Below are 114,276 nucleotides of genomic sequence, written 5' to 3'. Positions count from 1 at the left end.
GTATCAACGTTGGCGGCGATCATCTGCTCTTTGCGGGGGTCACCCGGTGCGCGCCGCTTGAACAGGTTTATTCGACGCAGGACGCGTACGGGCTGAAGTGTGTCGCGGTCGATAAGCAGCCAGTCCCCGACTGTCGGATGATCGTCCGACGGCGTGGCGCCTGGAATATAGGGCGCGATGAAGCGCTGAAATCCGGCACCCGCAACGTCGATCTTGCCGCGATGGACGGCCATCACCCGGACGGGATGGCATTGCCGGGCTTCCTCGCTAGTGACCTGTTCGCGGAAATGAGCCTTCCAGCCTAGTACTTCTAAAGTCTCATCGGGACATTTCATACAGCCGCAGACGCGTCTTTCTTTTTACCCAATACGCGGGTTCTGGGCGTCAGCTATGGTCCAAAAGCGCGAACTGAAATGTGGGGACCTGCATTGGCAGGCCAACCTCGGGAGGTGGCATACAGCCGCATTCCTCTGGTGGCCAGCATTGTCCGCTTTCCGCCCTAAAGCCGACGCTGCGCTATTAATCCGCCGTCTTCGGCAACGGCCCGCTGATCGAACTCGCGCGCCGCAGATTCTCCATGCCCGGAAGCGGGTCGGAGGGCGGCAGTTCGAACGGCTTGGGCATCGGCGGCGGCAGGCTCAGCCGGTCGGCGAACAGCAAGCGGCCCGGCCCGAGCTTGTAGAGGATCATCGGCAGCAGCTCTTCGCCGAACACGAAGCAGCCCTCGCTGCGCCCCAGCTTGCCCTGCGTCGCGATCAGCGCCGGATCGGCGTACCAGGCGCCATGCACGACGATCGCGCGCTGGTCGGCAGAATAATTGTCGGGTTCCAATCCCGCGAGCCGCATCGACGACCCGTTGGCGCCCCAATAATAATCGCTGGTGCGGTACGCGCCGCGCGAGGTCGCGAGTGATCCCATGCGGTTCGAGAAATTCTTGAGCCAGCCGTCGTGCTGCGGGTCCGACCCGCGCCCGTGCGTCACCGGGAACATGTCGACCTTGCCCGCAATCATGTCGACCAGCGCAAAGCGCGGGCGCGACGACGGCAGGCCGAAATCGACGACGCCGACGCGGTCGCTCTGTGGGATATTGCGTCCCTGCATCGCGAGCTGCCTCTTCGCCACGGCGAGATAATCGACCGGCGGCGGCAAAGGCGCCACCGGCTGCTGAATCCAGTTGGGGAGTTGTGCGCGTGCGGGTACGGCGGCCATCGCCCCCGCTCCAGCCATCGCTGCCAACATCGCCCGTCGATCGATCAATTCATTCACTTGCAACCCAACCCCGCATTGGCCGCCTTTTACGGTCCCTCGACTTTGCATAAGTCGTGTGTTGGCCGCGAAAGGCAAGCTGATGGTTCCCCTTCATGCGGGAAGATGTGCCATATATGCCATGAATAGCGAGTTTACGCTGCTGTAAGGCTGCGTTAGGACACGCACCATGAATGCAACCATCTGGCACAACCCCGTTTGCGGCACCTCGCGCAAGACGCTGGCGATTCTTCAGGAAACGCCCGGCGTCGCGCTGACGGTCGTCGAATATCTCAAAAATCCGTACAGCGCGGACAAGCTGCGCCAGCTGTTCCACGACGCCGGGCTGACCGCGCGCGACGCGCTGCGCCTGCGCGGCACCGATGCCGAGGAACGCGGATTGAATGACGCAAGCGACGACGCGATCATTGCTGCGATGGCCGCGAACCCCGCCTATGTCGAACGCCCGCTCGTCGAGACCGACAAGGGCGTCCGCCTGTGTCGCCCGCAGGACCGGGTGCTCGAGATTCTTTGAAAGATCTTCGAAAGCCTTCAGGTCCGCAAGGCAATGAGCCCAACATCAAAACCTGGCTGGGCACCATATTGTTAGCGGGGGCAGGTTATGCCCTGATCACGCACTGGCAAGATATTTTGAAAGCGCTGGCGAGCTAGCCAACTAACCCGCGACGATCCGCCCGCCCGCGATCCGGAAGCGCGTCACCGGCCCCGGCATGTCGTCGAACAGCGCCGCCTCGGTTCCGGTGAGCCACGCCTGCCCGCCCTGCCCCGCCATCCGCTCATAGAGCGCGCTGCGGCGCAGCGGGTCGAGGTGTGCAGCAACCTCGTCGAGCAGCAGCACGGGCCTTTGCCCGCGCGCGCGGGCGACGCTGTCGCTGTGCGCGAGGACGAGTGAGAGCAGCATTGCCTTTTGCTCGCCGGTCGAACAGCGCGCCGCCGCGCGGCCGGTCGCGGCATGTACCGCCGACAGATCGTCGCGGTGCGGCCCCGCGGTCGCGCGCCCCGCCGCCGCGTCGATGCGGCGGCGTGAGGCGAAGAGCGCCTTGATCGCTTCCACATCGTGCGGCGCCGTTCGCGCGGCGCCTTCGCTGTCGACCAGCGTCAGCAGCGGGCGCGCGAACGGCGCGTCGGGCTGGCCCGCAAGTTCGGTCGACAGGCCCGCGAGCATATGCTGCCGCGCCGCATCCATCGCCGCGCCATGTTCGGCAAGCTGCGCTTCGAGGCTCGTCAGCCATTGCTGGTCGGCTTGCCCGAGGTCGGCGAGCAGCTTCCCCCGCGCGCGGAGCGCCGCCTCGTACCGGTTGCTGTGCTGCGCGTGCCGCGGATCGAGCGCGAGGACGAGGCGGTCGAGAAAACGCCGCCGGTTGCCCGCAGTCTCGACGAACAGCCGGTCCATCGCGGGGGTCAGCCACAAAACCGCCAGCCAGTCGCCCAGCGCGGTCGCGGCGGCGGTCGCGCCATTGATGCGCACGATCCGCCGCCCTGGCTGCGCGGCCTCGATCCCGGTCCCCAGCGCCACCGGCGCGAGGTCGGCGCCGGCCTGAACCTCGGCAAAGACGGCAAAGCCGCCGCCCGCGCCGTCGCGCACCATGTCGGAGAGCGCGGCACGGCGGAGGCCGCGGCCGGGCGCGAGCAGCGAGATTGCCTCTAATATATTGGTCTTGCCCGCGCCATTGTCGCCGTGCAGCGCAACGAGCCCCGGCGCGGCCGCCATGTCCGCTCCGGCATGATTGCGAAAATCGGTTAGCGAAAGGCGGGTCAGCGTCATCTGCCTGTCCGCCTACCCCAGCCCCCCGCGCGATTCCAGTCCGACGCCGCGCATAGTTCCGTTGAATATTTTCCGACGAGCAGGAATTTTCACCACCTTGGCGCATTTTTCGCGACGAAATAATCTGTCGCAAACCCAAAAACCCCACTTAACCGCCAATGAATGAAATTGGCACGGTCCCTGCAATAGTGTCGGCATCCACCGGATGGCCCGGAATGGAAGGTTCAAGGAAGGAAAATATCATGGCCCATTTCAATGTCGACTCGTTCAAGAGCTACGCGATCGCCGCTGTTGCCTCGCTTTATTGCTCGATGATGTTCCTGGCTGCTGTTGGCCCGAACGCTGCACACTTCGGTGGACTGGTCGCCTGACCAGTCCCCCAGCCCGCCAATAACGCCGGCCCGATGGCCGGGATCGAAAGGAAAGAAATGAAACAGGGTTTTCGCAAGAATCGTCGCGACGGGATGATCTTCGGCGTGTGCGCCGGAATGTCAGACCAGTTCGGCATCGACGTCTTGTGGACGCGCGTCGGCTTTGTCGCCCTGACGCTGTTGGGCTTCGGCCTGCCTCTGCTGCTGTACCTCGCCGTCGCGATCCTCGCGCCCTAGGACAGAGCAAAGGGCCGGACGCTTTCAAAGCGCAGTCGCACCGGCCCGCATATTCCCAGGACCAAGGGCTCACCGGCACCCCGGTGGGCCCTTTTCTATTTGTCCGTTAGCGACCTGTTACAGACTCCAACACTCGCGTCACCCCGGACTTGATCCGGGGTCCCGCTTGATGTCGCAGTCTGTCGACGCCTTCTAAAAGCGGGATCCCGGATCAAGTCCGGGATGACGAAAGGTAAGGCGCCACCGTCCGCGCACCACCCAAACCCCAAAAAAAAGCCCCGCCGGATCGCTCCGGCGGGGCTGTTCTTTTCAGGCTGTCACCCGGGAACGAGGGTCAGGCTTACGCCTCGTCGCCCTTGATCAGGTAATCGCCGGCGTCGGCATCGCTTCCGTGGGTTTCGCCTTCGACGACACCCAGCGGATCGTCGCCGATCGCGGCTTCAGGGCCCTGCGCCAGTTCGGCGGCATGCTCTTCGGCAGCGGTCGCAGGCGCAATCAGATGCTCCTGGTTCGCGGCGCGCATGGAGGCGCGCAGCGCGGCATCCTTGCTCGACGCGGTGACGCGGACGCGGTTCATGGCAGCGCCGGTACCCGCCGGGATGAGGCGGCCGACGATGACGTTTTCCTTCAGGCCCTGCAGCGAGTCGATCTTGCCCTGCACCGAAGCCTCGGTGAGAACGCGGGTCGTCTCCTGGAACGACGCCGCCGAAACGAAGCTGCGCGTCTGCAGGCTCGCCTTGGTGATGCCGAGGAGGACCGGACGGCCCTCCGCAGGCACGCCATTCTTCGGCAGCTTGGCGTTATATTCCATCATCTCCAGATAATCGAGCTGTTCGCCCGGCAGCAACGTGGTGTCGCCGCCCGCGGTGATTTCGACCTTCTGCAGCATCTGGCGAACGATCACCTCGATGTGCTTGTCGTTGATCTTCACGCCCTGCAGTCGATAGACTTCCTGGATTTCCGCGACGAGATATTCGGCGAGTGCTTCCACGCCCATGACGTCGAGGATGTCGTGCGGGTTCGGCGAACCGCTGATCAGCGCGTCGCCGCGCTTGACCTGGTCGCCTTCCTGCACTTCCAGCACCTTCGACTTGGGAATGAGGTACTCGATCGGATCGCCTTCTTCCGGAACGATCGCGATCTTGCGCTTCGCCTTGTAATCCTTGACGAATTCAATGCGGCCGCTGATCTTCGCGATAACGCTGTTGTCCTTCGGAATGCGCGCTTCGAACAGCTCGGCAACACGCGGCAGACCGCCGGTGATGTCGCGCGTCTTCGACGCTTCGCGGCTGACACGCGCCAGAACGTCGCCCGCCTGCACTTCCTGACCGTCCTCGACCGACAGCATCGTGCCGACCGCGAGCAGGTAGCGTGCCGCTTCACCCGACTGATCGTCGAGCAAGGTCAGGCGCGGCTGAAGGTCTTCCTTCTTGGCGCGGCCCGCCGAGCGATATTCGATCACGACGCGCTGGGCGATGCCCGTCGCTTCGTCGACCTGTTCGATCAGGGTCTTGGTATCTTCCAGATCCTGATACTTCACGACGCCCTGCTTTTCGGTGATCAGCGGCATGGTGAACGGATCCCATTCGGCAATCCGGTCGCCCTTCTTCACCTTCTCGCCATCCTTGTGCAGGATCTGCGCACCATAAGGCAGCTTGTGCGACGCGCGCTCGCGACCTTCGCTGTCGATGATCGCAATTTCGCCCGAACGCGACAGCGCCAGGCGGCGGCCACGCTGGTCGACGATCGTCGCCATGTCGCGATATTCGATCGTACCGTCCGAAATCGCTTCGGCGTTCGACTGCTCGTTGACCTGCGCCGCACCACCGATGTGGAACGTACGCATCGTCAGCTGCGTGCCCGGCTCACCGATCGACTGCGCGGCGATAACGCCGACAGCTTCACCGATGTTGACGGGCGTTCCGCGCGCAAGGTCGCGGCCGTAACATTTGCCGCAAACACCCAGCACCGCTTCGCAGACCAGCGGCGAACGGATCTTGACCGACTGGACTTCGGCATCTTCGATCCGCTGCGTCGTCGGTTCGTCGAGCAACGTGCCCACAGGCGCGATGACATTGCCGTCCTTGTCGACGACGTCTTCGAGCGTGGTACGGCCGAGGATGCGTTCGCCCAGCGAGGCAATCGTCGAACCGCCCTGGATGATCGCACGCATTTCCATGCCGCGTTCGGTGCCGCAATCTTCCTCGATCACGACGCAGTCCTGCGACACGTCGACCAGACGGCGGGTCAGGTAACCCGAGTTCGCCGTCTTGAGCGCCGTATCGGCCAGACCCTTACGCGCACCGTGGGTCGAGTTGAAATACTCGAGAACGGTCAGGCCTTCCTTAAAGTTCGAGATGATCGGCGTTTCGATGATCTCGCCCGACGGCTTGGCCATCAGGCCGCGCATACCGGCAAGCTGCTTCATCTGCGCCTGCGAACCACGGGCACCCGAGTGCGCCATCATATAGATGGAGTTGATCGGGGCCAGACGCCCCGTCTTCGGGTCCTTCGGCTCGGCGCGGATTTCGTCCATCATCGCGTTCGCGACCTTGTCGCCGCACTGCGACCAGGCGTCGATCGCCTTGTTGTACTTTTCCTGCTGCGTGATCAGGCCGTCCTGATACTGCTGCTCGAAATCCTTCACCAGCGCACGGGTTTCGTTGACCATGCCTTCCTTCGACTCGGGGATGATCATGTCATCCTTGCCGAAGGAAATGCCCGCCTTGAACGCGTTGCGGAAGCCCAGCGCCATGATGGCGTCGGCGAACAGCACGGTCTCTTTCTGGCCGGTGTGACGATAGACCTGATCGATCACGTCGCCGATTTCCTTCTTGGTGAGAAGGCGGTTGACGACGTCGAAGGGCACGGTGTGCGACTTCGGCAGGCATTCGCCGATCAGCATGCGTCCCGGGGTGGTTTCGAAACGCTTCTGATACTCATTGCCCTGTTCGTCGGTCTGCGGGACGCGGCTGATGACCTTCGTGTGCAGCGTGACCGCACCGATGTGAAGCGCCTGATGCACTTCGGCCATGTCGGCGAGCAGCATGCCCTCGCCCGGCTCGCCCGGGCGCTCCATCGACAGATAATAGAGACCCAGCACCATGTCCTGCGACGGAACGATGATCGGCTTGCCGTTCGCGGGGCTGAGGATGTTGTTCGTCGACATCATCAGCACGCGCGCTTCCAGCTGCGCCTCGAGGCTCAGCGGAACGTGAACGGCCATCTGGTCACCGTCGAAGTCGGCATTGAAAGCAGCACAGACCAGCGGGTGAAGCTGGATCGCCTTGCCTTCGATCAGCACGGGCTCGAACGCCTGGATGCCAAGGCGGTGAAGCGTCGGCGCGCGGTTCAGGAGGACCGGGTGCTCGCGAATGACTTCGTCGAGGATGTCCCAGACTTCCTTGCGTTCCTTTTCGACCCACTTCTTCGCCTGCTTCAGGGTCATCGACAGACCCTTGGCGTCGAGGCGCGCGTAGATGAAAGGCTTGAACAGTTCGAGCGCCATCTTCTTCGGCAGGCCGCACTGGTGCAGCTTGAGTTCGGGACCGGTCACGATGACCGAACGGCCCGAATAGTCGACGCGCTTGCCGAGCAGGTTCTGACGGAAGCGGCCCTGCTTGCCCTTGAGCATGTCGGACAGCGACTTCAGGGGACGTTTGTTCGCGCCCGTGATCGTGCGGCCGCGGCGGCCGTTATCGAACAGCGCGTCGACGGCTTCCTGCAGCATGCGCTTTTCGTTGCGAACGATGATGTCCGGCGCGCGCAGCTCCATCAGGCGCTTCAGGCGGTTGTTGCGGTTGATCACGCGGCGATACAGGTCGTTGAGATCCGACGTCGCGAAGCGGCCGCCGTCGAGCGGCACCAGCGGGCGCAGTTCGGGCGGGATCACGGGGACGACTTCGAGGATCATCCATTCGGGGCGGTTGCCCGAATCGATGAACGATTCCACGACCTTGAGGCGCTTGATGATCTTCTTGGGCTTCAGCTCCGACTTGGTCGTCGCGAGATCTTCCATCAGATCGGTGCGTTCCTGCTCCAGATCGAGATTTTCGAGAAGCACGCGGATCGCCTCGGCGCCGATGCCGGCCGAGAAAGCGTCTTCGCCATATTCGTCCTGCGCGTCGAGCAGTTCGTCTTCGGTCAGAAGCTGGAACTTCTCGAGCGGGGTCAGGCCGGGCTCAAGAACGATATAGGCTTCGAAATAGAGGACGCGCTCGAGCTGCTTCAGCTGCATGTCGAGCAGCAGGCCGATGCGCGACGGCAGCGACTTCAGGAACCAGATGTGCGCGACCGGCGCGGCGAGCTCGATATGGCCCATACGCTCGCGGCGGACCTTGGTCACCGTGACTTCGACACCGCATTTTTCGCAGACGATGCCCTTGTATTTCATGCGCTTATACTTGCCGCACAGGCATTCATAATCCTTGATCGGGCCAAAGATACGCGCGCAGAACAGGCCGTCACGCTCGGGCTTGAACGTGCGATAGTTGATGGTTTCGGGCTTCTTGATTTCGCCGAACGACCACGAGCGGATACGTTCCGGGCTCGCGATGCCGATCTTGATCATGTCGAAGGTTTCGGGCTTCGCGACCGGGTTCATGAAGTTGGTAAGCTGGTTCATATTCTAAGCTCCACTCTTCCCCCTTCGCCGTGGGCGAAGGGAGTGAGGAAAATCATTATTCGGCGGCTTCGGGAAGGGCATCCGGGAGATTGTCGGGATCTTCTTCCGCATAGGAAGACAGTTCGACATTGAGGCCCAGCGAGCGCATTTCCTTGACGAGCACGTTGAAGCTTTCGGGAATGCCGGCCTCGAAGGTGTCGTCGCCCTTGACGATCGCTTCGTAAACCTTGGTGCGGCCGATCACGTCATCGGACTTCACCGTCAGCATTTCCTGAAGCGTGTACGCGGCGCCATAAGCCTGCAGCGCCCACACTTCCATTTCACCGAAGCGCTGGCCACCGAACTGCGCCTTACCGCCCAGCGGCTGCTGGGTGACAAGCGAGTACGGCCCGATCGAACGCGCGTGGATCTTGTCGTCGACGAGGTGATGCAGCTTCAGGATATACATATACCCCACCGTCACCTTGCGATCGAAACGATCGCCGGTGCGGCCATCGTACAGATCGACCTGACCCGACCGGTCGAGACCGGCGCGTTCCAGCATCGCCGACACGTCGCCTTCGCGCGCACCGTCGAAAACCGGGGTCGCGAAGGGCACGCCCACCGAAAGATTCGAGGCAAGATCGACGACCTCCTCCGAGGTACGCGCCTTGATCTCGTCCGCATATTCATCGCCATAGGCATGAAGCAGCGCTTCGCGCACCGCCTCGGGCGGGGCGCCCGCCTCGGGGTCGGGATTCGCCATGCGCCAATCCTCGAGCGCCGCGGTGATCTGGCGACCGAAGCCGCGCGATGCCCAGCCGAGGTGCGTTTCGAGGATCTGCCCGACGTTCATGCGCGACGGCACGCCCAGCGGGTTCAGAACGAAGTCGACGTGCGTCCCGTCTTCGAGGAACGGCATGTCCTCGATCGGCAGGATGCGGCTGATGATGCCCTTGTTGCCGTGACGGCCGGCCATCTTGTCGCCCGACTGCAGCTTGCGCTTCACCGCGACAAAGACCTTGACCATCTTGAGCACGCCCGGGGCGAGTTCGTCGCCACGCTGCAGCTTTTCGACGCGATCTTCATACTTCGCGCTGATCCGCTTGATCGCGTCGTCATACTGCGCCTTGATCGCTTCGAGGGCGGCCTGGGCATTGTCTTCGACAACGGCCAGCTTCCACCAGTCGGCGCGGTCGAGGTCGACCAGCATCTCTTCGGTGACAACATCGCCCTTCTTCAGGCCCTTGGGCACTGCGCTGGTCGCCTGACCGATGAGCAGTTCCTTGAGGCTCGAGAAGGTCGCACGGTTGAGAATCGCGCGTTCGTCGTCGGCATCCTGCTTCAGACGCTCGATCTCTTCGCGTTCGATCGCGATCGCGCGCTCGTCCTTGTCGATACCGTGACGGTTGAAGACGCGGACTTCGACGACCGTGCCCGACACGCCCGGCGGCAGGCGAAGCGAGGTGTCGCGCACGTCGCTGGCCTTTTCACCGAAGATCGCGCGCAGCAGCTTTTCTTCCGGCGTCATCGGCGATTCACCCTTGGGGGTGATCTTGCCGGCCAGAATGTCGCCCGGGCCGACTTCGGCGCCGATATAGACGATGCCCGCTTCGTCGAGGTTGCGAAGCGCTTCCTCGCCGACGTTCGGGATGTCGCGCGTGATGTCTTCCGGCCCGAGGCGCGTGTCGCGTGCGGTGACTTCGAATTCCTCGATGTGGATCGAGGTGAAGACGTCGTCCTTCACGATGCGCTCGCTGATGAGGATCGAATCCTCATAGTTGTAGCCGTTCCACGGCATGAACGCGACGAGCACATTCTTGCCGAGCGCCAGTTCGCCCAGTTCGGTCGACGGACCGTCGGCGATGATGTCGCCCGCGCGGACGATCTCGCCCACCTTCACCAGCGGACGCTGGTTGATGCAGGTGTTCTGGTTCGAACGCTGGAACTTCTGGAGGCGATAAATGTCGACGCCCGACTTGCCGGGTTCGACCATATCGGTCGCACGGATAACGATACGCGTCGCGTCGACCTGGTCGATCACGCCGCCGCGGCGCGCCGCGATAGCCGCGCCGGAGTCGCGCGCAACGGTTTCTTCCATGCCGGTGCCGACAACCGGAGCCTCGGCCCGGATCAGCGGCACAGCCTGACGCTGCATGTTCGAACCCATGAGCGCGCGGTTGGCGTCATCGTTTTCGAGAAACGGAATGAGCGATGCCGCGACCGAAACGAGCTGCTTCGGCGACACGTCCATCAGCGTAATCTGATCGCGCGGGGCCATCAGGAATTCGCCCGCTTCACGTGCCGAGATCAGCTCGTCGATGAAGCTGCCGTCGTCGTTGAGATCGGCGTTCGCCTGCGCAACCGTGTGCTTTTGCTCTTCCATCGCCGAGAGGTAGACGACGTCAGTCGTGACCTTGCCGTCGACGATCTTGCGATACGGGGTTTCGATGAAGCCATACTTGTTCACGCGCGCGAAGGTTGCGAGCGAGTTGATCAGACCGATGTTCGGGCCTTCCGGCGTTTCGATCGGGCAGATACGGCCATAGTGCGTCGGGTGAACGTCGCGCACTTCGAAGCCCGCGCGTTCGCGCGTCAGACCGCCCGGCCCGAGCGCCGACACGCGACGCTTGTGCGTCACTTCGGACAGCGGGTTGGTCTGGTCCATGAACTGCGAGAGCTGCGACGAACCGAAGAATTCACGAACCGCGGCCACGGCCGGCTTCGCGTTGATCAGGTCGTTCGGCATCACGGTCGACACGTCGACCGAGCTCATGCGCTCCTTCACGGCGCGCTCCATGCGGAGCAGGCCGACGCGATACTGGTTTTCGAGCAGTTCGCCGACCGAACGGACACGACGGTTACCGAGGTTGTCGATATCGTCGATTTCGCCCTTGCCGTCCTTCAGGTTCACCAGTTCCTTGACGACGGCGAGGATGTCGTCGCTGCGCAGCGTGGTCACCGTGTCCTCGGCCTCGAGGCCAAGGCGCATGTTGAGCTTGACGCGGCCCACGGCCGACAGGTCGTAACGCTCGGGGTCAAAGAACAGGCCGCCGAACAAAGCTTCCGCGGTTTCGCGCGTCGGCGGTTCGCCGGGGCGCATGACGCGATAGATGTCCGAAAGCGCCTGGTCGCGGTCCTCGGCCTTGTCGGCCTTCAGCGTGTTGCGGATCCAGGGACCGGTGTTGTTGTGGTCAATGTCGAGCAGGACGAGCTTGTCGATGCCTGCGGCGTCGATCTTTTCGAGATTGTCGGCGCTCACTTCGTCGCCGGCTTCGATGTAGATCTCGCCGGTCGACTCGTTGATCAGGTCATAGGCGCTGTAACGGCCGAAGATTTCCTCGGTCGGGATCAGCAGCGTGTCGAGACCGTCCTTCGCGGCCTTGTTGGCAAGGCGCGGGCTGATCTTGTGGCCGGSGGCGAAGACGACTTCGCCGGTCTTGGCGTCGACGACATCGAACGCGGGCTTCGCACCGCGCCAGTTTTCAACCATGAAGGGCACGCGCCAGCCATTCTCGGCGCGCTCGAAGACGAGGCGGTCATAGAAGTGGTTGAGGATTTCCTCGCCCGACATGCCCAGCGCATACAGCAGGCTGGTGACCGGCAGCTTGCGCTTGCGGTCGATGCGGACGTTGACGATGTCCTTGGCGTCGAATTCGAAGTCGAGCCACGAACCGCGATACGGGATCACGCGCGCGGCGAACAGGAACTTGCCCGACGAGTGGGTCTTGCCGCGGTCATGGTCGAAGAGCACACCCGGCGAACGGTGCATCTGCGACACGATAACGCGCTCGGTGCCATTGACGAAGAAGGTGCCGTTCTCGGTCATGAGCGGCATGTCGCCCATGTAAACGTCCTGCTCCTTGATATCGAGGACCGAACGGGTGTCGGTTTCGCTGTCGACTTCAAAGACGATCAGGCGCAGCGTGACCTTCATCGGCGCCGCATAGGTGATGCCGCGCTGACGGCATTCCTCGACGTCATACTTCGGCGCTTCAAGTTCATAGTGAACGAAGTCGAGCTCGGCGGTGCCGGCGAAATCGCGGATCGGAAAAACGCTGCGCAGCGTCTTTTCGAGGCCCGAAACATAGCCGACTGAGGGGTCGGACCGCAGGAATTGCTCATAGGATTCGCGCTGCACCTCGATGAGGTTGGGCATCTCCACCGCTTCGTGGATGTTGCCGAACAGCTTACGGATTCGCTTGCTTGCGGTTGCTTCGAGGGCCTTGCCCACCGACTTCGCCTTGGTCGCCATAAGTGATTGTCTCGCCTGTCAAAAATCAAAATCGCGAGCGCTTCGACGCGAAAAAAGCCGCAGGCAACCGTTGCCGGTTTACCGCAGCTTTCTAACGCCTGTCGAAATCCCCAGCGACCTATCCGTACAGCCCGCTGCGCAAAGTCAGGCTCTATCTCGGACGATGGGGTGAGGACGCGATATAGGATTGTGGGGGTGCGGTGTCAACGGGAGCGCTCGATCGAAATCCTAGAAAATACCTTTCAGGAGGTTCGCCGGGTTCCGCCGCAGCGCTGCCTCTTCGCCCGCCATATAATGAAAAATGCCTTTCAGCGCCTGCTCGGTCACCGACCGCGTCAGCCCGTCGCGCGTCAGCCCGGCCGAGGCCATCAACTGATTGCCCTTCGACAACTGGTCGAGCTGGCGATAGGCGCCGACATTCTCCAGCGCCGATCCGATCAGCGGCGACACCTTAGTGAACAGCACGCTGCCCGCGCTCGTCTGCAGATAGCGCGTCGCTCCGTCGTTCTGCGTCACCAGCCCCGGCGCGTCGGTCCAGCGCAGATTGTCGATCGCGGCGCGAAACACCGGCTTCGCCTCACCCGCGGCCTTGCCGCCGGCATCGTTCAGGCTTTTGGTCAGACTGGTTGTGAGCCCCAGCTTGTCGCCCATGCCGAAGAGTTTCGACGCGAGCTTGCCGCCCGCACCCGGCAACAGGATGCGTACCGCGGTATCGCGATAAAAGGCGCCCGGTTCCGCAAGCTTGTCGAGCGCTCCGTCGGACGCGCCCGCGATCAGCCCCTTCACGCCGGTCTTCGGCAGCTTCGCTATCGCCAGCGGGGCGTGGATCCAAACGAACATCCCGGCAGCCCCAGCCAGCAGCATCCGCCGGGCGACCATTGTTTCATCCGATTCCATGACGCTACCTTCCCAGCCCGTGACCGATACGGATCCTATCAGCAAAATCGTTGCCGCCAAAGCGCAACCACGGCTTTGGGGCGGACATTTGCTATTCCAACTTCGTCATCCCGGACTTGATCCGGGATCCATAGCCGCGCCGTCGTCGTAGATCCCGGATCAAGTCCGGGATGACGATGAGAAGAGGTCCGCAATCGGTCGTTGGCCGACACTCGATCACGTCACGCCGCGCTGCGCAGCCGGTTCCGCCCTTCGCGCTTGGCGACATAGAGCGCCTTGTCGGCACGGTGCAGCAGTTCCTCGACATCGGCTTCACCGTCATAGACCGCCAGGCCGACACTGATCGTCGCATTCGGGAGGTCGTCTTCGGCGGCGGTGCCGGCCTCGACCGCCTTGCGGACGCGTTCGGCGACGATTTCGGCGGCTTGCGCGCTCGATCGCTGGAGGATGCAGACGAACTCCTCGCCGCCGATGCGGCCGAGCATATCCTCGTCGCGCAGCGCCGCCTTGGCGCGCTGCGCGACCCGGCGGATCACCTCATCGCCCACCGCATGGCCGTGCGTGTCGTTGATCCGCTTGAAATGGTCGATGTCGAAAATCGCGACCGCGAGCGGCGCGCCATGGTCGCGCGCGCCGGCAAGCGCCTTTTCGAGCGACGCCAGCGTATGGCGGCGGTTCGGCAGGCCGGTGAGCATGTCGGTGTTGGCGACGCGTTCCGCCGCGCTGCGCGCCGCCTCGAGGATCCGGGCGTTCTCGACCGTCTCGGTCACGTCCTGGACAGTGCCGAAAATGGCGGCGGCCTTGCCGCCACGCCCGGGCTCGATCGAGCCGTGCGATTTGACATGCCGGATCTCGCCGTCGGCGCGCAATATCCGTCCCTGAAATTCGAAAGGCTGGCCCGTGCGAACCGCTTCGGCCAAAATCCTTCGCACCGCCAGCCGGTCCTCGGCCACATATTGTTTGACGCTATAATCGACGTCGACCGGCATCCCGGGTTCCAGTCCATGGATGCGATAGCTCTGGTCGGACCATGTGATCGTCCAGCCGAGCAGGTCGACGCGCCAATGGCCGACCAGCGCCGCCGCTTCGGCCTGCAGCAGCCAGCGGTTGCTTTGCTCCAGCCGCTTCGCCAGCCGCTGGCGCCCGATCAGCAACGCCGCGAGCGGCAAGGTGGTGAACAGCAGCACCAGCAGATAGAATTGCAGGAACAGTACCCGTATCTTTTGCGAACCCTCGATCGCCGCGATCGGTCCATAACCCTGCCCCGTCAGCAGCGAGGCGATGATCGTCACGATCAGCATCCCGGTCGCCGCACCAAAGGGGCCGAGGCGATACGCCGCCGCGACAACCGCGATGCACGGCAGGAAGGTCACGGGAAACTGCGATTGCGAAAAGGATAATATGGTGACCAGCCCGGTGACGGTCAGGATCGCGGTTGCTTCAGCTTTCATCCGCATCGACGCGTTGGTCAGGGCGTTCGTGCCGACCATCCGCGCAAGCATCACGATCGGCGGGGTCACGATCAGCATGCCGAGCAAGACCGTCGTCAGCCACGAAAGGAGGAAATCCAGCCCCTTTCCTGCGAGCCCGCACGCCAGGACTGCACTGACCGTGCTGGCCGTGAAGGCCGCGATGCAAAAGCTGACAACCGAACGCGGCACCATGAACGAAAGTTCGTCGGGTTCGCGGCGACGCAGAATCCACAGCGCGAACGCCGCTTCGCAGCCGTTCGAAAAAGTGAAGGCAAGGCACGACCAGAGCGGCGCGCCGCCGTGAATGTTAGCCGTCAGGCTGGCCGCCACCATCCCGGCGAACGCCACGATACGCGCGGATGCGGGCATCAGGATCAGGAGCGCGAGGAAATATCCGCTGGCCGGCCACACTGCGGCGATATTGTCGGCGCCCTTGGTGGCGTGCAGCGACACGCTCGCCAGCAGGAAATATCCCGTTGCGGTCAGCAGGAACCAAAAGACCGCTTCGACTCTGGGGGACAGCGATTGGGTCATGCGATCAGTTTACCGAAAAGGGGAAAAGAAACCGCTAATAATAATACCCACTCGCGTCCCTTTCGTGCGGGCGTCAGCCGACCCCCCCAAAGGTCAGCCCGACAACTTCGGCGACCTTCACCTCGTCCCATTCGATGCGCCGGTCGAGGATCAGCATCGCGAGGCCATGCACCAGTGCCCAGGCGTGAAGCGCCGCAGTATCGGGGTCTTCAACGCCGGGAAGTGCCTCGCCGACCCCGGCGCGGAGCAGATTATATGCGACCTCGCCGCCATCGCTGGCGCCGTCGGGACTGCGTTCCGACATCTGCCGCGTGAAGCTCAGCCGGAACAGGGCGGGCTCGTCATGCGCGAAGCGGACATAGGCGATGCCTGTCGCCTTGAAGCCCGCGACCGCGCCGCCCGCCTTCAGCCACGCCTGCGCCTGCAGCGCGCCGAGGCGCCGCAGCCCTTCGTCGGCGAGCGCGTCGAGCAGCGCCTCTTTGTCGGGGAAATGCCGGTACAGCGCGGTCGCACTCACCCCGACGTCGCGCGCCAGCGCGCGCAGCCCGAGCTCGGCGCCGTCGCCCTGTTCCAGCCGCCTCAGCCCCGCAGCGATCACCGCCGCGCGCAGATCGCCATGATGATAAGCGCCCGCCGCCTTTGCGGCGCCGCTTTTTATGTTGACACTGTTATCTTTGTTCGCCATCATGTTGTCACTGTAAACATATCGAGTCGCCCGCACAAGCCCCCCGCCACGCGGCACTTTCTCCAATATCCGTAAGGAGCAATATCATGGCAAGCAACGTCGAAACCCTGATCCGCGGTGCGGTCGTGAAAGGCATCGGCAAGGTCGCCGACTTCAACCGCAAGCGCCTCCCCCGCCCCACCGACGCGCACCCCTTCCTGACGGGCATCCACAAGCCGATGGCCGAGGAGGTCACGCTGGAGCAATTGCGCGTCGAGGGCGAGATTCCCGCCGCGCTCACCGGCCGTTACCTGCGCAACGGGCCGAACCCCGCTGCGGCGCCCGATCCCGCCAGCTATCACTGGTTCAGCGGCGCCGGCATGGTCCACGGCATCCGTATCGAAGGCGGCAAGGCTGACTGGTATCGCAATCGCTGGGTCCGCGGCTCGGAAGCCTGCGAAGTGCTCGGCGAGGAACTGCCCCCGGGGCCGCGCGCCGATGGCAATGACGCGCCGAACACTAATGTCGTCGGCCTCGCCGGCCGCACCTTCGCCATCGTCGAAGCCGGCGGCAAGCCCGTCGAACTCGGTTATGAACTGAACACGATCGCGCACAACCCGTTCGACGGCACGCTCGCCGGCTCCTACACCGCGCATCCGCATCGCGATCCGGTGACCGACGAGATGCACGCAATCACCTATCGCGGCGACGAGCCGAACAAGGTCTGGCACGTCGTCCTCGACAGGGACGCGCATGTCATTCGCGAGGAAGCGATCGCGGTCAGCGACGGCCCGTCGATCCATGACTGCGCGATCACCGAGAATTATGTGCTCGTCTTCGACCTGCCCGTCACTTTCTCGATGAAGATGCTGCTCGGCGGCTATCGCTTCCCTTATGCGTGGAACGACGCGCATCCGGCGCGCGTCGGCCTCCTCCCCAGGAAAGGCAGCGGCGACAGCATCCTCTGGGTGCCGGTCGAGCCCTGCTATGTCTTCCACCCCGCCAACGCCTATGAAACCGCGGACGGCAAGGTCATCGTCGACGTCGTCGCGCACGAGACGATGTTCGCGAGTTCGAAACGTGGCCCCGACAGCGAAAAGTCGCGGATGGAACGCTGGACGATCGATCCGGTGGCCGGGACGACGACCCGCACCGTCATCCACGATCATGCGCAGGAATTCCCGCGCTATGATGAACGGTTGACCACGAAACCCTATCGTTATGCCTATACGATCGCGATCCCCGACGGCGCCTCGGCCGAATGGGCGCTCGCCGACACGCGCCTGTTCAAGCACGACCTGGGCAAGGGCACGACCGCCATCCACGACTTCGGTCCCGGCCGCCATCCCGGCGAGTTCGTCTTTATTCCGCGCAGCGAAAGCGGCGCCGAGGATGACGGCTGGCTGATCGGGCTGGTCGTGAACATGAACGACGAGACGACCGCGCTCGTCATCCTCAACGCCGACGACTTTACCGGGTCACCGCAAGCTGTCGTGCATCTGCCGCACCGGGTTCCTCCCGGCTTTCACGGGAACTGGGTCGCGGATTGACGATATCGGGGCGCTTCATCAGCGCCTCGGTCACCCGCAGCGACCTGTCATTGTCGACATCGATCGCCGTCGCCCCGTTGCGCACCAGCAGCGGGGCGATTTCGACGTCGAGATGACGCGAAATGCGCTGGAAGATGTGGTGGATCGGACCAAGCCCGAAGCGGAAACGCAGCAGGTTGATGAGGCCGAACGCCTGCATGACGCGAAACGGTTTCTTGACGAACTGGCCGCCGCCGCGAAACGCCTCGGCCGCGCGGAGCGCGTTTGGATGCCCGAGCCAATAGGCGTTGCAGTTCGACACCGCGACGTCCGAAAATTCATAGAAACGCCGCTGGCCTCCGGGATGAACCGCCAGCACATCATCGCGCCGCGCCAGCGCGACCCCGGCGTCGGCGCCGAGCCGTACCGCTTCGGCTTCGATCTCGGCGATCGTCGCGGAGGTCAGCAGGCAATTGTCCGCGGTCGTGACGAGCAGCGGGAAGCTGGCCATGCCCGCGACCGCAAGGACCGAATCCGCCAGATTATCGGCTGCGGCAACGACGATCAGCCGGTCGCCGAGCAGATCGACGACCGGATCGTTCAGATTGGCGAGCAAAGCGGCCTGATGCGTCGAAACGAACACCTGCCGGGCGCTGCTATCGGCTGCGCTTTCCAGAACATGCGCGATCATCGGTCGTCCGGCGACCGGCACAAGGCATTTGTCGCCGACGCCAAACGCCTCGGCAAGCGCATCGACCGCCCCGGGGCGGCGACCGGCAAGGATCAGGATCGAACCGCTCATGCGGCGCTCCGCCGCGCCGCGGCCGGCGCGATCTGGCGAAGCATGCTTTCGGCGACGATCGTTTCGATCAGCGCGGCGTGGGTGAAACCCGCCGCGACGGCCGAGCGCGAGAACAGCTTTTCGGACCACAGATTGCAGTTGAGATTGACCTCGAGCAGCCGGACGTCGCCGGTCGTGTGATCGACGCGAAACTCGAACCGGCCGTAGTCGAACGGGCGGAATATGTCCGCCATGCGGTTCGTGTAGTCGATGATCTGCTCACTGACCGCAGGACCGTCGAACCGCTTGATACTGTAACCGACGTTGCCGACCAGATCGCGCTTTTCCTGATAAGTGCGCAGCTGCGCCGGATCATCCTGCTCGAAAATCATCATAGGCAGCATCGCGGGCTCGCCATCGAGCGTGATCACGGGCACTTCGATATCGCTGCCGTCGATGAAGGGCTCGACGAGTGCATCATGGTCGAGCGCGTGGATTTCGGCGACCGCCTGCGCAAGTTGCACCCGGTCGTGCGCGTCGCGCACGCCCCACGAGGCCGAGCTGTTGTTCGGCTTGATCACCCAGCGCCGCGCCGGCGGGCAGCGCGACACGTCGACCGGCGCCCCGCGGCGGAACAGCGCCCAGGGCGCGGTGGGCACGCCGCGCGCCGCGGCCTCGAGCTTGGTCAGATGCTTGTCGTCGGACAGGCCGCGCACGATCGGCGAGGCGCCAAGGTACGGCAGACCATGCTGGTTGCAGAGAAGAGGCAGCAGCATTTCGGAATTGAAGAAGCCGCCGCGATTGAGCAGCGGGAAGACAAAGTCGGCAGCGGGCCGGTCAAACAGCGCCGCATAGCTGTCGGCGATCAGCAGTTCGATGCCGATCGCTTCCAGCGTCTCGCGCATTTCGCGGTGGTAGAGCGCGTGATTGCCGTCATCGGCATGCAGCCCGCCGGTCCAGCGCGCATGCTTGGCGATGAACAGCAGCCGCTGCGTTTCGCGCAGCTGGCTCGGCAGCCGGGTCGGGGCAAGGTCGGTGGTTTTCATGCGCGGCTTTGATCACGCCCAGGTTTCGCCGGAATGACGAATTGGTGACCCGCCCGACACCGAAACGCAAAATCCCTGTCATATTGGAGCGCATATCACCGGAAATGCGTGCTCCCGGAAGCGGCTCGGGCGATCGATCGCATCGGTCCGCCCGATCGCAAAAATGGTGTGACGGCACGACCAGCCGCCGCTGAATCCTCGCCGCGCCGTTCGGCAGCCACGGCTCATCGCGGAAACCGGACTGCCGGAGCAGCATTTTCGGCGGGTGGCTCGTTCGTCCTTCACTATGACAAGAAATATCGCCCTCTCCCGCCCCGCCATGAGCGCGATTGCCGCGTTCCTGGTTCTTTCCACCCCCGGCGCTTTTGCGCAGGAAGCCCCGACCGTTACGATGACCCCGCCCGTCGCGGCGCCGACCCCGCAGACCCCGCCCACGGTGCCCGAACCGAGCACCACTGCACCGGTCGCAACCCCGCAGACCGCACAGCCCGCCCCGGTTATCCGTGTCCCGCTGGACATCCCCGCCGAAAAGACTGCTCCCGCACCCAAGGCAGCAGAACGCGCCACAGCGCCCGCTCCGGCGCGCGCCGAACGCGCGGCGCCGCGTGCACGTCCCGCGGCGCCCTTCGCAGCGGCTGCCACCCCCGCCGCGGCACCCGCCGCCGAGGCTCCCTTGATCGAGGAAGCCACGCCGATCGCCGCCCCGATGGCAGCGCCAGCCGAACCGATCGCCGAGCCCACGCCGCTGCCCGCCGAAACGGCGAGCACGACCGGCGATGCGTTCCCGTGGGAGATCGCGGGTGGCGCAGCCGCGCTGCTGATCATCGGCGGCGCCGGATTGGCCTTCGCCCGCCGCCGCCGTGTGGTCGATGCGGAAACCACGGCTTATGAATATGAGCCGGCGCTCGCCGCCGCACCCGAACCGGTAGCCCGTGAAACACAGCCGTGGATCACGCCTGCCTATGCCCCGCCCGAAGAAGTGGCTCCGCGCACGGTTCCGGCCTTCGTCGCCGCGCCGAGCGGCAGCATCGGTCGTCACGAGGCGATGGCGATGGCTGGCCCCACCGACGATAATCCCTTTGCAACGCTGAGCAAGCGTTTGAAGCGGGCTCGTTTCCTCGACCAGCAGGAACGCACCGCGTATGACGAGACGCTTGGCGCGCAGAAGGACATGGCCCGCAAGCCGGTGAGTGCATGGGAAATCGCCCAGCGCCCGGCCCCGGCAATGCAGGAACAGGAGGTACGCCGCCCCGAACCCGCGCGTGTCCGCACCTCGACCAGCTTCCGTCCGGGCTATTCCAAGAGCTAAGCGCCCGGTTCCAAGAGCTAAGCGCCCGGTAATCCGCGGTGGTCCCCTCACCGCATAGAAAAAGGGCGGTGCCTCGCGGCACCGCCCTTTCTCATTTTTGCTGGAAACCGGCCGGACGAACCAGCCGGATTCACCGAACCGAATTACTTCAGTTCGACGGTCGCGCCGGCGGCGAGCAGCTTGGCCTTCAGCTCTTCAGCTTCTGCCTTGTTGACGCCTTCCTTGACGGCCTTCGGCGCGCCTTCGACGAGCGCCTTGGCTTCGCCCAGGCCCAGACCGGTGATCGCACGGACTTCCTTAATCACGTTGATCTTGTTGCCGCCGTCACCCGTCAGGATGACGTCGAATTCGGTCTGCTCTTCAGCAGCCGGGCCAGCAGCGGCAGCAGCCGGAGCGGCAGCAACAGCAGCAGCAGCCGAAACGCCCCACTTTTCTTCGAGCAGCTTCGACAGGTCAGCCGCTTCGAGGACGGTCAGAGCCGACAGTTCTTCAACGATCTTTGCAAGATCAGCCATGTTCATTCTCCATCAGAACCGGGATGTCCCGGTAGTAAGTTTAAAGGGTTAGTTCGAAATCACGCTGCTTCTTTGGCGGCATATGCGCCAAAAACCCGCGCCAACTGGCCCGCCGGAGCTGCGGCAATCTGCGCAACCTTGGTGGCCGGAGCCTGCACCAGACCGATGATCTTGGCGCGGAGCTCGTCGAGCGAGGGAAGCGAAGCAAGCGCTTTGACGCCATTCACGTCGAGGACCACGTCGCCCATGCCGCCACCAACGATTTCAAGTTTGTCGTTGGTCTTGGCAAATTCCACGGCGATCTTCGCAGCCGAGACCGGATCGGTCGAGGTTGCGAGGGCCGTGGGACCGGTCAGCAGTTCGCCGATACCGGTGTAGGACGTGCCATCGAGCGCGATTTTGGCAAGACGGTTCTTCGTGACGCGAAAGTCGGCCCCTGCGTCGCGCATTTGCTGGCGCAGCACCGTCGACTGAGCGACGGTCATGCCGAGGTTGCGGACGACCACAACCGAGGCAGCTGATGCCAGCGTAGCGTTCAGCGAGGATACGGCTTCGGCCTTTTCCGTACGATCCATGCCTATACTCCACTCATCTGCCCGGATGCGCATACGCCGAAACGCACGCACCGCCGGGCGGCTAACACACGCAAAGACAGACGCGAGCCAAGGCTCGCCTGCATTTGCGCAACGATGTCCGATGGGGTCGGTCAAGACGCGTCGCCTGAATACAGGCGGGCGACCGAAAAAGACTGTTCCCCGTCTCGGCTGGAAATTAAGAAGGGCAAATCCCCTTCACCAACTGTCTCGGACGGAATTGCCGCAGGCGGACCCGTGGCAACACGGGGGCGCTAATAGCGTTGATGGGCGCAGAGTCAAGGCCGATCGCGGGATTTCGGTCGCGTTCCGGCTTGGCGAGCCTTGTCGCGATCGACTAAAACCCCGGGCATGATACGGATCCGACAATCGACACCCGCCGAAGGTGAACGCGCCGTCGAGATATGGCGCGACGCCGTCGATGCGACGCACGACTTCCTGACGGCCGAAGATCGCGCCGCAATCGAGGCCGAAGTCCAATCCTTCCTGCCCGCGGCGCCGCTCTGGCTGGCGGTCGATGCCGATAACCGACCGATCGGTTTCATGCTGCTCGATGGGTCGAGCATGGAGGCGTTGTTCATCGACCCCGTATATCGCGCAGCCGGCGCCGGGCGCGCGCTGGTCGCGCATGCGCTGGAAAGCTATCCGATACTCACGACCGAAGTGAACGAGCAGAACAAGCAGGCCGTCGGTTTCTATGAGCGCCTGGGTTTCGTGCCGACCGGCCGATCGGAGCGCGATGGCCAAGGCCGCCCCTATCCGCTGATTCACTTGCGCTTGGCGCCGCAAAGCTGACCGCCCCGCATTTCCGTCGAGAATTTTTCCTATAGACCCTTGCACATTCTATCTTAAGATATATCTTAGACGCATCTAGAATCACTCTAAGGAATGAAAAATGATATTCTATGCGAAAATGGATGGCCGCGGTTGCGGCGGGCGGCATGCAATGCATCGCGGCGGACGCGGCTTTGGCCATGGCTTCGGGCATGGCTTCGGCGGCGGTGGCCGTCGTGGCGGCGGCCGGGGCGAGCGCGGCGAGCGTCGGCGCATGTTCGACGGCGGCGAGCTGCGGCTCGTGCTCCTGAAGCTGATCGCCGACGAACCGCGCCACGGCTACGACCTGATCCGCCACATCGAGGAACTCACCGGCGGCAGCTATGCGCCGAGCCCCGGCGTCATCTATCCGACGCTGACGATGCTCGACGACATGGGCCTGATCGAAGCGCAAGAGAGCGACGGCGCGAAAAAGCTGTTCGCGATCACCGATGCGGGACGCGCCGAACTTGACGCCAATAGCGAGATCGTCGAAGCCGCCCTCGCCCGCCTGACCGCGGTCGGCGAAGAAACGCAGCGCACGGACTCGGCGTCGGTACGCCGCGCTATGGGCAATCTGCGCCAGGTGCTGATGAACCGGCTCGGCGACCGCGACTTGAGCAATGCCGCGCTGCACGACATCGTCGCGCTGATCGACGAGGCGGCGCAAAAGATCGAGCGGCTGTGATGCGCAGCGCGATCGCCAGCGTGCCCACGAGCCACGCGAGCAAATATCTGCAACAGCTGTGCAAGCACTGGCAACATAATCTCGCGGTCGACTTCACCCCCGACCGCGGCACCGTGACCTTCCCCAAGGACGCGCGCGGCGCGACATGGACCGGCGATGCGCTGGTGACGTTCGATGCCGGAGCCGACGCACTGTCGGCCCGCATCGACGCCAGCAGCGACGAGCATGTGGAGGCGATGAAGGGGGTGGTGGCGCGCCACCTCGACCGCTTTGCCTTTCGCGAGGCGCCGCTGGCGTTCGACTGGCAGACGGTTTGACCCCCTTCCCTTCGTCCATCCCGAACTTCGGGGATCCATAGTGCACTCGGCCGGAAGCACGGCGCATGCCGTCATGGACCCCGGATCAAGTCCGGGGTGGCGATGAGGGAAATGCCGCTTCCACGCACCGGTCCCGTACATATCGTTTTTCGATATTATCGATTGACGATAAGGAAATCCTAATATATCGTTCTTCGATAAGCAAACCATCGGAGAACGATATGCCTGTTCCCAACAACACTCTTCTCGGCGCGACGCGCGGGCTGCTCTGGCTGATCCTCGGATTGATCGTGGCGTCCGCGCTGCTCGTCGTCGGCGTCGCAATCGCGCTGATCGTCGCCTGGCCCGAGGTCATGGAGGGCTTCCGCGGCAGCCCCGAATTCATCGACGTCACCGCGCTGCGCTTCCCTGTCGGCGTACTGATGCTGCTGCTCTTCGCGATCCTCGGTGCCGGAGCCTATATGGTCCGCCAGCTTCAGGCGCTCGTGGCAAGCGCGGCGCGCGACCCCTTCACCCCGGCGAACGCGGCGCGATTGCGCCGTGTCGGATGGGCGCTGGTCGCCGCGCAGTTGCTCGCGATCCCGCTTCAGTGGACTGCCGGCAACATCGCGAAAGCGGGCAGCGACTTGGCCGACATGGGGGGCATTTCGCTCGGTAGCCTGCTCGCGATCCTCCTCGCCTTCGTCCTCGCCGCGGTCTTCGAACAGGGCACAGCGATGCGCGACGAACTGGAAGGGACTGTGTGATGGCGATCGTCGTGAAACTGGACGACCTGCTCCACGCCAAGCGGATGACGCTGACCGACCTGTCCGACCGCATCGGCATCACGCTCGCCAACCTGTCGATCCTCAAGACCGGCAAGGCGAAGGCGATGCGCTTCTCGACGCTCGAGGCGATCTGCACCGAACTGGAATGCCAGCCCGGCGACCTGCTGGCCTTTGAAGCCGACAGCTGAACAGAGCACGGCAAAACTCGGCCCCGCTCCACCTCCCCGGTTGGAGCGGGGCCTTTTCTGTTGCGGAACGCACGAGAGGCATGACACGTTAGAGAGGTGGCGGCCCCTCCGGCTGCCTTTGCTTTGAAAGGAAACTTCGTGTCCGATGCCCAGGGGCTGCTTTGCCCGACCTGCCGCGTGAACCTGACCATGTCGGAACGGCAGGGAATCGAGATCGACTATTGCCCTCAATGCCGCGGCGTCTGGCTCGATCGCGGCGAACTCGACAAGATCATCGAGCGCAGCGAAGCCGCCAGCACCCCCGCGCCCGCGCCCGCGCCGCGCGCATCCGCCCCTCCCCCGCCGCCACAGCAGCAGCCCGAATATCGCGAGCGCGGCTATGACGACCGCCATTATGGCAAGCCGTATAAGAAGAATTACAAGAAGAGCTTCCTGAGCGAGCTCTTCGACTAGGATTAACCGACGACGGCGTGTCGGCGGGCGTAAAGGAAATAGACGACCAGCCCGCCGACATTCCACACGAGGAACCAGAGCTGGGTCTGCGCCGGCAGGCTGAAGAAGAGATAGATACAGCCGAGCACCGCGATGCCGCCGACCACCCACGGCAGCGGCGTGCGGAAAGTGCGCGGCGCGTCGGGGGCGCGGCGGCGCATGATGAGCATGCAGATCGAGACCGCCGTGAACGCGGCAAGCGTACCGGCATTGGCGAGCGCGGCGAGTTCGCCGAGCGGGATGAAGCCCGCGAGCACCGCGACGACGAGCGCGGTGAAGATCGTAATGCGCACCGGAGTGCCGCGCGACGACAGCTTGGCGAGGCTCGCGGGCAGCAACCCATCGCGCGCCATCGTGAAGAAGATGCGGCTCTGCCCGTAGAAAAAGGCGAGAATTACCGTGGGTAGCGCGATGATCGCCGACACGGCGAGATATTGCGCCGCGAGCGGGCTGCCAAGTTCGCGCAGGATCAAGGCCAGCGGTTCGGGGCTGTTCGCGAAACGCGTGTAAGTGATCGCGCCCACCGCGGCGACCGCGACGGCGATGTAGATGATCACGCAGGCGAACATCGACCCGACGATCCCGATCTTGAGATCGCGGTCGGGATTGCGCGTTTCCTCGGCGGCGGTCGCGATCGCATCGAAGCCGTAGAAGGCGAAAAAGATGATCGCCGCCGCGGCCATCACGCCGCGTTCGACGCCATCGGGGCCCATATGTTTGGCAAAACCATAGGGGCTGAAGGGTTCGAGATTGGCGGCGTTGAAGGCAGGCAGTGCAACCGCGACGAACACGATCAGCGCGACGATCTTCACCAGCACGAGGATCGCGTTGAGCGTTGCGCTTTCGCGTGTGCCGACGAGGAGCAACCCCGCGACCACCGCGATGATTGCGATCGCCGGCAGGTTGACGATACCGCCGAGTTCAGGCCCCTGCATCAGCGTCATCGGGAAGCCCGCCCACGCCTGTAGCAAGGGCGCGGCATAGCCCGACCAGCCGACCGCGACCGCGCTTACGACAAGCGAATATTCGAGGATCAGGCTCCACCCGACAATCCAGGCGAGCAATTCGCCGATCACGACGTAGGAGTAGGTGTAAGCGCTGCCCGAAGCCGGGATCATCGTCGCCATTTCGGCGTAGGCGAGCGCCGCGCAGGCGCAGATCAGCCCCGCGATACCGAAAGACAGGATCACCGCGGGGCCCGCCTTGTCGGCGCCGACGCCGATGAGGGTCAGGATGCCGGTGCCGACGATCGCCCCGACGCCGAGCGCGATCAGGTGCGGCCAGCCCAGCGTCCGCGCCAGTGCCTGCTCGCCCTCCCGCCGTTCCGGAACGATCGGTTTACGGCGGAACAGGCTGTCGGTCATGCGGTAGGCTCCCCTTGGAGTGTTATGGTGTGCTTTGCGCTGCTTGTAAGGTCGCTGGGTAACAGCGCAACCCTCGTCCATGGCGCAGAACTACAGCAGCGCCTCGATCGCCTCGGCGAGTTTCGCGTCGCGCTCCGACAGCCCGTCGGCGTCGTGCGTCGTGAGCAAAATATCGACGCGACTATAGACGTTCGACCATTCAGGGTGATGGTCCATCTTCTCGGCGATGATCGCGACGCTCGTCATGAAACCGAACGCCTGCGCGAAATCGGCGAATTTGAATTGCCGCGTGATCGCGTCGCGCCCGGGCTCGTGCGTCCATTCGGGAAAGCGGGCGAGGAGCGCGCTGCGCGCTGCATCGTCGAGTTTCTGCACCATCTTCTTTCTCCCGCTGGTCAATGTGTCGCGCTCGCCATAAGGAAGGGTACGATGAGCGACAAGCCTGCCCTTCCCGATTTGCCTGTTGGATGGACCGGCGGCGCGCCCGACGCCGATGCGTTGTTTACGATGGCCGAAGCGGCGCTGGCGACGATGCCCGCGATGTTTGCCCCGCATATCGAGGGGGTGGTCGTCTCGATCGAGGAATTCGCCGACGACGAGACGCTCGCCTCGCTTGACATCGAGCATCCTCATGAACTCACTGGCCTCTACGAAGGCCGCCCGCTGACCGAGCGGAGCATCGGCGAAAGCGGCGGCATGCCCGACCGCGTCACGCTCTATCGCATCCCGATCCTCGTCGAATGGATCGAGACCGGCGAGCGGCTCGACACGCTGGTGCGGCATGTGCTGATCCACGAGATCGGCCATCATTTCGGCTTTTCGGACGACGATATGCACGCGCTCGAGGATATGGCGTGACCGAATTGCTGCGGCTCGACGCCGTCGCGTGCATCCGCGGCGACCGGCTGCTGTTCGAGAATTTGTCATTGGTGCTGAGCCGCGGCGACGCGCTGTGGCTGCGCGGTCCCAATGGCGCGGGCAAGTCGAGCCTGATCCGGCTGGCCGCGGGGTTGCTGCGCGCCGCCGCGGGGACCGTCGAGCGCCGCCAGCGGATCGCACTGATCGACGAAGCATCGGCGCTCGATGCCGAACTGCCGCTGCGCCGCGCACTCGATTTCTGGGCGCGGGTCGACACTGTCGACGGGCATGCGGTCGACCGCGCGATGGACGAGATGGCGCTGGCGCCGCTCGCCGAGGTTCCGGTATCGATGCTCTCGACCGGGCAGCGCAAGCGCGCCGCGATGGTGCGTGTAATCGCGAGCGGTGCGCCGATCTGGCTGCTCGACGAGCCAGCGAACGGCATGGACGATGCGGCGCAGACACGGCTGGTCGCTGCCATCGCAAAGCATCGGAGCAACGGCGGCGCGGTGCTGCTCGCGTCGCACTTTGCGCTCGGCATCCCCGATCTGGCCGAGCTCGACATGGGCGCGCTCGCATGACCGCGCTCATCGCCCTCTTCTGGCGCGACCTGCGCCGCGCATGGGGCAGCGGAGCGCTGTGGTTGCCGGTGCTGTTCTTCCTGCTCGTCGCGACCGCCTTCCCCTTTGCCGTTGGCCCCGATGCGCCGTTGCTGCGCCGCGCTGGCGGCGGGATGGTGTGGGTTGCGGCGCTGCTCGCGGCGCTGCTGCCGATCGACCGGTTGGTGCGCCCCGACAAGGATGCGGGTGTGCTCGATCAGCTGGCGGTGCGCGGCTTCGCAGACGAAGTGGTCGCCGCGGTGAAGATCACGGCGCATGCGATCGGTTTCGGGCTGCCGCTGATGATCGCCCTCTTGCCCGCGTCGGCGCTGCTGGCGCAGGACGCGCCGCGGGTCGAACTGCTCGCGACCGGGATTGCCATCGCCATTCCGGCGCTTGCCTCGCTGGCGGTATTAAGCGCCGCGTTGACCGCGAATCACAAGGGCGGCAGCGCGATCGGCGGGCTGCTCGTTCTGCCGCTTGCGGTGCCGATGCTGATCTTCGGCGCAGGCATGCTCGACCCGTCGGGGCGCGGGGCGATCAAGCTGCTGGCGGCGACAAGCTTGTTGCTGACCGTGATCGGGCCGTTCGCGGCGGGTGCCGCGCTCCGAGGGCTGCGCGAGTGACGCGGCAATCGCTTGCGCATATTGCGCTGGTGGTGCGCGATTATGATGAGGCGATCGACTTTTACGTCGGGACCTTGGGCTTCACGCTCATCGCCGACGACTACCAACCGGCGCAGGAAAAACGCTGGGTGCTTGTCGCGCCGCCTGGCAATCCGCCGGGTGGAGCAACGATCCTTCTGGCGCGCGCCGCCAATGAAGAACAGGCGAAGTTCATCGGCGATCAGGCGGGCGGGCGCGTCTTCCTGTTCCTGCAGACCGATGATTTCTGGCGCGACTATCAGCGCTTGCTCGACAAGGGCGTGCGGATCGAGCGCGAGCCGCTGGAGGCCGACTATGGTACCGTCGCGGTGTTCCTCGACCTCTATGGCAACAAGTGGGATCTGATCCAGTTCGCCCCGGCGACCCGCCCATAAGAAAAGGGCCGGAGTTTCCTCCGGCCCTTCCCTAAATCATGTGCGCTTCGATCAGGCGCCGGTCACGTCGGCCGTATCGACCTTCACGCCGGGGCCCATCGACGACGACAGCGCGATCTTGCGGACGTACTTGCCCTTCGCGCCGGCCGGCTTGGCCTTGACGATCGCGTCGACGAAAGCGTCGAAGTTCTGGCGGAGCTTTTCCTCGCCGAACGACAGCTTGCCCAGACCGGCGTGGATGATGCCGACCTTTTCGACGCGGAATTCGATCTGACCGCCCTTGGCGGCCTTCACGGCTTCGGCGACGTTCGGGGTCACGGTACCCAGCTTCGGGTTCGGCATCAGGCCCTTCGGACCCAGCGTCTTGCCGAGGCGGCCGACGATGCCCATCATGTCCGGCGTCGCGATGACGCGGCCATAGTCGAGGTTACCCGCGAGCATGTCTTCCATCAGGTCTTCGGCACCGACCTTGTCGGCGCCGGCGGCCAGCGCCTTGTCGGCATTGTCGCCGCGCGCGAACACGGCAACCTTGACGTCCTTGCCGGTTCCGGCGGGCAGCGTCACGACGCCGCGGACCATCTGGTCGGCGTGGCGCGGATCGACACCCAGATTCATCGCGATTTCGAGCGTTTCGTCGAACTTGGCCGAGGCCAGCTCGCGAACGGTCTTCAGCGCTTCGTCGACGGTGTGCAGCTTCAGCGCATCAACCTTGCCCTCGAGGGCTTTCTGCTTCTTGGTCAGCTTTGCCATCGGTTCAGCCCTCCGTCACTTCGAGGCCCATCGAGCGCGCGCTGCCCTCGATGATCTTCGTCGCTTGTTCGATGTCGTTCGCGTTGAGATCCTTCATCTTGATCTCAGCAATTTCGGCGAGCTTCGAGCGCGCGATCTTGCCACCGCTGATCTTGCCCGGCTCCTTCGAACCCGCCTTCAGGTTCGCGGCCTTCTTGATCAGATAGGTTGCCGGCGGCGTCTTCGTCACGAACGAAAAGCTCTTGTCGGCAAAGACGGTGATGATCGTCGGGGTCGGGGTGCCTTTTTCCAGGGAATCGGTTGCGGCGTTGAACGCCTTGCAGAATTCCATGATGTTGACGCCGCGCTGACCGAGCGCCGGCCCAAGCGGCGGCGACGGGTTGGCGGTGCCGGCGGGCACCTGCAGCTTGATGTAGCCGCTAATCTTCTTAGCCATGATGGCCTCCTGTCTTTCTGTCGGTCCGCCACTAAGGGCAAACCTCAAAATTAGCGGTCGAACAGAAGGGCATCACCCCTTCCTCCCGCGCGGAATCACGCCCTTATCTGACGCGAAGCGGCGCGCATAAGCGCAAACGCCGCAGAAAACAAGCCTTATGCCGAGGGATCGTAGCGGATCAGTCCTTCCTGCACCGCCGAGGCGATCAGTGTGCCGTCGCGGCGATAGATGCGCCCGCGGTTGATCCCGCGCCCGCCGCCGCTCCAGTCGCTGTCCATGACATAGACGAACCATTCGTCGACGCGAATCTCGTCATGGAACCACATCGCATGGTCGAGGCTGGTCGAAAACAGGCCGGGCGTGTCCCACGTCATCGCGTGCGGCATCAACGTCGTCGAAAGCAGCCCCATGTCGGAGGCATAGGCGAGCAGCGCGCGGTGGATCAGCGGATCGTCGCCGACGGGCGACGAAATGCGGAACCATTCATATTGCATCGTCGCCTTTTCGGACGGCGGCGGGCGGAAGGCGCGGACCTCGAACGGGTGCATGCGCGCCATATGCTCGATGCGCCGGTCGCTGATCTTGGGATCGACCGCGATAAAATCGGCGAAGTCCCAGCATTCCTCGGGCGGCAATATGCCCGTCATCGGGATCTGGTGCGAAAGCCCCTTCTCAGGCGCCTGGAACGATGCGGTGAGGTTGAAGATCACCTTGCCGTCCTGGCGCACGACGACGCGGCGGTTGGCAAAGCTGCGCCCGTCGAAGTCGCGGTGGACGCGGAAATGGAGCGGTTTCGCTTCATCGCCGCCGCGCAGGAAATAGGCGTGGAGCGAATGGACGGATTTGCCCGGATCGACGGTGCGCGCCGCGGCGACCATCGCCTGCGCGATCACCTGTCCGCCGAAAATGCGCTGGCGGCGCGGCTTGGTGAAGGCGGGGTAAGTGAATTCGTCGGGCTCGTCCGCCGCTTCGAGATCGAAGAGGTGGACGATATGCCGGACGAGCCGTTCGCGATCGACGCTGGCGTAGATTTCGCGCGCATGGTCGGCGCGAGCCTGCATCTCTTCGGGAGTGAGGCTCATGGCGCGTTCCATTCAGCGGATTTCGCGCGCGCCGTCAAAGGCGCGCCGCGATGTTATTTGAAGCGTTCGACCTGTTCGAAGTCGAGTTCGACCGGGGTGGCGCGACCGAAGATCGAGACCGACACCTTGACGCGCGCCTTTTCGAAATCGAGTTCCTCGACCAGCCCGTTGAAGCTGGCGAAGGGACCGTCGAGCACCTTGACCTGATCGCCGATTTCGTAGTCGACGCGGATTTCCTGCTTCGGACGGGCCGCGGCCTCTTCCTTGCTGTTCAGGATGCGCGCGGCTTCGGCTTCGCTGATCGCCTGCGGCTTGCCCATCGAGCCGAGGAAGCCGGTGACCTTCGGCGTGTTCTTGACGAGGTGATAGACATCGTCGGTCATCGTCAGCTTGGCGAGGACGTAGCCCGGGAAGAACTTGCGTTCGGCCTGAACCTTCTTGCCGCGCTTCACCTCGGTGACGGTTTCGACCGGCACTTCGACCGCTTCGACGAAATCGGTCAGGCCCATGCGTTCGGCTTCCGAAAGCACCGAATCGCGAACCTTGTTCTCGAAACCCGAATAGGCGTGAATGATGTACCAGCGCGCCATGTGTATCCGTATCCTGTCCCTGTAACCGCGGGCGTTAGCGCGCGAGCGACGTCAGCCAGCTGACGATCGCGTTGAAAACCGTGTCGACGCCGAAAAAGAACAGCGAAAGGATCGTCGTCATGATGATCACCATGATCGTCGTCTGTACCGTTTCGCGGCTGGTGGGCCACACGATCTTGCGGGCTTCGGCGCGTACCTGATTGATGAACTCAGCCGGGCTGGTCTTCGCCATGTCGATCGTCCTGTCTTTTTGCGTCAATGATCCGGGCCAGATGGGTTGCCGCCCCCCACGCGTCAAGCGCGCTTGGGGCAATAGTCCGCCCACCCTCCCCGAGCAAATCGGCGAAAGGCGGAAGGAAAACGGCGCATCTGTCCGAATGAAAGCGGCCTTTACTTGCGCGATGCGGCGATTGCAAGTCAAAGGCGGGCAAGCGCGCGCTGCATCCAGAGCAGCAGCCCGGCCATGACAATCCAGCTGACCGTCGGCTGGAGTGCGAACAGCAGGTGCAGTTCGCGGGCGGCCGCCCCGCCGTTCCGCGGGTCGAAACCGACAAGGTCGAGCAGAAGATAGCTGACCGCGATCGCGGCGGCGACGCCGAACTTCTGCATCAGGTTCAATAGCGCGAAGAGAAAGGCCGACCGATTGCGGCCGCAGCGGCGGGCGTCCTGCGGGATCAGGTCGGCGAGCATCGAATAAGTGAAGAGCAATCCCACGAACCCCGTCCCGAGCATCAGCGAGAAACCCACCGCCTGCCCCAGACCCTGCGGCTGCCGGAACAAGGTCGCAACGAGCAGGCTGGAAATCAGGAGTCCCATTGCGATCATCATCGGCGGCTTGCCGAAACGGCGTGCGAGGAAGGTCCAGACGGGCGACGCGAAAGCCCCGCCAATGAAGCTGGCGAAGAGCAGCACCGCGCTCTGCGCGTCGAGATCGAGCACCGCGGCGGCGAAGAAGACGAAGAGCGAGGTCAGCGATCCGAAGGCGAAGCTGTTGAGGAACTGCACGCCCAGCAGCAGCATCAGCGGCGGGAAAGACAGCGAGGCGCGGATCTCGTGCCGCCAGCCGATGCCGGGTTCGGCCACGACCGCGCGCGGCGGGACGCGGCGGATTGCGAAGAGTGCGATCGGGACCATCAGCAGGAAAAGGCTGGCATAGGCCATGATCCGCCCCTGCAGGCTGATCCCCGGAATCAGGAGCTGCGCCGCCGCGGGGGCGGCAAAAGCGAGGATCAGCGCGATCTTCGCGAACCAGTCGCGCATCCCATAGAGAAGCGCGCTGTCGGCCGGCGAGCGCACGAGTGCAGACCCCCACGATAGCTGCGCAACCTCATAGAGGCTGTAGCTCGAATAAAAGAAGATCATCATCACGAAGAGCGCCGCGAAGGGCAGCCGGTCGCCGACGGTCACCAGGGCGAGCAGCAGCAGCGCCAGGGGTATGATCGCGAGCATCATCCAGCGCCGGTGCGCGCCGAGCCCGGTGCGCACGCGGTCGACCATCGTACCGATCAGCGGATCGACGACGCCGTCCCATATCGTCGTGAGCGAGAAGAGCAGCCCGACCAGCGCCACCGAAATGATGCCGCCCTCGGCGATATAGGGCGGCAGGTAAACGCTGAACGGCAGACCGAGGATCACCGTCGGTCCTGCCGTCGCAGCATAGGCGACGACCGTCCGCGGCCGCAATGCCGGGGTTTCGTCGGCGTGGACGGCCGAAGGCAAGGCAGTACTGGCCAAGGCGCGATGCTCCCGAAACAGGAGATGCCAAGCTTTCAGTTATTGACAATCATGTCAACAGGTCGCGGCAGCCGGCAGAGCCGCGCTAGCGGATATTGAAATGGGAGAGGAAAGGCTGGAGCCGCCAGTCGATTTCTTCCGGGTCGAGCCATTCGTCCTCGATCCCCATCAGCGTACTGAGCATGGAATCGCCGACGACGATATCGAAAAACAGCCGCGCGGCCGCCTCCGGACGATCGATGTCGGCCTTGCCGGTCGCCGCCCATTCCGCGAACAGCTCGATCAGCTCCTCCAGCGCGGGCACATGCAGGTCGCGGTAAATCTGCATCGCGAATTCGTGGTCGCGCAGGCTCTCGGATATCAACATGCGCATCAGGGCAACGGCGTGCGGCGATTCCATCAGCTCGCTTTGGCGATGCGCATAGCTCTTCAGGATTTCGACGGTCGACAGCCCCCGCGTCGCGTCGTCGTCGAGCGACCGCAGCATCGCTTCGTCGCACCAGCGCGTCGCGATCGCGCGAAGCAGCCCCTGCTTGTTGCCGAACAATTCATAGAGCGTCGCAAGCGAGCCGCCCGAACGCCTGACGATTTCCGCGAGGCTCGTGCGCTCGTACCCCTGTTCGAGGAACAGCGCCTCGGCGGCATCGAGGATCGCGCCCTGCCGCCGTTCGCGTGGTGATAGCCTATCCATTTGACATAAGGCCGATTCCGAGATGCTCAATTTTTATCCCCCTCCCTTGCGCTTTTTTGTAATTTATATTACAGGGCGCCTCAACGCAAGCTTTCGCGTATAAACAAATCCCGCACAACTGCGATTTTTTCAGGGGTCCATATGAGTCGCGTACGTCCTCTTGCAAGCGCCGCCGGCGCTGCGCTGGCGCTTTTGCTGGCCTCCTGCTCCTCCGAAGCGCCGCCGGCACCGCCGCCGCCCGAAGTCAATATCGTGACGATCCGTACCCAAGCGGTGCCGAACGTCATCGAGTTGCCCGGCCGTGTCCAGGCGTACCGCACGTCCGAAGTGCGCGCGCGCGTCGACGGCATCGTCGAACGGCGCCTGTTCAACGAAGGCAGCTTCGTGCGCGCCGGGGCGGCCCTGTTCCGCATCGATCCGCGCCAGCTGACCGCCACAGCCAACGCGGCGCGCGCGCAGCTCGCCCGTGCGCAGGCGACCGCCGCCAATGCGCGGCAGGTCGTGGGCCGCTACCAACCGCTGCTCGCCGACCAGGCGATCGGCAAGCAGGAATATGACGCCGCCGTCGCCGCGCAGCGCACTGCCGAGGCCGATGTACAGCAGGCGCAGGCCAATCTGGAATCGGCACGCCTCAATCTTGGCTATTCGATGGTCACCGCCCCGATTTCGGGCCGCGCGCGGCGCGCCGAAGTGACCGAGGGCGCGCTCGTCAGCGCCGGCCAGGGCACGCTCCTGACGACGATCGAACAGATCGACCGTGTCTATGTCAATTTCGGGCAGTCGAGTTCGGATCTGCTCGCGACGCGCCGCGAGATGGGATCGGGCAAGGTCAGCGTGCCGCAACTCGAGCGCGTCGAAGTCCAGCTGATCCTCGAGGACGGCACCGCCTTTCCGGTCGTCGGCCACCTCGACTTCCTCGACCTGTCGATCGACGAGGCGACGGGCACGGCCGCGCTGCGCGCCGAGTTCCCGAACCCAAATTCGGCGTTACTGCCCGGCCAGTTCGTGCGCGCGCGCATCTTTGCGGGCAACCGCGCCGACGGCATGCTGATCCCGCAGCGCGCGGTCAAGCTGGCGGCCGATACCGCGAGCGTGATGGTGCTCGACGCCAAGAATATCGCGACACCGCGCCCGGTGAAGCTCGGCACGATGGTCGCGGGCCAGTGGGCGATCCTCGACGGGCTGAAACCCGGCGACCGGGTGATCGTCGACGGGCTGCAGAAGGTGCAGCCAGGGCAGCCGGTGCGCGTTGCGCAGCCCAAGGGAACGGCCTCGACCCCCGCGGCAAAGCGTTGATCTGACATGACCCCCCGCTTTTTCATCGACCGGCCCATCTTTTCCTGGGTCATCGCCATCGGTATCCTGCTGTCGGGCATCATCGCCCTGCGCGGGCTTCCCGTAGAGCAATATCCGACGGTCGCGCCACCATCGCTGACGATCGGCGTCACCTATCCGGGAGCCGACGCTAAGACGCTCGAGCAGAATGTCACGCAGGTCATCGAGCAGGAACTGAACGGGGTCGAGGGCTTCCTCTACATGGCCTCGACCAGCGAATCGAACGGCACCGCATCGATCAACCTGACCTTCGAGGCGGGGACCGACATCGATAATGCGCAGATGGAGGTGCAGAACCGCCTGCGCCGCGTCGAGCAGCGCCTGCCCGAGGATGTGCGCCGTCAGGGCATTTCGGTCACCGAGGCCAATTCGGGCTTCCTGCTGATCGTCGCGATCACGTCAAAGAGCGGCAACACCGACCCGATGGAGATCAACAACTTCGCCAACACGCGCGTGCTCGACGAGCTGCGCCGCGTGAACGGCGTCGGCAACGTCCAGGCCTTCGCGCCCGAATATGCGATGCGCATCTGGCTCGACCCGCAAAAGCTGGCGTCGCACAATCTGTCGCCGGCGGAGGCGCTCGGCGCGGTGCAGGAACAGAACAGCCAGACGCCGGGTGGCCAGCTCGGCGACCAGCCGCTCGCCAAGGGCGCGCAGCTCAACGCCGTCATCACGACGCAGGGCCGCTTTACCAAGCCCGAGCAGTTCGAGAGCATCATCCTACGCGCGAACCCCGACGGGTCGGCGGTCACGCTGGGCGACGTCGGTCGCGTCGAGCTGGGCGCGGCGAGCTATCTCTTCTCGTCCGAACTCAACGGCAAGCCGATGGCGGGTCTGGCGGTCCAGCTGACCCCCGGTGCCAATGCGCTGTCGACGGCGACAGGCATCCGCGAGCGAATGGACGCGCTGTCGAAGGGCTTCCCGCCCGACGTGACCTGGTCGATCCCGTACGACACCACGCCCTTCATCAGCCTGTCGATCGAAGAGGTGGTGAAGACGCTGGGCGAGGCGATGCTGCTCGTCTTCCTCGTCATGTTCCTGTTCCTCCAGAACTGGCGCGCGACCGTCATCCCCACCGTCGTCGTTCCAATCGCGCTCGCGGGCGCATGCCTTGGCCTGTGGATGTTCGGCTTTTCGATCAACGTGCTGACGCTGTTCGGCATGGTGCTGGCGATCGGCATCCTTGTCGACGACGCGATCGTCGTGATCGAGAATGTCGAGCGCATCATGAACGAGGAGCATCTGTCGCCCTATGATGCGACGGTGAAGGCGATGAGCCAGATCACCTCGGCGATCGTCGGCATCACGCTGGTGCTGATCGCGGTGTTCATCCCGATGGCGTTCTTCCCCGGGTCGACCGGCGGCATTTATCGCCAATTCTCTATGACGCTCGCGATCTCGATCGCCTTCTCGGCGCTGCTCGCGCTCACGCTGACGCCTGCGCTCTGCGCGACGCTGCTGAAGCCGCACGACCAGACCGAGCGCAAGGGCCGCATCGGCGCGTTCTTCGACCGGTTCTTCGGCGGGTTCAACCGCTGGTTCGGAAGCACGACCGACCGCTATCAGGGCGGCGTCGGCAAGATGCTCGCGACGCCGCTGCGCTGGCTTGGCGTGTTCGTGGCGATGGTCGCGATCACCGCATTGCTCTTCACCCGCCTGCCGGGCTCTTTTCTGCCGCAGGAAGACCAAGGCTATCTGGTCACCGTGATCCAGGCACCCCCGGGCGCCACGACGCAGCGCACCAACGAGGCGACCAAACAGGTGAAGGCCTTCTTCGCCGAACAGCCGCAGGTCGCCAATATCGTGTCGGTCAACGGCTTCAGCTTCTTTGGGCAGGGCCAGGCGAACGCGATCATGTTCACCCCGCTGAAGCCGTGGGACGAGCGCAAGGGCGACGGCGACAGCGCCGACGCGATCGCGGGCAAGGCGATGGGTGCCTATGCGAACATCAAGGAGGCCTTCGCCTTCTCGCTAAGCCCGCCGTCGATCCCCGAACTCGGCACGTCGAGCGGCTTCACCTTCAAGCTGCAGGACCGCGGCGGCAACGGGCGCGACGCGCTGATCGGCGCGCGCAACCAGATGCTGGGTGGCGCGATGCAGAGCAAGCTTCTTGCCAACGTCCGCCCGGAGGGTCAGGAAGATGCGCCGGTGCTGAAGGTCGACATCGACCGCATCCAGGCGCGCGCGCTTGGGCTGTCGATCGGCGACGTCAATGCGACGCTCGCGATCAGCTTTGGTAGCGCCTACGCCAACGACTTCACCCGCGAAGGCCGCGTGCTGCGCGTTCTGCTGCAGGCCGACGCCGCGAGCCGCATGACCCCGCAGGACGTACTCGACCTGCGCGTGCGCAGCGCGGCGGGGAACATGGTACCTTTCGGATCGTTCAGCACCGCTGAATGGTCGGCCGAAGCCCCGCAGCTCCAGCGCTATAACGGCTATCCCGCGATGACGATTTCGGGCGAGCCCGCGCCCGGCCAGTCGACCGGCGAGGCGATGGCCGAGATGGAGCGGCTGGCGCAGACGCTGCCCGCCGGCTTCTCCTTCGAATGGACGGGTATCTCCTATGAAGAGAAGCAATCGGCGGGCCAGATCGGCATGCTGCTCGGCCTGTCGCTCGTCGTCGTCTTCCTGCTGCTCGCGGCGCTTTACGAAAGCTGGTCAGTGCCCGTCGCGGTGCTGCTAGTCGTGCCGCTCGGCGTGCTCGGCGCGGTGCTCTTTTCGATGCTACGCGGACTGTCGGCCGACATTTATTTCAACGTCGGCCTGATCACGATCATTGGGCTCGCGGCGAAGAATGCGATCCTTATCGTGGAGTTCGCCATCGAGCAGGAAGCCGAGGGCAAGTCGACGCTCGACGCGGTGATGGAAGCGGTGAAGCTGCGTCTGCGGCCGATCATCATGACCAGCCTGGCCTTCATCCTGGGCATGGTGCCGCTCGTCATCGCAAGCGGTGCCGGCGCCGCCAGCCGCATCGCGGTCGGATCGGGCGTGATGGGCGGAATGATCGCGGCAACCTTGCTGGGCATCTTCTTCATCCCGCTCTTCTATCTATCGGTACGCAAGTGGATCAGCCGCAAGCGGCCGCCCGCCCCTGCCGAAAAAGGACATCATGAGGAACCCGGTCATGCGTAACCTGATTGCGCTGCTCGCAGCGACGACGCTCGCCGGATGCGTCAACATGGCGCCCAGACACGAGCGCCCGGCGCTGCCCACCGCACCCGCCTACCCGGCCGAATTCGCGGGCGACGTGACGCTCGGGCAGCGGGCGACCGAGGTCACCTGGCGGGACTTCTTTGCCGATCCGCAGCTTGAAGTGCTGATCGCGCAGGCGATCGAACGCAACCGCGACCTCGCCGTCGCGGTCGCGCAGATCGAGGAAGCCCGCGGGCTGTACCGTATTCAGGACGCCGACCGCCTGCCGACCGTCGGTGCGAGCGCAGACGCGGCACGCACGCGCGGCCCGTCGCTGACGGGCCCCGGTACCGCCACGACCAACCGCTATTCGGTCGGCGTCGGCGTGACCTCGTTCGAGCTCGATTTCTGGGGGCGCGTCAAGAATCTGTCCGAAGCCGCGCGCAGCCAGTATCTCGCGACCGAGGCGGCCGAGCGTGCGTTCCGGCTTGCGCTGGTCCGCGACGTTGCCTCGTCCTATTTCGCGTCGCGCGGCGCCGACGAACAGATCACGCTCGCCGAAGCCACGGTAACGAGCCGCAAGGAAGGGCTGCGGATCGCCAAGCGCCGCCTCGACGCAGGGGTCACCTCGGCGCTCGACTATCGCCAGTCCGAAACGCTGCTGACGCAGGCCGAGACGCAGCTTGCGAGCCTGAAGCTAGGCAAGGCGCAGGCCGACAATTTCCTCGCCGTGCTGACCGGCGGACCGGTGACCGGTCCCCTGCCCGCGCCGCTGCCGCTCGTCCAGCAGGGTCAGTCGCCAACGCTGACCGCGGGGCTGCCGTCGGACCTGCTCGTCGCGCGGCCCGACGTCGTCGCCGCCGAAGAGCGGCTGCGCGCCGCGCGCGCCAATGTCGGCGCTGCCCGCGCCGCCTTCTTCCCGTCGATCTCACTCACCGGCAACCTTGGATTCGCCTCGGGTTCGCTCGACAATCTGTTCAGCAACGATGGTTTCGGCTGGAGCTTCGGCCCGTCGATCAGCCTGCCGATCTTCGATTTCGGGCGGAACAAGGGCAATCTGACCGTCGCCGAGGCGCGCGAGAATATCGCCGTCGCGACCTATGAACGCACCGTGCAGGGCGCCTTCCGCGAAGTCGCCGACGCGCTTGCGGGACGCCGCTACCTCGCCGAACAGGTCGAGGCGCAGGAACGCGGCACGCTCGCGACGCGGCAGATCGCCGACCTCGCGCGCAAGCGGTATCGCGAAGGCGTTTCGACCTATCTCGAAGTGCTCGACGCCGAACGCAATCTGTTCGCCGCCGAACAGGCGCTGATCGAGCTGCGGCGAGCGCAGGTCGACAATCTCGTGACGCTCTATGTCGCGCTGGGCGGCGGGCTGGTCGAGCGCCGCTGAACCGCGACGCTCGGCCCTTTACCGGGCGACCGCCAATGCGGGCAGGCTCGATCCCGCGCTTGCCAGTTCGCGTTCGGCCTGCGTGAAACCATAAGCCGGAACGATCGCGTCGGCACGGCCAGACACATCGGACCAGCGTGCGACGAGCTGCTCGCCCGCATCCGCCACCGCGCCGACGTAGTGTCCTTCCGACAAGGTCACATCGGCCGTGGCGAAATGTCCCGCTCCGGCGCAAAGGATTGCACGCGTCGGCGCATTCTCGCCGACCAGCGCCAGTAAGCCGGGGCTGACGAGCGCAGGGTCGAGCAGCTCGAGGCTGGCGTCGGCGAGCACACCGTGCGTCATTTGCGTCGCGGCAGTCGGCGCAAGGCTGTTGACGCGGATACCGTATTTCTCGCCCTCGATCGCCAGCGTCTGCATCAGGCCGACGAGCGCCATCTTGGCGGCGCCATAATTGGCCTGCCCGAAATTGCCCCACAGGCCCGATGACGAGGTGGTCATCACGATGCGCCCATATTGCTGCGCGCGCATCACGTCCCACACCGCCTTGCAACAGATTGCGGCGCCCATCAGGTGGACGTCGACGACCAGACGGAAATCGTCGATGCTCATCTTGGCGAAGCTCTTGTCGCGCAGGATGCCCGCGTTGTTGATGAGGATGTCGATGCGGCCCCACGCATCGATCGTATCGCGGACCATCGCATCGACTGCGGTCTCTGCGGTCACCGAAGCCGCGATCGCCAGCGCCTCGCCGCCATTCGCAACAATCTCCGATGCAACCTGCTCGGCAGCAGGCAGCGCGAGGTCGTTCACCACGACGCGGGCGCCCTGTTTTGCGAGGTAGAGCGCATGGGCGCGGCCCAATCCGCCGCCGGCGCCGGTGACGATCGCTACGCGGCCCCGCAGCGGCAAAGTTTCATGTCCCATATCGATCTCCATTTCACTCTCTAGTGAGTTAATATATTGAGCAAGCGAAAGGTGCACGGATGATCCGGTCCGTCCGACTAAGCCTTTTTGCAGATTTGCCGGAAGCCCGCCGCCATGAACGACGCCATACGCGCCTTGATGGCTTCAAAATCTTCGGACTTGCAGACGCCGCCCGACAGCTTGTCGATGCGCCCGGTGCGCGCGAGCGTGACCATCAGCGCGCCGGTGACGAAATGATAGCCCCAGAAGATGTCCTCTTCGGCGCAATCGGGCATCGCCTTTTTCAGAAGCTCGATCAGGCGGAGCACGACAGGGTCGAAATGGCTGTCCATCAGCTCGGCGCCCCATTCGGGGGTGTTGGCGACCTGCGCACCGAGCGCGCCGTAATTCTTCCACCCCTCACCGCCGTGGATATACAGATCGAGGTCGGTGTCGAGGAAGGCGTGCAGCGCGCCCTCGATCGTCGGCTTGCCGCCGCTTGCGCGATCATATTCGTCGAGCGCCTGCATCCGCTTGGTACTCGTCACCACCGCGCGCCGCGCGAAGACGGCGTCGAACAGCTTTTTCTTGTCCTCGAAATAATAGTTGAGCAGCGTGTGGTGGACGCCGACGCGCTTTGCGACATCCTTCAGCGTCACGCCGTGCAGGCCGTGCCGCGAAAACAGCAGTTCGGCCTCGTCGAGGATCTGCTCCATCGTCTCGGCGCGCTGTTCGGCCTTGGTCGATCGCCGACGCGTTTTCGCCTCTTCTGTCACTCGTCCGACTCTCAGTTCCTGTTTCGTTGCCGCCCCTGCCGCAACGTCCCCATGCCGATCAACCCGCGCCATGGTCGTTCCGCAAGCGAATCTTATCGATTTTTCCGGTCGGCGCCAGCGGCATGGCGGAAAGGCGTACGACGGCATCGGGAATCCACCAGGGCGCCACCCGGCCCGCAAGCGGCGCGAGCAGGTCGGCGTCGCTGATGTCGACGCCCGAGCCGAGTTCGACGAGCAGCACCGGCCGCTCACCCCATTTGGGATCCTCGCGGCCGATCACCGCGGCGAGCGACACCTGCGGCAGCGCGCCGACGACCGCCTCGATCTCGGCGGGGTTGATCCACTCGCCCCCCGACTTGATCAGATCCTTGGCCCGGCCCGTGATCGACAGGTTCCCGCGCGCATCGATCCGCGCGAGGTCGCCGGTCGCGAACCAGCCGTCGGCGTCGGTCGCGGACTCCGCTTGCCCGAGATAGCGTTCGACCACCGCCGCCCCGCGAACACACAAATGCCCCTCGGCCCCGCGCTGTTCCGGCAGGGCGATGCCGGCCGCGTCGGTGAGCAGCAGGTCGACGCCGATCGCCGGACGTCCAGACACCGATGCGGTGCGCAGCGGGTCATCCGGCGGCGCAATCGTACCGAGCGGCGACAATTCGGTCATGCCCCAGCTCGTCTGGACAGTGACGCAAAGGCATCGCTCGATGCGCTCCATCAGCGCGGGCGCCATCGGCGCGCCGCCGACGATGACGCGTTTGAGCGAGGGCAGGTCACCGCCCGTCGCCTCGATATGTTCGACAACGCCGAGCCATACCGTGGGAACACCGACGCCGACCGTCACGTCCTCGGTCGAGATCAGCCGCGCGAGGCTCGCGCCGTCGGCCTGCCGGCCGGGAAGCACGAGCTTGCCGCCGACCGCGGGCAACGCGAAGGGCAGGCCCCAGGCATTGGCGTGGAACATCGGCACGACGGCGAGCACGGCATCGCGATGCGTGAAGGCCATCACGTCGGCCTGCAACGCACGCAGCGTGTGCAGAAAACTTGCGCGGTGCGTGTAGGTTACGCCCTTTGGCGCACCCGTCGTTCCCGAGGTGAAGCAAAGGCCGGCAGGCGAACATTCGTCAAAACCGCCCCATGCTGCCCCGCCCGGTGCATCGGCAATCAGCGCCTCGAGCTCGTGGAGCAGCGGCGCGGCGGCGGGCCAACCGACGGCGGGTCCGTCGATCACCAGCACCTGCGCGATCGCGGGAGCACGCTCGACGATCGACCGCGCAAGCGGCAACAGGTCGGCGCTGGCGATCAGCAGCTTCGCGCCCGATTGCACCGCCATCGCCGCGAGTTGCGGCGCGGTGAGGCGCGGATTGAGCGTGTGGCAGACGGCGCCGATCCCCATCGTTGCATACCAGGCCTCGACATGCGCCTGGCTGTTCCAGGCGAGCGTCGCGACGCGATCGCCCTCGCCTACCCCGAAGCCGGCAAGCAGCGACGAGATGGCAAGACTGCGGTCGCGCAGCATCGCATAGCCGACGCGGGCGACGCTCCCGTCCTCGCGTGCGGTGACGACCTCGGCCTCGCCGTGCCAGCGCGCGGCGTGATCGAGGAATTTGTCGAGGGTCAGCGGGTAATCCTGCATCATACCGTGGATCATGGACAGTTCGCGTCCTTCGCGAGGACGGGCGAGACGATCCCCGTATTCCAGTTCCACGGCTGATTGCCCGCGGCGCGGCGGCGGCAAACCGCGGCTTCGTGCAGCGCATACATGCCGGGCATCAGCCGCGCGCCGGGACGCGGCACATCGGCGAAGGCCATGAACGCGGCGTCCTTGCCATAAGGGCGCCAAGCCGCCTGCCCCGCCGCCTCAGGCTTCCCCGTCTTGGCGAAGGAGACCCAATAATCGCCCATCGCGCTGGCGAATTTGCGCTCGGCGACGGTATCGGGGATTTTGGGCCAATAGGGCGGAGTGTCGCCGGCGGTGCCGAATACGAACGGGATTTCGGCGGCGTGGAAGCCATGCAGGCCATATTCGCTCGCGGCGGGATAGCCATGGTCGAAGAGGTAAAGATAGCTCGGCTGACCGAGCGCGGTCTGCTTGATCGCGAGCCGTTCGGACGTCCAGCCGTAAAGCGCATCGCGCGGCGTCGCGAGGATCGTTTCGGCGAGATCCTTTGCGGGATAGAGTTTGAGCCACGCGTCGGCGAGGTCGCCGTATCGTTCGCGGATCGCGGCCTCATACGCAGCGGCATTGGCGGGCACCGGCGGCGCGAGAATGCGCAGCGAACGGATCTCACCGATGTTGAAGCCCGCGATCATCGGCACCGGCGCCTGCTCGCCGCGGTCGAAGATGTCCACGAGCTGGCCGGGCAGGATCTTTCCGTCGACGGTGCCCCACGGGAAGTAACCCGCCTTCGCTGCGCCTTCGGTCAGCGCGACCGGGTCGATCCGGCGCAGCGCCGCGATATCGGCGGCGCCAAGCGTGGCGGCGACCCTCTCGCCCGTTGCTTCGGCGGCAGGTTCGCCGTGGCGCACTTCCTTGAGCGACGGTGTCGAGATCATATAGGCGCTCTGCGCGATCGCCTTGTGGAACAGGCCGCGCGCCCTTGGCGAAGCCATCAGATACATCACGCTAAGAGCGCCCGCGGACTCGCCCGCGATCGTGATGTTGTTCGCGTCACCGCCGAACGCGCGGATATTCGCCTGCACCCATTCGAGTGCCGCAATCTGGTCGAGCAGACCATAGTTGCCCGACACGCCATCAGGCGATTCCGCGCTGAGGCCCGGATGCGCCATATAGCCGAGGACACCGAGGCGGTAGTTGATCGACACGACGATCGCCCCCCGCGCCGCGAGCTTGGCGCCGTCGTACATGCCTTCGTGGCTGTAGCCGGTGGCGAGCGCGCCGCCGTGGATCCAAACGATCACCGGCGCATCTTTCATGTTTTCGGGCGCCCATATGTTGAGCGTCAGGCAATCCTCCGAAATCTTCGCGGGCGGATTGGCATAGATGTGCACCGCGGTCGGGCGCGGCTGGATGCAGGCGGCGCCGAAGCTCTGCGCCTTGCGGACACCTTGCCATGTGGGCAGCGGCTGCGGCGCTTTCCAGCGCAGTGGCCTGACGGGCGGCTGTGCAAAGGGAATGCCCTTGAACTCGCGGACCTTGCCGACGCTCTTGCCCTCGAGCGTGCCGGCGGGCGCTTCGACCACCGGGCTCGCGGCGATGGCGGGTGCCGCCATCAGAAGCCCGGCCGCCGATAATGCAGTGCTCAATTTCTTCATGCCGCTAACTCCTGCGGGCCGTCCTCTCGGCGCAGCCGCCGCGCGAGCCAGAGGAAGAGACCGATCGCGATCAGATAAAAGGGCGTCAGCGTGTAGAGCGCCGTTTGCAGCCCGTGGAGGTCGCCCTGCGCCTTGAACCAGTCGCTGGCGAAGCCGACCCATGTCGGCCCCAGCCCCAATCCGATGAAGTTCATGATGAGCAGCAGCAAGGCGCCCGCGAGCACGCGCTGGTTCGGCTTCACTTCTTCCTGGACCAGCGCGACCGAGGCCGAGAGGTAGAAATAGTTGAAGATCATCACGACGGTGAGCAGCGCCAGCGCGAGCGGCCAGCCTGGCGCCCAGACGAATGCGACGTAAAAGGGCATCGCCACCACCAGTGACAACGCAGGCGCAATCGCATAGCCGGCGCGCGATTTGCGGACCATCCGGTCGATCACGCGGCCCGAGACGATCATCCCGCCGCCCATGCCGATCAGCAGCACCAGCGCATACCAGATCGCGACGTCACCCAGTTCCATGCCCTTTTCGCGCATCAGAAACAGAACCGCGAAATTGCCGAGGCCATAGGTAACGAACTGCGTCGCACCGCTGCCCAGCGCCGCGAGCATCAGGATCGGATGTGAGAGGAACATGCGGACCGTTGGCCAAAAGGCCGCCTTTGCGTCGGCGCTTACGGGCGGAGCCGCGACATCGGTCGCGCCGCGCTTGGGCTCGCGCACCGTCAACCAGACCACCAGCGCTGTGACGATCCCGATCGCGCCCACTGCGATGAAGGGAATGCGCCAGCCGAAACGCTCGGCGATCGCTGCGCCGAACGCCACCCCCGCAGCCGCACCGATCGCCGGGCCGAGGTTGAAGATGCCGAGCGCCGCAGCGCGCTTGCCCGGCGGATAGGTATCGGTGATGATCGCATAGGAGGGCGGCACGCCCCCCGCCTCCCCAAAGCCGACGACCATGCGCGCAACGACCAACTGCGTGTAATTAGCAGCCATGCCGCACGCGACGGTCGCGCCGCTCCAGATCGCGCAGGCCGCCGACAGGACGCCGACGCGGCTGGTGCGGTCGGCGAACCAGCCGACGGGGATCGCAATGAAGCAATAGAACATCGCGAAATAGAGCCCGCTGATCAGCCCGAGCTGGCCGTCGCTGATCTGCAACGCATCCTGAATCGGCTTGGCGAGGATCGAGAGCAACTGCCGGTCGAGGAAGTTCAGCACATAGACGAAGCAGAGCATCCCGAGCACGAAGGTGGGGTTACCCCCCGGCCGCGTGGACGCTGCGGCCGGGGAGAGGGAGGCTTCTGCATTCGCCATCGACTTAGAGCCCGTAGCCGAGGCGAATACCGAAGGTGCGCGGACGCATCGTCCCGAAGCGGCTGTTCAGAAAGGCCTCGGGGTGGATGTAGGTGATCGAATGATCGTCGAAGAGATTTTCGACATAGAGCTGCGCCGAGATATCGCCCTTCTTCAAACCAAAGCTGAGGTTGACGTTGCTGTAGGCGTCGGTCTTTCCGAACGTCGCCAGCGGGACGTTCGGCGCGCCCGGGGTGTTCGGAAAGCTGCTGTTATACGCGCCGATATGCTGCGCGTTCACCGCCAGCATCGCGTCGACGTCGGTAGCGAGCTTGAAATTATACGACATATAGGCCGACCCCTGGATCCGCGGCGCCGACAGGCGGTGCCCGAGCACCGCGCCCGAAATCGCCGCCTCGGCGGGCGACAGCTTGGTGATCTTGGAGTCGTTGTAGGCGCCGTTGAAGCCGATCGAGACCCCCGTCGCCGGAACCACATTGACCTCGAACTCGAACCCCTTGCTGCGCGCCGCGCCGATGTTGGTCGCGAACTGAACCGAGTCCGACACGCGGTTCGCCTGCGCCTGAATGTTGCTCCAGTCGATCAGGTAGAAGGCGGCGTTGATGCTGACGCGCCCGCCCAGCCAGCGTCCCTTCGCACCGACCTCATAGCTTTCGAGACTGTCCGAGGTTGCGCCGAAGGGGATGATGATGTCGTTGGCATCGACGACGCTCGCCCGGCCGGCAAAGGCGTTGACGATCGGCGCGCGGAAACCCGTCGAGAAGGTCGCATAGGTGGTCAGGGTCTCGCTCGGCTTGAAGGTCGCGCTCGCCTTCCACGACGGTTTCGACCCCTTCGCTTTCAAGCCGGTGACCGCGGCATAAGGTGTGAACGTCGTGAAATTGACCGGGAGATACGCTCCCGTGGGCCCCTTCAGACCGGCAAGCGCCGCCTGAAGATAGTTGAGATTGAAGAAGCCCGGCGCCGTCGCGAGATAGCCGCCCGCCTCGGTAAAGCCCTGCGCCGACGTCTCGCCATAACGCAAGCCGCCGGTCAGCCAGAAATTGTCCGAGAAGCGATAGGTCAGCTCGCCAAAGCCTGCGAGTTCCTTGCTGAGCGAATGGGTATATTGCTTCTGATAATATTGGTCGGGCAGCCCCGTCATATTGCGCGACTCGAGAAACGCGGGGTTCGACCGGTAGAAATAATCGACGTCGCGGCGGCGATCGAGATAGAAGCCGCCGACGACGAACTGGAATGGCCCGTCGAGCGTCGACGCGAGGCGCGTTTCCTGGACGAAGACCTTGTCATAGCCATCGGCGTCCAGACCGAAGGCGATCGGCGCACCGGCGAAGGAGCCGGGCTGGAACGTACCGGCGAGATCGACGTAGAAGCGCTGGTCGAAATCCGAATAGGTCGACGAACTGGTGAGCTTCGCGAAGTCGAATTCATAGTCGATCGTCGCGTTGGCAATCAGCTGCTTACCGGTGAAGCGGTCGGGCTGGTCCGAGACGCGCTTGTTGCGCCCAAGCGACGGGCTGGTCAGCGAGCTATCCTTGGGATTACTATATTCGTAGGAGCCGAGCAGCTTGATCGAGAGGCGATCGGTCGGGCGCCACAGCAAGGTCGCGCGGCCGCCGTAATCGATCAGCGTGTTCGAATTCTTCACGCCCGTCCCGACATTGTCGAGATAGCCTTCCTCGTCGCGGTAGAAGCCGACGACGCGCAGCGCGAGCTTGTCCTCGACCAACGGCACATTGACCATCGCGTTATAGCGCTGGCGGATCGAATCCGATCCGGTGAGCCCGAGATCGACGAGCGCCGACACATCGAAATCATTGAGGTCGGGGGTCTTCTGAAGAATGCGCATCGCGCCCGACAGCGAGCCCGAGCCGAAGAGCGTGCCCTGCGGCCCGCGCAGGAATTCGACACGCTCGACGTCGAACAAATTGGGGTCGACGACGGTGGTGTTGCCGATCGTTGATACGGGCAGTTCGTCGATATAGATCGCGACCGAGCTTTGCAGATTGGCATTATAGCCGTTGGTCGCGATGCCGCGTGCGGTGAAATTGTTGAAGTTGGCGGTCGGCTTATTGAGCACGACGCCCGGCGTCTCGCGCCCGATGCCTTCATAGCCGACGATGCCCTTTTCGGTCAGCTCTTCCTGCGAAAAGGCCGAGATGCTGATCGGTACATCCTGAATGCGTTCGGCGCGGCGCGTCGCGGTGACGATGATGTCGTTGCCGCCCGGCGCCTCATCGGCCTGCGGCGTTCCGGCAGCATCCTGCGCGGCAGCGCCCGCCGGGATTGCGAAAAGCGCGCCCGCGCATACGGACGCCAACAGCTGAACCCTCATCTTGCCCTCTCCCAAAAGTCGCCGCTCGATCGCCGGCATGGCGCATTCATGACAGCGGTTCGGCGGCGAGTCAACATTCACTCTCACGAGTGTGAATGAAATATGCAGGGTCAGAAGATGTGTTAGGATGCAGAAGATATGCGAGCCCGGCGCCGAAAATCATTCCGGTCCGGGCGCGGGCGTTGCTATGTCCGCGCCGAAACGTGCGGCAACGCGCGCGCCTGCAACCCGGAAAGCCGCAATGACCCAAGAAACCCCCGCCTTGCTCAAGGATATTCTGGGCCCGCAAGCACTGCAGACGATCGGCGATGCGGGGATGGCGGCGTCGTCATGCTTCGATCGTGCCGCCTTTTTGTCCGCTGCGTCGGCCGGGCTCGATACGCTGTCGATCATGGAACGCGTGCGCCATATCGCCGACGCGCTCCGTGCGGCGCTGCCCGGTGATTATGTAGCGGCGCTCGATATCGTCCGCGCGATGGCGCCGCGGCTCACCCATGGGTTTCAGGCAATGGCGGTCACCGAATATGTCGCGCGCTATGGCCTCGATGATTTCGACCGGTCGATGGAAGCACTCGCCGACTTGACACGCTTCGGCTCGGCGGAATTTGCGATCCGCCCGTTTCTGGCGGCGGATATGCCCCGCGCGCTCGCGACGATGATGGGGTGGACGGGCAACGAGGACGAGCATGTACGCCGGCTCGCGAGCGAAGGCGCGCGGCCGCGCTTGCCCTGGGCGGCGCGCGTTCCGGCGCTGAAGGCCGATCCAACGCTGGCGGCGCCGATCCTCGAGGAGTTGAAGGCCGATCCGAGCCTGTACGTCCGCAAATCGGTCGCAAACCATCTGAACGACATTGCCAAGGACCGGCCCGATTGGCTGCTGGAGCGCCTCGCGGAATGGTCGCAGGACGATGCTCGCACGGTATGGATCATCCGCCATGCGCTGCGGACGCTGATCAAGAAGGGCGATCCCCGCGCGCTGGCGTTGATCGGAGTCGGCCATGGTGCGGCGGTAAGCGTGCGGAATTTCGCGATCACCCCGGCGGCTGTCCATCTCGGCGACCGGATTGCCATCACGGCCAACATCGCATCGGCTTCACCCGACAATCAGCGGCTGGTGGTCGATTATCGCATTCATTATGCCCGCGCGGGCGGCAAGAGCGCCGCCAAGGTGTTCAAGCTGAAAACGTTCGAACTCGCGGCGGGGGAGACCGCGTCGCTCGTTATCAGCCAGACAATCCGCGACTTCAGCACCCGCCGCCATCATCCGGGGCGGCACGAAGTCGAGTTGATCGTCAACGGGCAGGTGATGGCAACCGCAGCGTTCGAGATCCTGCCGACGGCCTGATCCCGGCGGGCGGCTTTGCTTATCCCGGTGGCGGCGCGGTGGCCGCGTCGGGCGGCGGGCGCCCTTCCTGAATCGTTGGACGCCCCTCCGGCATCGGCAGGCGCAGGTCGATCCGGCTGCCGTTGATTTCGGTCGTGATGACCGCATTGTCTCCCTCGATACCGATGCGCGTCCGGTCGCCGATCGGGATGTCGCCGATGTCGGGAATATCGAGCGGCTCGACGGGGCCGGTCGGATCGACGACCCTCTTGGGCCGCGGCGCGGCCTTCTTGCCCGATGCCTCGGTCATGAAGTCGCGCCAGATGCGCGCCGGCAAGCCGCCACCCGATATGCCCTGCAGCGGCGTATTGTCGTCGTTGCCGATCCACACGCCGACAACGAGTCCGTTGGCGTAGCCGACGAACAGCGCATCGCGATTGTCCTGGCTGGTGCCGGTCTTGCCGAAATTGGCTTGCGGCAGGCGCGCGGCGCGGCCGGTGCCGCGATTGACCGCGGCACGAAGCATCTGTTCGATGTCCTCATGCTCGCTCGACCCGAAGCTCGACGGGCCCGAGATCAGATTCTCGAACCAGCCTTTTTCGTCGGCCTCGAACGCGTGCGGCTCGACCGGATAGCTGTTCGCCGCGACCGCGGCATAGGCGGCGGTGAGTTCGAGCAACGTCATGCTCGACGTGCCGAGCGCGAGGCTGGGATCGCCCTTCGCCATCGGTGCGGTGACGCCGAGGTCGCGCGCCATATCGATGACCTTGTCGTCGCCGATCTCGCGGAGCAGCCGCACCGCGGCGACATTGCTCGACGAGGCGAAGGCGTCTTCGAGGCTGATTTCCTTCGAATAGGCGCCGCCCGAATTTTTGGGACGATAGGAGCCGGTCTCGATCGCGCTGTTGTCGATCATGTCGTCGGGGTCCCAGCCGGCGCGGAGCGCCGCGAGATAGACGAACAGCTTGAAGGTCGAACCCGGCTGGCGACGCGCCTGCGTCGCGCGGTTGAAGGGCGATGCGGCATAATCCTTGCCGCCGATCATCGCGACGACCTCGCCATTCGGGCGCATCGCGACGAGCGCGACCTGCGCCTTGCCCAGCCCCGCACGCCCGGTCACGCGGCGCGCAACCCCCTGCAACCGCGCGTCGAGCGTCGTCGCGATCGTCTGGCGCGAATAGCCGACGTCGCTCAATTTGCGCGCCTCGGGCAGCGCCCAGTCGGCGAAATAGGTGCCCGTCGGCAGCGTGTTGCGGCTGCGCACGTCGATGCGCGGGGTGCGCAGCGCCCCCCGCTCCTGCTCGGTGAGATAGCCTGTCGCAACCATAGCGTTGAGCACCAGCTTCATGCGCTTTTCGGCGAGGTCGGGATTTTTGGTCGGCGCGAGGCGCGACGGCGCCTGCACCAGTCCCGCGAGCATCGCGGCCTGCGCCGGGGTCAGTTTCTCGGGCTGGCGATAGAAATAGTGGAGCGAGGCAGCACGCAGGCCATAGGTGTTGTCGCCGAAATAGGCGTTCGACAGATAGCGTTCGAGTATCTCGTCCTTGCTCAGCCACGCCTCCAGCCAGAAGGCGATCAACGCCTCGCGCGCCTTGCGGCCGAGCGTGCGTTTAGGTGTCAGGAAGGTGAATTTCGCGAGCTGCTGCGTGATCGTGCTGCCGCCCTGCGTGCGTCCGCCGGTGACGTTGCTCCACACCGCGCGCGCGATGCTGCGCGGGTCGACACCCCAGTGTGTGTAGAAGCGCCGGTCCTCGATCGCGAGAAAGGCGCCGGTCACATGCTTGGGCAGATCCGCCGCCTTCACGGGCGTGTCGACGATCGCCCCGATGCGCGCGATCGGGGTGCCGTCGGAGGCAAGCAAGGTGATTTGCGGTGGCGCGATCGGTTCGAGCGATTTCGAGAGCGGCGCGGTGAGCGCGAGCCAGCCGACGAGCAGGATGAAAATCACGGAGAAGATCGCAAAGCCGCGCGAGATGCGGCGCATCCATTTGCGGCCGCGCGTCTCGGGCACAATGGGCGGGGGAGGCGCGGCCATATCGGCGAACGGACCACCCGGCGTCGCGGCGAGGGTTGGATCGGGGCCTTCGGGTTTACGGAACCATTTCATGCGCAGCGCCCGTATTACAACCCCAACACAGCATAAGCAATTGCGTTATATGCCGCGACCGATCGGTCCTATTCCTCAAGAAGGACAGCGACTTGACCGGCGGGCCGGGGTAAGAAAGGAAAAGCCCAGCCCGTCCGGAGAGCGATGACATGAGCCATGCAGCCACCCGCTATTGCGACCTGGTGATGAAGGGCGGCATCACGAGCGGCATCGTCTATCCCAACGCGGTACTGGCGCTCGCGCGCGATTTCCGATTCAAGAATATCGGCGGGACATCGGCGGGCGCGATCGCCGCGGCCGCCACTGCGGCGGCAGCCTTGGGCGACCGCAGGCATGTGGCATCGGGATCGGCGGCGCCCTCCCCCCCGACTCTCGGCTTTGCGGGGCTCGAACGCGTTGCGGCGCAGTTGTCGTCGCAGGGATTCATTTTCGGCCTGTTCCAGCCCGCGCGCGGCGGGCGCAATGCCTATCGATTGATCGTTACTCTCGCCGGGAACGCGGGGGTGCTGCGCAAGGCCTTGGTGGCTGCGGTGGCGGTTGTGGCGATCGCGCCGCTCGAAGCGCTGCTTCTGCTCGGCCTGTTCGTTGCGGGCGGGTACTGGCTCGCGGGTACGGCCGGCGTCGCCGCCGTGCTGTTGCCGTCGGCGATCTGCGCTTATCTCGGCGCTGCGATTGCCGCCGTTTTGCGTGTTGCGCGCGTCACGCGGCGCAATCTGCTCGGGCTTTGTTCGGGCCTGAGTGTGCGGAAGGATGGCAAGCCGGCGCTGACCGAATGGCTGCACGAGGTCCTGCAATTATTGTCAGGCAAGGACATCACGGAGCCGCTGCTGTTCGACGATCTGTGGGCGGCGCCGCGTTATCCCGGCGAGCCGAGGACCGAAACGGCAATCTCACTCCAGATGATCACGACGGGCGTCTCGCATCACGAGCCGCGGACGCTGCCCTTCACCGACGCGACGTTCTGGTTCCTGCGCGAGGAGTTCGACCTGCTCTTTCCAAAAACGCTCGTTGACGCGATGGTCGCGATGGCGGGTTCGCCCGATAGGGTCGGGGAGAAGGATTATTATCGTCTGCCCGGCGAGGGCCGGATGCCCGTTCTGGTGGCGATGCGGATGAGCCTCAGCTTTCCGCTGCTGATCAGTGCGGTGCCGCTCCACGAACCCGTCGGGAGGCGCACGCTCCGCAGCGAGACCGAGGGAGATACACTCGACGACGGCGAGGACGCCAAGGAGACGACGCTGAGCCAGAGCACCGACAGCCTGGCCACCGGCGGCGAGGCGCCGCTCTCCTTGATCGAGGGTTTCCGCATCTGCTGGTTTTCCGACGGCGGCGTTTCGAGCAATTTTCCGCTCCACCTGTTCGACGCCCCACTGCCGCGCTGGCCAACGTTCGCGATCAACCTCGTCTATCCGCAAAGCAGCGACGATCCGCAGGTCGAGAATCCCGAACCCCGGAATCCGCGGGACGAGGCCGAGGCCGCGGTGTGGCTTCCGCTGCACAACAACCGCGGCTGGCAGCGCAGCTATAGCTCGATCGCCCGGCCGCTCGCATTGGCCGAGGTGTCCGGCTTCGTGTTTGGTATCATCAGCACGATGCAGAACTGGCGCGACCTGTTGCAGTCGCGCGCGCCCGGACAGCGCGACCGGATCGTCCATGTCGCGCTCGACAAGGTCGAGGGCGGGATGAACCTCGACATGTCACAGGAGATATTGGACAGCATTTCATTGAAAGGCACGGTCGCGGGAGAGCGGCTGTACCAATTCTCTTTCGACAATCATTATTGGGTGCGGTGGCGGAACGTTGCCTCGGGCCTCCAGCGCTACACGATCCGGATCGCCGCCAGCGCGAAGGTCGTTCCGCCGATCCCCGCCTATGAGGCGGCCTTTGCGACGGTGCGCACCGGAACGCCGCCGCCGGTGTCGTATAAATTCCGGTCGACCGAGGCCCAAACCGCCGCGCAGACGCTGTTCGCCGACCTGGTGGCGCGTGGCGAGGAGTGGGACGACCTCGGCCCCGACCTCAGCGACGGGACGCCGCGGCCGCTCCCCCAGATGCAGATCACGCCGATCTATTAACTGGCGGGATCGTCGCGGTCCTGCTGCGGCGAGGGTTGGTCGTCCTTCTTGATGAAGCTCATCTTACCCTGCGGCTCGAGGATCGCCCACGCGACCTCGGACATCCGCGCGATACCGGCGAGCCGCATTTCGGACAGAATCTCGTCGCGCGTCAGCCGGTCGCGCCGCAGATTTTCGGTCACGATTTCGCCGTCGCGCACGACCACGCGCGGGGTGCCTTCGAGCAGGTCCTTGGCACGCGGGAACAGATAGGCGGTCCAACTGAGCACCAGCGCCCAGAAGGCGAATGTACAGATGGCGAGCGTCGCGCCGGTCAGGCTGAAGTCGTTGTGCGTCACGCCCTGCTGGATCAGATCGCCGAGCACGACGAGCACGACGAATTCGAACGGCGTCATCTGGCCGAGTTCGCGCTTGCCGAGCAGCCGGATCAGTCCGAAGAGGATGAAGAACATCACCGTGGCGCGAAGCACGATATCCATCAGGGCAGCACCTTGATGCGAAGCGGCATCGCGCCGATACGCCGGCCGCCGTCAAAGACCGCGATTTCGCCCGCAGTTCCCGCGAACAGCGGCGGGTTGATCTGGCCATCGATCTTGATGTGGAGGCTGTCGCCGGCGTCCAGCGGCCCGTAGGAAAAATGAAAATGGCCGTCCTCGAAGCTCTCTTCGGCGGGCGCCGGGATCATCGTGTTGACGGTCATGTCTTGCCAGAGCGCGGGCGATACGGCGACCACCGCGTCGCCCAGCGGAACGTCGGCGGTCAAAGTGATGTCGGTTTCAAAAAACTCGCCGTTGCGAATGATCGTCGGCGTCTTCACCGTCAGGCGCACGTCGCCCAGATCGGCCGTGCGCGGCGGGCTTGGCTGGCCGCCGGTGAAGCCGAAGGCTGCTGCCAGTAAGAGGCCACTGAGGAGAAGGATCGATATCGGGCTGGCGTGCCGGTCCCACAGGCGTTGCGATGGCTTGGCATCAAGTCCTTCCAGCGCCTGCATCCAATCCTCCGGCCTGATCGCAAATGTCCTGCGACCGCAATAGTCGAGGACGCCCGCCTCCATCAGAAACGCGCGCCTATTGGACGCTTGGCGCGGCAGTTCGTTCCGCCGTCGCCCTGTACTAAGCGGGCGCTTGCCCTCCGGCCGGGCCGGCATCGGCCCATCCCGCTTCGGTCGCCTCGAAGCGCGATCCGGTCTCCAGCGTACGGTGCACGGGGCAGCGATCGGCCACGCCAAGGAGTTCGGCATGCTGCGCTTCGTCAATCGCGCCCTCGATCTCGACGCGGCGACTGAAGACATCGGGTTTCTCGGCGCCCTTGTCCTTCCGGTGCGTCACGCCGGTACGGATCCGCTCGACCGGCCATCCCTTGCGCTCGGCATAGAGGCGCAGCGTCATCGTCGTACAAGCGGCGAGCGCGGCGGAGAGCAGGTTGAAGGGCGTCGGGCCCGACCCCAGACCGCCGGCGCTCTCGGGCTCATCGGCGATGAAGGCCGCCTTCCCCGCCCGCATCGCGAGCTGGAATTTGCCTAGCCGCGTTTCCTCAGCCTCGGCATCGAACGGGCTGGCGGCGGTCGGCGGCATCGCGGGCAGGTAGCGTCCGGCCCAGGCCGCGATCATGTCGGCGGCGAAATCGGCGTCGCGCGCATTGCTGAGCAGATGATCGGCGCCGTCGAGCGAGACGAAGCTCTTGGGATGCTTGGCCGCGAGATAGAGGCTGGTGACATTCTCGATCCCGACCACCTGATCGATCGGCGAATGGAGGAGCAGCAAGGGCCGTTTCAGCGCGGCAACGCGCGCGCCCTGATCCTGCTCGCGCAGATTTTTAACGAACTCCTTGCGGACGGTGAAGGGCCGGTTGCCAATCGCCACGACGCCGCTTCCTTCGTGCTCGATCTTCTCCAATCCTTCGGGGTCGAACTGGTGGAGCGCATGTTCGACGTCGAACGGCGCCGCAATCGTCGCGACGGCGTGGATTCCGGGCAGCGATCCCGCCGCGGCCAGCGCGGCCGCACCGCCGAGGCTATGCCCGACGAGCAGCATCGGAGGCATTCCCGCGGCGGTCATCGCTTCGGCAGCGGCGACCAGATCCTTGACATTATGGCTGAAACCCGACGATCCGAAATCGCCTTCGCTGGCGCCAAGCCCGGTGAAATCGAACCGCAGCACGCCGATGCCCGCCCCGGCCAGACGCCGCGAAATCCGCACCGCGGCCTTGTTGTCCTTCCCGCAGGTGAAGCAGTGGGCGATCAATGCCCACGCCCTGGTCGATCCGACGGGCAGTTCGAGCCGGCCCGACAGGCGGTCGCCGGCGGCGTTGGGAAAGTCGAAAGGGCGCGTCGGCATCGGGGTCTCCGGTCGCTTCTGGCATGCTCGGCCCTGCGTAGCATAAAATGCCAAGAGGCAAGAGATGCGTAGCGTGGCAGTCAGCCGAGCATCTCTGTCCGGCTCACTTTTTTCCCGCAGGCCAATTATCCGCTCGCGAGCGTATCGCGCGCGACGCGTTGCAGCGCCGCCGCCTGTGCGTCCGAGAGCCCCAGTTCGTCGGCCCCCTTTTCCTTGGCACCGAGCGTTGTCGGATCGATGCCCGTGATCGCGCCGAAGGTCACGAGCGCCGAGAGATAATAGCCCGCGACGCTGGCGTGATAATGATCGTACGCCCAGAGATCGAGCTGGCCATAGCCGACCCCGTCATAGGGATTGGGATCGGCGACCCCTTCCGTCATCGCTCGGTTCCAGGCCTGGCCGACCGGCACGATACCCGCCACGGACGGGGTGGCGGATCGTGCGCGGTCGGCCGCGGCGCGGAGGTCATTGGCCATCGCCGTTACGGGCTTTCCATACCAATGCCCCCCGGATTTGTAGATCTGGTCGGCGCGCGACCAGTTTGCGGAAAGACGGATGTCGACGGCAGGATTGCGCGCCTTGAACAGCGCGGCAAGCCGGTCGACGTTGCGCATATAGTCCGCGGGATCGCCGGGCTTGGCGCGGTCGAGCGTGCTGAATTCCTGCAGCACGACGATGTCCCACGACCGGTCGAAAAGCTGACGCCGCTCGTCATAGTGGAAGCCCAGCGACTTGCCGCCCTGCGTTTCGAGGCTGACGCGGTAGTCGAGCCCCGCCTGCTCGGCGAACAGCTTGAACAGCGCGGGCACGCCGCCATAGCCCGCATTGTTGAGATCGGTGACCGACCCCGCGCGCCAGTTGCGGGCGGCCGAATGCGCGCCTTGCGTAAAGCTGTTGCCGATGAACAGGATCGTCTTCGGTGCCGCCTTTACCGGAGCCGAGGGAGTCGCGCCGGCGGCGGTCGGCGCGGGCGCGCTCTCCTTTGCCATTGCCGCCGGCGCGACGGCGAGCGCGGCAGCGCCGATCACAAACCAGATGCCGTGCCCGTATTTCATATCAGAACTCCGTGGTGACCGAGGTGTACCAGTAGCGGCCATAGGGGCTGTAGAGCGACCCCAGATAGCCCTCGGACGAAAGCGGCGGCTTTTCGTTCGTGATGTTGCGCACCCCGACGCGCCAGCGCATGTCGCCGCCGAGGCCGCCGGCGTCCTTGACGCGCACCTGTGCATAGAGATTGCCGGTGACCTGCGATTTGACGCGCCACGGGTTGCCATCGGCGTCGACGAACGCGGTTTCATCGACCGCGCCGGTGTAACGCGCGAAGGCGCCGACCTGGAACTGCCCGAGCGACCATGTGAGCGATGCGGTGCCGCGCCATTTCGGGCGGCCGTTCGCCTCGATCAGATTCTGGGTCTCGGGCAGCGGCGTCGCGGCGTTGATGTCGCCATCGGCGCGCGCGGCGACGAGCTGGTCGACGGCATCGCCCGGCGCGCGCGAGAATTTGAGCAGCCGCGTCGCGTTGACCGAGAAATCGAACTTGCCGACATCGGTCTTCGGCGACTGCCAGTAAAAGGCGAAATCGAGCCCGCGGACGGTTTGCGGCTGCAGGTTGATGAACTGGTCGCGCACCGTCGTGATCGCGCCCACCGGCGCGATGCCGGTCCCCGCGAACTCGGCGATATCGTCGGCGTCCGGTGCAGCGCGGATGACGTTGGGGTTCGACGATCCCTGGAGGCGCAGCAGATAGTCGAGCGCGACGGCGGTATCATTGCCAAGGATGCCGACAATGCCCTTTTGCTTGATCGACCAATAGTCGACGGTGAAGGTCACGCGGCCGAGATCGGCCGGAATGAAGGTCGGCTCGAACACCGCGCCGAGGTTATAGTTGGTGCTCTTCTCTGGCTTGAGATCGGGATTGCCCGAAACGCGGCGCGAATAGCCGACATTGTTGCCGCACGCGGTGAAGTTGGGGATTCGGCCAGCGCGCAGGTCAACCTCGCAGCGGAGGAAATCCTGGCTGGTCGCAAGGCGTGCATATTCGACGGCGTTGACCTGCTCGAGGTTCGGGGCGCGGAAACCCTGCGAAAAGGAACCGCGGAAACGGATGCCATCAACGACGTCCCACGCTGCCGCGATCTTCGGGCGGGCAACGCTGCCGAAATCGCTATAATGTTCATAGCGGCCCGCAAGCTGCACGTCGAAGCGCCGAACGAGCGGGATGTTCATCTCCTCCGACACCAAGGGCACTGCCAGTTCAGCATAGGCGGCGGAAACCGTCCTTTTGCCGTAGGTGTCGGGATTGTCGCTGACCGCGGCGGCATCGCTGATCGTCACCGCGCCGCTGACCGCATCGACAAAGGGGCTCGACCCGTCGACCGCCGAATCGCGATCGTCGCGCTGCGTCTCGCGCCGCACTTCGACGCCGAACGCCATGCCGACATCGCCGCCGGGCAAGGCGAACAGGTCGGAGCGCGAGGCGCGGAAATCGCCCATCGTCAGCGTGGTTTTCGACCGGCGCCGAAGCTGGAAGGTGATCGCGTCGATCGCCGCCTGTGAGCTGGGGGTGCAATCGCCCGAGCTCAGGCTGTCGATGCAGCCGCCATTGAACGGGTTGTAGGCGTCGGGAGTCGCAAGCGCGAGGCTCTGCTGGAGCGCCGAGCTGCGCACCGCAAGACTGCTGTCGACCGCCGACGCTTCGGAATAGACGAAGGCGCTGTCCCATTTGAAGCCGGCGACCTCGCCGCGGACGCCGATCAGGCCGCGCAGTTGTTCGCCGGAGACTTTCACCGCCTGCGGCCCGGTATCGACGAAGCGATAGGTGGTGAGCAGCACAGGCAGGCCCGCGGCGGGCACGTTGGTCAGGTTCGCAATGCGATTGGGATTGGGCTGGCCATTGATCGTCGTCGCGCCGAACGGATTGTAATAGTTCGACGCCGGAATCCAGATCTGGTTGAGGTTGATCACCGGCGGCTGGATACGCGTCGTGTTCGAGCGGTAATAACCGAACTCGCCAAACAGGGTGAGGTCGTCGGTCAGGTCGTAATGACCGTTGATGAAGGCGTTGTAGCGCTTAACGCTCGGCATCACGGTCGTTCCGACCGCTGTGTCGTAGCGTAGGTCGCGAAAGGCATTGTTGGTCGCGAGCGCGGTGTTCACGAGGCAGAGGTCGGCGGTCAGCGCCTGCGAACATCCGCCGAGGCGTGTCGGGCGAACCGTGAATGCGCCGGCTGCGGTGGTCAGGTTCGTCGTGCCGCGGCGCGGGCGGCCACCGGTGACGGGAACCTGCAGCGCAGGCCATGCGCCGCGCGTCGCGCGCGCGTCGGGGGTCTGAGAGCCGGCAAACTCGGGATAGTCAGCGAACAGCGGACGAAGGTTGGCCGACGCCGTGAAGTCCTGATCCTCTGCGCGCAGCGCCGAGCGGTCGGTATATTCGAACGACAGCGTGATATTGCCGCGGTCGAAGCTCTTGCCCGCGAGGATATTCCCCTGGAATTCGCGCAGGTGCGTGCCTTCGGCGCCGCCGTATTGCGCCTGCATCCGGAGGCCGTCGTAATTGTCCTTGAGCACCGTGTTGACGACGCCCGCGACGGCGTCCGAGCCATAGAGCGCCGCCGCGCCGTCGAGGAGCACTTCGAGCCGCTGCAGCCCCGTCGTCGGGATCGCGTTCGAGTTATAGCTGAGCACGGGCACCGTGCCGGTGTCAGACAGCCCCTGGCTCGCAGGGTGGGTGACGATGCGGCGGCCGTTGAGCAGCACCAGCGTGTTGCCAACCCCTAGCGAGCGGAGATTGACCGAACCGACGTCGCCGCGCGCGGCGTTGCTGGTCTGCGCATTGTTGCCGGGGTTGAAGCTGACATCGCCCATTTGAGGGATATTGCGGATCAATTCGTCGCCGCTGACCGCGCCGATCGCGTCGAGCTTGTCCTGATTGACGACAACGACGGGGAGCGCCTCGGTAACGCGCGCGCCTTCGATGCGCGTACCGACGACGACGATATCGGCGGCGGTTTCACCATCCGGCTGCGGCTCGTCGGCATCGGAGGCCTGGGCTGCCGGATCGGCTTCGGCCGTCTGGGCCTGTGCGGGTGCGCTCGCGAGAAGGCAGATCGCCGTGCTCGCCAGCAGCATTGTTCCAAAACTGCGCCTCATCATCATTCTCCCCAATTTTATTGTTTGAATTTCCGTGTCTTGTTGATCTCAGTCGCTGTCGGTTTCGACCGGTGCCGCCGCGAGTGGTGCAGACTCACCGCTGAGCGCGCGATTGAGCGCATCGCGGTCGAGCGCATTTTCCCACATCGCGACGACGATCGCGGCGAGTGCGTTGCCGATGAAGTTGGTGAGCGCGCGACACTCGCTCATGAAGCGGTCGATGCCGAGGATCAGCGCGAGCCCTGCGACGGGAACGGTCGGGACCGCGGTCAGCGTCGCGGCGAGCGTGATGAAGCCCGCGCCGGTGACCCCCGCCGCGCCCTTCGAGCTGACCATCGCGACGAGCAGCAGCGCGACCTGGTCGCCGAGGCTGAGGTCGATACCCGTTGCCTGCGCGACGAACAGCGCCGCGAGCGTCATATAGATGTTGGTGCCGTCGAGGTTGAAGCTGTAACCGGTTGGCACGACCATGCCGACGACGGATTTGGCACAACCCGCCTTCTCGAGCTTTTCCATCAGGCTGGGCAGCGCGGCTTCGGACGACGAAGTGCCGAGCACGAGCAGCAGTTCGGCCTTGAGGTAGGCGATCAGGCGGAAGATCGAAAAGCCGCAGAGCCGCGCCATTCCGCCGAGGACGACCACCACGAACAGGATCGAGGTCAGATAGAAAGTCGCGATCAGCGCGCCGAGATTGACGAGCGATTCAACGCCATATTCGCCGATGGTGAACGCCATCGCGCCGAACGCGCCGATCGGTGCGAAGCGCATCAGCATACCGACCAGATAGAAAAAGACACTCGAAAGCTTTTCGAGCATGCCGAGCACCTGCGCGCCGGCGGCACCAGTGTGCGACAACGCGATGCCGAACAGGATCGCCGCGAACAGCGCCTGCAGGATCGAACCCGAGGTCAGCGCCGAAACGAAGGTCGTCGGAATGATCGCGAGCAGGAAGCCGACGAGCGAGGTGTCGTGCGCCTTCGCATCATATTCGGCGATCTTGGCAACGGCGTTCGGATCAAGGGTGCTCGGGTCGATGTTCATCCCCGCGCCCGGCTGGACCACATTGGCAACGATGAGCCCGATGATCAGCGCGAGGGTCGAGAAGAAGAGGAAATAGGCGAAGGTCTTTGCCGTGAGGCGGCCGAGCGTCCTGCCGCTGCCGACCGATGCGATGCCGGTCGAAACGGTCAGGAAGATCACTGGCGCGATGATCATCTTGACGAGGTCGATGAAGCCCTTGCCGAGCGGCTGGAGCTGGATGCCGACTTCCGGCCAGAAATGGCCGAGCAGGATGCCGCCGGCGATCGCCGCGAGCACCTGCACATAGAGATGCGACCACCACGGCCCGGTCTTGGCCGGCACGTGCGCCGCATTCATGTCGATAGTGGCTGCCACCAGCCTCTCCCCATATTTTGCGTCCGGCTCGACGCGGACCGGGGTGTTTCCCGGCCGTTGTCTCAAAATAGGGGCAGGATGGAATCGTCGTCAAACGACGCTAAAAACTCATACAAACTATTGTTATTATTATATTATAGCGTTCAAATTGTGCCCGGCGACGTCAGGTTTGTGCGAAATACCGCATACGCTTCCAAACATTTGTGCAATAATCCACACATGCCCTTGCAGAGCGATTCGTCCCCGATCGGTCCCCACGCCAACCGCCGGCGCCTGTTCGTCGCGGTAGTGGCGGGGCTGGCGATCCTGCTCGTCGCGGGGTTTGGCCTTGCGCAATGGGCCGCGGGTCGTGCCGGTGCACAGGCCGACGTCGAGGCGCGACAGAACGCACGCGCGCATGCAAGCCTGCTCGAAAGCGAGCTCCAGAAATTTCGGCTGCTGCCGCGCGTGCTCACCGAATTCCCCGACGTCCGCGCCGCGCTGGCCGACAAGAGCGATGCCGCATCGCGCCGACTCGATCGCGAGCTCGAGCAGCTCGCGGCGCGCACCGACGCCACGGTGATCTATGTGATCGACGCCGACGGAATGACGATTGCGGCAAGCAACTGGCGCGCGCCGACGAGCTTCGTCGGCGAGAATTACCGCTTCCGCCCCTATTTTCAGGGCGCGATGCGCAGCAGCGAGGCTGAGCTGTTCGCGCTGGGCACGGTCAGCGGACGTCCCGGCCTCTACCTTGCCCGCCGCGTCGATGTCGGCGGGCGCCAGCTCGGCGTGATCGTGCTCAAGGTCGAGTTCGACAAGCTCGAAACCCGCTGGGCCGATTCCGCTGCGGCGACGCTCGTTACCGACGCGGCGGGGATTGTCGTGATGAGCAGCGAACCGCGCTGGCGGTTCCGCTCCTTCGCCCCGATCACGGCCGAGACACAGCAGCGACTTCGCGCGACGCGCAGTTATGGCGAGGCGCGGCTCGATCCCTTGCCCGTCAACCGCGTCGGGGACGGCATCCGCGTCGGCGCGGACCTGTTCCGCGAAGCCGACGAGCGCGTCTCCTTCCCCGGCGGGACGCTCCGCCTGCTCCAGCCTGCCGAGCCTGCGCGCGCCAGCGCCAATGCGACCGCGCGCGTCGCGTTCCTCGTCCTGCTGATCCTTGTCGGCGCGGCGATTATCACGCTGCTCCGCGTCGTCGAGCGGCAAACGCTGCGCCAGGCGGCGCACCAAGCGCTCGAACGCGAAGTTGCCGCACGCACGCGCGATCTGCGTACCGCGAACGACGAACTGCGCCTCGCGTCCGAACGGCAGACCGAAACCGACCGCCGCTATCGCGCCGCGCGCGAGGAGCTGGCGCAGGCGAGCCGGCTGGGGTCGATCGGTCAGATCACCGCGGGCGTCGCGCACGAGATCAACCAGCCGATCGCCGCGATCCGTACCTTTGCCGAGAACAGCCTGCGATACCTCGAGCGCGCGCAGCCCGACAAGGCGCGCGACAACTTGGGCACGATCGTCGAACTGACCGCACGCGTCGGCGCGATCACCAACGAACTGCGCAATTTCGCGCGCCGAAAGCCCACCCCGTTGGGCCCCATCGCGGTGCAATCGGCGGTCGACGGGACGCTGCTCCTGATCGGCGATCGGCTACGCGTGCCGGGAATCGCGCTCGACGTCGAAATCGAAAATCCCGCTGCGTCGGTACACGCCGACCGCGTCCGGCTCGAACAGGTGCTCGTCAACCTGCTGCAAAATGCGGTCGAGGCGGTGCATGGCGTAAAAGATGCGCGCATCGCGCTTCGCACGCACGGCAGCGACCCGGTTCATATCGACGTCTGTGACAACGGCCCCGGCGTTGCCGCCGAGCTGCTGCCGCAACTCTTCACCCCTTTCGTCACCGGGCGTCCCGATGGGCTCGGCCTGGGCCTCGCGATCGCGAGCGATATCATGGCCGAATTCGGCGGCACGCTGACCCTGATCCCCTCCCCGCTTGGCGGCGCGGGGTTCCGCCTGACGTTGAGGCCGGCATGAGCTTTTTCACCGGCGAGCAGACGATCTTCTTCGTCGACGACGATGCGGCGTTGCGCGAAGCGAATGTCCAGACGCTCGACCTCGCGGGGTTGGCAGTCGAGGCATTTCCCGACGCACAGAGCGTGTTGCCGCGTGTTGAAGCGGGCTTCTCGGGCATCGTCGTCACCGACATCCGCATGCCGGGGATGGACGGGCTGGAACTGCGCGCCGCGATCCATGCGATCGATCCCGACATCCCCGTCATCCTGATCACTGGCCACGCCGATGTCGCGATGGCGGTGCGCGCGCTTCACGACGGCGCCTTCGACTTCCTCGCCAAGCCCTTCGCCGCCGATCACCTCGTTGGCATCGCGCGCCGTGCGCTCGCGCACCGCGCGCTGATCCTCGACAACCGGCGGCTGACCGCCGCAGCGGCGGCGATCGACAGCCCGCTGATCGGCGAAAGCGCCGCGATGCTTCGGCTGCGCGAGACGATCGCGCAGCTGGCGCAGGCCGACATCGACGTGCTGATCGAGGGCGAAACGGGGACCGGCAAGGAACTGGTCGCGCATATGCTCCACCGCCAGAGCCGGCGGAGCCCGGCCTCATTGGTCGCGGTGAACTGCGCGGCGCTGCCGCAGGAACTGGCGGAGGCCGAGCTGTTCGGTAGCGACCTGATCGACAGGAGCAGTGGCAAGCTCGGTCAGGCCGGACGGATCCGCAGCGCGCATCGCGGCACCTTGTTCCTCGACGAGATCGACACGATGCACCCGTCGGTGCAGGCCAAATTGCTGCGCGTGATAGAGGAGCGCGAGGTGCAGCCGATCGGCGCCAGCGCGCCCGAGCCTGTCGACCTGCGCGTCGTCGCAGCGACCAAGACCGACCTGATGGACGCGGTGCGTACCGGCGATTTCCGCGAGGACCTTTATTACCGGCTGCATGTCGTGAAGCTGCGCATTCCGCCCTTGCGCGAGCGCCGCTCCGACATTCCGCAGACCTTCGCCTTCTTCCTCGACGAAGCCGCGGCGAAGATGGGAATGGCCGGGTTCCAGATCGACGACGGCATCCGCCGCCATCTCGTCGAGCATGACTGGCCGGGCAATGTTCGCGAGCTCAAGAATTTCGCCTATAGCGTCGTGCTCGACCTGCCGTCCGATCCTGGCCTGTCGGCGATGCCCGCCGACGCCCCGCTCGCCGAGCGCGTGCGCCGGTTCGAGGCGACGATCATCCACGACACGATGGCGCAAACGCGCGGCAATATCGCCGAAACGATGGCGCGGCTCGGGCTCCCGCGAAAGACGCTCTACGACAAGATGCAGAAGCTCGGGATCGACCCCAAAAGTTTCCGCGCCTAACTCGCCGCAGGCTTTCCCTGCGCCGCGAGGACCCGGAGGATATTGCCGCTCCACATCTTCTCGATGTCGGCGTCCGAATAGCCCGCGGCCTTCAGCCGTTCGGTGACCTTGGGCAGCGCCGAAATATCCTCGATACCCGGCAGGCCGCCGCCGCCGTCCCAGTCGGCGCCGAAGCAGATATGGTCGACCCCGCCGACCTCGATCGCGCGCAATACCATCTTCATATAGCCGTCGAAATCGGCGGCCCAGAGCTTTTCGGTCTTGTCGAGTTCGCGCCATTTGCGGTTGAGATCGGCCTGCTCGGCGGGCGTGATCTGGCCGATATGCTCATATTTGCCGAACAGCTCGGCGCGCGCAGGCGACATGTTCATTTCCGACATGAAGATCGTCGAGATGCACATCGCCCCGCCCTTCGCGGCGAGCGCCTTCAGCCGCCCTTCATCGAGATTGCGCGGATGGTCGAACGCCGAGCGCAGGCTCGAGTGCGAGAGCAGGATCGGATATTTGGACAGCGCCAGTATCTGATCGAACGCAGCATCGGACGAATGGCTCGCATCGATCACGATGCCGAGGCGGTTCATCTCCGCCACCCATTGCTTGCCGAGCGGGCTCAGCCCCTTCCAGCGGCCCTCGCCCGTCGCGCTGTCGGCGAACTGGTTATCCTTCGAATGGACAGGCCCGGCGAGACGTAGTCCCTTGTTGTAGAATTCCTGCAGCAGCGACAGATCCTCGCCGAGCGGATAGCTGTTCTCCATCGACTTGAAGGCGATCAGCTTGCCTTCCTTGTTCAGCCGCACCGCGTCGGCCGCGGTCAGCGCAGGCGCGATCGTGCCCGAGTTCGCGGCGATGGTCTTGTCGATCAGGTCCGACCGTTTGCGCGCGAAGGCGAGTGCATCGGCATAGCCTTTCGGCGTCAGCGGCGCCTGGTCGGTGTAGATGGCGAAGAAGCCGCCATCGAGATTGCCGTCCTTCATCCGGGGAATGTCGAGCTGTGCCATGTCGTCGGCGAGCGCGTGGCGATCGGCGAAGCTCCAGCCCGCGCGCTCGAAATGGAGCGGGGTGTCGAGGTGGGTGTCGAGGACGAGCATGCGGCTGTGCAATGGCGCTTCGGACGCCTCCGGCTTGTCGCCGCCCGGCGAACATGCCGTGAGCGCGGTTGCGGTCAAAAGAATGGCCAAACGCTTCACTTCTTGTCCTCCACGGGCTTCAGGTCGAGATCGTGATAGTCCCAGCTGAAGTCGGCAATCTTGCTCACCGCCTTCAACGTCACGCCGGTGATCTTGCCTTCGGCGTCGAGCGCGAAGGTCACATAGGCGGGCTCGATCGCCGGATCGTCGAAATCGGTGACGAAGCTATCGTACTGCCAATGTTTGAGCCGCCCCGCCATCCGCGGGGTCGAGGTGAAATCGATCGTCAGGCCGGTCGATGCCCGCCCGATGACGATGTCGCCATACCAGGGATCGCGGTAGCGGCCCGCATAGCCCGCCAACGCGAGCGACGGACCGCTCTGCGCGGGCGACGCCTTTGACTGTTTCAGATACTCGACGCCGCCCGCAAGGCGCTCCTGATACCAATCCTCCCATTTCGCGATCCAGCCATAGTCGGGCTGGTCGAGATAATGGTCGAGGAGGTCGTAGGTGAGGCCGAGCAGCATGCCGCTGTCCTCGCTGTTCATCATGATCGCAAAGCCGACATTCTTGTCGGGGATCATCACGACGCGCGTAATCGAACCGAAGACGCCGCCGCCGTGCTGGATGATGCGGTGGCCGCGATAATCCTGCACCTGCCAGCCGAGGGCATAGGCCTGCTGATTCGGCTGTGCGGGTTTGAGCTGGTCGGGGAGCCGCGAGATCGGCATCGGGGTGACGGGTGCCCACATTTCGGCCGCCTGCTTTTCGCTGAACAGGCGTTTGCCATTCGGCAGCGCGCCATGTGCGAGCTGAATCTTGAGCCACGCCGCCATATCGTCGGCGCTGAGCGCGAGGCCGCCCGCGGGGGCGCCGTTACGGCCGAGTTCGTCGCGCTCGTTGAGCGCCGCCTGCGGGCCGAGACCGCGCAATGCGCCCGAGAGGCGCGCGTGCGGCCAGCTTCGGTTCGGGATGCGGAAGCGGTCTTCGCTGTCGCTCGTCGCATTCTTCATGCCGCCCGCACGCAGCACGCGCGCGCGGATGAAGTCCTCCCACGTCTGCCCGGTGACTTCCTCGATCAGCTGGCCGGCGACCGCGTAGAGGATATTGTCATAGGCATAGGCCGAGCGGAAACTCGTCTGCGGCTTGAGATAAGCGACGCGCTCGACGGTCTGCTTGCGCGTGAGGTGCGTGCGCGGCACGAACATCAGGTCGCCCTGCCCGAGCCCGAGCCCGCTGCGGTGGACGAGCAGGTCGCGGATCGTGATCTCGCGCGTGACCCACGCGTCATACATGCGGAACCAGGGCATATGCTTGATCACGGGATCGTCCCACGCGATCTTGCCCTCGTCGACGAGGATCGCGAGCGCGGCGGCGGTCATCGCCTTGCCGGTAGAACCGGTCTGGAAGATCGTCTGCTCATCGACCGGCGCGCGTTCGCCGATCTTGCGCACGCCCCAGCCGCGCGAGAGGGTGGTCTTGCCGTCTTCGACGATCGCGATCGAGACGCCCGCGGCGCCAACTTTCTTGCGCAACGCCTCGACGCTTTCGCCAATGTCAGCGGGCGGTTCGGCCCAAGCGGGCACGGCGACCGACAGCATCAGCGACAGGACAAGCAGGCGTTTCATGGCAAAGCCTCCATATGGGGAGCGGTGGACGGACGCAGCAGGCGCCACGTCCCGATGGTGATAAGCGGCAGGACGAACACGCCAAGGAACAGCCAGGCGAGGAAGCGGTATCCGCTCGCGATCAGGTCGACGAGGCCGATCTCGCCCGCGACGAACATGCAGCCGGTGAGGATCACCGCGCCGATGACCGCGCGCGCGGCGGGGGTGAGCGGCGGCCGCCCGCGGCTTTCGACCGCGCCCGAGATACGCTCGTTGATCGCATGGACCGACCCCGCACCGCTTTCGAGCAGCGCGGCAAAGATCATCACCTGAAACAGGACATGGAAACCTGGCACCGTCATCTGGCGGAGCAGGAAGTCCGACGGCAACTTCTCGTCACCAATCGCGGGATAGAAAGCCATCATCGCGACAAAGAAGAGGATCGCGGGCAGCATCGATAGCGGCCCCGCGATCAGCCCGGCGACGACGGCATCACGCTGGTTCCTGAGGTGGCGCAGCACCGGCAGTATCACCACCGCGCCGACAATATTATAGCTGGCATAGGTGAGCCCGCCCGCCATCCAGTTGCCCGACGGCGGCGGCGCGTTCGCGAAGCCCTGTCCGATCAGCCCGCCGAAGCTGGCGAGCGCAAGGATCAGGAACAGCCCGTAGACCGCGTAGAGAAGGATCGAGACATATTTGAACATCTGCTCGACCGCGCCGGTGCCCCAGGCGGTGACCGCCACGATCGATACGGCGAGCAACACCACACCCGCGAGTTCGGGCCAGCCGAAGGTCGCGGCGCCGATCGCGCCTGCCGCGGCGCCGAACACCGCGAGGATCAGGACGACGAAGATGATGTAGGCGACCTCGAACGCGACCCAGGCGGGGCCAAGAAGTCCCTTGAAAAAGCTGCGATAATCATAAGCGCCGAGTTTGAGCGCGAGCGCGAAGGTCAGCGCCGCGACGACGCTCCAGATCAGCGTCGCGAGCAGCATCGCGGACAGCCCGCCCCACGGCCCCGAGGGCACGAAATATTCGGCCAGCTCGCGCCCAGTCGCATAGCCGCCGCCGATGATGACCGCCTTCAGCGCAAATCCGGGCAGCAGGTAGCGCTGGAACCAGCTCGACCCGCTGCCCGTCTCGCCCACACTCACGCGAGAATGCTTTCGACGAGCGCATCGAATGCTGCACCGCCGCGGATCGGATCGGCGACGGGAAGCCCCAACCGCTGCCGTTCGGCCGCCATCAACGCCTCGGCCGCGTCGGCGTCATAGCTCGACGTATTGAAGCTCACGCCGCCGCAGCGGATCGCGGGATTGGTCCGGCTGCCGAGGCGGATCGTCATGTCGATGACCTCCTCGACCGAGGGCAAGGCAAAGCTTTCCATGCCGAGGATCACCTTGCGCGTCGGGTCGTGACAGACGACGAACACATCGGGCTGACTGCCGTGGAGCAGGCCAAGCGACACCGGGGCGTAGGCGGGGTTGAAGATCGACCCCTGACCCTCGATCACGTCCCAATGGTCCGCGGGCGCGTCGGGGCTGAGCATTTCGGCCGCCCCCGCCTCGAAGTCCGAGATCACGGCATCCATCGGCATGCCGCCGCCCGCGATCATGATGCCCGTCTGGCCGGTCGCGCGAAAATCGGCATCGAGGCCGCGCGCTACAAAAGCGCGGTGCAGCGCGAGCGCGGTATATTTCTTGCCGAGCGCGCAGTCGGTGCCGACGGTCAGCAGCCGCTTGCCGGTCCGCTTGCGTCCCGTCCCGACGGGGATTGCGGGCGGCGGCGTGCGGATGTCGATGAGCCGCTGCCCCGTGCGCGCAGCCGCCTCGACAAGCACGGGAACGCTCGTCAGCTTGGTGTGGAGGCCGCTGATGATATCGAGCCCTGCCTCCATCGCCTCGACGAGCACCGCGACCCATGCCGCGCCGATGATGCCGCCCTGATTGGCGACGCCGATCACCAGCGAGCGCGCGCCTGCTGCCCGCGCGTCGGCGGGCGACAGGCGCGGCAGGCCGGTCGAAACGGTGCACCCGTCGATCGCCCATTCGCCCGTGCAGCGATCGCCCGCCCAGTCGGCCAGCCCGAAAGCCGTCTTGGCATAGGCCGCGTTGGTCGTGTCGCCGAGGAACAGCAGATAGGGCTGCGGCAGGGTCAGGCTGTCGGCCAGCCTGCCGATGGGCGCATTCATCTTGTCCAACTCCAATTCGCTCAGAAGGCCATGTCGAGCGCAACGCCGATCGTCCGCGGCTGCAGCGGCGAGATCGCAAGGAAGCTCGGCCGGTTGAGCCCGTCGGCGAGCGTCGAGCGCGCCATCTCACCCTTGTTGTCGAACAGGTTGCGCGCATAGGCGCGCACTGTCCAGTGATCGCCCAGGGTCACCGAGGCATTGAGGTCGACCGACGTATAGGCTTTGGCGCGCGCGACGAGCGGATCGCTCTCGACCAGCGACAGGCGGTTGCCCGCGTGGCGAATGCCGGCTCCGAAGCTGCCTTTGTTGCCGCCGCCGAGTTCGAACTCATAATCGGCGCGCAGCGCGCCGCTGAACTTCGGCACCGCGGGCAGCCGGTCGCCCTTGGCACCGCTGATGTCGGGCACATCCTCGCTGAGCGTCGCGTCGGTATAGCTTCCCGTCGCGCTGATCGTCAGGCCGGGCGCGGGGCGCAGTGCCAGGCTTCCTTCGAAACCCTTGCTCGTCGCCTTGCCGCCATTCGCGCCGCCCGACACGCCGCCAAAGGCGCGCGTGACCTGGATGTCGGTCCAGTCCATCCAGAAGAAGGCGGCATCGACGGTGACCATCCGGCCCGCGAAATCGGCCTTCAACCCGACCTCGTAATTGGTCATGCGGTCCGCATCGACGCTCGGCGGCACGTTGGGGACGATGACGTTCGGGCCGCCGGGGCGATAGCCCGTCGCGACGCGGGCATAGAGCATCGCATCCTCGTTGATGTGGAATTGCGGGCTGACCGAGAAGGTCCAGACGCTCTCGGCGGACTCGCCCGGATCGTTGGCGGTCGGAACGATCGCCCCCTCGCTTATCTGGGTGAAGGTCTGCTCGTTGCGCGCCCAGCGGAGGCCACCGGTGACCTCGAACTGCTCGCTCAATTTGAAGGTCGCGTTGGCGAAGACCGCATATTCCTTGTAGGTTGCGGGCAGACCGACGATTGCCAGCGGATCGAGCGGCGCGATCGGGTTTCCGGCCATGTCGAACGAGCGGACAAGCTGCGCGTTGCTCGTCTCCTCGTCGGTAAAGAAGCCGCCGACCAGCCATTCGAAACGCCCGCCGCTCGGCGAAGCGAGCCGCACTTCCTGCGTCCATTTCTTGAGCCCGAGATCGAGCGAGAAAGGCGTGATACCCGGCGGAATCGCGCCATTGGTGAGCAATGGGAAGAGCACGCCGAACGCATAGCTCGCGTCCTGCACCTGTGCGCTTTGCGTCTTGCTGTACGTCGTCGCCGAGGTCAGCGTCGCGGCGCCGAAATCATAGTCGATCGTCGCCGAATAATAGTCGAGATCGATGTCGTAGGATTCGGGCACATAATTATTATACGAATGACCGTTGCCGAGCCGCTTGCCCGTGAGATCGGCGGCGTAAATGCCGTTGCCATCGGAATCGAGCGACTGCCAGATGCCCGCAAGCTTCACGCTGAGTTCGGGGGTCGGCTGCCACAACAGTGCGGCGCGGCCGCCGCGCTGTTCATAATCATTCTGGTCCTTGATCCCCGCATTGTTGATGCTGTCGACCCAGCCCGGCGTCTTGCGCCACGCGAAGCTGCCCGAAATCGCGAGCGTGTCGGTCGCGATCGGCGCGTTGACATATACCTGCCCGCCCCAGCCGATGCCGCCCGCATCCTTGATTGTGAAGCCTTCGACGCCCGCGCGGACCTTGAACTCGCGCGTGTCGGGCTGAACGGTCACATATTTGACGAGGCCGCCGATCGAGCTTGCGCCATACAGCGTGCCCTGCGGCCCCTTGAGCACCTCGATCCGTTCGAGGTCATAGGGCATCAGGTCGATCGTGAACTGCCCGGCGCGATTGTAGATAGCGCTCGACCCCACCGGCGCATCGTCGAGATAGATGCCGACCGTCTGGGCCGAGTTGAGCGGCGCGACGCCGCGCAGCGTAATCGTCGTCTGCCCCGGCGTGCCGCCATTGCTGACGTTCATGCCCGGAACATAGCCCGCATAATCGACGAGCGAAGCCGAGCCCTGCTCCTGCAGCGCCTCGCCGCTGACCACGGCGATCGAGATCGGCACATCCTGTACATTCTGCGTGCGTTTCTGCGCGGTCACGACGATTTCGCCCGCGGTTTCCACCGCGCCGGCTTCCTGCGCCTGTGCCGGCATCGCGGCGGCGATCGCGGCGATGCTTGCTGCAATAAAGAGTCCCTGTTTCATCGTCTTACCCCCAGACTTGGGCCAGCAGGCGGCGGAAATTGCCACCAAGCACGGCCCGGATGTTTTCGTTGGAATAATTGCGGCGGATCAATTCTTCGGTGAGATCGAAGGTCTTGAGCGGATGGTCGAAGCCGTCGATGTCGATCTTGTCGCGGAAAGCGTAGCTGCCCTTGTAACTGCCTTTGAGCGCGGCATATTCGTCGGGCTTCATATCGTCATAGCCGTGCAGATCGGCGTCCGAGCCGATACCGACATGGTCGACCCCGACGAGCCTCGCGACATGATCGATATGGTCGGCCATATGCCCGACATTGGTCGGATCGCTCGTGCGAACGAACATGCGAACACCGGTGATCCCCATCACGCCCCCCTTCGCCGCGAGCGCCTTAATCGCCGCGTCGGTCTTGACGCGCGGATGATCGACGAGCGCGCGCGCGTTGCTGTGGGTGATCGCGATCGGCCCCTTGGCGATTTCGATGGCGTCCAATGTCGTCTTGTCGCCGCAGTGCGAGACGTCGACGAGCATGCGCTGCTTTTCCATCTCGGCGATGATCGCGGCGCCATAATCGCTGACGCCGCCGTCGACGCGTTCGGTGCTGCCCGATCCGATGCGATTCTGGCTGTTATAGGTCAGCTGCGCGCAGCGCAGGCCAAGCCGGCGGAACAGCGCGACGTCCGCGATCCGTTCGAAATGCTCGGCATTCTGGATACCCATGATGACGGCGCATTTCTTGTCGGCCTTGGCGCGATCGAGATCGGCGACAGTATCGACGAGCGTGAAGACATGGCTATTGCGCCCGGCAAAGCCCTGCCAGCCGGCGAGAAACTCCATCGCCTGCGCTCTCGCGTCCGGGCCGCCCAGACCATAAGCGTTATGAAAGCCGGTGATGCCGCTCGCCCGGAACTCGGCCGCTTCGGCGTCGGTCAGTCGGTGCGCGACATAATCCTCGGCCAGCGTGATCTTGAGCGGCGCGAGCATGTCGATGACGAGCGACGAAGCGACCAGGTCCACCGCGCGGCGCGAATAATTTTTCCCCGGAGCCGCGGCAAAGGCATAGCTGCCCCTTGCGATCATCGGCGCGGACAATGCGGTACCGATCGCGCCCGCGAGTGCCGCGCGGCGCGTCATCGGGAATGACGCCGTCATCCCATCCTCCCTTTATAGTTTCAATTTAGACTATTGTCCTAATCAGAAAATTGTCAACCGGTTTAGGACATAAATCTGTCATCATCCCCAAATTTCTGCCGGACAATGGATCATGCCGTCGCGATAGCTCACGCCCGGATCGCGATCGCGCGCGAGAAAGGTCGGCCCGTCGAGGTCGACGATGTCACAAAGCTGACCGACGAGATAGGACGGCGCCATCGACAGGCTGGTGCCCATCATGTTGCCGACCATGACGTCGAGGCCGAGCTTCTTCGCCTGCCGCGCGATCGCCAGCCCTTCGGTGAGCCCACCGCATTTATCGAGCTTGATGTTCACGACATCGAAACGGCCGACGAGCGAGGCGGTGTCGGCGAACGACAGCGCGCTTTCGTCGGCGACGAACGGCAAAGGGCGCTTGAGCCCGTCGAGATCGGCCTCGCGCCCGCGTTTTAACGGCTGTTCGAGTTGCGCGACGCGCGTCGAAACCAGCACGGGCAGTAGTTCGGCAAGCGTCGCCACGTCATAGCCCTGGTTGGCATCGACGCCGATCCACGCGTGCGGTCGCGCCGTGCGAATCGCAACGACCCGCGCGATATCGTCGGCGAGGTCGCCGGTCAGCTTTACCTTGATCGGCGCCTCCGGATCGATCGCCAGCGCGGCTTTCGCCATCGTCTCCGCACGATCGGCACCGAGCGTGAGCGTCGAGCGCAGCGCCTTTGGCGGACTCAACCCGGCGAGTTCCCAGACCGGAAGCCCGGCCTGCTTCGCCTCAAGATCCCAGAAAGCGCAGTCGAGCGCGTTGCGCGCGCCACCCGGCGGGAGCAGCTGTTGCAGATCGTCGCGCGTCGCGCCATTCTCGAGCGCATCGCGGACCCGCGTCGCCCCGGCCAGCATATGGTCGATGTCGTCGCCGAGATAATAGACCCCGGCGCCCTCGCCGCGCCCGACATGCGTCCCGTCCGAAAGCTCGGCGACGAGCAATGCGGTTTCGGTGAAGACATGCCCCGAAATGCGGAAAGGTTGATGGTAGGGAAAACGCTCGACCCGAAGGTCGAGCGTCAGTTCCCGCGTGCTTTGCGTCGCCATCAATAGACCATCCCGAAGCCATAGAGATGGAAGGCGAGGGTCACCCAGACGAGGACCAGCGCGGCGAGGATCAGCAGCACCGCGCCGAGCTTCATCGTCCAGCGGCGCTTGTCCTTGATACCGAGCCACAGGTGCCAGCCCGCCGTGATGAGCAGGCCGAAGGCGGCGAGCGGCGTCACGATGCGCAGCAGGTGGATCAGCCAGTCGAGCGGGCCGCCGAGGCTGCCGATATCGGCCGAGAAGGCCGCGATCAGCCCGATCCAGCCGGCGAGTGCGCCGATCGCGAGCCACGCAAAGATACGCGACAGGCGATACGCGCGTCGCGCCTTGCCCTCGAGCGGGAACTCCGCCTTGAAGTTGCGGCGCACCAGCGCGCGTACCGGCCACGCCAGCGCGGCGAGCAGGATGATGCCGAAGGCGAAGATCAGCGCGGGGTTGAGCCACGCCGCATTGGCGCTTGCCGGGGCGGGTTCGAACACCATGAAGGGCGAACCGCCATCGACGCTCCAGCGCACGACGCGGCCGTCCTTGACCTCGGCGGCGACGCGCTCTCCGGTGCCGGTGTCGCGCCATACGAAGGGCTCGACCTCGACCCAGTCGCGTGCCCCCGCACCAAGGCCGTCGAGCGCAGGCAGCGTGATCTTGCCGTCCTCGGTCAGCGAGATCGTCATCTGGCCGAGCAAGCCGAACAGGCTCGCAAAATTGGTGAAGCTGCCGCGGCTGCTGACATAATGGCCGACCATCATTTGCGCATGTTCTTTGGCGGTCTTTGCGTCGACGGTGCCGGGCTTCTCGCTGCCGGGAAGGTAGCGATCGGCGAATTTGTGGAACAGCGCGCTGCGGATCGCGCCCGCATCGCCCTGCGTCCCCGCGCTGTTCATCGAGATGTAGACGCCGATGTCGGCGTCGGGGAACAGCCACAGATAGCTATGGAACCAGACGGTATCGCCGCCATGCGCGATCGCGCGGTGGCCGTTGACCCATTGTTCGTAGAAACCGAGCGCCATGCTGTTGAGCGGGCCGACGCCGGGCGCCTTGAAATCGTGCATCTGTTTCGCGGTTTCGGGCTTCATGAGGCCCGCGCCGTCATTCAGATGCGCGATCATGAACTTGCCCATGTCGGCGCCGCTGGCCGACAGGCTGCCTGCCGGCGCCGGAATAACGATTTCGAACGGCTTGGCCTTTTGCGTGATGTCGGGATAGCCCTTCGCCATATGCGGCGCGAGACCCGCCGGAAGCGGCTGGCGGAACGACGAATGCGTCATGCCGAGCGGCGTGAAGATGTGGTTCTCGATATAATTGTCGAACGGCTCGCCGCTGACGCGCTCGACGATATAGCCCGCGAGTGCGGTGGCATAATTCGAATAAGCGGGCGTCGTGCCCGGCGCGAAGACGCGGTCGGGAAGCGCGAGCGGCATCTGCTGCTTAAGTGTCATCACCGCCTTGGGATCGCTGCTGATCAGATGGCGGATCGATTCCTGGAAACCAGCGGTGTGCGTCATGATGTTGCGCATCGTCACCGGCTTGCCCTCAAAGGGCGGAATCTTGAAATCGAGATAGGCGTTGACGTCCTTGTCGAGGTCGATCTTGCCCGCCTCGACCTGCTGCATCACCGCGGTCCAGGTGAGGAGCTTCGACACCGATCCCGGGCGAAACAGCGTGGTCCCGGGCAGGACCGGCGCGCGCTTGGCGACGTCGGAGAGGCCATAGCCCTTTTCAAGCACGACCTGATTGCCGCGCACGACGACGACGACCGCGCCGGGAATGCGCGCGCGTTCGAGCGCGTAGGGCAGATAGCCGTCGAGCCAGGCTTCGAGATCCTTGGCGTCGAGCGCGACGGGCGCCGCGGCGGTTTTTACAACCGGAACGGCCGCAGTTTCGACTTTTTTCACGGCGGGCGCGGGCACTGGCCCCTGCGCCGCCAGCGGCAGCGCGGCAAAAGCCGCCAGCCCGATCATCGCCTTGCGGATGAAACGCATCGCTTTCCCCTTTTCATTATCGCGGCCTGTCACATCTTGCAGCAAGCCGCGCGACCCCTTACCAAGGGACCAACATCTATTGGCCCGATAGGGACATAATGATCCTGATTGGAAAATTGTCAAATATGGAATGGAAAAATTAATGGCTGATCGCGGAGCCCCGCCGACGCTCGGCACGGTGATGAAGAGCATTCGCTCGCGAAACGGCTGGACGCTCAAGGAGATGAGCGCGAAATCGGGTATCCCGGTGTCGACATTATCGAAGGTCGAGCACGACCGGCTGACGCTGAGCTATGACAAGCTCCAGCAGCTCAGCCAGCGACTCAACATTCGCATGTCGGACCTGTTCGCCGAGGATGACGGAGATACGACCCCGCGCGTCACCGGCCGCCGCAGCATCGGCACGATCGACCAGGCGGTGCGCGTCACCACCGACAATTACGACTATCACTATCTGTGTACCGACCTGCGGCAAAAGCGGATGATCCCGATCATCACGCGAATCCGCGCGCACAGCGCGCGCGAATTTGGCGACCTTGTCCGGCATCAGGGTGAGGAATTCATCTTCGTCCTCGAAGGCGAGGTCGAGATTCACACCGAATTCTACGACCCCGTCGCGCTGAAGACCGGTCAGGGCATCTATCTCGATTCGTCGATGGGCCACGCCTATGTCGTCGCCGAGGGATATGAGGAGGCGCTGGTACTCGGCGTCTGTTCGAGCGCCGACGACGGGCTGATGGACAGCCTGATGAGCCTGCACGGCTAAATCCCCTTATCCGCGGAGAAACAGATGGCATTGCGTCGGTCGTTCGCCCCTTCCCTGCTGCTGCTTTGCAGTTCGGCGCTGCTTTCGGCATCGGCTGCGGCGCAGGCGCCCGCTTACGACCTCATTATCCGCGGCGGGACGATCTACGACGGGTCGGGAAAGGCGCCGGTGATCGGCGACGTCGCGATCAAGGACGACCGCATCGTCGCGGTGGGCAAGGTCGACGGCACCGCAAAGACCGAGGTTGTAGCCAAGGGCATGGCGGTCGCGCCGGGCTTTATCAACATGCTGAGCTGGGCGACCGAATCGCTGATCGCCAACCCCAAGAGCCAGAGTGACATCCGTCAGGGCGTCACGCTGGAGGTGATGGGCGAAGGCTGGTCGATGGGACCGATGAACGCCACGATGAAGGCCCTGGAAACCGAGCGGCAGGGCGACATCAAATATCCGATCGAGTGGACGAGCCTCGGCGACTATCTGTCCTGGCTCGAAAAACGCGGGGTTTCGACCAATGTCGCGAGCTTCGTCGGTGCCGCCACGGTGCGCGTCCACGAACTGGGCGAAGGCGATGTCGATCCCACGCCCGAACAGCTTGCCCGCATGCGCGCGCTGGTGAAGCAGGCGATGAACGAGGGTGCGATGGGGGTCGGCAGCTCGATCATCTATGCCCCCGGCTCCTATGCCGAGACCGACGAGCTTGTCGCGCTGACGAGCGAAGCCGCGAAATGTGGCGGTATGTATATCAGCCACATGCGTTCCGAAGGCGACCGGATCGAGGAAGCCGTCGACGAGCTGATCGACATCTCGCGCCGCTCGGGCGCGCCCGCCGAAATCTATCACCTCAAGATGGCGGGACGCAGCAACTGGGGCAAGCTCGACACGATCGTGAAGAAGATTGAGGATGCGCGTGCCGCGGGGCTGAAGATCACGACCGACATGTACACCTATACCGCGGGCGCGACCGGGCTCGACGCCGCGATGCCGACGTGGGTGCAGGCGGGCGGGCTGGAGGAATGGATCAAGCGGCTGAAAGACCCCGCGATCCGCGCGCGCGTCGCCGCCGAAATGAAGAAGCCCGGCACCGACTGGGAAAATCTCTATTTCGGCGCGGGCGCCGACAAGATGATCCTGTCGGGGTTCAAGAATGACGCGCTCAAGCCGCTGACCGGCAAGACGCTCGCCGAGGTTGCGGCGATGCGCGGAAAAAGTCCCGAGGAGGTCGCGATGGACCTCGTCGTCGAGGATGGCTCGCGCGTCGGCACCGTCTACTTCCTGATGTCCGAGGACAATGTGCGGAGGCAGGTCCAGTTGCCATGGATGAGCTTTGGGTCGGATGCCGCGTCGCAGGCGACCGAGGGCGTCTTCCTGAAATCGGGCGCGCACCCGCGCACCTATGGCAATTTTTCGCGTCTGCTTGGCCGCTATGTCCGCGACGAGAAGCTGATTTCGCTCGAGCAGGCGGTGTACCGCCTTACCACCCTGCCCGCGACCAATCTGGGCATCAAGGATCGCGGGGCGCTCAGGCCCGGCTATTATGCCGATGTCGTGGTATTCGATCCGGCGACGATCGGCGACCGCTCGACCTTCGAGAAACCGCACCAATATTCGGTCGGGATGCGCGATGTCTTCGTCAACGGCGTGGGCGTGCTCCGGAACGGCGAGCATAGCGGCGCGACGCCGGGGCGCGCGGTACGCGGCGCGGGCTGGAACCGCTGCTCCTAAGCGGCGGCGAGCAAGCGCCGCTGTTCGGCGGGTGATTTGAACAGGAAATCATGCGGCAGGCCGAGCCGGACGCTCGCCTGACAATGCGGCGCGGAGCGGTCGATGTGGCGGTCGGCGAGCCTGCCGGCGATGCGCAGCGCGGTGCGGTCGAGCCGCGTCAGGTCGTAACGCGGGCCGAGCTCCAGCTTGCGGCGGATATGCGGCGGAAGCAGCGACACCGAAGCGCGCGCGATCGCACGGTGGAGGAAGCGCGGCACTCCGGGTGCCGCCTTGCCCGACTGGATAATATCGAGGAATTCGAAAATGATCGAATGCGGCTCGAAGCGCGGTTCGAGTTCGTCCATCATTGCCATGAAAGCGTCCACCGTCGGCGGCGTATGCCGTGCCCCGAACTCGCGCCCGATCGCATCGCCGTCGGCCATGAAGCGATCCTTGTCGGCGTCGCTGAGCGGACGGACGAAGCGGTCATAAGCGATCAGGAAGCCATAGGAAGCGGTCGCCGCGACCCAATCGAGCAGCAGCGGATCGAGCGCCCGATATTTCGTGCCGTCGGGGGTCTCCCCCTTCACTTTGCCGTGCATCCGGTTGACCTGCCCGATGACGGCTTTTGCGCTGCTCGCCGGTCCATAGCAGGCGAGCATCGCAACGAGGCCGGTGCGGCGCGAACGCCCGATCGGATCGGCCTTGTAGGTCGAATGGTCCCACACCCCCGACCGGATGCGCGGCTCGGCAAATTCGAGCAGCACCGCGGCGATGCCGCCGATGCCGAGCGCGATCGGGTTCTTGTAGATGCGCCACTGGACGCTGTCGGGCGCGAGCAGCGCGGGTTCGCCGACGGGGGCGGCGAAGTCGATCGCCGTCCCCAGATATTCATCCTGCATCGGCAAACGTGCCACGCTGTCCGTCTCCTTCTAGAAATCGTAACCCAGCGTCAGGCCAAAGGTTCGCGGCTGGTTGGCGAACCGGACCACGACGTTGGCGTTACTGGCGACCGCCGACCAATAATATTTGTTGAACAGGTTTTTCGACCACAGCGACAGCGACCAGCCGCTTTCGTCCTTGAGACCAAGGCTCGCGTTGACGACGGCATAGGAAGCCACCTCATAGAGCGGATCATCCTCGAAAATCGTGTTCGCCTTGCCCTGGTAACGCAGGCTGACCGCACCATTGAGGTTAAGCGTATCGGTGATCGGCGCGTCATAGGCCGCGACGATGCTACCCTGGAAACGCGGGCTGTAGATGAACTCGGCACCGTCGAAATTCTCCGGCTGGCCGGCGGCATTGGTGCCGAGATAGTCGATCACCTTCGTTTTCAGCCACAGGCCGTTGGCCGCGATGGTCACGCCCTCCGCCGGTCGCAGGGTCAGCTCGCCTTCGAGGCCATAGGCCTTCGACTTGGGCACATTGTCGAGACGTGACAGCGCCGTGTAGATCGGATCGGCGAAATAGGTGCTGATCTGCTTGTCCTTATAGTCGTAATAAAAGGCCGCGAAATTGGCCTGGAGCAGCCGGTCCGCCAGCGTTGCCTTCACGCCCAGTTCGTAAGCGGTCAGCTTTTCCTGCGTCACCGGTGCATTCTGGCGCGCCTTGCTCGCCGCGTTGACCGGCGAGGTCCCCGACTTGTAGCCGCGCGACACCGACGCATAGACGAGCGTATCGTCGTTCGGCGACCAGTCGAGCGCGACCCGCCAGGCAAGGTTATTCTCGTCGAGCGTCGAAATCACCGGGCCGAAGCTATTCGTAACGTCGTTGAAGGTGTTGCACTGGCCTTCGGAAATCGGCGCCGGGATCGGCAGCGTTCCGCCGGCCGAGAAGAGGAAACGGTTCACGACGTTGACGTTCGGCAACATGCTGCCCTTAAAGTCGCGCGAACAGCCGACATAGTCCTGCTTGTCTTCGGTGTAGCGCAGCCCGACCGTCAGCTTGAGCTGGTCGGTCAGCTCGGCATCGGCGTTGCCGAAAACGCTCCACGTCTTCGTATTCATCGTGCCGATGTCTTCATAGGTGCGGAAGGCGGTCGCCATGTCGGCGGCGGTGTAGCCGCCCGAATTGAACGGCGTGTTGAGCAGGTTGACGCCGGGCACGATGATGAAGGGCACCGCACGGATGAAACGCGCATTCGCATTTTCGCCGAGCAATGTGCGGTTGCTGTCGACGATCTTGTCGTGACCATAATAGCCCCCGACCAGCCAGTTGACCCGGCCGGCCTCGCCCTCAAAATGCACTTCCTGGGCAAAGCTCTTGATCCGGCCGTCGGCCTTTTGCAGCAGGACTTCGAATGGCGCGCCGCTCCAGTCGGACAATGCCTTGCGCTGGAAGTCATTGTAACTGGTCAGGCTGACGAACTTCGCGGTGTCACCGATTTCCTGGTCGATGCGCGCCTTCAGGCCCCAAAAACGGTTGTTTTCAGCGAGATCGCCCGGCAGACCCTCGCCGCGTCCGATATTGGCAGAGCGTCCTGCCTCTGGCGCCCAATCGGCCTGGCTCGCCTTGGTCGGAAAGTTGTTCGCCAGATAGGTCGCAAGCCCCGGAGCATTGAACAGGCGTGAATTGCTGGTGCCCGACACCGGGTTGGTCGCCGGCGTGAAACCGATGCCCTGGCCGGCAACGGTGTCCGACTTGTTCTGCCACCAGGTCACCGACAGGTCGATGCTGGTCCCCGGACCCGGATCGATCGCCAGCGAACCGCGGATTCCCAGCTTGTCGACCTTGCCAAGCCGTTCGTCGGGGCGCGCGTTGCTGATCTGCCAGCCCTTGTCGCTGTTTTCGCTGCGCACCGCGATGCGCGCCGCGACGCCCTCGCCGAGCGGACCCGAGATATGACCCTCGAAATTATAGGTCTGGTAATTGCCGAGCTCCGCCTTGACGCCGCCTTCGAACGTGTCGGTGGGCTTCGCTGTGATGAAGTTGATCAGGCCGGCGGTGGTGTTGCGGCCATAGAGCGTGCCCTGCGGCCCCTTGAGCACTTCGACGCGTTCGAGATCGTACACCGGCCCCGTGTTCATGATCGGATAGGCGTAGGCGACCTCGTCGACATAGGTGCCGACGGTGGAGGTGGCCGAGAGGTTGATCGTGTTGAAGCCGATCCCGCGCAGCGTATAGGTCGGCACGCCCTGATAGCTTTGCGAGACGGTGAAGCTCGGCGCCACCGTGGTCAGGTCGCGCATGTCGGTGACGCGCAGGTTTTCGAGCGTCGCGCCGTCGACCGCCTGGATCGCCATGCCGACGTCGTTCATCGATTCGGCGCGGCGCTGCGCGGTGACGATGATGTCGCCTTCGGCCGCGACTGCATCGGCGGGCGCTTCCTCGGCGGCGAACGCCGGCACAGCCAGGGCGAGACCCATCGCGGAACCCGCGCCCAAGAAAATACGCATTGCCTTCATCACTCATCCTCCCTCAAACAGCTTGTCGCCGGGCTCGTCTTTGTGCGAGCGTCGCGCGAAGCCGGACCGTGCCAGAACATAGAATTGCGGCGGGCCGGACAAGCTGACACCTGTGTCAGGATAGCGGAGGGAAAAGCGGAACATGGATCATCAGCGCGAATCCTGGGCCGAAATGCCCGCGCTGATCGCGGCGGTGCAGGCGGCGGGCGACGCGATCGGCCTGCCCTTCGTCGCGGCGCAGGCCGACCTCGGCGACCCCGAACCGATGAGCGACGCCGAAGGCCGTCCCTATGCCGAAACCAGCTTTCGCTGGGTCGACCCGAACTACGCCTATTGGCGCGATCGCAAGCTGGCGTTGCAACTGGCTTTCCTGACCGCCGCGCGGCTCGTCGCCGAACCCTTTTATTACAGCGACGGCCGCCTCGGCACATGGCGGCCGACGCATCTGCTCGATGAGGTGGACTGCTCGCAGGCGAAGAACACGCCCAATTTCGGCGAGGCGATCATCGCGCCGGTCCACCTGCCGCGCGGACTGGTCGGCGCGGTCTTCTGGTGCTCACGCGAACCCGTCGGCGTCGAGGCGCTGTTCGCAAAACACGCCGGCGACTTGCACAATCTCGCGCTCAAACTCGTCGCGACGCACAATGAAGCACGCGATCGCCCGCGCAACGCCACCGTGCCGCAGACGCTGACTCGCCGCGAGGTCCAGTGCCTGCGCTGGGCAGCGGCGGGCAAAACCGATGGCGAGATCGGCATCATCCTGTCGCTGTCGGTGTCGACCGTGCGGTTCCACCTGCGCAACGCGGCGGCAAAGCTCGGCGCGACCGGACGCGCACAGTCGATCCAGATCGCCGCGGGACTCGGCTTCGTCGGCGCGCGCGCGGCCTGATGCAGGTGCCAGCTTGGCCTCGCCTTACCGCGACCTACAAGTCCGGGGCATGGACATGCTGAACGACCCGGCGCTCACCGCCTTTCGCGAAGAGGTTCGCGCCTTCCTGACCGCGAATTTGCCCGACGACGTCCGACGGGGCGCCGCACGCGCGACGAGCGTCTTCATCGACCCCGACGTGTCGTTGCCCTGGCAGCGCATCCTTCATGAAAAAGGCTGGGCAGCGCCCGATTGGCCCGCCGAATTTGGCGGCCCCGGCTGGAGCGAGATCGAGCGCTATATCTTCGCCGCCGAATGCGCGCGCGCGGGCGCGCCGAACCTCGCGCCGATGGGGCTGAAGATGGTCGCCCCGGTGATCATGCATTATGGCAGCCCCGAACAGCGCGCCCATTATCTGCCGCGCATCCTGTCGGGCGAGGATTATTGGTGTCAGGGCTTTTCGGAGCCTGGAGCCGGTTCCGACCTGGCTGCGCTGCAACTGCGCGCGACCGCGGACGGTAGCGACTATATTCTCAACGGGTCGAAGATCTGGACGACGCACGCGCATTTCGCCAATCGCATGTTCGCGCTCGTGCGTACGTCGAACGAAGGCAAGCCGCAGACGGGGATCAGCTTTCTGCTGCTCGACATGGCGACTCCGGGGATCACGGTCGAGCCGATCCGCACGCTCGCGGGCGATCATGAGTTCAACCAGGTGTTCTTCGACGACGTCCGCGTCCCGCAGGCGAACCGGCTGGGCGGCGAGAATGAGGGCTGGTCGGTCGCGAAACATCTGCTGACATTCGAGCGCGGCGGCAAATATGCGCCGGGACTGATCGGACGGCTCGAACGGCTGCGCGCCCGCGATGACATCGAACCGGTGCTGCGCGCACAGCTCGACCGCGAGGCGGTGACGCTAAAGGCGCTGCAGGCGCTCGAGATGAAGGCCATGCGCGGCGTTGGCGGCAGCCCGGCGCTCTATGCCTCGGCGCTCAAGATACTGGGCACCGAAACCGCGCAGCGTATCGACACGCATGCGTGCGAAATCGCGGGACACGCCGCGTGGGCCGACGCCGACGGGCAGACACCCGCCGAGCTGGCGGTCGCGGTACCACGCTATCTCAACGACCGCGCGGCGACCATTTACGCGGGATCGAACGAGATCCAGCGCGACCTGATCGCAAGGACGATGCTGGGTTAGGCAGCCGCCTCGGCAAAGCGCGCAAGATGACCTGCGCGCGGACCGAATGCTGCCGCAATCGCGAGCGCGCGCTTGAAATGGCCGCCAAGGCTGAGCTCTTCGGTCAGCCCCATCGCGCCGTGAATCTGCACCGCGCTCTCGCCGACGAGGCGCACCGCGTCGCCGACCTCGATGCAGGCGGCGCTGACCGCCTGTGCGCGGTCGGCGCGATCCCGATCGACCGCGAGGATCGCTTCCTCCGTCAGCGCCGTCGCCTTCATCGCCGCGAGTTGCATGTCAGCGGCGCGGTGACGCAGCGACTGGAAGCGGCCGATCGCCGTACCGAACTGCTTGCGCTGGCCGAGATAATCGATGCTGTCGGCAATCATTCGCTGCATCAGGCCAGCCGCTTCGGCGCAGCGCGCCGCAAGGATCAGGTCGTTCGCATAGTCGGCCCACAGGCGCGCGGCGTCACCGCTCGCGAGCGAAGTGGTGTCGCCGGGCTTGAGCGTGAAGGCAAGGTCTGCCGAGACGCTGCCGTCGTGCATGATGCGATGCCGCTGTTCGACCTTGTCGCCATCGGCGGGGATAAGCAGCAACGCCTCGTCGCTCGCGAGGAGGAGCAAATCGGCTTCGGCTGCCCCAGCAACCAGTGCCGCGCTGCCGCGAGCCAAGCCGCCGTCGACGACGGGCATCACTGCGGTCGAAGCCGTGCAGACGATGGCGATCCGGCGGCTGCCCATCGCGAGATCAGCCAGCGCCGGATGATCAGGTAAGACCCGCGCCAGCAGCGCCGTCGCCGCGGCGTGCGAAAGCCAGTCGGCGCCCGCTAGTGCCGGCCCCAGCTCGGCCATGACGATGGCAATGTCGATCGGACCGCCGCCGAAACCGCCGGCGCTTTCGGGCAGCGCGAGGCCGGCTAGCCCGAGCGACTCCGAAAGCTCGCGCCAGCCGGGGCGCGCATTGTCAGCGAGGAAGCGCTGGACGCTATCGCGCAGCACCTGTTGCTCGTCCGAAAGCGGCAGGTCGAGTTCGGCCATGTCAGATCGCCGGCCCGGCTATATATATGTGCGTCATTTGCTCTCCCGCACCTGTCCTGCAACTTGCTGCGCAGCAGGTCTAGCTGATTGGCGTAACAGGTCGGGGCAGCCATCGGCACACGTCATATACTTAGTAATAAAACTATTGCATGGGGCCGCATGCACAGCGCGATACGAGTCGAAGATCAAATGCACGGGCGGCGGGCGGCATGAATCCGATCTGGCTTCCCGCCTCGCTGTTCGGCGGCCTGTTCCAGGCGTGGCGAACCGCGCTGCAACAACGTCTGCGCGCCGAGCTCAGCATAAGCGGCGCGGGGCTGGTCCGCTATCTTTATGGCCTTCCCTTCGCGCTTTGCTTCGCCGCGATCTGGCTGACGATCCGGGGCGAGGCGATCCCGGCATTCGGAGCCGCCTTCGCCGGGTTCGCGGTCGCCGGCGCGATCACGCAGATGGCGGGGACGATCCTGCTCATCATGGCGTTCGGGCATCGCGGGTTCGTTGTCGGCACCGCCTTTTCGAAGACCGAAGCGGTGCAGGCGGCGCTCGTCACTGCGCTGTTCCTCGGCGAGCGGCTGCCGGCGCTCGCATGGATAGGGATCGTTGCGGGTGTCGCGGGCGTGCTGGTACTCGCGCTGGCCGGACGCGGGGTTTCAGGGCGCGAGATATGGCGCGCACTCGGCCAGCCCGCGGCGCTTTGCGGGCTCGGCGCGGGGTCGATGTTCGCGCTCGCCGCGATCGCGGTGAAACTCGCGACCGCCGAACTTGATGGCGTCGACCTGATCGGTTCGGCACTCGTCACGCTCGTCGTCGTGATGGCGATCCAGACCGGACTGCACCTCGCGTGGGTTTTGCTGCGCGACCGCAATACTGCGCGCGCAGTTTGCCGCACATGGCGGAACTCGAGCCAGGTCGGGCTGCTTTCGGCGCTCGGTTCGGCCTGCTGGTATATCGGCTTCGCGGCGGCGCCGGCGGCGTTGGTGAGGATCGTCGGACAGGTCGAGGTCGTGTTCACGATCGGCTTCGCGCATTTCTATCTGCGCGAGCCGGTGCGCTGGCACGAGATCGTCGGGCTGCTCCTCGTCGTCGCCGGCGTGATGATGGCGCTGCTCGCGACCTTCTAGGGAAAGGCGGGCGCCTTGCTGACCATCGCCGGGAGCGGACGGCCCATCACGCCCGTAAGCCAACCGGCCGATTCCACGACCTGCGGCAGCGTGATACCCGTTTCGACGCCGCTCTTTTCGAGCATGTAGATCACATCCTCGGTCGCGACATTGCCCGCCGCCCCGGGCGCGAAGGGGCAGCCGCCGATCCCGCCGAGCGAGGCGTCGACCGTCGCCGCGCCTTCGGTCACCGCCGCCCAGACATTCGCAATGCCCGTGCCGCGCGTATTGTGGAAATGAACGCGCACGGGCAGGCCGCCGACCGCCTCGCGCACGCGTCCCACCACCTCGGAAACCTGCGCGGGCACACCAACGCCGATCGTATCGGCGAGCGCGATTTCGCGCGGGTTCGCGTCGGCGGCGCGCTTCGCCATGTCGACGACGCGGCCGATCGCGACGCCGCCCTCGAACGGACAGCCAAAGGCGGTCGCGATCGTGATCTGCCCACTCCGCCCGGCGGCTTTGGCGAGCGCGACGATCTCCATCGCGGCGGCGAGCGATTCGTCCGAGCTTTGCCCTTGATTGCGGATGCCGAAACTATCGCTCGTCACGCACACCGCACCCAATTCGTCGATCCGACCGGTAGCGAGCGCGCGCTCGGCGCCGCGGCGATTGAGGACGAGCCCGATCCAGGTCACGTCGTCGCGGTCGGGCAGCATCGCCACCAGCTCCTCGGCGTCGGCGAGCTGCGGCACCTTCTTCGGATTGACGAAGCTCGTCACCTCGATACGGCGGACACCATAATCGATCGCACGGCGGATCAGCTCCAGCTTGTCGGCGGTCGAAACGATCGCCGCTTCATTCTGAAGCCCGTCGCGCGGGCCGACCTCGACCAGTTCCACAGCATGATTTTTCAACATCTTGCGTCCCGATTATCCCGAGTCATTTAGCAGGTTGAAAATTACATAGCATTCTAAGTATAAAAAGGCCATGGGCGAGGCAGGTCGTCTTACCAGAGTCGGCCGCGAAAGGAACGATATGAGCGAGACGGGCAGCGGGGGCGCGCTGGATGGCATCAGGGTGGTCGAGATGGGGCAGCTGATCGCCGGCCCCTTCTGCGGCCAGCTCCTCGGCGACATGGGCGCCGAGATCGTCAAGCTCGAACCGCCGGTGACCGGCGACCAGATGCGCAACTGGGGTCAGGGCGACAAACCGAGCTGGTGGCGCGTGATCGCGCGCAACAAATATTCGGTCGCGGTCGACCTGCGCTCGGAAGAAGGTCAAGCACTCGCGCGCGAGCTGATCGCCAAGGCCGACATCCTCATCGAGAATTTCCGTCCCGGCACGCTCGAGAAATGGAATCTCGATCCCGCCGAGCTGCGAAAGACTAACCCCGGGCTGATCGTCGTGCGCGTGTCGGGTTACGGCCAGACCGGCCCCTACTCCGCACGCGCGGGTTTCGGCGGCATCGGCGAGGCGATGGGCGGGTGGCGCGGCATCGTCGGCTATCCCGACCTGCCGCCAGCGCGCATGGGGGTGTCGATCGGCGATACGCTCGCCGCGACCTACGGCTGCATGGGCGCGCTTGCGGCGCTTCACCATCGCAGCAAGACAGGCGAAGGTCAGATCGTCGACTCCGCGCTTTATGAAGCGGTGCTGCAGGTGATGGAATCGACCGTGTCCGACTATTCGGCGAGCGGCACGAAGCGCCGCCGCACCGGATCGACGCTGCCCGCGATCGCGCCCTCGAACGTCTATCCGTGCCGCGACGGCGAATATCTGATCGGCGCCAATCAGGACGGCGTCTTCGCGCGCCTCGCCACCGCAATGGGGCAGCCCGAACTCGCAAGCGACGAGCGCTATGCGACGCACCGCGCGCGGGGGATGCGGCAGGAGGAGCTCGATGCGCTGATCGGCGAATGGACGAGCACGCTGACGATCGCCGAACTCGAAGCGAAGATGGTCGAAGCGGGGGTTCCCGCCGGCCGCGTCTTCGATGCCGAGGATATGATGAGCGACCCGCATTTCGCCGCGCGCGATGCGCTGGTGACGGTGACCGATAAGGAATTCGGCGAGGTCACGATGCAGGGCGTGTTTCCGAAACTGTCGGCGACACCGGGCAGCGTCCGCCGCCCGGCCCCGCTGGCGGTTGGGCAGGATAGCGCCGACGTGCTGAAACGCTGGCTCGGACGGGAAGTGTGACGCGATGATCACGCTCTATGGCGGTCCCACCCCCAACGCGCGCAAAATCGCGATCGCGCTCCTCGAAATGGGACTCGAATGGCAGCTCGAATATATCGACATCCTCGCGGGCGATCAGCTGACGCCCGAATTCCTCGCGCTCAACCCGAACAACAAGACCCCGGTGATCGTCGATGACGAAGGGCCCGACGGTCCGGACTTCATATTGTGGGAAACCGGCGCAATTCTTCTCTATCTTGCCGAGAAGAGCGGGCGCTTCCTGCCCGCCGATCCGGTGAGGCGGGCGATCTGCTGGCAATGGCTGATGTTCCAGGTGTCGGGGGTTGGCCCGATGTTCGGACAAGAAGTGCATTTCACGCACTACGCCAAGGACCGGCACGAATATGCGATCGAGCGCTACAGCCGCGAGGTCGACCGGCTGATGATGGTGATCGAAAAGCGCCTCGGCGAAGCCGAGTGGTTCGCGGGAGACGAATATACGATCGCCGACATGGCAACCCTGCCCTATCTGCGCCGCCAGCTGATCGAAAAGGCCGGGCGCTTCCCGAATGTCGATCGCTGGGGCGCGGCGATGCTCGAACGTCCGGCGGTCGCCGAAGGGATGACCGTCGGCGTCGCCCGCGCTGAGACGATCGAGGGCGGGCTCACCGGTTTCACCGACGAGCATCGCGCAATCCTGTGGGGCGACCGCCAGCACGCGAAGCGCTGACGTTCAGTCCTTCGCGACCGCGGCGTGGTTGGCGTCGCCGAACATGTTCGACCATTGCTTGTCGTCGAGCTTTTGGTGTCGCCCGACATATTTGGCCGGGGCCTTCAGATCCTTGCGCGCCATCGCACGCGCCACCGCCGGGCGTTCGCGGATCCGTTCGAACCAGCCATGCATCGCGGGCCAATCGTCCAGCCCCATCCCCATCACGAACGCCGACGCGCGGCCCGGCCAGATCGCCATGTCGGCAATCGTATACTCGTCACCCGCGACATAGGCGCTCTTCTCCAGCCGCTTTTCGAGCACGGTCAGCAGGCGCGCGACTTCCTTCGTGTAGCGTTCGACCGCATAATCCTGTCCCGCCGGAGCATAGCGCAGGAAATGGCTCGCCTGTCCGCCCATCGGTCCGAGTCCCGCCACCTGCCACGTCAGCCACGACAAGGTCGCCGCGCGTGGCGCGCCCGATGCAGGTAGGAAGCGCCCGCTCTTCTCCGCAAGATATTGCAGGATCGCGCCCGACTCGAATACGGTGATCGGGTCGCTTCCGTCTGCCGGATTCTGATCGACGATCGCGGGCAATTTGTGGTTCGGGTTGATGCGCCCGAATGCGGCGGTCAACTGGTCGCCGTCGAAAATCTCATAGGGGATGATACGGTGGGGTGCGCCGATCTCCTCAAGCATGATCGCTATCTTCTGCCCGTTCGGGGTCGCCGAATAGTGGAGGTCGATCATCTCACAGCACCTCGTGGATGATATGGCGCACCCCGAAATCGGTGCGTTCGCCGACGCCGACGGCGAGCACGCCGTTGAGCCAGCCATATTTGGCGCTCGCGGTTTCGAACACCGGCGCGATTCGCAGATAGTATCGCGACGGGTCGGCGTCGGGGACGGCGGGATCGATAAAGGTTGCGCGCACATCGTCGGGAATGATGTTGCGGCCGGTGTAGCTCAGATAGATGAGCTCGCCGTCGTCGGTCTGCCACACCGCACGGGCATCGAACGTACCGACCGAAGCCGCGTCGCCGAGCCGGCCGCTGCGCGACCAGTTCCCGCCGCCCGAAAGGACTATACCGTTGATACGGTGACCAAAAAAACGGCCGCCGCTGATGTAACCGAGCCGCTGATCGCCGAAGGGCGACGCGCCGATGGCGATGATCCCGCCCCCCACCTCAAACTCGACGGTGCACAGATGGCGCGTCGCGAGTGCGACCGGGGCGGTCTGCGTATTTTCTTCGTTCATGATGCGAATCCTCTTCCTGCCTATGGACAAGCATAAAACCATTAGTATACTAAGGGTCAATCAGATTGACGGATCGGAAGGCTTTCCGGGACCGCGACACAAGCTCTATGGGAGGGTGAAGATGAAGGCGCATAACCAGTTCCTGCTGTCCGGCGTTGCGGCGATCGCGATGCTTGCCAATGCCGCACCGGCGATGGCGCAGGCAGCCCCCGCCGACACGGCGGACGTCGACGACAGCAACGCAAACGAAATCATCGTCACCGCCCAAAAGCGCGAGCAGAATCTGCAAAACGTGCCGATTTCGATGGAAGTCGTCAGCGGTGCCAAGCTCGCCGAGTTCAACACGAGCGATATCAAGGCGGTGATGAACTACACGCCGAACGTGTTCGTCCAGTCGACCGCGGGCAACGACGTCATCTATATCCGCGGCTTCGGCTCGCCGCCTGCGAACTTCGCTTTCGACCAGTCGGTGTCGCTCTATGTCGACGGCATCTACGCCGGCCGCAACCGACAGGCACAGGCGCCCTTCTTCGACCTCGCACGCGTCGAAGTGCTGCGCGGTCCGCAGGGCGCGCTGTTCGGCAAGAACACCGCGGCGGGCGCCGTCAGCGTCGTGTCGGCGGGTCCGACGAAGGATTTCGAAGGCGCGATCACGGGCATCTATAACTTCGATCACAAGGGCACCGATTTCTCGGGCTATCTGTCGGGTCCGATCAGCGACACGCTCGGCGCGCGCTTTGCGTACAAGATCGTCAATCAGGACGGCTATATATACAACCGCGCGACCGATCACGACGATCCCGAAATCAAGTCGCAGCTGCTGCGCCTGACCGTGAAGTGGGAGCCGTCGGCCAATTTCGATTACACAGCGAAGGTCGAGTACGGAAACCGCGAAGTCATCGGCGGCATCACCGTGTCGAGCCCGCTGACCAGCGGCCAGGATCCGCAGACCACGCGTTACCTCGATCGCTCGGCACTCGGCGACGAGGGGAACAACAACAAGTCGGTGATGATCTCGGGCGTCGGCAACCTCGCGCTCGGCGACTTCACGCTGACTTCGGTCACCGGCTACAGCTGGTTCAAGTCGAAGATCGTCAACGGGTTCGACCAGACGATCCCGAACAGCGGCGGCGCCGTTGTTCCCAATTCGGTGTACAATGCCTTCCCCGAACGCTTCGACCAGATTTCGCAGGAAATCCGTATCCTGTCGCCGACGGGCAAGACCTTCGAATTCATCGCGGGCGCCTATTACGACAAGTCCGATTACACGCTGGAGCAATTTCAGGGCTTCAACATCGCGGCGCTCAACTATTTCGGCCGCATCGACAGCCTCTTCCGGCAGAAAGCCGAATCCTGGTCGGTCTTTGGCCAGGCGACATTTAACGTCAGCGATGCGTTCCGCGCGATCGGCAGCCTGCGTTACAGCCACACCAAGAAGGACGGCGATTTCGCCTCGCGGCTCGTCTATGGCCCCTTCGCGCTGCGTCCGATCTCGAGCGCCACGGGTTCGATCAGCGAAGGCAATGTCGATCCGTCGGTGACGCTGCAATATGACATCGCGCCGCGCATCATGGTCTATGCGACGTGGGGCCGCGGCTCGAAATCGGGCGGCTTCGTCTCGAACACGCTCGGCACGACCAGCGCGACCTTCAGCTTCGAACCCGAACAGTCGGAGAATTTCGAGGCCGGCATCAAATCGACGCTGTTCGACGGCAAGGTCGTCGCTAACCTCTCGGCCTATCACACCAAGTTCAAGGACCTTCAGGTTTCGGTGTATCAGCCCGCAATCTCGAGCTATCTGACCGGCAATGCCGCCGCGGCAACGTCGAAGGGCCTCGAAGGATCGCTCAGCATCTTTCCGACCCCCAATTTCGACATCAGCGCGTCGGCCGCCTATTCCGATATCAAATATGACAACTATCCCGGCGCGGCTTGCCTCGCCAGCCAGCCGTTGTCGGTTTGCAATCCCGCACAGACCGATCGGACGCAACCGAACCACGTCGCGAACAATAACCTGGCCGGTTACCCTGTTGCCTATTCGTCGAAATATACGGGAAGCGTGACGGCACACGCGCGGTTCGACCTGTCGAGCGATCTGAAATTCGACATCACCGGCGTCGCGTCGGCGCGGTCGAAATATTTCAACTCGGACAATCAGAGCCCGATCTTCGGTGTCCAGGGCGGCTATGCGAAGCTCGACCTTCGCGTCCAACTCGCCGACCAGGACGACCGCTGGCACGTCGCACTCGTCGGCAAGAATCTGACCAACGAGAAAACGATCGGCAGCGCATTCAACCTGCCGTCACCGATCACCGCGGCGCCGCGCGCGATCCTCTATCTCGAACCCACGCGCAATATTTCGGTCGAGGCCGGGATCAAGTTCTAGGTTCGAATTCGATGTCCCAGGGATCGGCCGCGATCGAAGCTTTCCTCGACAGGGAAGCGGCGATCGCGGTCGTGACCTGTTTGAAGGGGTGAACCGCGATGATCGACGTCTATTTCACGCCCACGCCGAACGGCCACAAAGTCTCGATCATGCTCGAAGAAGTCGGGCTGCCGCATGAGCTGCTCGCGATGAACATGCTCGAGGGCGACCATCTGACCCCCGAATATCGCCGTATCAACCCCAACGGCCGCCTGCCCGCGATCGTCGATCACGATCCGGTCGGCGGCGGAGCGCCGTTGCCGGTGTTCGAGTCCGGTGCAATCCTGCTCTATCTGGCCGAGAAGAGCGGCCAGCTGCTTCCCCAGAGCCCGCGCCGCCGCAGCCAGGCGCAGCAATGGCTGATGTGGCAGATGGCGAGTTTCGGCCCGATGCAGGGACAGGCGCATCATTTCATCCGCTATGCGCCCGAGGGCCAGAGCTATCCGGTCGAGCGCTATCGCAACGAGACGTTGCGGCTGCTCCACGTCCTCAACGGCCGCCTCGGCGAAGCCGATTATCTGGCCGAGGAATATTCGATTGCCGACATCGCGGTCTGGCCGTGGACGCGCGCGATCCGCGCGATCGGGCTGACGCTCGATGATTATCCCGCGGTCGCCGACTGGTTCGCGCGCATCGGCGAGCGTCCCGCCGTGATCGCAGGGACCGACGTCAAGAACGCCGCGAACCTGTCGAGCGCGCGCCCGGTGCTGACCGAGGAGCAATGGTCGAATTTGTTTGGGAAGAATATGCTGGAAGCGCCGGCGCGGTGACCATTTCTCCCCTCCCCGCAAGCGGGAGGGGGTCATACGGTGTCAGCATGACCCCACTGGTATTCGACCTTGCCATCCAGCCGCCGCACTGCAACCCAGTCGCCGCCCGCGAGGCTGTCGTCCTCGATCAGCGCGGCGACGCCGCCGGCGATATCCTCGGGTCTGCACGCCTCATTGTTCGCAAGCACCGCCTCCATCCATTCGGACTTGCCACCCGCCCCTGTCGTATCGAGGATCGGCGTATCGACCAGTCCCGGCAACATGCCCGCAACGCGAACGTTGCATTCGTCCTTCAACGGCGCGCAGCAGCGCGTGAACATCATCACCGCCGCCTTGGTCGTCGCATACATGGCGTCATAGAAACCCGTGCCGAGCGCCACCGTCGACACGGTGTTGACAATCACCCCGCCGCCGCGCTTCTTCATCGCCTGCACCGCAATCTGCGTCGCCGCGACGAGCGAGGTGATGTTGACGTCGATGATCCAGCGGATGCGCGCAGCATCGACGTCGGGAAATTGCGGCAGGCCCGACACGACCCCGGCATTGTTGTGCAGGATGTCGACGTCGCCATGCGCGCGGAACCACGCTTCGGTCGCGGGAATATCTGACAGGTCGAGGGTGTGGATGTTCGCCCGCGCCCCCTCGGCCTCGACCAGCCGCGAGGTCTCGGCGAGCCCCGCTTTGTTGACGTCGACGAGCGCGATCTCTGCCGCGCCGCGGGTGGCGAGCATCACCGCAGTCGCGCGGCCGATGCCGCCCGCCGAGCCCGTCACGATGGCGGTTTTGCCGTTGATATCCATCTCTTCTCTCCCGTCGATCTTGTCGTTACCGTAAAGCACATTGACAGATAAACTTAAATACCTAAGTATTTTTTGGAACGGGAAGACTCGTGCGTTTTTGGAGAGTGTGATGACAGAGGCGACTGCCCTCGATGGAGGCGTCATAGCGTCCGACCGCGGCCTTGCGGTGCGCCGCAACGTGGCGCTCGCGATGCTGTTCGTGGTCGGCACGATCAATTTCGTCGACCGCCAGCTTCTGTCGGTGCTCGTCGAACCGATCCGCGCAGAGATGGATTTCAGCGACACGCAGTTCGGCCTGCTCACCGGCCTCGCCTTCGCACTTTTCTATGCCGCGATGGGGGTTCCCGTCGCGATGATCGCCGACCGCTGGAACCGCGTGAAGCTGATCGGTATCGCGTGTGTCGTATGGAGCGGCTTCACCGCCGCGTGCGGCTTCGCATCGAATTTCTGGCAACTCGCGCTGATGCGCTTCGGCGTCGGCGCGGGCGAAGCGGGCGGCACCGCGCCGTCGCTATCGGTCATCGCCGACTATTACCCGCCCGCGCAGCGCCCGCTCGCGATCGGTATCTTCACGCTCAACGGCCCGTTCGGCGTCTTCGTCGGCGCGGCGTTCGGCGCGTGGGCCGCGGCGAATATCGGCTGGCGCAATGCCTTCGTCGTGATCGGCCTCGTCGGCATTTTGGTCGCACCGTTGCTGATCTGGCTCGTCCGCGAACCCGCGCGCGGGGCGATGGATACCCACAAGCCCGCCGATGAAGCGCTGCCGTTCAGCCAGAGCCTCGCGATGTTCATCCGCCGCCCGTCGCTGCGCATGGTGATGATCGGCAGCGGGCTTGCCGCCTTCGTCAGCTATGGCATGCTCAACTGGATTCCCGCCTTCCTGATGCGCACGCAGAAGATGCCGCTGGAAGCGATGGCGACCTGGTTCGCCCCCGCCGCGGGCATCACCTTCGGCATCGGCATCCTCGGCGGCGGCTGGCTCGTCAGCCACCGCGCCAGAACTTCGGCGCGCGCATACGGCACCATACCCGCGCTTGCGACCGCGGTGCTGATCCCGACCTTCATCGCGGCGCTGCTCGTCGACACATGGCAGCTCTCGCTCGCGTTGATGCTGGTCCCGATGGCGGCGTGCACCGCCTATGTCGCCCCGGCGCTCGCGCTGGTGCAGAACCTCACCCCGCCGCGCAGCCGCGCGACTGCCGCGGCGGTGCTGATGCTGATGTTCAACATCGTCGGCCTGGGCCTGGGCCCGTTGTTCGCCGGGATCGTCAGCGATGCGTTGAAGGACGCGCACGGCGTCGATAGTCTCAGGTGGGCGCTGATGGCGCTGATGCCGTTCGCTGCTGCGGCGGGCATCGCGCAGTTCCGTATGACGCGCTATCTCGAAAAGGATTTCGCCGAATGACCAAGATCGCGGGCAAGACCGCCTTCATCACCGGCGGCGCGAGCGGGCTCGGGTTCGCTACCGCGAGGGCACTCACCGCCAAAGGTGCGTCGGTAATCCTCGCCGATATCGATGGCGCAGGTGCCGATGGCGCGGCCGAAGCCCTGCGCGACGAAGGCGCCAACGCCCTCGGTCTCCAGCTCGACGTGACCAGCGAGGACAGCTGGGCAGCTGCGGGAGAACAGGCGCGAGCCTTCGGACCCGTGCGCATCCTGTTCAGCAACGCGGGGGTCGGCGGCGGGTCGGGCCCGTTCGAGCAATATGACACCGACGTGTGGCGCTGGAACTATGCGGTCAACGCGCATGCGCATCTCTACGCCTGCCGCACCTTCCTCGGCGACATGAAGGCGTCGGGCGAAGCCAGCCATCTCATTTTCACCGCGTCGATGGTCGCGATCGTGCCGCCGCCGATCTCGGTCGCGTACATCAGCTCCAAATATGCGACGCTCGGCATCGCGATGGCGCTGCGCAACGAACTTGCCGGGACCTGCGTCGACATCTCGGTGCTGATGCCCGGCATGTCGGCGACGCGGATCGTCGAGACGACGCGCGACCTGCGCCCGGTAGAGGTCGAGGCCGGCCAAGCGGCCGCGACGAGCCAGGCGATGCAGGGCGTGCTCGCGGGCGGGATGTCACCGGGCAAGATCGGCGCGCGCGTTGTCGAGGCGATCGAGGCCGGCGAATATTGGATTTTCACCCATCCCGAATGGAAGGCGATGGCCGAGCTGGTGACGCAGGACATGCTGTCGTCTTTCGGCCCGTCGGCCGATCCCGCGTACAAGGGCGACGACATCGACGGGCTGATCGCCGCGAACGGCGGCCGCATGTTCGGCGCCAAAGCATAAGGAGACTATGATGGCAGAGCAGGACGATATCCGCGCAATGGCGCAGCGCTTTTTCGACGCGATCGAGGCGGGCGACATCGAGACGATGCAGGGCAGCTTCACCCCCGATGCCGAGATCTGGCACAACACCGACGAGCTGATCGTCACCCCGGCGCAGACCGCACAGACGCTGACCGGCATGGTCGCCCGGATCAAGGATCGCGAATATGCCGAGCGCCAGCTCACCACCTTTCCCGGCGGCTTCGTCCAGCAACATGTGCTGAAGGGCAAGCGCGTCCACGACGACGGCGCGGTCCGTCTGCCCTGCGCGATCATCTGCAAGGTCGTGGACGGCAAGATCACGCGGCTCGACGAATATTTTGACAGCGCGCATGTTGCCGAATTCCGCAAATTCGCGAACGCCTGAGGAGTTAGCCATGCCAGTTCTGCGCCAGGTTCCCCGGTCCGAAGTCACCGACGAGACCGTCCTCGCCTATTACAATCGTCTGTTCGGCGAGCGCGATCCCGTCGCCGAACCCGGCACCGCGACGGGCACGCCCGGCGACTGGTGGACGGTGTTTGCGCTGTCGCCCGACATCTTCGAACATGCGGTCAAAGGCTTCGCGGTGTATCGCAATCCTGCACGTACGATCGACCCGGTGCTGCGTGAGCTCGGCCAGACGCGTGCGGGCTGGGTCAAGGGCAGCCAGTTCGTCTTCTCGCAGCATTGCAAGTCGCTCCGCGGTCTTGGCGTCAGCGAGGAGAAGATCGCCGCCATCGCGCACTGGCAGGTCGCCGACTGCTATAATGAGCAGGAGCGCACCGTGCTCGCCTATGCCGACTGCCTCGCGCAGGCCGGCGGACGCGTTCCGCTTGAGGTCTTCGATAAGCTCAAGACATTCTGGAACGACGAGCAGATTTTCGAATTCACATACATCACCTGTCTTTACGACATGCACGCGGTGATCACCCGCGCGCTGCGGATGGAATATGATGCGCGCGAAGACCCGATCGTCGAGGTCGCGGCGCCCGAAGGCTTCAACGCCGCCGACTTCCTCAGCGCCCCGCGCCCAGCCAACGGATGAGTGGTTACGGCCCGCCTCAAGTCGTCGCGACGGGGCTGCGCTTTCCCGAAGGCCCCGTGCCGATGGCGGACGGCTCGGTGCTGCTCGTCGAGATCGCGCGCGGGACGCTGACGCGCGTCCTGCCGGACGGCAGCCTGTCGGTCGTCGCCGAACTCGGCGGCGGACCCAATGGCCTCGCGATCGGGCCCGACGGCGCGGCCTATGTGTGCAACAATGGCGGCTTCGAATGGATCGAGGCGGCCAGCCTGCTGTTCCCCGGACACGCCGCGCATGCCGAGGCGTGCGGGTCGATCCAGCGCGTCGACTTGTCTTCCGGCGCCGTGACCACGCTCTATGACAGCTTCGAAGGCGAGCGGCTAAAGGGGCCGAACGATATTGTGTTCGATACCGACGGGGGTTTCTGGTTCACCGATCATGGCCAGGTGCGCGATGCCGGCCGCGACCATGGCGCGCTCTACCATGCCGCCGCCGACGGGTCGAAGATCAGCCGCCAGCGCGCCGACATGATGGGGCCGAACGGCATCGGCCTCTCCCCCGACGGCATGACACTGTACGTCAGCGAAACGATGACCGCGCGTGTCTGGGCGATGGACATCGTCGCGCCCGGCGAACTCGCACCACCACCGCCGTGGGCGCCCGGCCAGTTCGTGGGCACCCCGCCCGCCTTTCGCCTGCTAGACAGCATGGCAGTCGAGGAGAGCGGGCGCATCTGCGTCGGCACGATGGTCGAGGGCGGGATCACGATTTTCGATCCCGATTGCAGCGCTTCGGAGTTCGTGCCGCTGCCCGATGTCGGGATCACCAACATCGCCTTTGGCGGCGCCGACCGGCGCGATGCCTATATTACGGCGTCGACGACGGGAACGCTGTATCGCGTCCGCTGGCCGCGTCCGGGGCTAACCGTCAACCAAGTTGACGGTTAGCCCCGCCGATGATAAAAGAGACGGGAGAGGACAGGATGAAATTCTATAATAGCGTCGGCCCCAACCCGCGCGTCGTGAAGCTGTTCATGGCCGAAAAGGGTATCGAGATCCCCGAGGTCAGCGTCGACCTGCGCGGCGGCGAGAACCGGCGCGCGCCGTATAATGTCGATGTGAACCCCGCTGGGCAGACGCCCGCGCTCGAACTCGACGACGGCAGTTTCGTCTGCGAAGTCACCGCGATCTGCGAATATCTCGACGAGCGCTTTCCCGAGCCGACGCTGATCGGATCGACGCCCGAAGAGCGCGCAGCGACGCGCATGTGGACACGCCGCGTCGACCTCAAGATCTGCGAGCCGCTCACCAACGGCTTCCGCTTTGCAGAGGGTCTGCCCTTGTTTGAGTCGCGGCTACGCTGCCTGCCCGAGGCCGCGCCGGGGCTGAAAGCGACCGCACAGGACGGGGTCAAATGGCTCGACGGACAGATAGCGGGGCGCGAATTCATCGCGGGTGAAGCATTAAGCCTCGCGGACATCATGCTGTTTGCATTTCTCGATTTCGGCGCGACGGTCGGCCAGCCGATCGATCCCGCCTTCACCAATATCGTGCGCTGGTACGAGCGGATGAAAAATCGCCCCAGCGTCAACGCAAACTGAACCACAAGGAGACGGATCATGGCTGCATCAAATAGCGAATTCGAATTCTGCGGGGTCAATCACCTCGCGCTCGTGTGCAAGGATATGGCAAGAACGGTCGAATTCTACCGCGACACGCTCGGCATGCCGCTGGTCAAGACGCTCGACCTGCCCGGCGGACGCGGCCAGCATTTCTTCTTCGACATCGGCAATGGCGACAGCCTCGCCTTCTTCTGGTTTCCGAACGCACCCGAAGCGGTTCCCGGCATTTCGGCGCCCGAGGCGCTGCCGACACGGGGCAATTTCATGTCGGCGCACGGATCGATGAACCATCTCGCGATCAACGTCCGTGCCGACAAGTTCGACGAATATTACCGGCGGCTGGTCGACAAGGGCGTCGAGGTCACCCCGATCCTCAACCACGACAATTCGCCGACCCAGTCGTCGCCCGAAATGAACGACGATGTCTATGTCCGCTCGGTCTACTTCTTCGATCCCGACGGCGTCTGCCTGGAATTCGCAGCGTGGACGAAGACCTTCGACGAAAGCGACGTCGCGCACGACCCGGTGCAGGCCGACGGCACGAAGCGCGAAGGCTTCATCACCGGCCGCAACCCGGTGCCCGCCGAATAGACATTCCCAAAAGTACACTGGGAACTCCTCCTGGACCCGGCCTTTTGGCCGGGTTCTTTTTTGGGGCGCCTCAAGTGACCGAAAAAGACCGTTAGTTGCCGATAGATATATGTGCCCGGCGAAAGCCGGGGTCCAGAATTACAGCGCAAACCTAGCGTGTTTCCGCTCGGCGCTCCGGCTTTCGTCGGGGATCACGATGACAGTTCACCACCCCAAAGCAGTCGTTTCAGGCTATCCCACGGCGCGGTCGCGCCCTTCCCAATAAGGCGCGCGCAATTCGCGGCGGAGCACCTTGCCCGACGGGTTGCGCGGCAACGCCTCGATAAATTCGACACTCTTGGGGATCTTGTACGCCGCGATCCGTTCACGCGCCCAGGCAACGACATCGGCAGGGTCGAGTGTCGCGCCCGCGGCCGGTACGATCAGGGCTTTGACGCTCTCGCCCCATTTGTCGTCGGGCACGCCGATCACCGCGACGTCGGCGACCCCCGGACAGCCCATGATCGCGCTCTCGACCTCGGCCGGATAGACATTCTCGCCGCCCGACACGATCATGTCCTTGATCCGGTCGTGGACGTAGTAGAATCCGTCGGCGTCGCGATAGCCGACGTCGCCGGTATGAAGCCATCCGCCCGCCAGCGTCTCTTCGGTCGCTGCGGCGCGGTTCCAATATTCCTTCATCACGATACCGCCGCGGATCGCGATCTCGCCGATCTCGCCTTCGCCCAACTCACGCCCATCGCCGCCCAGGATCGCCATTGCGGCGCCCGGCCAGGGTTTGCCGCACGAGGTGAGCTTGCCCGGCAGATCATGCGCGCTTGGCGAGAGATAGGAGCCGCCGCCCGCCGACTCGGTCATGCCGTAGAATTGCACGAAATCGCAGCCGAAGGTCGCGCGCGCGCGGCGCAACACATCCTCGGCGATCGGCGACGCGCCATAAGCGATCGACTTGAGCGCGGGATAGGCGCCATTATTCGCGTCGGGCTGGAGCAGCATCATCTGGATCATCGCGGGCGCGAGGAAGGCGTGCGCGACATTTTCCTCGCGCATCATGCGCACCGCGTCGGCCGCGGTGAAATCCTTGACGAGCACGAGCCGCCCACCCTGCGCGAGACCGGAGAAACTGACGTTCGTGCCCGCGACGTGGAACAGCGGCATGACGATCATCACCGTCTCGTCCTCGCCATACGCAAAGCCGTCGACCTCGGTCGCGGCCTCGAGGAAAGTGCGGTAGTTTGCGTTGGTGAGCACCACGCCTTTGGGCAGGCCCGTGGTGCCGCTGGTATAAAGCTGGAGCACATCGTCGCCGAGTTGCGGCGGATCGGCGAGCACCGCATCGGACGCCTCGCCAAGCCACGCATCGAACGGCTCGAACGCGGGATGTTCACCATAGAGCGCGATCAGCCTTGGGGGTGTCGCCAGGTCGGCAATCGCCGCGAGCGCGCAATCGAAGAAATCTTCGCCGACGAACAGCAGTTTCGGCCAGGCATCGCTAAGAATAAAGCCGATCTCGGCGGGTGCGAGGCGGCAGTTGATCGGAGCGAAACAGGCGCGCGCGCGCGCTGCTCCGAAGAAGAGCGGATACCAGCTGTCGTGGTTCTTGGTCAGCGCCGAGATGCGATCGCCGGGCGCGATACCTGACGCGAGCAGCGCATGCGCGACGCGATTCGACCGCGCGTCGAGCGCCGCAAAACTCGTCTCGCGCGTCCCGAATTTCACCGCGGTCGCCTGCCCCCGCACGCGCGCCTGCGCCGCCGGAATATCCGCCAGCGTCCGGATGGCCTCCAGATCGATCATTTTGCTCTCCCAATCGTCGTTTCGACTTGAATTAGATAGAATACTAAGCAAATGTTTGACCAGCCCAAAAATGAGAGGAGCGGCCTTGTTCGACCACCCCATCCTGCCGACAACGATCGTCGGAAGCTACCCCCAGCCTGACTGGCTGATCGACCGCGAGCGGCTGAAGGCCAGCCTGCCCCCGCGCGTCCGCGCCGAGACGCTGTGGCGCGTCCCCGAACCCTGGCTCGCCGACGCGCAGGAAGCCGCCACCTTGATGGCGATCCGCGACCAGGAGGAACTGGGAATCGACATCGTCGGCGACGGCGAAATGCGCCGTGAAAGCTATTCGAACCGCCTCGCGACCGCGCTGTCGGGGATCGACCGCGAAAAGCATGGCACGGCGGTCGACCGCACGGGCAACGCCAATCCGGTGCCGCTCGTTTCGGGCCCTATCCGCCGCGTCGCGCCGATCGAGGCGCAGGATGCGGCCTTCCTCCGCCGCCATTCGACGAGGCCGGTGAAGCTCACCCTGCCCGGCCCTTTCACGATGACGCAGCAGGCCGAGAATGGCTATTATCCCGACCTGCGCGCACTCGCGATGGACTATGCCGACGCGGTCAATGCCGAAGTGAGGGATTTGTTCGCGGCGGGGGTCGACGTGGTCCAGCTCGACGAGCCCTATCTGCAGGCGCGTGCCGCCGAGGCGAACAGCTATGCGATCGAGGCGATCAACCGCGCGCTCGACGGCGTTGACGGCACGACCGCGCTCCACATCTGCTTCGGCTATGCGATGGTGCATCATGGCGCGGGCGCGACGGGGCCGAAGCCCAAGGCGTACGACTTCCTCGCCGAACTCGAAGCGTCGGCGATCGACGTGATCTCGATCGAGGCGGCGCAGCCGGGGCTCGACCCCGCAATCCTCGCCGAACTGCCCACCAAGACGATCATGTACGGCGTGCTCGACCTGTCGATTCCGGAGGTCGAGACCCCCGAGGTCGTCGCGGGGCGCATCCGCGAGGCGCTGCGCTACGTCGACGCCGAACGGCTGTGGATCGCGCCCGACTGCGGGATGAAATACCACAGCCGCGAACATTCACAGGCCAAGCTGAAGGCGATGGTCGACGGGACCGCGCTGGTACGGGCGGAGCTGAAGTAACACCAAACCTCGTCATTCCCGCGAAAGCGGTAACCAGTTGCAACGTTTGCTCGCTGGGTTCCCGCTTTCGCGGGAATGACGAAGTTATTGATCCACGAACCCGGCCAGCAGCGCCACCACCACTTCGGGCGCCTCCACCGTCGGCAGATGCCCTGCCCCTGCCACGACTTCCAGCCGCGCCCCCGGGATGGCGTCCAGAATCTCGTCATGATGCGCGCGGCTGGTGATGCCGTCCTTCTCGCCCCAGACCAGCAAGGTCGGCACCGCAATCTCGCCGAGTCGCGGCCGGCTGTCGATGCGTGCCATGATCGCGCGTTGCTGCGCAAGGAAGGTGTCGGCGCCGGTATCGGCCGCCATCTTCCGCGCGATGCCGAGCAGGCCTGCGTCGCTGCGCTTTTCTTCGGGAAAGAGGATGGGGATGCGTTCCTCGACGACCTGGTCGAAATTGCCGCTTTCGACGAGGTCGATATAACCCTGCCGCCGCGCGGTCTGCGCGGGACCGTCGGCCGACGCCAGTGTCGAGATCAGCGCAAGCTTAGCTACACGTTCGGGCGCGCGCCGCATCACCTCGAAAGCGACGAAGCCGCCCATCGCGTGCGCGATCAGCGCGAACCGCGGCGGCGCATTGTCGAGCAGGCGCTGCGCGAAACCCTCGATCGTGTCGTCGCTGCGGTTATCGGCAACGATCACCTCGCGATCGCTCCACGCATCGAGCAACGGCTGCCACACAGCGCTGGTTAAAAGCTGACCGGTTATCAAAACAATAGGGAGAGACATTAGACCACCTGATGAAGAAGAGTTTCACCCGCCGCGAGACGGCGGCAATTTTCGTGCGCCACGGTCAGGCTGCGCACAAGCGTTTCGGGCGTCAGCCATGCGATATGCGGCGCGAGCACGACATTGGGCAGGTTGAGCAGGGGATTGGTCCGCGGCAGCGGCTCCTCGCCGAACACATCCAGTCCCGCGCCGCGCAGATGGCCCGCGGTCAGCGCCTCGACCAGCCGCGCCTGATCGACGAGTTCGCCGCGCGCGGTGTTTACGAGCACCGCGCCCTTCTTCATCGCGAACGGATCGACGCTCGCGCGGGTCTCCTCGGTGAGCGGCATGTGCAGCGAAACGATATCGGCTTCGGCGATCAAGTCATTGAAAGGGCGATATTCATACGCGCAGTCACGGCGATGGCGCGCGGTATAGACGACGTTCGCCCCGAGCGCCGCCAGCACCGGCGCGAGCAGCTGCGCCGAATGGCCGAAACCGACCAGCCCGACCGTCCGGCCTGCAACCTCGCCCACGCTATCGAGTTCGGACGGATCGGCCGTCCACCCCTCGCCCGCGCGGGTCCGTGCGTCGAAAAAGCAGGTACGACGGAGCACCGCCATCATGAGCGACAACGCCATTTCCGCGACCGCTTGGCTGTTCGTGCCGGGCATGTTGCAGACGGCGACACCATGATCGCGCGCCGCGTCGAGCGCGATCGTATTCACGCCGACGCCCAGTTTCTGAATCAGCTTCAACTTCGGTGCGGAAGCGATGAATTCGGGTGTCACGGGGCTCAGGACGTGGAGCAGCGCGGTGATTTCCGGCGCCACCGCGTCGAGCGGCGCGGCCTCGTCGACATGCACGACGACGCCGGGGCCGAAGATCGCATCGACGGCCTCACGGAATCCCGGGCTCGGCCGGGCGTGGAGGACGATCATGCCGCCACCCGGCCGATCGCCCCCGCAAAAGCCGAAAAGCCCGCAAACACCGCGTCGCCGCCCATCGCTTCCTCGATCCGCAACATCTCGTTCCACTTCGCCATCCGTTCCGAGCGCGTGAAGCTGCCGACCTTCAATTGCCCGGCATCCCACCCCGTCGCGAGATGCGCGATGGTGACATCCTCGCTCTCGCCCGAGCGCGCCGAGACGATCGCGCCCCACCCGCGCGTCACCGCGGCGTCGAGCGCCGCCTTGGCTTCGGTCACCGTGCCGACCTGATTGACCTTGATCAGCGCCGCGTTGCACACCGCCGCATCGCCGGCGCGCTCGACGCGCGCCGCATTGGTGACGAGCACATCGTCCCCGATGATCTGGACGCGCTCGCCAATCGCCGCGGTCATCGCCGCCATCGTCGTCCAGTCGTCCTGTCCCGCCGGATCCTCGATCGACAGGATCGGATAGCGCCCCGCCCAGTCGACAATGCGCGCCGCCATCGCTTCGCCCGACAGGCGCCCGTCGTCGAGCGCGAGATCATAGCCGTCGGCGTCACCGAGTTCGTTCGCGGCGATGTCGAGCGAGATAAATACCTCCTCGCCCGCGCGGTGCCCGCTCGCCTCGATTGCTTTCGTCAGCGTGTCGAGCGCATCCTCGTTCGACACGAAATTCGGCCACCAGCCGCCTTCGTCGGCGACCCCCGACAGCGGTCCCTTCGCCTCCATCAGTTTGCCCGCGGCGCGATAGACATCGTCGGTGATCTCGAGCGCGCGGCGGAAGCTGCCGGCCTTCGGGCACATCACCATGAAATCCTGCACGTCGGTGCGCCGACCGGCGTGCGCGCCGCCGCCGAAAATCTGAATTTCGGGGAGCGGCACGCGGACCTTTTGCCCGCCCGCGAGATAACGCCACAGCGGCGCGTGCGCGTCCGCTGCGGCGGCGTGAAGCACCGCCATCGACACCGCGACGACGGCATTCGCGCCGAGCCGCGCCTTGTTCAGCGTGCCGTCGAGGTCGCAAAGCGCCGCGTCGACCGCCGCCTGTTCACGCGCATCCATCCCGATGATCGCATTCGCGATCTCCGATCCGATCCCTGCGACCGCGCGGTCGACGCCGAAGCCCCCGAACGCCGCGCCGCCGTCGCGCAGGTCGATCGCTTCATGCGCGCCGCGCGAGGCGCCCGCGGGCGCGATAGCCCGGCCGACCGCACCCGATTCCAGCATGACCTCGGCCTCAACGGTGGGCCGACCACGCGAATCCCAGATCTGGCGGCCAGTGACAGAGGCGATACGCGAAGTCATACAAGGTTCCTTTTCCAGTTGGCGACGAGCACGTCGATCGGCGACGGCGCGACAATGAGTGTCCGTGCCTGATCGCGCACGATGCGCTTGTGTTCAGGGTCGGTGAGATACGGTGCGGGCGACTTGCCCTCGACGCGCGCGAGAAGCAGCGCCGCGGTGAGCTTGCCCGCGCGGAGCAGCAGGCCGTCAACATTCTCCCAATCGATCGCCGAGCGATACGCCGCAACGAGCGCCGCAGCGGCTTCGTTCAGCCGGGCATCGCCCGACCACACCGCCTTCAGCAGCAGATGCGTCGTGCAGAAGGCGACGTCGAACGCCGGGTCGCCATAAACGGCGCATTCGGCATCGAGAAACACCGGACCGTCGGCGCTGACGAGGATATTCTTGGGGCTGACGTCGCCGTGGACGAGCGCGATCTTGCGCGACGATACGTCGTCGGCAAGCGCGCGCAAGACCGGCGCCAACTCGGCGTCATGCTCGGCGACGTAGATCAGGAAGGGATCGACGCGCAGCGCGCGGAACATCGCGTCGTTCGGAAAGGCATCGCGGTCGGCCGAATTGATCGCTGTCGCGGCGTGGACAGCCGCAACCCCCCGGCCCACAGCGGCGGCGAAATCAACATCGACCCGCCCGGTCATCAGTTCGTCCTTCCACACCGGAGAGCCGGGCAGGAAGCGCATCGCAAAACCGTAGCCGGGCAGTTCGGCGAGCACCTCGGGCGCCATATGCGCATCGACCCCGCGCGCGCGCCGCAGCCAGCGCACCTCGCTCTGGCCGCGTTCGATCGGCGCGTGCCATTCGGCGGCGACGCGAAGCTGTTCGAGCGGGCGTTTGACGACGATCGGCCCCGTCGGCGTCTCGACCTTCCAAACGTCGCACGACACGCCGCCGGTCAGCGGTTCGAGCACGACATCGCCCTCACCCACCAGCCCGGCGTCGCGCAATCCGTCGATGATGTCGGCGTCGGCCGTCACGTCACAGCTTCTCCCGTATCCACGCGCCGACGAGGTCGGCGGCGTTCTGCCGTTCTTCGATCGAGTCCTCGAAATAATGCGCCCCGGGGATCAATTCGAGCTTCTTGTCGGTCGAGCCGAGGAAATCGAAAATCTTGCGCGCGTCGCTCGGGAAGACGCCCGTGTCGGCCGTCCCCTGCACGACCAGTGCGGGCGTATCGTGCTTGACGAGGTGCGGCTGGCCCTGGCACGGCGAGGTTTCGAGGCTCCACATATTGAGCCAGGTCTTGATCGTGTTGGCGCGGCCGATGCTGGGCGAGCGGTTCGCGGTCGCGGGGTCGCCGCGATAACACCAATTGGGCTTGCGGTCCGACGGATCGATCGCCGGATCGACGCAGCGGATATCGCCCCAGCACCGGAACATCGGGAAGATGCGGTCGGGAATGCCGGCATCGTTGAGCCGTTTCAGCTCGGCCTTTGCCCAGTCGGTGATCCGCTGATTGCGCGCGCGCTGACCGGCGCGATATTTCGCGATGAACTCCTCCGAATAGGGCGGGCCGTTGTCGGGGTTGAACGGGTCGAGTTCGGGGTCGGTGAGCGTCGGGTCATTCTCGTCGACCACCGATGCGTCCATCCAGTCGGTCAGCACTTCGGGGCGCCCCTGATGCGCATTGAAGCTGATATACAGGTCGCCCTTGATCAGCGACGCCAGCGCGTCCTGTCCCGCCGACGGCAAGCGATCGGTCAATGTCGGCGCGATCGCTTCGGCCTGATAGGCGCCCATCAGCGAGCCGCCGCCCGAGTTGCCGAGGATGACGATCTGCTCGACGCCCGCCACTTCCTTCAGCCATTTCATGCCCACGCCGATGTCGAGCACCGCATGTTCGAGCAGGAACTGATCCTCGAACCCGCGATAGCGCGTGTTCCAGCCGAGGAAGCCGAAACCCTGCCGCGCGAAATAGGGCGCGATATAATGTTCCTTGAAATCGACATTATAATGGGTGGCGATGATCGCGACCTTCGGCCGCTTGCCCGCCTCGGTCCAATAGATGCCCTGGCACGGGTGCCCGCCCGCCTGAATGCGCGGCGCCGTTGGCGACACCAGCCCGACAAATTGCGCGTCCAGTCCTTCGATCCCGTTCGGGTCCATCATATTCTCTCTCCTGTTTTGATATTGTCAGCGGGTGACTTCAAAGGGCAGCTCGTACCCCTCAAGCCCCGCGCGGATCGCCTTCTTGTCGATCTTGCCCGTCGGCCCAAGCGGGATTGCCGCTACGAACAGCACGTCGTCGGGCATCCACCATTTGGCGATCTTGCCGTCGAGGAAGGATTTGAGATCATCGGCGGAGGCGTCGGCGCCCGGCTTCAGTTCGCACAGCAGGATCGGTCGCTCGTCCCACTTCGGATGCGCGACCCCGACGACGGCGGCGTTGGCGACCGCGTCATGTCCCATCGCGATATTCTCGATCTCGATCGAACTGATCCACTCGCCGCCCGACTTCACGACATCCTTCGCGCGGTCGGTAATCTGCATATAGCCTTCGCCATCGATCGTGCTGACGTCGCCGGTGTCGAAAAAACCTTCTTCGTCGAGCACGTCGCCGCCCTCGCCGCCATAATAGCCTCCCGCGATCGTCGGCCCCTTCACCATCAGCCGCCCCGGCGTCTTGCCGTCATGCGGCAGACGGTTGCCCGCATCGTCGACGAGCTTCATGTCGAGCCCGCAAAGCAACCGGCCCTGCTTGAGCTTATACGCCATCTGCTCGACATCGGATTTCGCCGCGACCGCGGCATTGGACACCGACACCGTCCCGAGCGGCGAGGTTTCGGTCATGCCCCAGCCCTGGATGACATCGACGCCATAATCGTCGCGGAAGGTACGAATGATCGATTCGGGGCACGCCGAACCACCGATCGTCACGCGCTCCAGCGTCGTGAAGCGCTTTCCATTTTCCTGCATATATTGCAGCAACATCTGCCACACTGTTGGTACGGCGGCCGAGTAAGTGACGCCCTCCTGCTCGATCAGATTATAGATCGATTCGCCGTCCATCCGCTGCCCCGGGAGCACCAGTTTCGCGCCAACCGCGGGCGCCGAATAGACAACGCCCCACGCATTGGCATGATACATGGGCACGACCAGCAGCACCGTGTCGCGCGCCGACAGGCCGAGCGCGTCGCGCTGCAAGGTCATCAGCGCGTGGATATAATTGGAGCGGTGCGAATAGAGCACGCCTTTCGGATTGCCCGTCGTACCGCTGGTGTAGCAGAGCCCGCACGCCGCATTCTCGTCGAACCCGCCCCAGATATATTCGGCAGGCTGGCCGGCGATCCAGTCATCGAAGGCGGTCGCGGCAAAGCTGGTTTGCGGCAACGAAGCGCGGTCACAGAAAAAGATCACCTTCTCGATCGACGGCACCTGCGAAAGCAATTGCTCGACCAGCTCCGCGGTCGCCGGGTCGGCGATCAGCAACCGGTCACCCGCATGGTTCGCGATATAGGCGATCTGTTCGGGAAAGAGCCGCGGATTGAGCGTATGGAGCACCGCCCCCATCCCCGCCGCGCCGTACCAGGCGGCAAGGTGGCGCGCGCCGTTCCACGCCATTGTCGCGACGCGGTCGCCGGGTTTGATCCCTTCGGCGGCGAGCGCGTTCGAGACGCGCTTCGCGTCGGCATGAACGTCGGCCCAGGTCGAGCGGGTGACGCGCCCCTCGGCATCGCGCGACACGATCTCGCGCGCGCCGTGCCAGTTCGCCGCATGATCGATGATCCGGTCGACCGTCAGCGGCACATTCTGCATCAACCCGTCCATGCGACTCTCTCTCCATTCTCGCTACAATAGATAGTATGCTAAGTATTTTGCCTTTGCAACGCCGCTCTGCCTTGCTTCGCCCGCCCTGCTCTTCTAGCTTGCTGACGTCGGCACCCCGTCGGCAACAGGGGCATATCATAGCGTCCATGCGCACCAACCAGCTTATCATCGCGCTTTTCCAGCGCTTCTGCTGGCTCGACGAAGGGCTTCAGGCGCGGCTCCACGACCATGGCTGGCCCGACGTCAACCGCCCGCAATCGATGGTGATGACGAATATCGTCAGCGGTATCGTGCGCCCGTCGGACATCGCGCGCAATCTGGGCATATCGCGGCAGGCGATCCACAGCACGATCAACCAGATGGTGAAGCTCGGCATCGTGCAGATGGACGTCGATCCCGTCGACCGTCGCCACATGACCGTGTCGCTGACCGACCTCGGCGCGCGCATGCGCAAGGATGCACAGCGCTCGATGGACGCGCTCACCGCGCAGATCGCCGCCAGGCTGGGACAAGACAAGTTCGACGCGCTGCTCGCCGCGCTCGAGGCCGACTGGGGCGACAATATCGAACCCGCCGTCCCCTTTCGGCGCGTCTAAACCGCGAGGGCCTTCGCGACCGCGATCAACCGTCCGGCGGTCATTTCGACGAGCGACGCCGGCAGAGGCTCCTTCAAGCTGCCATCTTCGGCGAAAGCGGCGTGAGCGTTCGGCACCAGCACCTGTTCGGGAATCACCAGCATCTGGATCGTCGACAATATCTGGCGCAAGTGCATCAGCCCACGCAGCCCGCCGAACGGGCTGATCGACGCCGACATGATCGCCGCCGCCTTGCCGCGATAGGCGGTCAGCGCAACGAGGCCCTCGTCGCCGGTCGGGCGCGACGCCCAGTCGATCGCATTCTTGAGCAGCGGCGGCAGCGATCCATTATATTCTGGCGAGACGAAGAGCAGGCCGTCCTGCGCGACGAAAAGCGCCTTGAGCTTCACCGCGTCGGGCGGAAAGGCGCTTGCTTCCAGCGCCGCCGAATAGAGCGGCAGGTCGAACGCTGCGAGATCGACCCGCGTCACGCTTGCACCTTGAGATTCGAGGCTTGCGGCGGCGACTTCGCCCAATGCGCGGTTAAAAGATCCCTCGCGGGTGCTACCCACGATGACGGCGATGCTGGTCATTTTCCCTCCCGGACAATATAGTTAGAATACTAACTTATTGTCCGGACGCACAGCAAATGCAAGCGATCAGGCCTTGATGTCGGATAGCACCGCGAGCTTGCGCGTTTCATCGCCGAGATTGTCGATGACGCGGCGCATCAGCCCCTGCAGCACCTCGACCTCCTCGTCGGTCATCCCCTTGGTCGCGATCTCGTGAATCTCGGCGTTCATCGGCGCGAGGATCAGTTCGAGCTTTTTCGCATGCGGCGTCAGGTGGATGAAAGTCTTGCGGCGATCGTCGGCGGTCTTCCTGCGCGTGATCAGCCCGGCCTTTTCCAGCCCCTTGAGCGCGACGACCGTTGTCGGTTCGCGCATCCCGACGCGTTCGCTGAGTTCGCGCTGGGTGATGCCGTCCTCGCGCCACAGCTGGCGGAGGAACCGCCACTGCCCCGCGGAGACGTCGTGCGTCAGCGTGCGGCGTTCGAGCAGCCGCGAAAAGGAGCGGAAGACGACGCGCGCCAGATAACCGATGCTGTTTTCAGGATCGGTATAATATTCGGCGGGATGTCGGTAATCCTGTGGTTTCTTTGCCAAAATCCTGCTCCCCTGTCGCGGTCCCCGGCGCCGGGCGCTGGCCCGCGCGATTGCGAACCTTAGGACACGAAGATTCGCGCGGCAACTGTCTTCATCGCCATCCTGCGCCGTATCGCCCTTCCAACCCCGCGATAATGTTGGACAAGATCGGTCGACCCATTTACTTAGAATACTAAGTTAATGGAGGCGATGTGCAAAAATTTACCCGGATGAAAGCGGTCGCGGCCCCGCTGCCGCTCGCCAATGTCGACACCGACATGATCATCCCTGCGCAATATATGAAGTCGCTGACCCGCACGGGCCTTGGCAAACATCTGTTCCGCGAGCTGCGCTTCGTGGACGATGGCAACGAACGCGGCGACTTCATCCTCAACCGGCCCGCCTGCCGCGAAGCCGGGATTCTTGTCGCCGACCGCAATTTCGGCTGCGGATCGTCGCGCGAACATGCGGTATGGGCGCTCACCGATTTCGGCATTCGCTGCGTCATCGCGCCAAGCTTCGGCGATATCTTTGCCGGGAACGCCCGCAAGAATGGCCTGCTGCTGATCCGCCTGCCCGACGCAACATGCGCGCGGCTGCGCGACGAAATCGCGCTCGCCCAATATGCCCCGGTCGAGGTCGACCTAGAAGCGCAGCGAATCCGGCTCGCGTCGGGCGAGGCGATCGATTTCGCGATCGATCCCGATGATCGCCGGATCCTGATGGAGGGGCTCGACGACATCGCCCGCACGCTGCGCCACGCCGATGCGATCGCGCGGTTCGAAGCGGCGCTCTAGAGTCTGACCCTAGCCCGGCACTTCGGGCGCCGCGATGCAGCCCGCAATCGCACTCGCCGCCGCGAGAGCCGGGCTCATCAAATGGGTGCGCCCGCCGCGCACCTGCCGGTTCTCGAAATTGCGGTTCGACGTCGCGGCGCAGCGCTCGCCGGACTGCAGCCGGTCGGCGTTCATGCCGACGCACATCGAACAGCCGGGCTCGCGCCAGTCGAACCCCGCGTCGCGCAGGACGCGGTCGATCCCCTCTTCCTCGGCCTGTCTTTTGACCAGCCCCGACCCCGGCACGACCATCGCGCGAACATGCGGCGCGACGCGGCGGCCGCGCACGACTTCCGCCACGATGCGCAGATCCTCGATCCGGCTGTTAGTGCAACTGCCGATAAACACGCGGTCGAGCCGCAATCCGGCGATCGGCACGCCCGGCGTCAGGTCCATATAGGCAAGCGCGCGTGTCGCTGCGCCGCGCGCTTCGGCGTTCGTCAGCGCGGCCGGATCGGGAACGCGTCCGTCGATCGCGGCAACCTGCGACGGGTTTGTGCCCCAGCTCACCATCGGCCGGACATCGCGCGCATCGACCCGCATTTCTCGGTCGAATAGCGCCGCATCATCGCTTGCGAGGGCCGCCCAGCGCGCGCGCGCGGCATCCCACGCCTTCCCCGTCGGCGCCGCGGGCCGACCCGCCAGATAGGCGAAGGTCGTCGCATCGGGCGCGACCAGTCCCGCGCGCGCGCCCATTTCGATGCTGAGATTGCACAGCGTCATCCGCGCCTCCATCGACAGCGCCCGGACGGCTTCGCCGGCATATTCGACGACATGCCCTGTCGCGCCATCGACCCCGATTACGCCGAGCAGGTGGAGCGCGAGATCCTTGGCATGGACGTGCGGCGCGAGCACGCCATCGACCGTCACGCGCATGTTGCGCGACCGGCGCTGGCGGATCGTCTGCGTCGCCAGCACATGCTCGACCTCCGACGTGCCGATCCCGAACGCCAGCGCTCCGAATGCGCCATGCGTCGACGTGTGGCTGTCGCCGCAGACGATCGTCATCCCCGGCTGCGATCGTCCCTGTTCGGGCCCGACGACATGGACGATCCCGCCGCGCGGATCGCCCATCGGGAAATTCTCGATCCCGAAATCACGCGTGTTGCTGACCAGCGCTTCGAGCTGCGCGCGCGCTTCGGCATCGGCAACCCCGGCGGGGCCCGCCGCCTGCCCCGCCGTCGGCACATTATGATCGGACAAGGCCAGCGCGCGCTCGGGACGCCGCACCGCCCGCCCCGCCGCCGCCAGCCCGGCGAAGGCTTGCGGCGAGGTCACCTCGTGAAGCAGGTGCAGGTCGATATAGAGCAAAGTCTCGCCGTCATCCTCGGCGACGGCGTGCGCATCCCATATCTTGTCGTAAAGCGTGCGGGGCCGGTTCACAGTTTCCCGATCGTCTCGCTCCGCGGCCCCATGTATCCGAACAGGTAGGCAGCGACCTTACGCATCTGTATTTCTTCGGCGCCTTCGGTGATGCGATAGCGGCGGTGGTGGCGG

At 64.8% G+C, this 114,276-nt stretch carries 100 protein-coding genes (1 of these 100 only partly in view); 41 read left to right on the top strand and 59 right to left on the bottom strand.

From position 1 onward, the window contains the following. Both rsgA and ASD73_RS16045 read right to left on the bottom strand, forming a co-directional pair. Positions 1-335: the beginning of a ribosome small subunit-dependent GTPase A gene (rsgA, locus tag ASD73_RS16050; RefSeq protein WP_056373906.1), read on the bottom strand. It extends 664 nt beyond the left edge of the window; only the first 335 of its 999 coding nucleotides appear in the window; the start codon lies at positions 333-335; its stop codon lies off the left edge, out of view. Positions 336-519: 184 nt separating this feature from the next. Beyond that, entirely contained in the window at positions 520-1,209 is a 690-nt protein-coding gene (locus ASD73_RS16045; protein WP_235534522.1) for a murein L,D-transpeptidase catalytic domain-containing protein, read from the bottom strand. Between the two features lie 226 nt (positions 1,210-1,435). Here ASD73_RS16045 and ASD73_RS16040 point away from each other — a divergent pair, with 226 nt between their 5' ends. Then, positions 1,436-1,780, top strand: coding sequence for an ArsC/Spx/MgsR family protein (locus ASD73_RS16040; RefSeq protein ID WP_056373904.1), 345 nt, complete (start codon positions 1,436-1,438; stop codon positions 1,778-1,780). Positions 1,781-1,921: 141 nt separating this feature from the next. Here ASD73_RS16040 and recF read toward each other — a convergent pair whose 3' ends face one another. After that, positions 1,922-3,031, bottom strand: a complete 1,110-nt coding sequence (gene recF / locus ASD73_RS16035; protein ID WP_056373902.1) for a DNA replication/repair protein RecF — start codon at positions 3,029-3,031, stop codon at positions 1,922-1,924. A 242-nt stretch (positions 3,032-3,273) separates the two neighbouring features. On the opposite strand from recF, the gene ASD73_RS23435 reads away from it, so the two are divergent. Together ASD73_RS23435 and ASD73_RS16030 are read left to right on the top strand one after the other, a co-directional pair. Further along, on the top strand, positions 3,274-3,402 hold the full coding sequence (locus ASD73_RS23435) for a hypothetical protein (RefSeq protein WP_268746382.1): 129 nt from the start codon (positions 3,274-3,276) through the stop codon (positions 3,400-3,402). A gap of 33 nt (positions 3,403-3,435) precedes the next feature. Then, positions 3,436-3,639, top strand: a complete 204-nt coding sequence (locus ASD73_RS16030) for a PspC domain-containing protein (protein WP_235534520.1) — start codon at positions 3,436-3,438, stop codon at positions 3,637-3,639. Positions 3,640-3,979: 340 nt separating this feature from the next. Here the strand turns inward: ASD73_RS16030 and rpoC are convergent, their stop codons facing one another. The 5 genes from rpoC to ASD73_RS16005 all read right to left on the bottom strand — a co-directional run bounded on the left by rpoC (position 3,980) and on the right by ASD73_RS16005 (position 16,085). Further along, positions 3,980-8,263 (bottom strand): DNA-directed RNA polymerase subunit beta', encoded by a 4,284-nt coding sequence (rpoC, locus tag ASD73_RS16025; RefSeq protein ID WP_056373900.1) that lies wholly within the window; start codon positions 8,261-8,263, stop codon positions 3,980-3,982. 55 nt (positions 8,264-8,318) lie between these two features. Continuing rightward, on the bottom strand, positions 8,319-12,497 hold the full coding sequence (rpoB, locus tag ASD73_RS16020; protein WP_056376104.1) for a DNA-directed RNA polymerase subunit beta: 4,179 nt from the start codon (positions 12,495-12,497) through the stop codon (positions 8,319-8,321). Positions 12,498-12,725: 228 nt separating this feature from the next. After that, complete coding sequence (locus ASD73_RS16015) at positions 12,726-13,394, bottom strand: DUF4197 domain-containing protein (protein ID WP_056373896.1); 669 nt, start codon at positions 13,392-13,394, stop codon at positions 12,726-12,728. 221 nt (positions 13,395-13,615) lie between these two features. Further along, on the bottom strand, positions 13,616-15,400 hold the full coding sequence (locus ASD73_RS16010) for a sensor domain-containing diguanylate cyclase (RefSeq protein ID WP_056373894.1): 1,785 nt from the start codon (positions 15,398-15,400) through the stop codon (positions 13,616-13,618). Between the two features lie 73 nt (positions 15,401-15,473). Further along, a complete protein-coding gene (locus ASD73_RS16005; RefSeq protein ID WP_056375151.1) occupies positions 15,474-16,085 on the bottom strand; it encodes a TetR/AcrR family transcriptional regulator in 612 nt (203 codons plus the stop codon). 86 nt (positions 16,086-16,171) lie between these two features. On the opposite strand from ASD73_RS16005, the gene ASD73_RS16000 reads away from it, so the two are divergent. Further along, entirely contained in the window at positions 16,172-17,614 is a 1,443-nt protein-coding gene (locus ASD73_RS16000) for an 8'-apo-carotenoid 13,14-cleaving dioxygenase (RefSeq protein ID WP_056373892.1), read from the top strand. Here the strand turns inward: ASD73_RS16000 and ASD73_RS15995 are convergent. Further along, positions 17,535-18,395, bottom strand: a complete 861-nt coding sequence (locus tag ASD73_RS15995) for a nucleotidyltransferase family protein (protein WP_082521637.1) — start codon at positions 18,393-18,395, stop codon at positions 17,535-17,537. The genes ASD73_RS16000 and ASD73_RS15995 overlap by 80 nt on opposite strands. Continuing rightward, positions 18,392-19,420 carry a D-alanine--D-alanine ligase family protein gene (locus ASD73_RS15990; protein WP_056373891.1) on the bottom strand — a complete coding sequence of 343 codons (1,029 nt, stop codon included), beginning with the start codon at positions 19,418-19,420 and terminating at the stop codon, positions 18,392-18,394. Before ASD73_RS15990 ends, ASD73_RS15995 begins: the two co-directional genes overlap by 4 nt. A 319-nt stretch (positions 19,421-19,739) precedes the next feature. Between ASD73_RS15990 and ASD73_RS15985 the strand changes: the two genes are divergently transcribed. Further along, a complete protein-coding gene (locus tag ASD73_RS15985) occupies positions 19,740-20,729 on the top strand; it encodes a hypothetical protein (protein WP_056373888.1) in 990 nt (329 codons plus the stop codon). Positions 20,730-20,872: 143 nt separating this feature from the next. Here ASD73_RS15985 and rplL read toward each other — a convergent pair whose 3' ends face one another. Together rplL and rplJ are read right to left on the bottom strand one after the other, a co-directional pair. Continuing rightward, positions 20,873-21,244 carry a 50S ribosomal protein L7/L12 gene (rplL, locus tag ASD73_RS15980; protein WP_056375149.1) on the bottom strand — a complete coding sequence of 124 codons (372 nt, stop codon included), beginning with the start codon at positions 21,242-21,244 and terminating at the stop codon, positions 20,873-20,875. 59 nt (positions 21,245-21,303) lie between these two features. Continuing rightward, positions 21,304-21,819: a 50S ribosomal protein L10 gene (gene rplJ, locus ASD73_RS15975; RefSeq protein ID WP_056373887.1), complete on the bottom strand. Its 516-nt coding sequence runs from the start codon at positions 21,817-21,819 to the stop codon at positions 21,304-21,306. 369 nt (positions 21,820-22,188) lie between these two features. Here rplJ and ASD73_RS15970 point away from each other — a divergent pair, with 369 nt between their 5' ends. From ASD73_RS15970 to ASD73_RS15945, 6 genes are all read left to right on the top strand, one after another. Then, the gene (locus ASD73_RS15970; RefSeq protein ID WP_056373885.1) at positions 22,189-22,632 is read left to right on the top strand and encodes an acetyltransferase; all 444 of its coding nucleotides are present in this window, start codon (positions 22,189-22,191) and stop codon (positions 22,630-22,632) included. A gap of 100 nt (positions 22,633-22,732) precedes the next feature. Continuing rightward, positions 22,733-23,338 carry a PadR family transcriptional regulator gene (locus tag ASD73_RS15965; RefSeq protein WP_443027982.1) on the top strand — a complete coding sequence of 202 codons (606 nt, stop codon included), beginning with the start codon at positions 22,733-22,735 and terminating at the stop codon, positions 23,336-23,338. Continuing rightward, a complete protein-coding gene (locus ASD73_RS15960; protein ID WP_056373883.1) occupies positions 23,338-23,655 on the top strand; it encodes a DUF2218 domain-containing protein in 318 nt (105 codons plus the stop codon). The genes ASD73_RS15965 and ASD73_RS15960 overlap by 1 nt, the downstream gene beginning before the upstream one ends. 221 nt (positions 23,656-23,876) lie before the next feature. Further along, entirely contained in the window at positions 23,877-24,401 is a 525-nt protein-coding gene (locus ASD73_RS15955; RefSeq protein WP_056373881.1) for a DUF2975 domain-containing protein, read from the top strand. Beyond that, entirely contained in the window at positions 24,401-24,610 is a 210-nt protein-coding gene (locus ASD73_RS15950; protein WP_056373879.1) for a helix-turn-helix domain-containing protein, read from the top strand. Before ASD73_RS15955 ends, ASD73_RS15950 begins: the two co-directional genes overlap by 1 nt. Positions 24,611-24,799: 189 nt before the next feature. Further along, the gene (locus tag ASD73_RS15945; RefSeq protein ID WP_056375145.1) at positions 24,800-25,063 is read left to right on the top strand and encodes a TFIIB-type zinc ribbon-containing protein; all 264 of its coding nucleotides are present in this window, start codon (positions 24,800-24,802) and stop codon (positions 25,061-25,063) included. A 2-nt stretch (positions 25,064-25,065) separates the two neighbouring features. Here the strand turns inward: ASD73_RS15945 and ASD73_RS15940 are convergent, their stop codons facing one another. Together ASD73_RS15940 and ASD73_RS15935 are read right to left on the bottom strand one after the other, a co-directional pair. Further along, positions 25,066-26,466 (bottom strand): amino acid permease, encoded by a 1,401-nt coding sequence (locus ASD73_RS15940; RefSeq protein ID WP_056373877.1) that lies wholly within the window; start codon positions 26,464-26,466, stop codon positions 25,066-25,068. Between the two features lie 90 nt (positions 26,467-26,556). Further along, positions 26,557-26,844, bottom strand: a complete 288-nt coding sequence (locus ASD73_RS15935; protein WP_056373875.1) for a 4a-hydroxytetrahydrobiopterin dehydratase — start codon at positions 26,842-26,844, stop codon at positions 26,557-26,559. A 51-nt stretch (positions 26,845-26,895) separates the two neighbouring features. Between ASD73_RS15935 and ASD73_RS15930 the strand changes: the two genes are divergently transcribed. Genes ASD73_RS15930 through ASD73_RS15915 form a run of 4 tightly spaced genes read left to right on the top strand, consistent with a single transcriptional unit; the run spans position 26,896 to position 28,962 of the window. Beyond that, a complete protein-coding gene (locus tag ASD73_RS15930) occupies positions 26,896-27,324 on the top strand; it encodes a metallopeptidase family protein (RefSeq protein ID WP_056373873.1) in 429 nt (142 codons plus the stop codon). After that, positions 27,321-27,905 (top strand): heme ABC exporter ATP-binding protein CcmA, encoded by a 585-nt coding sequence (gene ccmA, locus ASD73_RS15925; protein WP_056373871.1) that lies wholly within the window; start codon positions 27,321-27,323, stop codon positions 27,903-27,905. The genes ASD73_RS15930 and ccmA overlap by 4 nt, the downstream gene beginning before the upstream one ends. Continuing rightward, a complete protein-coding gene (locus tag ASD73_RS15920; protein WP_056373868.1) occupies positions 27,902-28,549 on the top strand; it encodes a heme exporter protein CcmB in 648 nt (215 codons plus the stop codon). The genes ccmA and ASD73_RS15920 overlap by 4 nt, the downstream gene beginning before the upstream one ends. Beyond that, positions 28,546-28,962 (top strand): VOC family protein, encoded by a 417-nt coding sequence (locus ASD73_RS15915; RefSeq protein WP_056373866.1) that lies wholly within the window; start codon positions 28,546-28,548, stop codon positions 28,960-28,962. Before ASD73_RS15920 ends, ASD73_RS15915 begins: the two co-directional genes overlap by 4 nt. Positions 28,963-29,013: 51 nt before the next feature. Here the strand turns inward: ASD73_RS15915 and rplA are convergent, their stop codons facing one another. The 7 genes from rplA to ASD73_RS15880 all read right to left on the bottom strand — a co-directional run bounded on the left by rplA (position 29,014) and on the right by ASD73_RS15880 (position 34,245). Next, on the bottom strand, positions 29,014-29,712 hold the full coding sequence (gene rplA / locus ASD73_RS15910) for a 50S ribosomal protein L1 (protein ID WP_056373862.1): 699 nt from the start codon (positions 29,710-29,712) through the stop codon (positions 29,014-29,016). A gap of 4 nt (positions 29,713-29,716) precedes the next feature. After that, positions 29,717-30,148 carry a 50S ribosomal protein L11 gene (gene rplK / locus ASD73_RS15905; protein ID WP_056373860.1) on the bottom strand — a complete coding sequence of 144 codons (432 nt, stop codon included), beginning with the start codon at positions 30,146-30,148 and terminating at the stop codon, positions 29,717-29,719. A gap of 155 nt (positions 30,149-30,303) precedes the next feature. After that, complete coding sequence (locus ASD73_RS15900) at positions 30,304-31,230, bottom strand: acyl-CoA thioesterase (protein ID WP_235534518.1); 927 nt, start codon at positions 31,228-31,230, stop codon at positions 30,304-30,306. Between the two features lie 53 nt (positions 31,231-31,283). Continuing rightward, positions 31,284-31,820 (bottom strand): transcription termination/antitermination protein NusG, encoded by a 537-nt coding sequence (gene nusG / locus ASD73_RS15895; RefSeq protein WP_037516051.1) that lies wholly within the window; start codon positions 31,818-31,820, stop codon positions 31,284-31,286. 34 nt (positions 31,821-31,854) lie between these two features. Next, on the bottom strand, positions 31,855-32,052 hold the full coding sequence (gene secE, locus ASD73_RS15890; protein ID WP_056373858.1) for a preprotein translocase subunit SecE: 198 nt from the start codon (positions 32,050-32,052) through the stop codon (positions 31,855-31,857). 185 nt (positions 32,053-32,237) lie between these two features. Next, positions 32,238-33,554, bottom strand: a complete 1,317-nt coding sequence (locus ASD73_RS15885) for an MFS transporter (protein WP_162248167.1) — start codon at positions 33,552-33,554, stop codon at positions 32,238-32,240. Positions 33,555-33,639: 85 nt separating this feature from the next. Then, positions 33,640-34,245 (bottom strand): TetR/AcrR family transcriptional regulator, encoded by a 606-nt coding sequence (locus ASD73_RS15880; protein ID WP_056373854.1) that lies wholly within the window; start codon positions 34,243-34,245, stop codon positions 33,640-33,642. A 141-nt stretch (positions 34,246-34,386) separates the two neighbouring features. On the opposite strand from ASD73_RS15880, the gene ASD73_RS15875 reads away from it, so the two are divergent. Genes ASD73_RS15875 through ASD73_RS15865 form a run of 3 tightly spaced genes read left to right on the top strand, consistent with a single transcriptional unit; the run spans position 34,387 to position 40,105 of the window. Next, a complete protein-coding gene (locus tag ASD73_RS15875) occupies positions 34,387-35,541 on the top strand; it encodes an efflux RND transporter periplasmic adaptor subunit (RefSeq protein WP_056373852.1) in 1,155 nt (384 codons plus the stop codon). A 6-nt stretch (positions 35,542-35,547) separates the two neighbouring features. Further along, the gene (locus tag ASD73_RS15870; protein ID WP_056373850.1) at positions 35,548-38,712 is read left to right on the top strand and encodes an efflux RND transporter permease subunit; all 3,165 of its coding nucleotides are present in this window, start codon (positions 35,548-35,550) and stop codon (positions 38,710-38,712) included. Next, positions 38,705-40,105 carry an efflux transporter outer membrane subunit gene (locus ASD73_RS15865; protein ID WP_082521633.1) on the top strand — a complete coding sequence of 467 codons (1,401 nt, stop codon included), beginning with the start codon at positions 38,705-38,707 and terminating at the stop codon, positions 40,103-40,105. The genes ASD73_RS15870 and ASD73_RS15865 overlap by 8 nt, the downstream gene beginning before the upstream one ends. Positions 40,106-40,123: 18 nt before the next feature. Here the strand turns inward: ASD73_RS15865 and ASD73_RS15860 are convergent, their stop codons facing one another. From ASD73_RS15860 to ASD73_RS15835, 6 genes are all read right to left on the bottom strand, one after another. After that, positions 40,124-41,032: an SDR family NAD(P)-dependent oxidoreductase gene (locus ASD73_RS15860; protein ID WP_200934968.1), complete on the bottom strand. Its 909-nt coding sequence runs from the start codon at positions 41,030-41,032 to the stop codon at positions 40,124-40,126. Between the two features lie 77 nt (positions 41,033-41,109). Beyond that, on the bottom strand, positions 41,110-41,787 hold the full coding sequence (locus ASD73_RS15855) for a TetR/AcrR family transcriptional regulator (protein ID WP_056373848.1): 678 nt from the start codon (positions 41,785-41,787) through the stop codon (positions 41,110-41,112). Between the two features lie 58 nt (positions 41,788-41,845). Further along, positions 41,846-43,432: an AMP-binding protein gene (locus ASD73_RS15850; protein WP_056373846.1), complete on the bottom strand. Its 1,587-nt coding sequence runs from the start codon at positions 43,430-43,432 to the stop codon at positions 41,846-41,848. Beyond that, entirely contained in the window at positions 43,429-45,057 is a 1,629-nt protein-coding gene (locus tag ASD73_RS15845; protein WP_056373844.1) for a carboxylesterase/lipase family protein, read from the bottom strand. The genes ASD73_RS15850 and ASD73_RS15845 overlap by 4 nt, the downstream gene beginning before the upstream one ends. Beyond that, on the bottom strand, positions 45,054-46,370 hold the full coding sequence (locus ASD73_RS15840) for a spinster family MFS transporter (protein ID WP_056373842.1): 1,317 nt from the start codon (positions 46,368-46,370) through the stop codon (positions 45,054-45,056). Before ASD73_RS15840 ends, ASD73_RS15845 begins: the two co-directional genes overlap by 4 nt. Positions 46,371-46,374: 4 nt before the next feature. Next, a complete protein-coding gene (locus ASD73_RS15835) occupies positions 46,375-48,705 on the bottom strand; it encodes a TonB-dependent receptor (RefSeq protein WP_056373839.1) in 2,331 nt (776 codons plus the stop codon). Positions 48,706-48,946: 241 nt separating this feature from the next. On the opposite strand from ASD73_RS15835, the gene ASD73_RS15830 reads away from it, so the two are divergent. Beyond that, complete coding sequence (locus ASD73_RS15830) at positions 48,947-50,050, top strand: DNA alkylation repair protein (RefSeq protein ID WP_056375138.1); 1,104 nt, start codon at positions 48,947-48,949, stop codon at positions 50,048-50,050. A 19-nt stretch (positions 50,051-50,069) separates the two neighbouring features. Here ASD73_RS15830 and ASD73_RS15825 read toward each other — a convergent pair whose 3' ends face one another. Beyond that, positions 50,070-52,136 carry a transglycosylase domain-containing protein gene (locus ASD73_RS15825; RefSeq protein ID WP_082521631.1) on the bottom strand — a complete coding sequence of 689 codons (2,067 nt, stop codon included), beginning with the start codon at positions 52,134-52,136 and terminating at the stop codon, positions 50,070-50,072. Between the two features lie 149 nt (positions 52,137-52,285). Between ASD73_RS15825 and ASD73_RS15820 the strand changes: the two genes are divergently transcribed. After that, positions 52,286-54,211 (top strand): patatin-like phospholipase family protein, encoded by a 1,926-nt coding sequence (locus tag ASD73_RS15820; RefSeq protein WP_056373837.1) that lies wholly within the window; start codon positions 52,286-52,288, stop codon positions 54,209-54,211. On the opposite strand, the gene ASD73_RS15815 is transcribed toward ASD73_RS15820, so the two are convergent. From ASD73_RS15815 to ASD73_RS15790, 6 genes are all read right to left on the bottom strand, one after another. Continuing rightward, positions 54,208-54,690 carry a DUF421 domain-containing protein gene (locus tag ASD73_RS15815; RefSeq protein ID WP_056373835.1) on the bottom strand — a complete coding sequence of 161 codons (483 nt, stop codon included), beginning with the start codon at positions 54,688-54,690 and terminating at the stop codon, positions 54,208-54,210. The genes ASD73_RS15820 and ASD73_RS15815 overlap by 4 nt on opposite strands. Further along, on the bottom strand, positions 54,690-55,202 hold the full coding sequence (locus ASD73_RS15810; RefSeq protein WP_156377433.1) for a hypothetical protein: 513 nt from the start codon (positions 55,200-55,202) through the stop codon (positions 54,690-54,692). The genes ASD73_RS15815 and ASD73_RS15810 overlap by 1 nt, the downstream gene beginning before the upstream one ends. Positions 55,203-55,323: 121 nt before the next feature. Further along, positions 55,324-56,547: a bifunctional alpha/beta hydrolase/OsmC family protein gene (locus ASD73_RS15805; protein WP_056373830.1), complete on the bottom strand. Its 1,224-nt coding sequence runs from the start codon at positions 56,545-56,547 to the stop codon at positions 55,324-55,326. 125 nt (positions 56,548-56,672) lie between these two features. Then, entirely contained in the window at positions 56,673-57,536 is an 864-nt protein-coding gene (locus tag ASD73_RS15800) for a DUF4886 domain-containing protein (protein ID WP_056375136.1), read from the bottom strand. Positions 57,537-57,603: 67 nt separating this feature from the next. Beyond that, positions 57,604-60,696 carry a TonB-dependent receptor domain-containing protein gene (locus ASD73_RS15795; RefSeq protein WP_082521705.1) on the bottom strand — a complete coding sequence of 1,031 codons (3,093 nt, stop codon included), beginning with the start codon at positions 60,694-60,696 and terminating at the stop codon, positions 57,604-57,606. A 48-nt stretch (positions 60,697-60,744) separates the two neighbouring features. Beyond that, positions 60,745-62,073 carry a dicarboxylate/amino acid:cation symporter gene (locus ASD73_RS15790; RefSeq protein ID WP_156377464.1) on the bottom strand — a complete coding sequence of 443 codons (1,329 nt, stop codon included), beginning with the start codon at positions 62,071-62,073 and terminating at the stop codon, positions 60,745-60,747. Between the two features lie 237 nt (positions 62,074-62,310). Here ASD73_RS15790 and ASD73_RS22835 point away from each other — a divergent pair, with 237 nt between their 5' ends. Continuing rightward, positions 62,311-64,107 carry a sensor histidine kinase gene (locus tag ASD73_RS22835; RefSeq protein ID WP_056373826.1) on the top strand — a complete coding sequence of 599 codons (1,797 nt, stop codon included), beginning with the start codon at positions 62,311-62,313 and terminating at the stop codon, positions 64,105-64,107. Next, a complete protein-coding gene (locus tag ASD73_RS15780; RefSeq protein WP_056373824.1) occupies positions 64,104-65,441 on the top strand; it encodes a sigma-54-dependent transcriptional regulator in 1,338 nt (445 codons plus the stop codon). The genes ASD73_RS22835 and ASD73_RS15780 overlap by 4 nt, the downstream gene beginning before the upstream one ends. On the opposite strand, the gene ASD73_RS15775 is transcribed toward ASD73_RS15780, so the two are convergent. The 8 genes from ASD73_RS15775 to ASD73_RS15740 form a co-directional block, all read right to left on the bottom strand. After that, positions 65,438-66,628 (bottom strand): dipeptidase, encoded by a 1,191-nt coding sequence (locus ASD73_RS15775; RefSeq protein WP_056373822.1) that lies wholly within the window; start codon positions 66,626-66,628, stop codon positions 65,438-65,440. The genes ASD73_RS15780 and ASD73_RS15775 overlap by 4 nt on opposite strands. Continuing rightward, positions 66,625-68,196 carry a serine hydrolase gene (locus ASD73_RS15770; RefSeq protein ID WP_056373821.1) on the bottom strand — a complete coding sequence of 524 codons (1,572 nt, stop codon included), beginning with the start codon at positions 68,194-68,196 and terminating at the stop codon, positions 66,625-66,627. Before ASD73_RS15770 ends, ASD73_RS15775 begins: the two co-directional genes overlap by 4 nt. Continuing rightward, the gene (locus tag ASD73_RS15765) at positions 68,193-69,332 is read right to left on the bottom strand and encodes a YkvI family membrane protein (protein WP_056373819.1); all 1,140 of its coding nucleotides are present in this window, start codon (positions 69,330-69,332) and stop codon (positions 68,193-68,195) included. Before ASD73_RS15765 ends, ASD73_RS15770 begins: the two co-directional genes overlap by 4 nt. Continuing rightward, positions 69,329-70,369 carry a DUF1611 domain-containing protein gene (locus ASD73_RS15760; protein WP_056375132.1) on the bottom strand — a complete coding sequence of 347 codons (1,041 nt, stop codon included), beginning with the start codon at positions 70,367-70,369 and terminating at the stop codon, positions 69,329-69,331. Before ASD73_RS15760 ends, ASD73_RS15765 begins: the two co-directional genes overlap by 4 nt. Before the next feature lie 20 nt (positions 70,370-70,389). Then, the gene (locus ASD73_RS15755; protein WP_056373817.1) at positions 70,390-72,576 is read right to left on the bottom strand and encodes a TonB-dependent receptor; all 2,187 of its coding nucleotides are present in this window, start codon (positions 72,574-72,576) and stop codon (positions 70,390-70,392) included. 4 nt (positions 72,577-72,580) lie between these two features. Then, positions 72,581-73,723, bottom strand: a complete 1,143-nt coding sequence (locus ASD73_RS15750; RefSeq protein ID WP_056373815.1) for a dipeptidase — start codon at positions 73,721-73,723, stop codon at positions 72,581-72,583. Between the two features lie 81 nt (positions 73,724-73,804). Beyond that, positions 73,805-74,809, bottom strand: coding sequence for a dipeptide epimerase (locus tag ASD73_RS15745; protein WP_056373813.1), 1,005 nt, complete (start codon positions 74,807-74,809; stop codon positions 73,805-73,807). After that, positions 74,809-76,788, bottom strand: coding sequence for a serine hydrolase domain-containing protein (locus ASD73_RS15740; protein ID WP_056375130.1), 1,980 nt, complete (start codon positions 76,786-76,788; stop codon positions 74,809-74,811). The genes ASD73_RS15745 and ASD73_RS15740 overlap by 1 nt, the downstream gene beginning before the upstream one ends. A 142-nt stretch (positions 76,789-76,930) precedes the next feature. On the opposite strand from ASD73_RS15740, the gene ASD73_RS15735 reads away from it, so the two are divergent. Beyond that, a complete protein-coding gene (locus tag ASD73_RS15735) occupies positions 76,931-77,554 on the top strand; it encodes a helix-turn-helix domain-containing protein (protein WP_056373811.1) in 624 nt (207 codons plus the stop codon). A 24-nt stretch (positions 77,555-77,578) separates the two neighbouring features. Next, positions 77,579-79,276: an N-acyl-D-amino-acid deacylase family protein gene (locus ASD73_RS15730; RefSeq protein ID WP_056373809.1), complete on the top strand. Its 1,698-nt coding sequence runs from the start codon at positions 77,579-77,581 to the stop codon at positions 79,274-79,276. On the opposite strand, the gene ASD73_RS15725 is transcribed toward ASD73_RS15730, so the two are convergent. Together ASD73_RS15725 and ASD73_RS15720 are read right to left on the bottom strand one after the other, a co-directional pair. Then, positions 79,273-80,172: an oxygenase MpaB family protein gene (locus tag ASD73_RS15725; RefSeq protein WP_235534516.1), complete on the bottom strand. Its 900-nt coding sequence runs from the start codon at positions 80,170-80,172 to the stop codon at positions 79,273-79,275. The two genes, ASD73_RS15730 and ASD73_RS15725, sit on opposite strands and share 4 nt — an antisense overlap. A gap of 15 nt (positions 80,173-80,187) precedes the next feature. Next, positions 80,188-82,620 carry a TonB-dependent receptor gene (locus tag ASD73_RS15720; protein WP_235534512.1) on the bottom strand — a complete coding sequence of 811 codons (2,433 nt, stop codon included), beginning with the start codon at positions 82,618-82,620 and terminating at the stop codon, positions 80,188-80,190. 181 nt (positions 82,621-82,801) lie between these two features. Here ASD73_RS15720 and ASD73_RS15715 point away from each other — a divergent pair, with 181 nt between their 5' ends. Beyond that, on the top strand, positions 82,802-83,548 hold the full coding sequence (locus ASD73_RS15715; RefSeq protein ID WP_056373804.1) for a helix-turn-helix transcriptional regulator: 747 nt from the start codon (positions 82,802-82,804) through the stop codon (positions 83,546-83,548). A 55-nt stretch (positions 83,549-83,603) separates the two neighbouring features. Continuing rightward, positions 83,604-84,728, top strand: coding sequence for an acyl-CoA dehydrogenase family protein (locus tag ASD73_RS15710; protein ID WP_156377431.1), 1,125 nt, complete (start codon positions 83,604-83,606; stop codon positions 84,726-84,728). On the opposite strand, the gene ASD73_RS15705 is transcribed toward ASD73_RS15710, so the two are convergent. Further along, positions 84,725-85,747: an acyl-CoA dehydrogenase family protein gene (locus ASD73_RS15705; RefSeq protein WP_056373800.1), complete on the bottom strand. Its 1,023-nt coding sequence runs from the start codon at positions 85,745-85,747 to the stop codon at positions 84,725-84,727. The genes ASD73_RS15710 and ASD73_RS15705 overlap by 4 nt on opposite strands. A 209-nt stretch (positions 85,748-85,956) precedes the next feature. Here ASD73_RS15705 and ASD73_RS15700 point away from each other — a divergent pair, with 209 nt between their 5' ends. Then, a complete protein-coding gene (locus tag ASD73_RS15700; protein ID WP_056373798.1) occupies positions 85,957-86,868 on the top strand; it encodes a DMT family transporter in 912 nt (303 codons plus the stop codon). Here ASD73_RS15700 and ASD73_RS15695 read toward each other — a convergent pair. Continuing rightward, entirely contained in the window at positions 86,865-87,764 is a 900-nt protein-coding gene (locus tag ASD73_RS15695) for a hydroxymethylglutaryl-CoA lyase (protein WP_235534510.1), read from the bottom strand. The genes ASD73_RS15700 and ASD73_RS15695 overlap by 4 nt on opposite strands. 121 nt (positions 87,765-87,885) lie before the next feature. Between ASD73_RS15695 and ASD73_RS15690 the strand changes: the two genes are divergently transcribed. Both ASD73_RS15690 and ASD73_RS15685 read left to right on the top strand, forming a co-directional pair. Beyond that, positions 87,886-89,049: a CaiB/BaiF CoA transferase family protein gene (locus ASD73_RS15690; RefSeq protein ID WP_056375128.1), complete on the top strand. Its 1,164-nt coding sequence runs from the start codon at positions 87,886-87,888 to the stop codon at positions 89,047-89,049. A gap of 4 nt (positions 89,050-89,053) precedes the next feature. Further along, positions 89,054-89,758 carry a glutathione S-transferase family protein gene (locus ASD73_RS15685; RefSeq protein ID WP_056373793.1) on the top strand — a complete coding sequence of 235 codons (705 nt, stop codon included), beginning with the start codon at positions 89,054-89,056 and terminating at the stop codon, positions 89,756-89,758. 3 nt (positions 89,759-89,761) lie between these two features. On the opposite strand, the gene ASD73_RS15680 is transcribed toward ASD73_RS15685, so the two are convergent. Further along, a complete protein-coding gene (locus ASD73_RS15680) occupies positions 89,762-90,487 on the bottom strand; it encodes a glutathione binding-like protein (protein WP_056373791.1) in 726 nt (241 codons plus the stop codon). A gap of 1 nt (position 90,488) precedes the next feature. After that, positions 90,489-90,995, bottom strand: a complete 507-nt coding sequence (locus ASD73_RS15675; RefSeq protein WP_056373789.1) for a DUF3237 domain-containing protein — start codon at positions 90,993-90,995, stop codon at positions 90,489-90,491. A gap of 121 nt (positions 90,996-91,116) precedes the next feature. On the opposite strand from ASD73_RS15675, the gene ASD73_RS15670 reads away from it, so the two are divergent. Then, positions 91,117-93,381 carry a TonB-dependent receptor gene (locus tag ASD73_RS15670; RefSeq protein WP_162248166.1) on the top strand — a complete coding sequence of 755 codons (2,265 nt, stop codon included), beginning with the start codon at positions 91,117-91,119 and terminating at the stop codon, positions 93,379-93,381. A gap of 98 nt (positions 93,382-93,479) precedes the next feature. Further along, positions 93,480-94,190 carry a glutathione S-transferase N-terminal domain-containing protein gene (locus ASD73_RS15665; RefSeq protein WP_056373785.1) on the top strand — a complete coding sequence of 237 codons (711 nt, stop codon included), beginning with the start codon at positions 93,480-93,482 and terminating at the stop codon, positions 94,188-94,190. Between the two features lie 32 nt (positions 94,191-94,222). Here the strand turns inward: ASD73_RS15665 and ASD73_RS15660 are convergent, their stop codons facing one another. Next, on the bottom strand, positions 94,223-94,990 hold the full coding sequence (locus tag ASD73_RS15660) for an SDR family NAD(P)-dependent oxidoreductase (protein WP_056373783.1): 768 nt from the start codon (positions 94,988-94,990) through the stop codon (positions 94,223-94,225). Between the two features lie 109 nt (positions 94,991-95,099). Here ASD73_RS15660 and ASD73_RS15655 point away from each other — a divergent pair, with 109 nt between their 5' ends. Genes ASD73_RS15655 through ASD73_RS15625 form a run of 7 tightly spaced genes read left to right on the top strand, consistent with a single transcriptional unit; the run spans position 95,100 to position 100,531 of the window. Further along, the gene (locus ASD73_RS15655; RefSeq protein ID WP_056373781.1) at positions 95,100-96,395 is read left to right on the top strand and encodes a spinster family MFS transporter; all 1,296 of its coding nucleotides are present in this window, start codon (positions 95,100-95,102) and stop codon (positions 96,393-96,395) included. Then, positions 96,392-97,279, top strand: coding sequence for an SDR family NAD(P)-dependent oxidoreductase (locus ASD73_RS15650; protein ID WP_056373779.1), 888 nt, complete (start codon positions 96,392-96,394; stop codon positions 97,277-97,279). Before ASD73_RS15655 ends, ASD73_RS15650 begins: the two co-directional genes overlap by 4 nt. Positions 97,280-97,289: 10 nt before the next feature. Next, positions 97,290-97,685, top strand: a complete 396-nt coding sequence (locus ASD73_RS15645; protein ID WP_056373777.1) for a nuclear transport factor 2 family protein — start codon at positions 97,290-97,292, stop codon at positions 97,683-97,685. A 10-nt stretch (positions 97,686-97,695) separates the two neighbouring features. Continuing rightward, positions 97,696-98,343: a carboxymuconolactone decarboxylase family protein gene (locus ASD73_RS15640; protein WP_056373775.1), complete on the top strand. Its 648-nt coding sequence runs from the start codon at positions 97,696-97,698 to the stop codon at positions 98,341-98,343. Further along, the gene (locus ASD73_RS15635; protein ID WP_056373774.1) at positions 98,340-99,266 is read left to right on the top strand and encodes an SMP-30/gluconolactonase/LRE family protein; all 927 of its coding nucleotides are present in this window, start codon (positions 98,340-98,342) and stop codon (positions 99,264-99,266) included. Before ASD73_RS15640 ends, ASD73_RS15635 begins: the two co-directional genes overlap by 4 nt. A gap of 35 nt (positions 99,267-99,301) precedes the next feature. Beyond that, positions 99,302-99,919 carry a glutathione S-transferase family protein gene (locus tag ASD73_RS15630; RefSeq protein WP_056373772.1) on the top strand — a complete coding sequence of 206 codons (618 nt, stop codon included), beginning with the start codon at positions 99,302-99,304 and terminating at the stop codon, positions 99,917-99,919. An 18-nt stretch (positions 99,920-99,937) separates the two neighbouring features. Further along, the gene (locus ASD73_RS15625; protein ID WP_082521624.1) at positions 99,938-100,531 is read left to right on the top strand and encodes a VOC family protein; all 594 of its coding nucleotides are present in this window, start codon (positions 99,938-99,940) and stop codon (positions 100,529-100,531) included. A 231-nt stretch (positions 100,532-100,762) separates the two neighbouring features. Here the strand turns inward: ASD73_RS15625 and ASD73_RS15620 are convergent, their stop codons facing one another. Next, positions 100,763-102,328 (bottom strand): long-chain-fatty-acid--CoA ligase, encoded by a 1,566-nt coding sequence (locus tag ASD73_RS15620; protein ID WP_056376099.1) that lies wholly within the window; start codon positions 102,326-102,328, stop codon positions 100,763-100,765. Between ASD73_RS15620 and ASD73_RS15615 the strand changes: the two genes are divergently transcribed. Beyond that, positions 102,309-103,466 carry a 5-methyltetrahydropteroyltriglutamate--homocysteine methyltransferase gene (locus tag ASD73_RS15615; RefSeq protein ID WP_443027981.1) on the top strand — a complete coding sequence of 386 codons (1,158 nt, stop codon included), beginning with the start codon at positions 102,309-102,311 and terminating at the stop codon, positions 103,464-103,466. The two genes, ASD73_RS15620 and ASD73_RS15615, sit on opposite strands and share 20 nt — an antisense overlap. A gap of 84 nt (positions 103,467-103,550) precedes the next feature. Here the strand turns inward: ASD73_RS15615 and ASD73_RS15610 are convergent, their stop codons facing one another. The 6 genes from ASD73_RS15610 to ASD73_RS15585 are packed head-to-tail and all read right to left on the bottom strand — an operon-like array spanning position 103,551 to position 110,223. Then, positions 103,551-104,243: an alpha/beta fold hydrolase gene (locus tag ASD73_RS15610; RefSeq protein ID WP_082521622.1), complete on the bottom strand. Its 693-nt coding sequence runs from the start codon at positions 104,241-104,243 to the stop codon at positions 103,551-103,553. Next, on the bottom strand, positions 104,243-105,163 hold the full coding sequence (locus ASD73_RS15605) for an NAD(P)-dependent oxidoreductase (protein WP_056373765.1): 921 nt from the start codon (positions 105,161-105,163) through the stop codon (positions 104,243-104,245). Before ASD73_RS15605 ends, ASD73_RS15610 begins: the two co-directional genes overlap by 1 nt. Next, positions 105,160-106,458 (bottom strand): phosphopyruvate hydratase, encoded by a 1,299-nt coding sequence (eno, locus tag ASD73_RS15600; RefSeq protein ID WP_056373763.1) that lies wholly within the window; start codon positions 106,456-106,458, stop codon positions 105,160-105,162. The genes ASD73_RS15605 and eno overlap by 4 nt, the downstream gene beginning before the upstream one ends. Then, positions 106,455-107,432, bottom strand: a complete 978-nt coding sequence (locus tag ASD73_RS15595; protein WP_056373761.1) for a phosphotransferase family protein — start codon at positions 107,430-107,432, stop codon at positions 106,455-106,457. The genes eno and ASD73_RS15595 overlap by 4 nt, the downstream gene beginning before the upstream one ends. A 1-nt stretch (position 107,433) precedes the next feature. Beyond that, the gene (locus ASD73_RS15590; protein ID WP_056373759.1) at positions 107,434-108,564 is read right to left on the bottom strand and encodes an alpha/beta hydrolase; all 1,131 of its coding nucleotides are present in this window, start codon (positions 108,562-108,564) and stop codon (positions 107,434-107,436) included. Positions 108,565-108,588: 24 nt separating this feature from the next. Then, complete coding sequence (locus ASD73_RS15585; protein ID WP_056373757.1) at positions 108,589-110,223, bottom strand: long-chain-fatty-acid--CoA ligase; 1,635 nt, start codon at positions 110,221-110,223, stop codon at positions 108,589-108,591. Positions 110,224-110,369: 146 nt separating this feature from the next. Here ASD73_RS15585 and ASD73_RS15580 point away from each other — a divergent pair, with 146 nt between their 5' ends. Then, positions 110,370-110,819: a MarR family winged helix-turn-helix transcriptional regulator gene (locus ASD73_RS15580; RefSeq protein WP_056373756.1), complete on the top strand. Its 450-nt coding sequence runs from the start codon at positions 110,370-110,372 to the stop codon at positions 110,817-110,819. Here the strand turns inward: ASD73_RS15580 and ASD73_RS15575 are convergent. Continuing rightward, on the bottom strand, positions 110,816-111,391 hold the full coding sequence (locus ASD73_RS15575) for an NADPH-dependent FMN reductase (protein ID WP_056373754.1): 576 nt from the start codon (positions 111,389-111,391) through the stop codon (positions 110,816-110,818). The two genes, ASD73_RS15580 and ASD73_RS15575, sit on opposite strands and share 4 nt — an antisense overlap. A 66-nt stretch (positions 111,392-111,457) precedes the next feature. Next, positions 111,458-111,964 (bottom strand): MarR family winged helix-turn-helix transcriptional regulator, encoded by a 507-nt coding sequence (locus ASD73_RS15570; RefSeq protein WP_056373752.1) that lies wholly within the window; start codon positions 111,962-111,964, stop codon positions 111,458-111,460. Between the two features lie 191 nt (positions 111,965-112,155). Between ASD73_RS15570 and leuD the strand changes: the two genes are divergently transcribed. After that, positions 112,156-112,740 (top strand): 3-isopropylmalate dehydratase small subunit, encoded by a 585-nt coding sequence (gene leuD, locus ASD73_RS15565; protein WP_056373750.1) that lies wholly within the window; start codon positions 112,156-112,158, stop codon positions 112,738-112,740. A gap of 9 nt (positions 112,741-112,749) precedes the next feature. On the opposite strand, the gene leuC is transcribed toward leuD, so the two are convergent. Beyond that, positions 112,750-114,162, bottom strand: a complete 1,413-nt coding sequence (leuC, locus tag ASD73_RS15560) for a 3-isopropylmalate dehydratase large subunit (RefSeq protein WP_056373748.1) — start codon at positions 114,160-114,162, stop codon at positions 112,750-112,752. Positions 114,163-114,276 lie beyond the last annotated feature (114 nt).

The sequence above is a fragment of the Sphingopyxis sp. Root154 genome, assembly GCF_001427105.1.
GTDB lineage: Bacteria > Pseudomonadota > Alphaproteobacteria > Sphingomonadales > Sphingomonadaceae > Sphingopyxis.
Note: the sequence above shows the minus strand (reverse complement) of the source record. Positions and strands in the feature narration are given on the sequence as shown.

What these genes read in the sequence shown, in the direction of transcription:
- ASD73_RS15740 (WP_056375130.1), bottom strand. Translation starts at nt 76,788, where the DNA reads ATGCGTTTCATCCGCAAGGCGATGATCGGGCTGGCGGCTTTTGCCGCG.
- ASD73_RS23435 (WP_268746382.1), top strand. Translation starts at nt 3,274, where the DNA reads ATGGCCCATTTCAATGTCGACTCGTTCAAGAGCTACGCGATCGCCGCT.
- ASD73_RS15795 (WP_082521705.1), bottom strand. Translation starts at nt 60,696, where the DNA reads ATGAGGCGCAGTTTTGGAACAATGCTGCTGGCGAGCACGGCGATCTGC.
- ASD73_RS15685 (WP_056373793.1), top strand. Translation starts at nt 89,054, where the DNA reads ATGATCACGCTCTATGGCGGTCCCACCCCCAACGCGCGCAAAATCGCG.
- ASD73_RS15805 (WP_056373830.1), bottom strand. Translation starts at nt 56,547, where the DNA reads ATGCCGACGCGCCCTTTCGACTTTCCCAACGCCGCCGGCGACCGCCTG.
- ASD73_RS16015 (WP_056373896.1), bottom strand. Translation starts at nt 13,394, where the DNA reads ATGGAATCGGATGAAACAATGGTCGCCCGGCGGATGCTGCTGGCTGGG.
- ASD73_RS15990 (WP_056373891.1), bottom strand. Translation starts at nt 19,420, where the DNA reads ATGAAAACCACCGACCTTGCCCCGACCCGGCTGCCGAGCCAGCTGCGC.
- ASD73_RS15810 (WP_156377433.1), bottom strand. Translation starts at nt 55,202, where the DNA reads ATGCAGGCGCTGGAAGGACTTGATGCCAAGCCATCGCAACGCCTGTGG.
- ASD73_RS15635 (WP_056373774.1), top strand. Translation starts at nt 98,340, where the DNA reads ATGAGTGGTTACGGCCCGCCTCAAGTCGTCGCGACGGGGCTGCGCTTT.
- ASD73_RS15940 (WP_056373877.1), bottom strand. Translation starts at nt 26,466, where the DNA reads ATGACCGACAGCCTGTTCCGCCGTAAACCGATCGTTCCGGAACGGCGG.
- ASD73_RS15630 (WP_056373772.1), top strand. Translation starts at nt 99,302, where the DNA reads ATGAAATTCTATAATAGCGTCGGCCCCAACCCGCGCGTCGTGAAGCTG.
- ASD73_RS15730 (WP_056373809.1), top strand. Translation starts at nt 77,579, where the DNA reads ATGGCATTGCGTCGGTCGTTCGCCCCTTCCCTGCTGCTGCTTTGCAGT.
- ASD73_RS15780 (WP_056373824.1), top strand. Translation starts at nt 64,104, where the DNA reads ATGAGCTTTTTCACCGGCGAGCAGACGATCTTCTTCGTCGACGACGAT.
- ASD73_RS16040 (WP_056373904.1), top strand. Translation starts at nt 1,436, where the DNA reads ATGAATGCAACCATCTGGCACAACCCCGTTTGCGGCACCTCGCGCAAG.
- ASD73_RS15700 (WP_056373798.1), top strand. Translation starts at nt 85,957, where the DNA reads ATGAATCCGATCTGGCTTCCCGCCTCGCTGTTCGGCGGCCTGTTCCAG.
- eno (WP_056373763.1), bottom strand. Translation starts at nt 106,458, where the DNA reads ATGACTTCGCGTATCGCCTCTGTCACTGGCCGCCAGATCTGGGATTCG.
- ASD73_RS15850 (WP_056373846.1), bottom strand. Translation starts at nt 43,432, where the DNA reads ATGATCCACGGTATGATGCAGGATTACCCGCTGACCCTCGACAAATTC.
- rplK (WP_056373860.1), bottom strand. Translation starts at nt 30,148, where the DNA reads ATGGCTAAGAAGATTAGCGGCTACATCAAGCTGCAGGTGCCCGCCGGC.
- ASD73_RS15900 (WP_235534518.1), bottom strand. Translation starts at nt 31,230, where the DNA reads ATGAGCCTCACTCCCGAAGAGATGCAGGCTCGCGCCGACCATGCGCGC.
- ASD73_RS15645 (WP_056373777.1), top strand. Translation starts at nt 97,290, where the DNA reads ATGGCAGAGCAGGACGATATCCGCGCAATGGCGCAGCGCTTTTTCGAC.
- ASD73_RS15755 (WP_056373817.1), bottom strand. Translation starts at nt 72,576, where the DNA reads ATGAAACAGGGACTCTTTATTGCAGCAAGCATCGCCGCGATCGCCGCC.
- ASD73_RS15735 (WP_056373811.1), top strand. Translation starts at nt 76,931, where the DNA reads ATGGCTGATCGCGGAGCCCCGCCGACGCTCGGCACGGTGATGAAGAGC.
- ASD73_RS15610 (WP_082521622.1), bottom strand. Translation starts at nt 104,243, where the DNA reads ATGTCTCTCCCTATTGTTTTGATAACCGGTCAGCTTTTAACCAGCGCT.
- ASD73_RS15835 (WP_056373839.1), bottom strand. Translation starts at nt 48,705, where the DNA reads ATGAGGGTTCAGCTGTTGGCGTCCGTATGCGCGGGCGCGCTTTTCGCA.
- ASD73_RS15865 (WP_082521633.1), top strand. Translation starts at nt 38,705, where the DNA reads ATGCGTAACCTGATTGCGCTGCTCGCAGCGACGACGCTCGCCGGATGC.
- ASD73_RS15620 (WP_056376099.1), bottom strand. Translation starts at nt 102,328, where the DNA reads ATGATCGATCTGGAGGCCATCCGGACGCTGGCGGATATTCCGGCGGCG.
- ASD73_RS15770 (WP_056373821.1), bottom strand. Translation starts at nt 68,196, where the DNA reads ATGAAACGCCTGCTTGTCCTGTCGCTGATGCTGTCGGTCGCCGTGCCC.
- ASD73_RS15660 (WP_056373783.1), bottom strand. Translation starts at nt 94,990, where the DNA reads ATGGATATCAACGGCAAAACCGCCATCGTGACGGGCTCGGCGGGCGGC.
- ASD73_RS15705 (WP_056373800.1), bottom strand. Translation starts at nt 85,747, where the DNA reads ATGGCCGAACTCGACCTGCCGCTTTCGGACGAGCAACAGGTGCTGCGC.
- ASD73_RS15825 (WP_082521631.1), bottom strand. Translation starts at nt 52,136, where the DNA reads ATGAAATGGTTCCGTAAACCCGAAGGCCCCGATCCAACCCTCGCCGCG.
- ASD73_RS16030 (WP_235534520.1), top strand. Translation starts at nt 3,436, where the DNA reads ATGGCCGGGATCGAAAGGAAAGAAATGAAACAGGGTTTTCGCAAGAAT.
- ASD73_RS15790 (WP_156377464.1), bottom strand. Translation starts at nt 62,073, where the DNA reads ATGAATGCGGCGCACGTGCCGGCCAAGACCGGGCCGTGGTGGTCGCAT.
- ASD73_RS15935 (WP_056373875.1), bottom strand. Translation starts at nt 26,844, where the DNA reads ATGGTGCAGAAACTCGACGATGCAGCGCGCAGCGCGCTCCTCGCCCGC.
- ASD73_RS15715 (WP_056373804.1), top strand. Translation starts at nt 82,802, where the DNA reads ATGGATCATCAGCGCGAATCCTGGGCCGAAATGCCCGCGCTGATCGCG.
- ASD73_RS15930 (WP_056373873.1), top strand. Translation starts at nt 26,896, where the DNA reads ATGAGCGACAAGCCTGCCCTTCCCGATTTGCCTGTTGGATGGACCGGC.
- recF (WP_056373902.1), bottom strand. Translation starts at nt 3,031, where the DNA reads ATGACGCTGACCCGCCTTTCGCTAACCGATTTTCGCAATCATGCCGGA.
- ASD73_RS15965 (WP_443027982.1), top strand. Translation starts at nt 22,733, where the DNA reads ATGATATTCTATGCGAAAATGGATGGCCGCGGTTGCGGCGGGCGGCAT.
- ASD73_RS15760 (WP_056375132.1), bottom strand. Translation starts at nt 70,369, where the DNA reads ATGAATGCGCCCATCGGCAGGCTGGCCGACAGCCTGACCCTGCCGCAG.
- ASD73_RS15995 (WP_082521637.1), bottom strand. Translation starts at nt 18,395, where the DNA reads ATGAGCGGTTCGATCCTGATCCTTGCCGGTCGCCGCCCCGGGGCGGTC.
- ASD73_RS15800 (WP_056375136.1), bottom strand. Translation starts at nt 57,536, where the DNA reads ATGGCAAAGGAGAGCGCGCCCGCGCCGACCGCCGCCGGCGCGACTCCC.
- ASD73_RS15580 (WP_056373756.1), top strand. Translation starts at nt 110,370, where the DNA reads ATGCGCACCAACCAGCTTATCATCGCGCTTTTCCAGCGCTTCTGCTGG.
- ASD73_RS15950 (WP_056373879.1), top strand. Translation starts at nt 24,401, where the DNA reads ATGGCGATCGTCGTGAAACTGGACGACCTGCTCCACGCCAAGCGGATG.
- ASD73_RS16000 (WP_056373892.1), top strand. Translation starts at nt 16,172, where the DNA reads ATGGCAAGCAACGTCGAAACCCTGATCCGCGGTGCGGTCGTGAAAGGC.
- rplA (WP_056373862.1), bottom strand. Translation starts at nt 29,712, where the DNA reads ATGGCAAAGCTGACCAAGAAGCAGAAAGCCCTCGAGGGCAAGGTTGAT.
- ASD73_RS15880 (WP_056373854.1), bottom strand. Translation starts at nt 34,245, where the DNA reads ATGGATAGGCTATCACCACGCGAACGGCGGCAGGGCGCGATCCTCGAT.
- rpoC (WP_056373900.1), bottom strand. Translation starts at nt 8,263, where the DNA reads ATGAACCAGCTTACCAACTTCATGAACCCGGTCGCGAAGCCCGAAACC.
- ASD73_RS16005 (WP_056375151.1), bottom strand. Translation starts at nt 16,085, where the DNA reads ATGGCGAACAAAGATAACAGTGTCAACATAAAAAGCGGCGCCGCAAAG.
- rplL (WP_056375149.1), bottom strand. Translation starts at nt 21,244, where the DNA reads ATGGCTGATCTTGCAAAGATCGTTGAAGAACTGTCGGCTCTGACCGTC.
- ASD73_RS15860 (WP_200934968.1), bottom strand. Translation starts at nt 41,032, where the DNA reads ATGGGACATGAAACTTTGCCGCTGCGGGGCCGCGTAGCGATCGTCACC.
- ASD73_RS15875 (WP_056373852.1), top strand. Translation starts at nt 34,387, where the DNA reads ATGAGTCGCGTACGTCCTCTTGCAAGCGCCGCCGGCGCTGCGCTGGCG.
- ASD73_RS15745 (WP_056373813.1), bottom strand. Translation starts at nt 74,809, where the DNA reads ATGGCGACGCAAAGCACGCGGGAACTGACGCTCGACCTTCGGGTCGAG.
- ASD73_RS15840 (WP_056373842.1), bottom strand. Translation starts at nt 46,370, where the DNA reads ATGGCGAATGCAGAAGCCTCCCTCTCCCCGGCCGCAGCGTCCACGCGG.
- ASD73_RS15750 (WP_056373815.1), bottom strand. Translation starts at nt 73,723, where the DNA reads ATGACGGCGTCATTCCCGATGACGCGCCGCGCGGCACTCGCGGGCGCG.
- ASD73_RS15665 (WP_056373785.1), top strand. Translation starts at nt 93,480, where the DNA reads ATGATCGACGTCTATTTCACGCCCACGCCGAACGGCCACAAAGTCTCG.
- ASD73_RS15955 (WP_056373881.1), top strand. Translation starts at nt 23,877, where the DNA reads ATGCCTGTTCCCAACAACACTCTTCTCGGCGCGACGCGCGGGCTGCTC.
- ASD73_RS15625 (WP_082521624.1), top strand. Translation starts at nt 99,938, where the DNA reads ATGGCTGCATCAAATAGCGAATTCGAATTCTGCGGGGTCAATCACCTC.
- ASD73_RS15920 (WP_056373868.1), top strand. Translation starts at nt 27,902, where the DNA reads ATGACCGCGCTCATCGCCCTCTTCTGGCGCGACCTGCGCCGCGCATGG.
- ASD73_RS15710 (WP_156377431.1), top strand. Translation starts at nt 83,604, where the DNA reads ATGCTGAACGACCCGGCGCTCACCGCCTTTCGCGAAGAGGTTCGCGCC.
- ASD73_RS15575 (WP_056373754.1), bottom strand. Translation starts at nt 111,391, where the DNA reads ATGACCAGCATCGCCGTCATCGTGGGTAGCACCCGCGAGGGATCTTTT.
- ASD73_RS15960 (WP_056373883.1), top strand. Translation starts at nt 23,338, where the DNA reads ATGCGCAGCGCGATCGCCAGCGTGCCCACGAGCCACGCGAGCAAATAT.
- ASD73_RS15605 (WP_056373765.1), bottom strand. Translation starts at nt 105,163, where the DNA reads ATGATCGTCCTCCACGCCCGGCCGAGCCCGGGATTCCGTGAGGCCGTC.
- ASD73_RS15655 (WP_056373781.1), top strand. Translation starts at nt 95,100, where the DNA reads ATGACAGAGGCGACTGCCCTCGATGGAGGCGTCATAGCGTCCGACCGC.
- ASD73_RS15985 (WP_056373888.1), top strand. Translation starts at nt 19,740, where the DNA reads ATGAGCGCGATTGCCGCGTTCCTGGTTCTTTCCACCCCCGGCGCTTTT.
- secE (WP_056373858.1), bottom strand. Translation starts at nt 32,052, where the DNA reads ATGGCGAAGACCAGCCCGGCTGAGTTCATCAATCAGGTACGCGCCGAA.
- ASD73_RS15945 (WP_056375145.1), top strand. Translation starts at nt 24,800, where the DNA reads ATGTCGGAACGGCAGGGAATCGAGATCGACTATTGCCCTCAATGCCGC.
- ASD73_RS16045 (WP_235534522.1), bottom strand. Translation starts at nt 1,209, where the DNA reads ATGGCCGCCGTACCCGCACGCGCACAACTCCCCAACTGGATTCAGCAG.
- ASD73_RS15970 (WP_056373885.1), top strand. Translation starts at nt 22,189, where the DNA reads ATGATACGGATCCGACAATCGACACCCGCCGAAGGTGAACGCGCCGTC.
- ASD73_RS15690 (WP_056375128.1), top strand. Translation starts at nt 87,886, where the DNA reads ATGAGCGAGACGGGCAGCGGGGGCGCGCTGGATGGCATCAGGGTGGTC.
- ASD73_RS15585 (WP_056373757.1), bottom strand. Translation starts at nt 110,223, where the DNA reads ATGGACGGGTTGATGCAGAATGTGCCGCTGACGGTCGACCGGATCATC.
- nusG (WP_037516051.1), bottom strand. Translation starts at nt 31,820, where the DNA reads ATGGCGCGCTGGTACATCATTCACGCCTATTCGGGTTTCGAGAACAAG.
- ASD73_RS15720 (WP_235534512.1), bottom strand. Translation starts at nt 82,620, where the DNA reads ATGGGTCTCGCCCTGGCTGTGCCGGCGTTCGCCGCCGAGGAAGCGCCC.
- ASD73_RS16010 (WP_056373894.1), bottom strand. Translation starts at nt 15,400, where the DNA reads ATGACCCAATCGCTGTCCCCCAGAGTCGAAGCGGTCTTTTGGTTCCTG.
- ASD73_RS15820 (WP_056373837.1), top strand. Translation starts at nt 52,286, where the DNA reads ATGAGCCATGCAGCCACCCGCTATTGCGACCTGGTGATGAAGGGCGGC.
- ASD73_RS15590 (WP_056373759.1), bottom strand. Translation starts at nt 108,564, where the DNA reads ATGATGGACCCGAACGGGATCGAAGGACTGGACGCGCAATTTGTCGGG.
- ASD73_RS15815 (WP_056373835.1), bottom strand. Translation starts at nt 54,690, where the DNA reads ATGGATATCGTGCTTCGCGCCACGGTGATGTTCTTCATCCTCTTCGGA.
- ASD73_RS15640 (WP_056373775.1), top strand. Translation starts at nt 97,696, where the DNA reads ATGCCAGTTCTGCGCCAGGTTCCCCGGTCCGAAGTCACCGACGAGACC.
- ASD73_RS15870 (WP_056373850.1), top strand. Translation starts at nt 35,548, where the DNA reads ATGACCCCCCGCTTTTTCATCGACCGGCCCATCTTTTCCTGGGTCATC.
- ASD73_RS15615 (WP_443027981.1), top strand. Translation starts at nt 102,309, where the DNA reads ATGGCCTCCAGATCGATCATTTTGCTCTCCCAATCGTCGTTTCGACTT.
- ASD73_RS15830 (WP_056375138.1), top strand. Translation starts at nt 48,947, where the DNA reads ATGACCCAAGAAACCCCCGCCTTGCTCAAGGATATTCTGGGCCCGCAA.
- ASD73_RS15670 (WP_162248166.1), top strand. Translation starts at nt 91,117, where the DNA reads ATGAAGGCGCATAACCAGTTCCTGCTGTCCGGCGTTGCGGCGATCGCG.
- ASD73_RS15680 (WP_056373791.1), bottom strand. Translation starts at nt 90,487, where the DNA reads ATGATCGACCTCCACTATTCGGCGACCCCGAACGGGCAGAAGATAGCG.
- rplJ (WP_056373887.1), bottom strand. Translation starts at nt 21,819, where the DNA reads ATGGATCGTACGGAAAAGGCCGAAGCCGTATCCTCGCTGAACGCTACG.
- ASD73_RS15845 (WP_056373844.1), bottom strand. Translation starts at nt 45,057, where the DNA reads ATGAAGAAATTGAGCACTGCATTATCGGCGGCCGGGCTTCTGATGGCG.
- ASD73_RS22835 (WP_056373826.1), top strand. Translation starts at nt 62,311, where the DNA reads ATGCCCTTGCAGAGCGATTCGTCCCCGATCGGTCCCCACGCCAACCGC.
- ASD73_RS15650 (WP_056373779.1), top strand. Translation starts at nt 96,392, where the DNA reads ATGACCAAGATCGCGGGCAAGACCGCCTTCATCACCGGCGGCGCGAGC.
- ASD73_RS15675 (WP_056373789.1), bottom strand. Translation starts at nt 90,995, where the DNA reads ATGAACGAAGAAAATACGCAGACCGCCCCGGTCGCACTCGCGACGCGC.